The sequence below is a fragment of the Polaromonas sp. YR568 genome (assembly GCF_943369675.1).
In the GTDB taxonomy this organism is placed as follows: Bacteria; Pseudomonadota; Gammaproteobacteria; order Burkholderiales; family Burkholderiaceae_C; genus Polaromonas.
The window spans coordinates 1-109,844 of sequence record NZ_CALROB020000011.1 but is presented as its reverse complement, the minus strand read 5'-3'; the positions used below and the strand labels follow the sequence as shown (position 1 = coordinate 109,844).

Annotated in this window: 110 protein-coding genes and 1 tRNA gene (1 of these 111 running past the window's edge); 53 read left to right on the top strand and 58 right to left on the bottom strand. The window is 65.7% G+C overall.

The window, feature by feature from the left end:
* The 8 genes from ACLV8F_RS08290 to ACLV8F_RS08255 all read left to right on the top strand — a co-directional run.
* Nucleotides 1-563, top strand: partial view of an IclR family transcriptional regulator gene (locus ACLV8F_RS08290; RefSeq protein ID WP_411883758.1) — the 3' portion only. It extends 181 nt beyond the left edge of the window; only the last 563 of its 744 coding nucleotides appear in the window; its start codon lies beyond the left edge, outside the window; it ends in the stop codon at nt 561-563.
* A 53-nt stretch (nt 564-616) separates the two neighbouring features.
* A complete protein-coding gene (locus tag ACLV8F_RS08285) occupies nt 617-1,375 on the top strand; it encodes a transporter substrate-binding domain-containing protein (RefSeq protein ID WP_411883757.1) in 759 nt (252 codons plus the stop codon).
* Between the two features lie 20 nt (nt 1,376-1,395).
* Entirely contained in the window at nt 1,396-2,064 is a 669-nt protein-coding gene (locus tag ACLV8F_RS08280) for an amino acid ABC transporter permease (protein ID WP_411883756.1), read from the top strand.
* Nucleotides 2,061-2,840: an amino acid ABC transporter ATP-binding protein gene (locus ACLV8F_RS08275; RefSeq protein WP_411883755.1), complete on the top strand. Its 780-nt coding sequence runs from the start codon at nt 2,061-2,063 to the stop codon at nt 2,838-2,840. The genes ACLV8F_RS08280 and ACLV8F_RS08275 overlap by 4 nt, the downstream gene beginning before the upstream one ends.
* A gap of 55 nt (nt 2,841-2,895) precedes the next feature.
* Nucleotides 2,896-3,726: an N-formylglutamate deformylase gene (gene hutG / locus ACLV8F_RS08270; RefSeq protein ID WP_411883754.1), complete on the top strand. Its 831-nt coding sequence runs from the start codon at nt 2,896-2,898 to the stop codon at nt 3,724-3,726.
* A gap of 21 nt (nt 3,727-3,747) precedes the next feature.
* Nucleotides 3,748-5,178 (top strand): formimidoylglutamate deiminase, encoded by a 1,431-nt coding sequence (locus tag ACLV8F_RS08265; protein ID WP_411883753.1) that lies wholly within the window; start codon nt 3,748-3,750, stop codon nt 5,176-5,178.
* A gap of 196 nt (nt 5,179-5,374) precedes the next feature.
* Complete coding sequence (locus ACLV8F_RS08260) at nt 5,375-6,082, top strand: class I SAM-dependent methyltransferase (RefSeq protein WP_411883752.1); 708 nt, start codon at nt 5,375-5,377, stop codon at nt 6,080-6,082.
* A complete protein-coding gene (locus tag ACLV8F_RS08255) occupies nt 6,079-6,390 on the top strand; it encodes a hypothetical protein (protein ID WP_411883751.1) in 312 nt (103 codons plus the stop codon). The genes ACLV8F_RS08260 and ACLV8F_RS08255 overlap by 4 nt, the downstream gene beginning before the upstream one ends.
* Before the next feature lie 338 nt (nt 6,391-6,728).
* Here the strand turns inward: ACLV8F_RS08255 and ACLV8F_RS08250 are convergent, their stop codons facing one another.
* From ACLV8F_RS08250 to ACLV8F_RS08155, 20 genes are all read right to left on the bottom strand, one after another.
* On the bottom strand, nt 6,729-7,451 hold the full coding sequence (locus ACLV8F_RS08250) for a 4'-phosphopantetheinyl transferase family protein (RefSeq protein ID WP_411883750.1): 723 nt from the start codon (nt 7,449-7,451) through the stop codon (nt 6,729-6,731).
* Between the two features lie 20 nt (nt 7,452-7,471).
* A complete protein-coding gene (locus ACLV8F_RS08245) occupies nt 7,472-7,888 on the bottom strand; it encodes a hypothetical protein (RefSeq protein ID WP_411883749.1) in 417 nt (138 codons plus the stop codon).
* Nucleotides 7,889-8,050: 162 nt separating this feature from the next.
* Nucleotides 8,051-9,280 (bottom strand): beta-ketoacyl-ACP synthase, encoded by a 1,230-nt coding sequence (locus ACLV8F_RS08240; protein WP_411883748.1) that lies wholly within the window; start codon nt 9,278-9,280, stop codon nt 8,051-8,053.
* Nucleotides 9,277-10,005, bottom strand: a complete 729-nt coding sequence (gene fabG, locus ACLV8F_RS08235) for a 3-oxoacyl-ACP reductase FabG (RefSeq protein WP_411883747.1) — start codon at nt 10,003-10,005, stop codon at nt 9,277-9,279. Before fabG ends, ACLV8F_RS08240 begins: the two co-directional genes overlap by 4 nt.
* Entirely contained in the window at nt 10,002-10,493 is a 492-nt protein-coding gene (locus tag ACLV8F_RS08230) for a hypothetical protein (RefSeq protein ID WP_411883746.1), read from the bottom strand. Before ACLV8F_RS08230 ends, fabG begins: the two co-directional genes overlap by 4 nt.
* Nucleotides 10,493-11,677, bottom strand: coding sequence for a beta-ketoacyl-ACP synthase (locus ACLV8F_RS08225; RefSeq protein ID WP_411883745.1), 1,185 nt, complete (start codon nt 11,675-11,677; stop codon nt 10,493-10,495). Before ACLV8F_RS08225 ends, ACLV8F_RS08230 begins: the two co-directional genes overlap by 1 nt.
* Complete coding sequence (locus ACLV8F_RS08220) at nt 11,674-12,237, bottom strand: DUF3261 domain-containing protein (protein ID WP_411883744.1); 564 nt, start codon at nt 12,235-12,237, stop codon at nt 11,674-11,676. The genes ACLV8F_RS08225 and ACLV8F_RS08220 overlap by 4 nt, the downstream gene beginning before the upstream one ends.
* Complete coding sequence (locus ACLV8F_RS08215) at nt 12,225-13,466, bottom strand: NAD(P)/FAD-dependent oxidoreductase (RefSeq protein ID WP_411883743.1); 1,242 nt, start codon at nt 13,464-13,466, stop codon at nt 12,225-12,227. The genes ACLV8F_RS08220 and ACLV8F_RS08215 overlap by 13 nt, the downstream gene beginning before the upstream one ends.
* Nucleotides 13,463-15,781: an MMPL family transporter gene (locus ACLV8F_RS08210; protein WP_411883742.1), complete on the bottom strand. Its 2,319-nt coding sequence runs from the start codon at nt 15,779-15,781 to the stop codon at nt 13,463-13,465. Before ACLV8F_RS08210 ends, ACLV8F_RS08215 begins: the two co-directional genes overlap by 4 nt.
* Entirely contained in the window at nt 15,778-16,416 is a 639-nt protein-coding gene (locus ACLV8F_RS08205) for an outer membrane lipoprotein carrier protein LolA (protein ID WP_411883741.1), read from the bottom strand. Before ACLV8F_RS08205 ends, ACLV8F_RS08210 begins: the two co-directional genes overlap by 4 nt.
* A complete protein-coding gene (locus tag ACLV8F_RS08200) occupies nt 16,413-16,868 on the bottom strand; it encodes an acyl-CoA thioesterase (protein ID WP_411883740.1) in 456 nt (151 codons plus the stop codon). The genes ACLV8F_RS08205 and ACLV8F_RS08200 overlap by 4 nt, the downstream gene beginning before the upstream one ends.
* Nucleotides 16,855-18,402: an HAL/PAL/TAL family ammonia-lyase gene (gene hutH / locus ACLV8F_RS08195; protein WP_411883739.1), complete on the bottom strand. Its 1,548-nt coding sequence runs from the start codon at nt 18,400-18,402 to the stop codon at nt 16,855-16,857. The genes ACLV8F_RS08200 and hutH overlap by 14 nt, the downstream gene beginning before the upstream one ends.
* Nucleotides 18,392-19,396 (bottom strand): acyltransferase, encoded by a 1,005-nt coding sequence (locus ACLV8F_RS08190; protein ID WP_411883778.1) that lies wholly within the window; start codon nt 19,394-19,396, stop codon nt 18,392-18,394. The genes hutH and ACLV8F_RS08190 overlap by 11 nt, the downstream gene beginning before the upstream one ends.
* On the bottom strand, nt 19,396-20,136 hold the full coding sequence (locus ACLV8F_RS08185; RefSeq protein ID WP_411883738.1) for a glycosyltransferase family 2 protein: 741 nt from the start codon (nt 20,134-20,136) through the stop codon (nt 19,396-19,398). Before ACLV8F_RS08185 ends, ACLV8F_RS08190 begins: the two co-directional genes overlap by 1 nt.
* Complete coding sequence (locus ACLV8F_RS08180; RefSeq protein ID WP_411883737.1) at nt 20,129-21,916, bottom strand: AMP-binding protein; 1,788 nt, start codon at nt 21,914-21,916, stop codon at nt 20,129-20,131. The genes ACLV8F_RS08185 and ACLV8F_RS08180 overlap by 8 nt, the downstream gene beginning before the upstream one ends.
* Nucleotides 21,917-21,922: 6 nt before the next feature.
* Nucleotides 21,923-22,498, bottom strand: a complete 576-nt coding sequence (locus tag ACLV8F_RS08175) for a hypothetical protein (protein WP_411883736.1) — start codon at nt 22,496-22,498, stop codon at nt 21,923-21,925.
* Entirely contained in the window at nt 22,491-22,754 is a 264-nt protein-coding gene (locus tag ACLV8F_RS08170; protein WP_411883735.1) for an acyl carrier protein, read from the bottom strand. The genes ACLV8F_RS08175 and ACLV8F_RS08170 overlap by 8 nt, the downstream gene beginning before the upstream one ends.
* A gap of 23 nt (nt 22,755-22,777) precedes the next feature.
* On the bottom strand, nt 22,778-23,050 hold the full coding sequence (locus ACLV8F_RS08165; protein ID WP_411883734.1) for a phosphopantetheine-binding protein: 273 nt from the start codon (nt 23,048-23,050) through the stop codon (nt 22,778-22,780).
* Nucleotides 23,025-23,816 (bottom strand): lysophospholipid acyltransferase family protein, encoded by a 792-nt coding sequence (locus tag ACLV8F_RS08160; protein ID WP_411883733.1) that lies wholly within the window; start codon nt 23,814-23,816, stop codon nt 23,025-23,027. The genes ACLV8F_RS08165 and ACLV8F_RS08160 overlap by 26 nt, the downstream gene beginning before the upstream one ends.
* On the bottom strand, nt 23,809-24,606 hold the full coding sequence (locus tag ACLV8F_RS08155) for a beta-ketoacyl synthase chain length factor (protein ID WP_411883732.1): 798 nt from the start codon (nt 24,604-24,606) through the stop codon (nt 23,809-23,811). The genes ACLV8F_RS08160 and ACLV8F_RS08155 overlap by 8 nt, the downstream gene beginning before the upstream one ends.
* Nucleotides 24,607-24,852: 246 nt before the next feature.
* Here ACLV8F_RS08155 and ACLV8F_RS08150 point away from each other — a divergent pair, with 246 nt between their 5' ends.
* From ACLV8F_RS08150 to ACLV8F_RS08140, 3 genes are all read left to right on the top strand, one after another.
* The gene (locus ACLV8F_RS08150; RefSeq protein WP_411883731.1) at nt 24,853-25,746 is read left to right on the top strand and encodes a LysR substrate-binding domain-containing protein; all 894 of its coding nucleotides are present in this window, start codon (nt 24,853-24,855) and stop codon (nt 25,744-25,746) included.
* Nucleotides 25,747-25,832: 86 nt separating this feature from the next.
* Nucleotides 25,833-26,852 carry a Bug family tripartite tricarboxylate transporter substrate binding protein gene (locus ACLV8F_RS08145; RefSeq protein WP_411883730.1) on the top strand — a complete coding sequence of 340 codons (1,020 nt, stop codon included), beginning with the start codon at nt 25,833-25,835 and terminating at the stop codon, nt 26,850-26,852.
* The gene (locus tag ACLV8F_RS08140) at nt 26,852-27,796 is read left to right on the top strand and encodes a succinylglutamate desuccinylase/aspartoacylase family protein (protein WP_411883729.1); all 945 of its coding nucleotides are present in this window, start codon (nt 26,852-26,854) and stop codon (nt 27,794-27,796) included. Before ACLV8F_RS08145 ends, ACLV8F_RS08140 begins: the two co-directional genes overlap by 1 nt.
* A 134-nt stretch (nt 27,797-27,930) precedes the next feature.
* Here the strand turns inward: ACLV8F_RS08140 and ACLV8F_RS08135 are convergent, their stop codons facing one another.
* Both ACLV8F_RS08135 and ACLV8F_RS08130 read right to left on the bottom strand, forming a co-directional pair.
* Nucleotides 27,931-28,881, bottom strand: a complete 951-nt coding sequence (locus ACLV8F_RS08135) for a GSU2403 family nucleotidyltransferase fold protein (protein ID WP_411883728.1) — start codon at nt 28,879-28,881, stop codon at nt 27,931-27,933.
* Between the two features lie 150 nt (nt 28,882-29,031).
* Complete coding sequence (locus tag ACLV8F_RS08130) at nt 29,032-29,757, bottom strand: GntR family transcriptional regulator (protein WP_411883727.1); 726 nt, start codon at nt 29,755-29,757, stop codon at nt 29,032-29,034.
* A gap of 131 nt (nt 29,758-29,888) precedes the next feature.
* Here ACLV8F_RS08130 and ACLV8F_RS08125 point away from each other — a divergent pair, with 131 nt between their 5' ends.
* Genes ACLV8F_RS08125 through ACLV8F_RS08110 form a run of 4 tightly spaced genes read left to right on the top strand, consistent with a single transcriptional unit; the run spans nt 29,889 to nt 33,312 of the window.
* Complete coding sequence (locus ACLV8F_RS08125; RefSeq protein WP_411883726.1) at nt 29,889-30,851, top strand: Bug family tripartite tricarboxylate transporter substrate binding protein; 963 nt, start codon at nt 29,889-29,891, stop codon at nt 30,849-30,851.
* A gap of 29 nt (nt 30,852-30,880) precedes the next feature.
* The gene (locus ACLV8F_RS08120) at nt 30,881-31,690 is read left to right on the top strand and encodes an alpha/beta fold hydrolase (RefSeq protein ID WP_411883725.1); all 810 of its coding nucleotides are present in this window, start codon (nt 30,881-30,883) and stop codon (nt 31,688-31,690) included.
* Nucleotides 31,691-31,704: 14 nt separating this feature from the next.
* Nucleotides 31,705-32,544, top strand: a complete 840-nt coding sequence (locus ACLV8F_RS08115) for an amidohydrolase family protein (protein WP_411883724.1) — start codon at nt 31,705-31,707, stop codon at nt 32,542-32,544.
* Between the two features lie 33 nt (nt 32,545-32,577).
* Nucleotides 32,578-33,312: an ABC transporter substrate-binding protein gene (locus ACLV8F_RS08110; protein ID WP_411883723.1), complete on the top strand. Its 735-nt coding sequence runs from the start codon at nt 32,578-32,580 to the stop codon at nt 33,310-33,312.
* 126 nt (nt 33,313-33,438) lie between these two features.
* On the opposite strand, the gene ACLV8F_RS08105 is transcribed toward ACLV8F_RS08110, so the two are convergent.
* From ACLV8F_RS08105 to phnG, 7 genes are read right to left on the bottom strand one after another with little or no spacing between them, the layout of a single operon-like run.
* Nucleotides 33,439-34,578 carry an alpha-D-ribose 1-methylphosphonate 5-triphosphate diphosphatase gene (locus ACLV8F_RS08105; protein WP_411883722.1) on the bottom strand — a complete coding sequence of 380 codons (1,140 nt, stop codon included), beginning with the start codon at nt 34,576-34,578 and terminating at the stop codon, nt 33,439-33,441.
* A gap of 15 nt (nt 34,579-34,593) precedes the next feature.
* Nucleotides 34,594-35,292, bottom strand: coding sequence for a phosphonate C-P lyase system protein PhnL (gene phnL / locus ACLV8F_RS08100; RefSeq protein WP_411883721.1), 699 nt, complete (start codon nt 35,290-35,292; stop codon nt 34,594-34,596).
* A gap of 36 nt (nt 35,293-35,328) precedes the next feature.
* Nucleotides 35,329-36,099: a phosphonate C-P lyase system protein PhnK gene (gene phnK / locus ACLV8F_RS08095; RefSeq protein WP_411883777.1), complete on the bottom strand. Its 771-nt coding sequence runs from the start codon at nt 36,097-36,099 to the stop codon at nt 35,329-35,331.
* Between the two features lie 47 nt (nt 36,100-36,146).
* A complete protein-coding gene (locus ACLV8F_RS08090) occupies nt 36,147-37,043 on the bottom strand; it encodes an alpha-D-ribose 1-methylphosphonate 5-phosphate C-P-lyase PhnJ (RefSeq protein WP_411883720.1) in 897 nt (298 codons plus the stop codon).
* The gene (locus tag ACLV8F_RS08085) at nt 37,040-38,161 is read right to left on the bottom strand and encodes a carbon-phosphorus lyase complex subunit PhnI (RefSeq protein ID WP_411883719.1); all 1,122 of its coding nucleotides are present in this window, start codon (nt 38,159-38,161) and stop codon (nt 37,040-37,042) included. Before ACLV8F_RS08085 ends, ACLV8F_RS08090 begins: the two co-directional genes overlap by 4 nt.
* Nucleotide 38,162: 1 nt before the next feature.
* Nucleotides 38,163-38,771: a phosphonate C-P lyase system protein PhnH gene (gene phnH, locus ACLV8F_RS08080; protein WP_411883718.1), complete on the bottom strand. Its 609-nt coding sequence runs from the start codon at nt 38,769-38,771 to the stop codon at nt 38,163-38,165.
* Nucleotides 38,768-39,217: a phosphonate C-P lyase system protein PhnG gene (gene phnG / locus ACLV8F_RS08075; RefSeq protein ID WP_411883717.1), complete on the bottom strand. Its 450-nt coding sequence runs from the start codon at nt 39,215-39,217 to the stop codon at nt 38,768-38,770. The genes phnH and phnG overlap by 4 nt, the downstream gene beginning before the upstream one ends.
* Before the next feature lie 114 nt (nt 39,218-39,331).
* On the opposite strand from phnG, the gene phnF reads away from it, so the two are divergent.
* The 3 genes from phnF to phnN are packed head-to-tail and all read left to right on the top strand — an operon-like array spanning nt 39,332 to nt 41,375.
* Complete coding sequence (gene phnF, locus ACLV8F_RS08070) at nt 39,332-40,105, top strand: phosphonate metabolism transcriptional regulator PhnF (RefSeq protein ID WP_411883716.1); 774 nt, start codon at nt 39,332-39,334, stop codon at nt 40,103-40,105.
* Nucleotides 40,105-40,800, top strand: a complete 696-nt coding sequence (locus tag ACLV8F_RS08065; RefSeq protein ID WP_411883715.1) for a DUF1045 domain-containing protein — start codon at nt 40,105-40,107, stop codon at nt 40,798-40,800. Before phnF ends, ACLV8F_RS08065 begins: the two co-directional genes overlap by 1 nt.
* Complete coding sequence (gene phnN, locus ACLV8F_RS08060) at nt 40,797-41,375, top strand: phosphonate metabolism protein/1,5-bisphosphokinase (PRPP-forming) PhnN (protein ID WP_411883714.1); 579 nt, start codon at nt 40,797-40,799, stop codon at nt 41,373-41,375. Before ACLV8F_RS08065 ends, phnN begins: the two co-directional genes overlap by 4 nt.
* Here phnN and ACLV8F_RS08055 read toward each other — a convergent pair.
* The 4 genes from ACLV8F_RS08055 to phnC are packed head-to-tail and all read right to left on the bottom strand — an operon-like array spanning nt 41,327 to nt 44,631.
* Nucleotides 41,327-41,881, bottom strand: coding sequence for a phosphonate degradation HD-domain oxygenase (locus tag ACLV8F_RS08055; RefSeq protein ID WP_411883713.1), 555 nt, complete (start codon nt 41,879-41,881; stop codon nt 41,327-41,329). The two genes, phnN and ACLV8F_RS08055, sit on opposite strands and share 49 nt — an antisense overlap.
* Nucleotides 41,882-41,892: 11 nt before the next feature.
* Complete coding sequence (gene phnE, locus ACLV8F_RS08050) at nt 41,893-42,699, bottom strand: phosphonate ABC transporter, permease protein PhnE (RefSeq protein ID WP_411883712.1); 807 nt, start codon at nt 42,697-42,699, stop codon at nt 41,893-41,895.
* Nucleotides 42,700-42,741: 42 nt separating this feature from the next.
* Nucleotides 42,742-43,707 carry a phosphonate ABC transporter substrate-binding protein gene (gene phnD / locus ACLV8F_RS08045; protein WP_411883711.1) on the bottom strand — a complete coding sequence of 322 codons (966 nt, stop codon included), beginning with the start codon at nt 43,705-43,707 and terminating at the stop codon, nt 42,742-42,744.
* 45 nt (nt 43,708-43,752) lie between these two features.
* Complete coding sequence (phnC, locus tag ACLV8F_RS08040; protein WP_411883710.1) at nt 43,753-44,631, bottom strand: phosphonate ABC transporter ATP-binding protein; 879 nt, start codon at nt 44,629-44,631, stop codon at nt 43,753-43,755.
* Nucleotides 44,632-44,942: 311 nt separating this feature from the next.
* Here phnC and ACLV8F_RS08035 point away from each other — a divergent pair, with 311 nt between their 5' ends.
* The 5 genes from ACLV8F_RS08035 to ACLV8F_RS08015 all read left to right on the top strand — a co-directional run bounded on the left by ACLV8F_RS08035 (nt 44,943) and on the right by ACLV8F_RS08015 (nt 51,421).
* A complete protein-coding gene (locus ACLV8F_RS08035) occupies nt 44,943-46,160 on the top strand; it encodes an efflux RND transporter periplasmic adaptor subunit (protein ID WP_411883709.1) in 1,218 nt (405 codons plus the stop codon).
* A 9-nt stretch (nt 46,161-46,169) separates the two neighbouring features.
* Entirely contained in the window at nt 46,170-49,349 is a 3,180-nt protein-coding gene (locus ACLV8F_RS08030; RefSeq protein WP_411883708.1) for an efflux RND transporter permease subunit, read from the top strand.
* On the top strand, nt 49,346-50,803 hold the full coding sequence (locus tag ACLV8F_RS08025; RefSeq protein WP_411883707.1) for an efflux transporter outer membrane subunit: 1,458 nt from the start codon (nt 49,346-49,348) through the stop codon (nt 50,801-50,803). Before ACLV8F_RS08030 ends, ACLV8F_RS08025 begins: the two co-directional genes overlap by 4 nt.
* A 171-nt stretch (nt 50,804-50,974) precedes the next feature.
* Nucleotides 50,975-51,160, top strand: a complete 186-nt coding sequence (locus ACLV8F_RS08020) for a DUF3606 domain-containing protein (protein WP_411883706.1) — start codon at nt 50,975-50,977, stop codon at nt 51,158-51,160.
* Nucleotides 51,161-51,283: 123 nt separating this feature from the next.
* Nucleotides 51,284-51,421: a hypothetical protein gene (locus tag ACLV8F_RS08015; protein WP_411883705.1), complete on the top strand. Its 138-nt coding sequence runs from the start codon at nt 51,284-51,286 to the stop codon at nt 51,419-51,421.
* A gap of 166 nt (nt 51,422-51,587) precedes the next feature.
* Here ACLV8F_RS08015 and ACLV8F_RS08010 read toward each other — a convergent pair whose 3' ends face one another.
* Nucleotides 51,588-52,070, bottom strand: coding sequence for a winged helix-turn-helix transcriptional regulator (locus ACLV8F_RS08010; RefSeq protein ID WP_411883704.1), 483 nt, complete (start codon nt 52,068-52,070; stop codon nt 51,588-51,590).
* 64 nt (nt 52,071-52,134) lie between these two features.
* Here ACLV8F_RS08010 and ACLV8F_RS08005 point away from each other — a divergent pair, with 64 nt between their 5' ends.
* Together ACLV8F_RS08005 and ACLV8F_RS08000 are read left to right on the top strand one after the other, a co-directional pair.
* Nucleotides 52,135-52,653 carry a nuclear transport factor 2 family protein gene (locus ACLV8F_RS08005; RefSeq protein ID WP_411883703.1) on the top strand — a complete coding sequence of 173 codons (519 nt, stop codon included), beginning with the start codon at nt 52,135-52,137 and terminating at the stop codon, nt 52,651-52,653.
* A gap of 11 nt (nt 52,654-52,664) precedes the next feature.
* A complete protein-coding gene (locus tag ACLV8F_RS08000; RefSeq protein ID WP_411883702.1) occupies nt 52,665-53,180 on the top strand; it encodes a DUF3237 domain-containing protein in 516 nt (171 codons plus the stop codon).
* A 61-nt stretch (nt 53,181-53,241) separates the two neighbouring features.
* On the opposite strand, the gene ACLV8F_RS07995 is transcribed toward ACLV8F_RS08000, so the two are convergent.
* Nucleotides 53,242-53,856 (bottom strand): TetR family transcriptional regulator, encoded by a 615-nt coding sequence (locus ACLV8F_RS07995; RefSeq protein ID WP_411883701.1) that lies wholly within the window; start codon nt 53,854-53,856, stop codon nt 53,242-53,244.
* 81 nt (nt 53,857-53,937) lie between these two features.
* On the opposite strand from ACLV8F_RS07995, the gene ACLV8F_RS07990 reads away from it, so the two are divergent.
* The gene (locus ACLV8F_RS07990) at nt 53,938-54,723 is read left to right on the top strand and encodes an NIPSNAP family protein (RefSeq protein ID WP_411883700.1); all 786 of its coding nucleotides are present in this window, start codon (nt 53,938-53,940) and stop codon (nt 54,721-54,723) included.
* Between the two features lie 66 nt (nt 54,724-54,789).
* Here ACLV8F_RS07990 and ACLV8F_RS07985 read toward each other — a convergent pair whose 3' ends face one another.
* Nucleotides 54,790-55,662, bottom strand: coding sequence for a LysR substrate-binding domain-containing protein (locus ACLV8F_RS07985; protein WP_411883699.1), 873 nt, complete (start codon nt 55,660-55,662; stop codon nt 54,790-54,792).
* 130 nt (nt 55,663-55,792) lie between these two features.
* Here ACLV8F_RS07985 and ACLV8F_RS07980 point away from each other — a divergent pair, with 130 nt between their 5' ends.
* Both ACLV8F_RS07980 and ACLV8F_RS07975 read left to right on the top strand, forming a co-directional pair.
* Complete coding sequence (locus ACLV8F_RS07980; protein WP_411883698.1) at nt 55,793-56,773, top strand: Bug family tripartite tricarboxylate transporter substrate binding protein; 981 nt, start codon at nt 55,793-55,795, stop codon at nt 56,771-56,773.
* 6 nt (nt 56,774-56,779) lie between these two features.
* On the top strand, nt 56,780-58,219 hold the full coding sequence (locus ACLV8F_RS07975) for an N-acyl-D-amino-acid deacylase family protein (protein ID WP_411883697.1): 1,440 nt from the start codon (nt 56,780-56,782) through the stop codon (nt 58,217-58,219).
* A gap of 86 nt (nt 58,220-58,305) precedes the next feature.
* On the opposite strand, the gene adeC is transcribed toward ACLV8F_RS07975, so the two are convergent.
* The 3 genes from adeC to ACLV8F_RS07960 are packed head-to-tail and all read right to left on the bottom strand — an operon-like array spanning nt 58,306 to nt 64,130.
* A complete protein-coding gene (adeC, locus tag ACLV8F_RS07970) occupies nt 58,306-59,757 on the bottom strand; it encodes an AdeC/AdeK/OprM family multidrug efflux complex outer membrane factor (RefSeq protein ID WP_411883696.1) in 1,452 nt (483 codons plus the stop codon).
* A gap of 1 nt (nt 59,758) precedes the next feature.
* Nucleotides 59,759-62,923 carry an efflux RND transporter permease subunit gene (locus ACLV8F_RS07965; protein ID WP_411883695.1) on the bottom strand — a complete coding sequence of 1,055 codons (3,165 nt, stop codon included), beginning with the start codon at nt 62,921-62,923 and terminating at the stop codon, nt 59,759-59,761.
* Between the two features lie 19 nt (nt 62,924-62,942).
* Entirely contained in the window at nt 62,943-64,130 is a 1,188-nt protein-coding gene (locus ACLV8F_RS07960) for an efflux RND transporter periplasmic adaptor subunit (protein ID WP_411883694.1), read from the bottom strand.
* 145 nt (nt 64,131-64,275) lie between these two features.
* Here ACLV8F_RS07960 and ACLV8F_RS07955 point away from each other — a divergent pair, with 145 nt between their 5' ends.
* Nucleotides 64,276-64,878 carry a TetR/AcrR family transcriptional regulator gene (locus tag ACLV8F_RS07955; RefSeq protein WP_411878616.1) on the top strand — a complete coding sequence of 201 codons (603 nt, stop codon included), beginning with the start codon at nt 64,276-64,278 and terminating at the stop codon, nt 64,876-64,878.
* Nucleotides 64,879-65,056: 178 nt separating this feature from the next.
* Here the strand turns inward: ACLV8F_RS07955 and ACLV8F_RS07950 are convergent, their stop codons facing one another.
* Nucleotides 65,057-65,542, bottom strand: coding sequence for a hypothetical protein (locus ACLV8F_RS07950; RefSeq protein WP_411883693.1), 486 nt, complete (start codon nt 65,540-65,542; stop codon nt 65,057-65,059).
* 188 nt (nt 65,543-65,730) lie between these two features.
* On the opposite strand from ACLV8F_RS07950, the gene ACLV8F_RS07945 reads away from it, so the two are divergent.
* Nucleotides 65,731-66,138, top strand: a complete 408-nt coding sequence (locus ACLV8F_RS07945; RefSeq protein WP_411883692.1) for a GFA family protein — start codon at nt 65,731-65,733, stop codon at nt 66,136-66,138.
* 468 nt (nt 66,139-66,606) lie between these two features.
* The gene (locus tag ACLV8F_RS07940; protein ID WP_411883691.1) at nt 66,607-67,431 is read left to right on the top strand and encodes an alpha/beta fold hydrolase; all 825 of its coding nucleotides are present in this window, start codon (nt 66,607-66,609) and stop codon (nt 67,429-67,431) included.
* A gap of 312 nt (nt 67,432-67,743) precedes the next feature.
* Here the strand turns inward: ACLV8F_RS07940 and ACLV8F_RS07935 are convergent, their stop codons facing one another.
* The 10 genes from ACLV8F_RS07935 to ACLV8F_RS07890 all read right to left on the bottom strand — a co-directional run bounded on the left by ACLV8F_RS07935 (nt 67,744) and on the right by ACLV8F_RS07890 (nt 81,728).
* Nucleotides 67,744-69,087, bottom strand: a complete 1,344-nt coding sequence (locus ACLV8F_RS07935) for a type II toxin-antitoxin system HipA family toxin (protein ID WP_411883690.1) — start codon at nt 69,085-69,087, stop codon at nt 67,744-67,746.
* 52 nt (nt 69,088-69,139) lie between these two features.
* A complete protein-coding gene (locus tag ACLV8F_RS07930) occupies nt 69,140-69,481 on the bottom strand; it encodes a helix-turn-helix domain-containing protein (protein ID WP_411883689.1) in 342 nt (113 codons plus the stop codon).
* A gap of 179 nt (nt 69,482-69,660) precedes the next feature.
* Entirely contained in the window at nt 69,661-72,120 is a 2,460-nt protein-coding gene (locus tag ACLV8F_RS07925; protein ID WP_411883688.1) for an AAA family ATPase, read from the bottom strand.
* Nucleotides 72,121-72,575: 455 nt separating this feature from the next.
* Nucleotides 72,576-72,650: transfer RNA gene (locus ACLV8F_RS07920), tRNA-Arg, on the bottom strand.
* A 70-nt stretch (nt 72,651-72,720) separates the two neighbouring features.
* The gene (locus ACLV8F_RS07915; RefSeq protein ID WP_411883687.1) at nt 72,721-76,686 is read right to left on the bottom strand and encodes a translocation/assembly module TamB domain-containing protein; all 3,966 of its coding nucleotides are present in this window, start codon (nt 76,684-76,686) and stop codon (nt 72,721-72,723) included.
* A gap of 20 nt (nt 76,687-76,706) precedes the next feature.
* Nucleotides 76,707-78,716: an autotransporter assembly complex protein TamA gene (locus tag ACLV8F_RS07910; protein ID WP_411883686.1), complete on the bottom strand. Its 2,010-nt coding sequence runs from the start codon at nt 78,714-78,716 to the stop codon at nt 76,707-76,709.
* Between the two features lie 82 nt (nt 78,717-78,798).
* Nucleotides 78,799-80,013 carry a vWA domain-containing protein gene (locus ACLV8F_RS07905; protein ID WP_411883685.1) on the bottom strand — a complete coding sequence of 405 codons (1,215 nt, stop codon included), beginning with the start codon at nt 80,011-80,013 and terminating at the stop codon, nt 78,799-78,801.
* Between the two features lie 24 nt (nt 80,014-80,037).
* Complete coding sequence (locus ACLV8F_RS07900; protein ID WP_411883776.1) at nt 80,038-80,625, bottom strand: GNAT family N-acetyltransferase; 588 nt, start codon at nt 80,623-80,625, stop codon at nt 80,038-80,040.
* A 5-nt stretch (nt 80,626-80,630) separates the two neighbouring features.
* On the bottom strand, nt 80,631-80,858 hold the full coding sequence (locus tag ACLV8F_RS07895) for a hypothetical protein (RefSeq protein WP_411883684.1): 228 nt from the start codon (nt 80,856-80,858) through the stop codon (nt 80,631-80,633).
* Nucleotides 80,859-80,873: 15 nt separating this feature from the next.
* The gene (locus ACLV8F_RS07890) at nt 80,874-81,728 is read right to left on the bottom strand and encodes an AAA family ATPase (protein WP_411883683.1); all 855 of its coding nucleotides are present in this window, start codon (nt 81,726-81,728) and stop codon (nt 80,874-80,876) included.
* Between the two features lie 136 nt (nt 81,729-81,864).
* On the opposite strand from ACLV8F_RS07890, the gene ACLV8F_RS07885 reads away from it, so the two are divergent.
* Nucleotides 81,865-82,524, top strand: a complete 660-nt coding sequence (locus tag ACLV8F_RS07885) for a c-type cytochrome (RefSeq protein WP_411883682.1) — start codon at nt 81,865-81,867, stop codon at nt 82,522-82,524.
* 55 nt (nt 82,525-82,579) lie between these two features.
* On the opposite strand, the gene ACLV8F_RS07880 is transcribed toward ACLV8F_RS07885, so the two are convergent.
* Nucleotides 82,580-83,014 (bottom strand): DUF1841 family protein, encoded by a 435-nt coding sequence (locus ACLV8F_RS07880; protein ID WP_411883681.1) that lies wholly within the window; start codon nt 83,012-83,014, stop codon nt 82,580-82,582.
* Between the two features lie 191 nt (nt 83,015-83,205).
* Between ACLV8F_RS07880 and ACLV8F_RS07875 the strand changes: the two genes are divergently transcribed.
* Nucleotides 83,206-83,427 carry a hypothetical protein gene (locus ACLV8F_RS07875; RefSeq protein WP_411883680.1) on the top strand — a complete coding sequence of 74 codons (222 nt, stop codon included), beginning with the start codon at nt 83,206-83,208 and terminating at the stop codon, nt 83,425-83,427.
* Between the two features lie 15 nt (nt 83,428-83,442).
* On the opposite strand, the gene ACLV8F_RS07870 is transcribed toward ACLV8F_RS07875, so the two are convergent.
* Nucleotides 83,443-84,246, bottom strand: coding sequence for an IclR family transcriptional regulator (locus tag ACLV8F_RS07870; protein WP_411883679.1), 804 nt, complete (start codon nt 84,244-84,246; stop codon nt 83,443-83,445).
* 113 nt (nt 84,247-84,359) lie between these two features.
* Between ACLV8F_RS07870 and ACLV8F_RS07865 the strand changes: the two genes are divergently transcribed.
* The 8 genes from ACLV8F_RS07865 (at nt 84,360) to ACLV8F_RS07830 (ending at nt 95,324) form a co-directional block, all read left to right on the top strand.
* Nucleotides 84,360-85,076, top strand: coding sequence for a 3-oxoacid CoA-transferase subunit A (locus tag ACLV8F_RS07865; RefSeq protein ID WP_411883678.1), 717 nt, complete (start codon nt 84,360-84,362; stop codon nt 85,074-85,076).
* Nucleotides 85,073-85,723 (top strand): 3-oxoacid CoA-transferase subunit B, encoded by a 651-nt coding sequence (locus ACLV8F_RS07860; protein WP_411883677.1) that lies wholly within the window; start codon nt 85,073-85,075, stop codon nt 85,721-85,723. Before ACLV8F_RS07865 ends, ACLV8F_RS07860 begins: the two co-directional genes overlap by 4 nt.
* Nucleotides 85,724-85,753: 30 nt before the next feature.
* Complete coding sequence (pcaF, locus tag ACLV8F_RS07855) at nt 85,754-86,956, top strand: 3-oxoadipyl-CoA thiolase (protein WP_411883676.1); 1,203 nt, start codon at nt 85,754-85,756, stop codon at nt 86,954-86,956.
* Nucleotides 86,957-87,008: 52 nt separating this feature from the next.
* Nucleotides 87,009-87,794 (top strand): response regulator transcription factor, encoded by a 786-nt coding sequence (locus tag ACLV8F_RS07850; protein WP_411883675.1) that lies wholly within the window; start codon nt 87,009-87,011, stop codon nt 87,792-87,794.
* A gap of 179 nt (nt 87,795-87,973) precedes the next feature.
* Nucleotides 87,974-91,057 carry an autotransporter domain-containing protein gene (locus tag ACLV8F_RS07845; RefSeq protein WP_411883674.1) on the top strand — a complete coding sequence of 1,028 codons (3,084 nt, stop codon included), beginning with the start codon at nt 87,974-87,976 and terminating at the stop codon, nt 91,055-91,057.
* A gap of 118 nt (nt 91,058-91,175) precedes the next feature.
* The gene (locus ACLV8F_RS07840; RefSeq protein WP_411883673.1) at nt 91,176-91,931 is read left to right on the top strand and encodes a sulfite exporter TauE/SafE family protein; all 756 of its coding nucleotides are present in this window, start codon (nt 91,176-91,178) and stop codon (nt 91,929-91,931) included.
* 175 nt (nt 91,932-92,106) lie between these two features.
* Nucleotides 92,107-92,997 carry an adenylate/guanylate cyclase domain-containing protein gene (locus tag ACLV8F_RS07835; RefSeq protein WP_411883672.1) on the top strand — a complete coding sequence of 297 codons (891 nt, stop codon included), beginning with the start codon at nt 92,107-92,109 and terminating at the stop codon, nt 92,995-92,997.
* A gap of 191 nt (nt 92,998-93,188) precedes the next feature.
* On the top strand, nt 93,189-95,324 hold the full coding sequence (locus ACLV8F_RS07830; protein ID WP_411883671.1) for a serine/threonine-protein kinase: 2,136 nt from the start codon (nt 93,189-93,191) through the stop codon (nt 95,322-95,324).
* Between the two features lie 23 nt (nt 95,325-95,347).
* Here ACLV8F_RS07830 and kefC read toward each other — a convergent pair whose 3' ends face one another.
* Together kefC and ACLV8F_RS07820 are read right to left on the bottom strand one after the other, a co-directional pair.
* Nucleotides 95,348-97,192, bottom strand: a complete 1,845-nt coding sequence (gene kefC, locus ACLV8F_RS07825; protein WP_411883670.1) for a glutathione-regulated potassium-efflux system protein KefC — start codon at nt 97,190-97,192, stop codon at nt 95,348-95,350.
* Entirely contained in the window at nt 97,192-97,893 is a 702-nt protein-coding gene (locus ACLV8F_RS07820) for an NAD(P)H-dependent oxidoreductase (RefSeq protein ID WP_411883669.1), read from the bottom strand. Before ACLV8F_RS07820 ends, kefC begins: the two co-directional genes overlap by 1 nt.
* Before the next feature lie 73 nt (nt 97,894-97,966).
* Here ACLV8F_RS07820 and ACLV8F_RS07815 point away from each other — a divergent pair, with 73 nt between their 5' ends.
* Entirely contained in the window at nt 97,967-98,584 is a 618-nt protein-coding gene (locus tag ACLV8F_RS07815; RefSeq protein WP_411883668.1) for an AAA family ATPase, read from the top strand.
* A 72-nt stretch (nt 98,585-98,656) separates the two neighbouring features.
* Nucleotides 98,657-99,112, top strand: a complete 456-nt coding sequence (locus ACLV8F_RS07810; protein WP_411883667.1) for a MaoC family dehydratase — start codon at nt 98,657-98,659, stop codon at nt 99,110-99,112.
* Between the two features lie 18 nt (nt 99,113-99,130).
* Here the strand turns inward: ACLV8F_RS07810 and ACLV8F_RS07805 are convergent, their stop codons facing one another.
* The 3 genes from ACLV8F_RS07805 to ACLV8F_RS07795 form a co-directional block, all read right to left on the bottom strand.
* Nucleotides 99,131-99,451 (bottom strand): hypothetical protein, encoded by a 321-nt coding sequence (locus ACLV8F_RS07805; protein WP_411883666.1) that lies wholly within the window; start codon nt 99,449-99,451, stop codon nt 99,131-99,133.
* Between the two features lie 181 nt (nt 99,452-99,632).
* Nucleotides 99,633-100,109 carry a tRNA (cytidine(34)-2'-O)-methyltransferase gene (locus ACLV8F_RS07800; RefSeq protein ID WP_411883665.1) on the bottom strand — a complete coding sequence of 159 codons (477 nt, stop codon included), beginning with the start codon at nt 100,107-100,109 and terminating at the stop codon, nt 99,633-99,635.
* Between the two features lie 30 nt (nt 100,110-100,139).
* A complete protein-coding gene (locus tag ACLV8F_RS07795; protein WP_411883664.1) occupies nt 100,140-100,940 on the bottom strand; it encodes a ComF family protein in 801 nt (266 codons plus the stop codon).
* Between the two features lie 60 nt (nt 100,941-101,000).
* Here ACLV8F_RS07795 and ACLV8F_RS07790 point away from each other — a divergent pair, with 60 nt between their 5' ends.
* From ACLV8F_RS07790 to ACLV8F_RS07755, 8 genes are all read left to right on the top strand, one after another.
* The gene (locus tag ACLV8F_RS07790) at nt 101,001-101,903 is read left to right on the top strand and encodes a biotin synthase (protein WP_411883663.1); all 903 of its coding nucleotides are present in this window, start codon (nt 101,001-101,003) and stop codon (nt 101,901-101,903) included.
* 176 nt (nt 101,904-102,079) lie between these two features.
* Entirely contained in the window at nt 102,080-102,580 is a 501-nt protein-coding gene (locus tag ACLV8F_RS07785) for a DUF2244 domain-containing protein (protein WP_411883662.1), read from the top strand.
* A gap of 137 nt (nt 102,581-102,717) precedes the next feature.
* Nucleotides 102,718-103,893, top strand: a complete 1,176-nt coding sequence (gene coxB / locus ACLV8F_RS07780) for a cytochrome c oxidase subunit II (protein WP_411883775.1) — start codon at nt 102,718-102,720, stop codon at nt 103,891-103,893.
* Nucleotides 103,894-103,983: 90 nt separating this feature from the next.
* The gene (gene ctaD / locus ACLV8F_RS07775) at nt 103,984-105,618 is read left to right on the top strand and encodes a cytochrome c oxidase subunit I (RefSeq protein ID WP_411883661.1); all 1,635 of its coding nucleotides are present in this window, start codon (nt 103,984-103,986) and stop codon (nt 105,616-105,618) included.
* Nucleotides 105,619-105,644: 26 nt separating this feature from the next.
* Nucleotides 105,645-105,758, top strand: coding sequence for a cytochrome oxidase small assembly protein (locus ACLV8F_RS07770; protein ID WP_411883660.1), 114 nt, complete (start codon nt 105,645-105,647; stop codon nt 105,756-105,758).
* A 41-nt stretch (nt 105,759-105,799) separates the two neighbouring features.
* Nucleotides 105,800-106,402, top strand: coding sequence for a cytochrome c oxidase assembly protein (locus ACLV8F_RS07765; RefSeq protein WP_411883659.1), 603 nt, complete (start codon nt 105,800-105,802; stop codon nt 106,400-106,402).
* The gene (locus ACLV8F_RS07760; RefSeq protein WP_411883658.1) at nt 106,399-106,611 is read left to right on the top strand and encodes a DUF2970 domain-containing protein; all 213 of its coding nucleotides are present in this window, start codon (nt 106,399-106,401) and stop codon (nt 106,609-106,611) included. The genes ACLV8F_RS07765 and ACLV8F_RS07760 overlap by 4 nt, the downstream gene beginning before the upstream one ends.
* A 77-nt stretch (nt 106,612-106,688) precedes the next feature.
* Nucleotides 106,689-107,606, top strand: a complete 918-nt coding sequence (locus ACLV8F_RS07755; RefSeq protein ID WP_411883657.1) for a cytochrome c oxidase subunit 3 — start codon at nt 106,689-106,691, stop codon at nt 107,604-107,606.
* Nucleotides 107,607-107,796: 190 nt separating this feature from the next.
* Here the strand turns inward: ACLV8F_RS07755 and ACLV8F_RS07750 are convergent, their stop codons facing one another.
* Nucleotides 107,797-108,030 (bottom strand): twin transmembrane helix small protein, encoded by a 234-nt coding sequence (locus ACLV8F_RS07750; protein ID WP_411883656.1) that lies wholly within the window; start codon nt 108,028-108,030, stop codon nt 107,797-107,799.
* A gap of 18 nt (nt 108,031-108,048) precedes the next feature.
* Here ACLV8F_RS07750 and ACLV8F_RS07745 point away from each other — a divergent pair, with 18 nt between their 5' ends.
* Both ACLV8F_RS07745 and ACLV8F_RS07740 read left to right on the top strand, forming a co-directional pair.
* Complete coding sequence (locus ACLV8F_RS07745; RefSeq protein ID WP_411883655.1) at nt 108,049-108,822, top strand: SURF1 family protein; 774 nt, start codon at nt 108,049-108,051, stop codon at nt 108,820-108,822.
* Nucleotides 108,819-109,529, top strand: a complete 711-nt coding sequence (locus ACLV8F_RS07740) for a hypothetical protein (protein WP_411883654.1) — start codon at nt 108,819-108,821, stop codon at nt 109,527-109,529. The genes ACLV8F_RS07745 and ACLV8F_RS07740 overlap by 4 nt, the downstream gene beginning before the upstream one ends.
* Nucleotides 109,530-109,844: the final 315 nt, after the last annotated feature.

Sequence of the window (109,844 nt, the reverse complement as noted above, 5' to 3'; positions counted from 1 at the left end):
GCTTTGTCCTGGAAACCGAGGGCCGTTATGCACCCGGCCCCTTGAGCCTGCAGCTGGCACTGGGCTACGACCTGGCCTCCCACCTGGCGCAGCGGGCCCGCCAGGACATGCAGTTGCTGGCGCAGCAATCCCAGGAAAGCGTCGGCCTGATCGTCGCGGTCAACGGCCAGGCCATTTGCATCGACATGGTCGAGAGCCGCCAGTCCCTGCGCTGTTCTTTTGAAAAAGGCCGCAGCGTGCCGCTGGAAAAAGGCGCCTCGGCGAAATGCCTGATGGCGCACATGCCGGCCGCGGCATTGAAAGCGGCGCTGGGGGCCGAACGGCAGCAGCCCGAATTGCTGGCCGAATTGGCGGAGATCCGCAAGGCGGGATTTGCCGTCAGCGACAGCGAGGTCGATGCCGGCGTCTGGGGCGTCAGCGCGCCGCTGTTCGCCATGGGCCAGCAGGCCGTCGGCGCCCTGACCTTGATGGCGCCCAGCGTGCGCATCCAGGGCAAACACCCGCCGCTGATCCAGATGGCGGTGGTCGCCGCCGCCCGCATTTCCCGAAGTTTGAGTCGCTGAGCGCTTTTGACCGTTTGATGTCCGAATTTATTTAACCCCCTGGAGAAAACACCATGACCTTCCGCTGCCAATTCATTGCTTCCTGCATCGCCGTCCTCGGCCTTGTTTCCCTCGGCGCGCATGCGCAGGACGTGCTTCGTGTCGGCACCGACGCCACCTTCCCGCCCATGGAATACGTTGAAAACGGTAAACGCACCGGCTTTGACATCGAACTTGTGGAAGCCGTCGCCAAGACCCTGAACAAGCGCGTCGAATGGATAGACATCGACTTCAAGGGCCTGGTCCCCGGGCTGGTGTCCAAGCGCTTTGACATGGCGGTGTCGGCCATCTACATCACCGACGACCGCAAGAAGGTCGTGGATTTCACCGAGCCTTACTACGCGGGCGGCCTGGTGGCCATGGTGAAAGAAGGCAACACCACCATCAAGACGCTGGCCGACCTGAACGGCAAGAAGGTGACCGTGCAGGTGGGCACCAAGTCGGTGAGCTACCTGGCCACCAACTACCCGCAGGTGCAGCTGGTGGAAGTCGAGAAGAACCAGGAAATGTTCAACCTGGTCGAGATCGGCCGCGCCGACGCCGCCGTGACCGGCAAGCCGGCCGCCTTCCAGTACGTGCGCACCCGCGGCGGCCAGCGCGTGCTCGAGCAGCAGCTCACCACCGAGGAATACGGCATGGCGCTGCGCAAGGACACGCCCGAGCTGACCAAGGCGGTCAACGGCGCCCTGGCCAAACTCAAGGCCGACGGCACCTACGCCCAGATCGTGAAAAAGTGGTTCAGCAACACCACCGCGCCGGCCGCCGCCAAATAAGCAGACCGAAGGCCTGACCGATGGAACTCGATTTCTCGCCCGCTTTCGCCGGGTGGCGCAACCTGCTGTCGGGTGCGCTGGTGACCGTGGAAATCACGGCGGTGGCCCTGGTGCTTGGCTGCATCATGGGCTTGCTGGTGGGGATCGGGCGCCTCAATCCGGCCCGGCGCGTGGTCTATGCGCTGTGCACCAGCTACGTGGCGGCCATACGCGGAACGCCGCTGCTGGTGCAGCTGTTCATCCTGTTTTTCGGCCTGCCGCAGTTCGGCATCATGCTGCCGGCGTTTTTGTGCGGCGTGATAGGCCTGGGCATCTATTCCGGCGCCTATGTGTCGGAAATCGTGCGCGGCGCCATCCAGTCCATCGACAAGGGCCAGATGGAGGCCGCGCGCTCCATCGGCATGTCTTACGGCACCGCCATGCGCAACATCATCCTGCCGCAGGCGCTGGTGCGCATGATCCCGCCGCTGGGCAACGAGTTCATCGCGCTGATCAAGAACTCTGCGCTGGTGTCGCTGCTGACCATCCATGAACTGATGCACGAGGGGCAAAAAATCATCAGCGTTTCCTACCGCTCACTGGAGGTCTATCTTGTGATTGCCGTCATGTATTTTGTGCTGACCGGGCTGACGACGCTGGCGCTGCGCCGCATCGAGCAGCGGTTGCGCGCCGGAGGCATGGTGCAATGAACACGCCAGAACCCAAAGGCAAGCAGCCCATCGTTACCCTCCGCGGCTTGCGCAAGTCCTTCGGCGAGCACGTCGTGCTGCACGGCATTGATTTTGACGTCCAGCCCTCGCAGGTGGTGGTCGTCATAGGCCCCAGCGGCTCCGGCAAGAGCACCTTCCTGCGCTGCTGCAACGGGCTGGAGACGCCCGACAGCGGCCGCGTCGAGATCTGCGGGCGCGTGCTGGCCGATGCCGGCCGCATGCTGGACGACCAGGCGCTGAACCACTTGCGTGAAGACGTCGGCATGGTGTTCCAGTCCTTCAACCTGTTCCCGCACCTGTCGGTCATCGACAACATCACCGTCGGCCCGCGCAAGGTGCGCGGCCTGTCCAGGCAGCAGACCGAGGCCGACGCCATGGCGCTGCTCGACAAGGTGGGCCTGCGGCAAAAAGCCCATGCCATGCCGGCCAGCCTCTCGGGCGGCCAGAAACAGCGCGTGGCGATTGCCCGCGCGCTGGCCATGCAGCCCCAGCTGATGCTGTTTGACGAGCCCACTTCCGCGCTGGACCCGGAGCTGGTCGGCGAGGTGCTGCAGGTCATGAAGCTGCTGGCAAGCGAGGGCATGACCATGATGGTGGTGACCCACGAGATGGACTTCGCGCGCGAGGTCGCCGACATCGTGGTGGTGATGGACGGCGGCGTGCTGATCGAAGCCGGGCCGCCCGATATCATCTTCACCAATCCCACGCAGGCGCGCACGCGCGATTTCCTGCATGCGGTGTTGTCACGGACCTGACCGTGCTGTTATCTTCCGGTCTTTCGCACCCCACTTTTTCCAGAGGCCAGACCCCATGAGCGACTTCAGCGATGCAAACGGCGTGAGTGACGTTTTCAGCCTGCAGCAAGGCACGATGCCGCTGCTGGTCAGCATGCCGCACATAGGCACCGAGATACCGGCTGAACTGCAGGGCGGTTACACAGAGGATGCGTTGCGGGTCGAAGACACCGACTGGCACCTGCACCGGCTCTACAACTGTCTGCCCGGGGTCGGTGCCAGTGTTTTGCGGCCGCGTTATTCGCGTTATGTCATCGACCTCAACCGCCCGCCCGACGACGCCCCCATGTACCCCGGCGCGTCGAATACCGAGTTGTGCCCCACGCGCTTTTTCAGCGGCGAACCGCTGTACAAAGCCGGCCACGAGCCTGGCCCCGAAGAGCGCATTCGGCGGCGCGAAGCCTACTGGCAGCCCTACCACGCGGCGCTGGCCGCCGAGCTGGCGCGGCTGAAGGCGCTGCACGGCTTTGCCCTGCTGTGGGACGCGCACAGCATTCGCTCGCACATCCCCTGGCTGTTCGAAGGCAAGCTGCCCGACCTCAACATCGGCACGGCCAGCGGCGCCAGCGCGCACGCTTCCATCACCGATGCGGTGGTGCGGGCCTGCGAGGCCGCGCCCCACATCAGCACCGCCGTCAACGGCCGTTTCAAGGGCGGCTACATCACACGCCACTACGGCCAGCCGGCCGGCAATGTGCATGCCGTGCAGCTCGAAATGTGCCAAAGCCTTTACATGCAGGAAGTGCCGCCCTATGCCTACGAAGAAGCGCTGGCGTGGCAGGTACAGCCTTTGCTGAAGATGATGGTCTCCGGCGCGCTGGATGCCGCCGTCCACCTCTACGCATGAATGCTGAATGCCTGAAACACCATGAGCCCTGATCCCAAAACTTTTTTCGCTCCCCAGGCCTGGGTGCAGGGCGCGTGGGCCAAAGACGTCCTGCTGACGGTGGCCGCCAACGGCGCCTGGCAAAGCGTGCAACCCGGCGCCACCGCGCAAGAAGCGGCGGGTGCCACGCGTTTGCCCGGCCCGGTGCTGCCCGGCCTGGTCAACGCGCACAGCCATGCCTTCCAGCGCGCGATGGCCGGCCTGACCGAACGCCGCAGCGCCGGCGCCCATGCATCCGACGATTTCTGGAGCTGGCGCGACCGCATGTACAGCGCGGCCAACCGCATCACGCCGGACCAGCTGGAGGCAATAGCGACCCAGCTATATGCCGAGCTGCTGGCCGGCGGCTATACCCAGGTCTGCGATTTCCACTATTTGCACAACGACGTGAGCGGTGCGGCCTATGCCGACCCAGCGGAGATGTCGCTGGCCCTGGTGCGCGCCGCGCAGCGCACCGGCATAGGCCTGACGTTGCTGCCCACGCTGTACATGCGCTCCGGCTTCAAGGCCACCGGCCTGCGTGAAGACCAGCGCCGGTTTTCCTCCACGCCCGAAAGCGTGATGCGCACGGTCGACCAGATCCAGCGGCAGACGCAGGGCGATGCGCGCATCAACGTCGGCGTGGCGGTGCACTCGCTGCGCGCCGCCAGCCCGGCCGCCCTGCATGAACTCACCGCGGCGGCGAAAGAGGCCGGCCTGCCGGTGCACATCCACATCGCCGAGCAGACGCAGGAAGTCGACGACTGCCTGGAGCACACCGGCCAGCGCCCGATTGAATGGCTGCTGAACAACGCCGGCGTCGACGCCCGCTGGAACCTGGTGCACGCCACCCATGCCACGCCGGCCGAGCTGCAGGGCGTGCAGGGCAGCGGCGCGGCCATCGTGATCTGCCCGGCCACCGAGGCCAACCTGGGTGACGGCGTGTTTGATTTGCCGGCCTACGCGGCGGCGGGCGGGCGCTGGTCCATCGGCTCCGACAGCCACGTCACGCGCAGCTGGCCCGAAGAGCTGCGCCTGCTTGAATATTCACAGCGCTTCACGCTGCGCCAGCGCAACATCGCCGCGCGCGTGCTCGGCCACGAAAGCAGCGCCGCCGGCCTGTTCGAGGCCGCACTGGCAGGCGGCTTCCCGGCCACGGGCCAGATGCAGGCAGGCCTCGCGCCCGGCCATCGCGCCGATTTTGTGACGCTGGACATGGCATCCCCCGCGCTGCTGGGCGTGCCGGCCGGCCATGCGCTCGATGCGCTGGTGTTTTCCAGCCCCGGCGCGGCCTTGGGCGAGGTGTATGTGGCCGGTGAGCGCGTCGCCGCCCACGGCCAGGCCACGGGAAGCGCGCGTGGCGGGGTGCTCCAGCCGCGCCTCATGCAGGGCTTTGTGCGTGCCATGCAGGAGCTTTGGTCCGCGGGACGCTAGCTTAACGCCCGGACGCTCCATCGGCCTGCGAGGTGGCCTCTTTCCCCTTCGGCCAGGGTGCCCGTCCGGGGCGGCCCCGCTTGACCGACAATCAAGCTCCGGCAGGGCCACAATGAACGATTCAGCCTGGCCCCTGGACTATGCCTGCCAGGCAGCCGTTGGCCTGGCCACAAAAAATCGAAAGAGGGGGAGTTGAATGACCATGCATGCCACGTCGGCCGTCGACGCATTTGTTGAGGAAACCGGCTTCGGTAACTGGTTCCTGCGCACCATGACCTGGAAGGTCCACGTGCTGAACCGTGCCCTGAACGACCTGCAAACCCTGCTGCCGCCGGGCGCGCGCTACGACCGCGTGCTGGACGTGGGCTGCGGCTTCGGCCATTCGTTCGCCGAGCTGTCCAAGCGCTTTTCCCCGCAGCTGATCGTCGGCATGGACATGGACCCCGGCCTGCAGCAGCGCGCCGGCGCCGAGGCCAGGGCCTGCCCCAGCCCGGTGGAGCTGCACGCCGGCAACGCCTCGCGCATGCAGTGGCCGGACAAGCATTTCGACATGATTTTTTGCCACCAGACCTTCCACCACATCGTGGCCCAGGAAGAGGCCATGGCCGAGTTCTTCCGGGTGCTCAAGCCCGGGGGCGTGCTGCTGTTCGCCGAGTCGACGCGCAAGTACATCCATTCGCTGCCGATACGCGTGCTGTTCCGCCACCCGATGGACGTGCAGCGCACCGCGCCCGAGTACGTGGCCATGGTCAGGCAGGCAGGTTTTGATTTGCCGGACTCGCGTGTCTCCCTGCCTTATTTGTGGTGGAGCCGGCCCGACCTGGGCTTTCTGGAGTGGATAGGCAAGCCGCTGCCGGTGGAGCGTGAGGAAACCCTGGTCAATGCCGTGGCGGTGAAGCCTTGAGCGGCGCTGCCGCCGCAGGCGTGGATCGGCTTGGCCTGCGCGCCGTGGTCAACGGTTTTATCCTGGACCACATCCGCGTCATCGAAATGGTCGGTGTGCTGATGCGCATCTTCAGCTTCGGCCTGGTCAGCTGGCTGGGGCCCGCCAGCCCTTTCCTGTTTGTCTGGGCCTTCAACACCGTCGACGCCGTGATGCTGTCGTGGTGCTCACTGCTCAAGCGGGATGCGGCTTATTCGCTGCTGAACCTGTTCTGGATTCTGGTCGGGGTGGTGGGCATGCTCAGGGCGATGAATCTGATTGGGCACTAGGGAGTTGTAGAAGCCTCTTTGTGTTTCAGGCGCTAGGGTTGTTTTGAGTTCCGGGGCCGGGGTCGCCCGGCATGCGACTCACTTTTTTTGCTTCGCCAAAAAAAGTAAGCAAAAAAAGGCGACCCGCAGTCTGCGTCCCTCCGCTTCGCTGCGGGCAACCTGCGGTGCTCGGTCCAGACGGGGTCAAAAACAACTCGCCTGCGGCTCAAACAAGTTTTTGCCCTGATCCGTCTGGCCCTCCGCTCCTCGGCGCATCCACAAGGGGTAGGAGCGGGGAGTGGAATCCAAACTGCCGAATACCAACAACCGTTCGGGTGACTCAGGGGATTGGGTGTGGTTTATGCCGCTATACCGGCATGTTCCCAACTGCCCCACTGGGCTTGCCCCAAGGCGCCGGCTTCTTCCCATCGCAGCGTGGCGGGTGTCGCCGGATAGACCGCTATGGTGAACGCTTCACCCCTTCCAACCATCGCCGCGTCGTCACCATCTTTGCGGGGTATGAACCGGGCTGATCGCATCGAAGGCCGTAATGCAGGTGCCGGAACTGCAGAACTCACCTGCTTGAGCCAAGCCTCCTTGAGTGTCCACTGCGCGTAAAACCAGGCTTGCTGTTCTTGTGGATCGACGGGCCCACCCTGCAGGGCGTCGGGTTCGTGCATCCATTCGTTGAGTGCCTGGAAATCGCGGGGGCGGTCGCTGCATTCAACGTCGACGCCAACCGCTTGCGGTGACACCGCGCAGGCCAGCCAGTCGCCGCTGTGGCTCAGGGAAAAATACCAATGACCAGGCACCGGTGCCGCCAGCACCTGCGGCGCGCCATCGTCGGGTGCCGACAGGGTGTAGTCTTGCCAGCGGCCGCCGGCGCGGGCTGCCAGGCACCGGCGGGCCAGCCAGCGCCCGGCGATGAACTGGGTGCGGCGGCGCGGGGCGGTCATGGCTGCCAGGCGTTCCTGTTCCGCTTCACTGAGCCAGTCCAGGCCCAGGCCAGACAAGCCCGCATGGACGGCCGCCACGCTGTCCAGCTTGAGGCTGACGATGGGGCCGGGTGTGCTGGCGCTCATCGTTTGCCCCCGGTCGCCGCTCAGATCTTGAGCAGTTCGCCGCGAATGGATTCCTTGAGCTCGGCCACCCAGTTGTTGTAGAAAGGGTGGATGACGGGCTCGCCGTTGCGCTGGCCGTAGTTCATGTCGATGCTGTCCTGGTACGCCAGGGAGTACTTCACCGGCGTGTAGGTGATCAGCACGATGACGGTGTGCTTGCCGCGAACTTTCAGCGTTGCCTGCAGGTTGCCGTCGGCCTGCTGGGCGACCGTCCAGTTCTTGGCGGCGGCGCCGGCCAGGATGGCTTCCTTGACGCGTGCGGCGCTGGGGGCGTTGCCGCTGGTGGTGACCACGGGAACGTCGGGGTGGTTCACGATGGGCATGGGCCAGCGCGCGCTGGCGGGGCCGGCGGCAAAAACCAGCGCAAAAATCAGGCCGGCGAAAAATTTCGATTTCATGGTGTGTTCCCTCTCTCTTCAGTTGACGACTGTGCCGGCTTATCCGGCCGGCTGCTTTTCATTCGGGCGTGGGGGCGATTCCCCCGGGCCTTCGTGATGGTGGACGGGCGGACCGCATGGCGTGTCCGGCCGGTGAATTCTCAATGTTTGCGGGCGGCACGCTCAGTCCGCCCAGCGCCGGAAGATCAGCGAAGTGTTGATCCCGCCGAAGGCGAAGTTGTTGCTCATGACGATGTCGGTCTGCAGGCTGCGCCCGCCTTCGCGCACGTAGTCGAGGTCGCCGCAGCGCGGGTCGACATTGCGCAGGTTGATGGTGGGCGCGAACCAGCCGTCGCGCATCATCTCCACGCTCATCCAGGCTTCCAGCGCGCCGCAGGCGCCCAGGGTATGGCCCATGTAACTTTTCAGCGAGCTGATGGGGGTGCGGCCGCCGAAGACCTCGTAGGTGCCCTGCGTTTCGGCGAGGTCGCCGTGCTCGGTGGCGGTGCCGTGGGCGTTGATGTAGCCGATGGCCTCGGGCGGCAGCCCGGCGCCTGCCAGGGCCAGGCGCATGGCTTTGGCCATGGTGCGCGGGTTGGGCTGGGTCACGTGCGTGCCGTCGCTGTTGGTGCCGAAACCGATGATTTCGGCCAGGATTTTTGCGCCGCGCGCGCGGGCGTGTTCCAGCTCTTCCAGCACCAGGGTGCAGGCGCCTTCGCCCAGCACCAGGCCGTCGCGGTCGGCGTCGAAGGGGCGGGGGCTCAAGTGCGGCGTGTCGTTGCTGGTGCTGGTGGCGAACAGGGTGTCGAACACGGCGGCGTCGGTGGCATCGAGCTCTTCGGCGCCGCCCGCCAGCATGGCGACCTGCCGGCCGCTCTGGATGGCCTCGAAGGCGTAGCCCACGCCCTGGCTGCCGGCGGTGCAGGCGCTGGAGGTCGGGATGATGCGCCCGGTGACGCCCAGGAACACGCCCATGTTGACCGCGGCCGAGTGCGACATCATGCGGATGTAGGTGTTGGCGTTGATGCCTTCGGTGGTCTTGCGCGCGATCATGTTGCCGAAGTCGCCCATGGCGGCGGGCGAGCCTATCGACGAGCCGTAGGAGATGCCCATGTCGCCGCCGGTGACGAGCGGGTCGCCGGCCAGCCCGGCGTCGGCCAGGGCTTTTTCACTGGCCATGGTGGCCATGATGGCGACCCGGCCCATGCTGCGCGTGACCTTGCGGTTGTAGTGCGCGGGCATCTCAAAGGGCGCGGCGCGGGTGCCCAGCCGCGTGTTCAGGCCCTCGTACTCGTCCCATTCGCGGATGTACTGGACCACGTTGCGCTCTTCCCGCAGGCGGGCGCTCACGGTGGGCCAGTCGTGGCCCAGCGGGCTGATCGCCCCCACGCCGGTGATGACGACGCGCTTCATCCGACCATCCCCCCGTTGACGGAGATGACCTGGCGGGTGATGTAGGCGGCGTCGGGCGACAGCAGGAAGGACACGGCGGCCGCCACCTCTTCGGGGCGGCCCATGCGGCGGGCGGGGATCATGTGGAGGGCTTCTTCCAGCACTTGGGGTTCAATCATGTCGGTGTCGATCAGGCCGGGGGCCACGCAGTTCACGGTAATTTCGCGCTTGGCCAGTTCCACCGCCAGCGCCTTGGTGGCGCCTATGATGCCGGCCTTGGCCGCACTGTAGTTGGTTTGGCCGCGGTTGCCCATCAGGCCTGACACGGAGGAGAGCGTCACGATGCGCCCGGGGGCGCGCCTGCGCACCATGGGCATGACGACCGGGTTGAGCACGTTGTAGAAGGCGTCGAGATTGGTGTGGATGACGGCGTCCCAGTCTTCGCCGCTCATGGCGGGAAAGGCGTTGTCGCGCGCGATGCCGGCGTTGCAGACGACGCCGTAATAGGCCCCGTGCGCCTCGATGTCGGCCAGCAGCATGCTGCCGGCCAGCGCGCGGTCCGTCACGTCGAAGCACAGCACACGCGCTTCGCGGCCCATCTCCAGGATGGCGCCGGCCACCTCTTCGGCCTGCTCGCGCTCCCGGCGGCAATGCACGACCACGTCATAGCCGTCTTTGGCCAGGCGCAGGGCGATGGCCCGGCCTATGCCCCTGCTTGATCCCGTGACCAGCACGCAGCGATTCATGACGTCTCCCCTTTTTTCTCAGTTTTATGAAGATTCAGAAATGCCTCTCCCTCGGGAGGCTCGAACACCGACAGGTTGGCCGAGGCCGCAAGCTCGCCATCCACCAGGATGCGGCAGGCGAACATGCCCAGGCCGTTGTCCGCCATCAGCTCGCAACTCGCCTCGATGCGCAGGCACTCCCCCGGCTTGAAGGACTGGCGTTGCACATCATAGCGACGCGTGCCCACCAGGAAGCCCAGCGTGACGCGGCGCCCCTCGCGCTGCGCCCGGTGGCCGGCCCAGGCGGCGATGGCCTGCGCCATGTATTCGATGCCTGTCCAGGCGTCGAGCTGCCCATTGCGCAGGAACAGGCTGCCCTCGCCGATATCGGCCTCGGCCACCACGCGTTCGGCGTCGACGCTGACGATGCGGTCCAGCCAGCTCATGGCGCCGCGGTGCGGAACCAGGTCCGCCACCTGAAGACGAAGCGATGCGTCCGGCTGGCCCATCAGGCACTCCCCAGCAGGACGGCCGCATTGCTGCCGCCGAAAGCGAATGAATTGCTCAGCACATAGCGCGGCGCGCGGCCCAGGCTTTCACCGGGCGCGACCAGGCGCAGCGGCGCCAGGGCCGGGTCCCGCTCGCCGTCCCACCAGTGCGGCGGCAGCAGGCCTTGCGGGTTGCCTGCCAGCGTCAGCCAGCCGAAGGCCGCCTCGACGGCGCCCGCGGCGGCCAGGGTGTGGCCGGTCAGCGGTTTGGTGGAACTGACCGGCACCTCGGCGCCCAGCACTTCGGCGACGGCCAGGCTTTCCATGGCGTCGTTGTGGGGCGTCGCCGTGCCGTGAAGGTTGAGGTAATCCACCGCGCCGGCCGCCACGCCGGCGCGCTGCAGCGCCGCCCGCATGGCGCGCATGGCGCCGCGGCCGGTGGGGTCGGGCGCCGACATGTGGTGCGCGTCCGAGCTTTCGCCCCAGCCCGCCAGGCGCACCGGCGCCTCTTCTCGCGTCATCAAAAACAGTGCCGCGCCTTCGCCCAGGTTGATGCCGCGCCGGTTCACCGACATCGGGTTGCAGCGCGCGGCCGAGACCGACTCCAGCGCCGAGAAGCCCGCCACCGTGAAGGCGCCCAGCGCGTCGCAGCCGCCGGCCACCACGGCGTCGGCCATGCCCGCGTTCAGCAGGCGCGCCCCGCTGGCCAGCGCCTTGGCGCCCGAGGAGCAGGCGGTGGAGATGACGTGCGCGATGCCCGTGAGGCCCAGTTCGGCGGCCAGGAAGCCGGCCAGGTTGCCGAGCTCCTGCTGGGCGTAGCTGAAGCCCGCGGGCCAGGCGCCGGTGCGCTCATGCAGTTCGCGCGCGGCCTCGCCCTCGGACAGGCCCGAGGTGCTGGTGCCGACCACGACGGCGACACGGGATGGGCCGAAGCGGTTGATCGCGGCTTCCACGGCCGGGCGTATCTCCTCAAGGGCCAGCAATGCGATGGCATTGTTGCGCACGCGGTACTGCGGCGCGGCATGGGCCAGGCAGGGCAGGGCCGCGTGGACTTCGCCCAGCGGCAGGCTGCGCCCAGGCGAATACCGCCCGGTCTGCGTCAGGCCGCCCGGGCCGGCCGCGTTCCATAGCGCTTCGCGCACCTGGGGCAGGCCGTGGCCCAGCGCGCAGACCAGGCCGGGGGGATGCAGATAGATCGTGCTCATGGTGCGGCGAAATCAGGCGATGCGCCCCGGGTGCGGACTTGCACGGTATAGCCTTCGGCATGCTGGGTCAGCTCGACGTGATCGGGCGCCAGCTTGCGCACCGAGGTCACCACGCGGCCTTCATGAAGGAGTTCACGCGTTTGCGGCGACTCAACCAGCTGCCAGCCCGGCGCCAGGCCCGCGCGCACGGCCCCGGCCGGCCACCAGACCAACTGCAGGTCGCTCAGCACGCGTTCGGCGCTGACCACCTTGGGCCAGCCCGGCGCCAGGCTTTGCGCGAGCTGCCGGCCGTCCCATTCCAGGCGCGCAATGGTCTGGCCCAGCTGCATGAAAGCCATGCGGACGGATTGCGCGTCGGCTTCAAACGCGACGTCCAGCGAGCGCGTCTGGCCCGCGGCGTTGACTTCCAGCTGCTGCACCACCGCCAGTTCGCGGCCCAGCGATGACGGCGCCAGGCGCAGCAGCGGCGTGGCGCTTGCGGGCGACGTGGATGGCATGGCTGCGCAGGCCGACAGCATCGCCGCGGCCAGCATCGCTGCAAGGTGTTTCAGGCCGAACACAATTCCTCCAGCACGGCCAGCCGCCGTTTGGACTCCGCGACGTAGGGGTTGCCGGTGTCCCAGGCATAACCGGCCAGGATGGACGAAATCATGCGGCGGATTTCCGGATTGGCGTTCTCGTGGAAGATGACTTTCTGGAAGCCGCCGGCATACCAGGATTCGACGAACACGCGGAAGGTGTCGACACCGGCTTTCAAGGGCTGCGCGTAGTCGCTTTCCCAGTCCACGGCCTCGCCGGCCGCCTGGCGCTGCAGGCAGGTGGCCGCCAGGCTGGCCGACTTGAAGGCGATGGTCACGCCGCTGGAAAACACCGGGTCCAGGAATTCCCCCGCGTTGCCGAGCAGCGCATAGCCCTTGCCCCACAGCGACTTGACGTTGGCCGAATAGCCGGTGATGCTGCGCGCCGGCGTGTCCCACACGGCATTGCCCAGCAGGGCGCGCAGGCCGGGCGCCTCGCTCACGATGGCCTGCAGGCGCTCCGTATCGCTGCCGGTGTACTGCGCAAGGAATTCGGTGCGCGCCACCACGCCCTGGGAGCAGCGGCCGTCGGAAAACGGGATGGTCCAGTACCAGACGTCGCAATGCTCCGGGTGCACGGTGACCAGGATTTTTTGCCGGTCAAAGCCCGCGCCGGCCGGCACGTTGTCCTGCACGTGGGTGAAGATGGCGCCGCGCGTGGGAAAGCCCGAAGGGTATTCCAGGCCCAGCAGCCGGGGCAACACGCGGCCGAAACCGCTGGCGTCCAGCAGGAAGTTGGCGGTCACGCCATACGTGCGGCCGTCGGCGCCCCTCACCTGCACGCTGGGCCGCTCACCCGCCACGTCCACCGCCAGCACTTCGTGGCGAAAGCGGACTTCGGCGCCCATGCGCACCGCCTCTTTGACCAGCACGTCGTCAAAGCGCGCGCGCTGCACCTGGTAGGTCGTGCCCCAGCCCTGGGAGTATTTGTCGCGGAAGTCGAATTCGGTGTGCCGGTCGCCGCAGGTGAAGGCTGCGCCGTTTTTGTACTGGAAACCCGCCTCGACGACGGCCCGCAGCATGCCGGCCGCCTCGATGTATTCCATGCTTTGCGGCAGCAGGCTTTCGCCGATGGAAAAGCGCGGGAACTGCTCGCGCTCCAGGATCAACACCTGCCGGCCCTGCTTTCGCAGCAAACCCGCGGCCACGGCGCCTGCGGGGCCGGCCCCGATGATCAGGATGTCCGTGTGTTCCTGTTGGTCTTGTGTCATGCCTGCCTTGGGTTGGGTTGATGTAAACGAAAAAGGGGAGCAAGCAGGCACACCAGCGCCAGCCCGATCAGCAGGGTCAGCCCGAAGGCATGCAGGGCCGGCGTGGCCGACAGGGCCAGCAGGCCGAAGGACAGGCCGGTGCTGAGCGCGCCCAGCAGCACCGCCAGCCAGGCGTGGCCCTGGTCCTCGCCCTGGTGCTCGAGCAGGAAAATCCCGTAGTCGACGCCCATGCCCAGCAGAAGCATCAGCGCCAGCAAATTGAAAAGCTGGAAGGGCTCGCCCAGCCAGCCCAGCGCGGCCAGGCAACCCAGCGAAGCCAGCGCGGTCGGCAGCCAGGCGCGCCAGGCCGAGCGCCCGAAACGCAGCGCCATGGCGGACCATACCACCAGGTGCCCCAGCACCAGCAGCCAGCCCATGGTGACGCGAAAGCGCCCCAGCAGGCCCGACATGTCGCCTGCGCGGTCCACCCAGTGCACGCCTTCGACCTGCGCGCCGAGCGCACGCAGCGCCTCCGCCTGCGGGTGATTGGCCAGGCCGCGTATCAGCACGGCGCTGGCATAACCGCCGTCGACCTGGCCCAGCCACTGCGCGCGCGCCGCGGCAGAAGCGGGGCTGGCCAGCCAGGCCTGCAGGTCCAGCGGCGCCGGGTCGAAGGCCGGGCGTTGCAGGTCCTCGCCCAGCGCCTGGCTGACTTTGGCCAGCACCTGCTGTTCGGCCCGCGCGGTGAGCAGGCGGTTTTCCGCCTGGCGCGCGGCCGACGGCACCCAGTCGGAGACGGCGCTGAGCGCGGGCGCATCGGCTTTGGCATCCTGCAGCCGCAGCCTGTCCTTGAGCGCCTCTTCGCGTTGCAGCACGACTTCGGGCGTAGGGCCCTGCACCACAAAAAACTGCGCCGGGCTGGGGATTCGCAGCAGGCGGCTGACCTCGATCTGGTCCTTGATCAATTCGGGGGGCGAGGACTGCAACTGGCGCAGGTCGTCGTTGGCATGCAAGCGCGAAACACCCCAGGCGCACAGCAGCGTGAAGAGCGCCAGCAGCACCCACAGCCTGCGCCCCCGCAGCACGGGCCAGCGCGCCAGGCTGGCCGCCACTGCGCCGGCCATGCGGCTGCCGCGCAGCGCGCCGCTATCCAGCGCGGGAAACCAGCACACGGCGGTGAGGAAGGCGGCGACCAGGCCCACGGCCGAAAAAACCGCCATCTGCCGCAAGCCCGGAAAGGGCACCACAGCCAGCACCAGGTAGCCGAGCACGCTGGTCAGCAAGGCCAGCGCCAGCCCGGGCAGCAGGTGTTTCATCAGCGGCCAGCGCGGTGTATTGGGTGAGGCCAGCCGCGAGGTGAAGTAGTGGATGCCGAAGTCCTCGGCCACGCCGACCAGGCTGGCGCCGAACACCAGCGTCAGCAAATGGACCTGGCCGAACACCCACACCGTGACCGACAGCGCCGCGGCGCAGCCGACCCCCAGCGACACCGCGATCAGGGCCACCGGGCGCAGCGCGCGGAAGGCCCACCACACCAGCGCGATGACGGCGGCCAGCGACCCCCAGCCTATGGTGTTCATTTCGCGGTTGCCCTGGGCCGCGCCGGCTTCGGCATGCAGGGGCACGCCCGCGCGCAGCACCGTGACGGGGCCCGCCGCTGCGGCCGCGGCGTCGAGCGCATCGCCCCAGCGGCGGTCACCGTCGAAGCGAAAGGCCGAGCCTTCGGTTTCGTAGAGCAGCACCGCCCAGTCGCGTTGGCCGTCCGGGTCGGCCACCCACAGCAGGCCGTCGCGGGGCCTGGCCGCCGTCAGCCCGCCGCGCTGCGACCACCAGGCGCTCCACAGGCCCAGCGGGTCGGCCAGCCAGGCCGTGGGCTGGCCGGTGTTCAGGCCGTGCAGCCGCTCCAGCGCCTGCGCGGCCAGTGTTGCCGTGTCCGCGTTGCGCAGGTCCGCGCGCTGGGTGTCGGTGAGCAGTGCGTCGCGCCAGGGCCGGTAAAAATCCAGCGCCTGCGCGGCCACGCCGCCGTCGCCGGCGCGGCGCAGGCCCGCATGCGCGGCGGCCAGCGACGCGTCAAACCGGCCGGCCGCATCCTGGGCGCCGCGCCAGTCGGCCGCGCCCAGCATGATGACCACACGGCGCTCGCCCTGCTCGCCGAGCTGGCGCATGGCGCGTTGCGCGACCGGGGCTTTTTCGTCTTGCGGCAGCAGCGCGAAGACGTCGGTGTCCAGCCGCGGCGCTTGCCAGAATTGCCACTGGTGCCAGCCTATGGCGGCCACGACCAGCAGCCAGGCCAGTGCCAACCATTGCGGTGTGCCCAGGCGCGCGGAAAATCTCATGGCCCGAAACGCGCGGCTTCGGCCGCGCTCAGGCTGGAGGCCGCATGGTTGAAAAAGCGGATGCGGCTGGCGTCGCCCGAGGCCTCGTGCAGGTTCACGCTGTCGACGTGGCGGCTGCCTTCAAGCTCGATGCGCGTGATGAAGCCGGCCAGTGCCGCGTCGCGCGGCTTGAGCGCCAGGCGCCAGCCCTGCGCGCCTTGCAGCGCGCCTTCGGCCGCGAAGCGTTCGGCCAGCGCCTTGACGTCGCCGGCCAGCAGCGCCATCAGCATGTCATTGACGGCGCGCAGGCCCGGTTCCTGGCGCGTGTCGATCTGCCGGCTGGCGCCGCTTTCGCCGAGTGTCAGCAGGCGCTCGCGCGTGACGACCACGGTGGACGCAAAGGGCTGGGCGGTGACCCACAAGACGCCTTTATCGCGCGCCATCACAAATGTGCCCTTGGACACCAGCGGGCGTTTGAAGCCCTTGATGGTTTTGGTTTGTTCAAACTCGCCGCGCAGCACGGCGGGGTTTTCCAGGCGGCGGCCTATTTCGGGCAGCAGGTCGGGCGCGGACTGTGCGTGCGTGGCGCTGCCCATGACGGCCAAACCGGTGGCCAGGCCGGCCGGCAGCAGCGTGAGCAGTTCGCGGCGCTTCATGCGCCCGGTCCCTTCACACCCAGGCGCTCCCACAGCACAGGCGGGCAGACCCAGCACATTTCACCGGTGCGGATGTCGAGCGCGACCTGCACGGTGCTGGCTTTGTTCAGCCTGGCATTGGTTTTGGCACACAGGATCAGGTACTCGATCTTGAGCCGGTTCTCCCACTCGACGATGCGCGCGCGTATGCGCACGCGCTGGCCGTAATGCACCGAGCCGACGTACTTCACGCGCAGGTCGACAATCGGCCAGGCATAGCCGGACTCGTGCATCTGCGGGTAGTCGTAATTGAACTTGGCCATCAGCGCGTTGCGCGCCAGTTCCAGGTACTTGACGTAGTTGCCGTGCCACACGATGTTCATCGGGTCCAGGTCGTGGAAGGCCGGGCTCAGTTCGATCTCATGGCTGAGGTCGGGGCCAGGGCCGGCGGTGGTGTGTTCAGCCACGGTCATAAAGCCTCCATTGCCCCGCGCGCATGCCGGCCAGCAGGCGCTGCAGGTCGGCGTCCAGCGCGCGGTCTTCTTCGACCAGCGCGATCTCGCCGGACAGGCGCTCCAGGAAGCCGGCCAGCGGCGCGGGCAGCGGAAGTTTGCTCAGGGGCAGGCGCAGGGCCAGCGCCTGCCGCGCGGCGATCAGCAGGGCGGCGACGACCTGTTCCGTCAGTTCCAGCACGCGCAGCGCGTCGCGCGCGGCGATGGTTCCCATGCTGACCTTGTCCTGGTTGTGGCATTCGGTCGAGCGCGAGAACACAGAGGCCGGCATGGTCTGCTTGAGCGCCTCGGCGGTCCAGGCCGAGACGCTGATCTGCAGCGCCTTCAGGCCATGGTTGATGGCCGCGCGCGGCCCGGTGGCCGCCGACAGGTTGGCCGGCAGGCCGTGGTTGAAACGGGTGTCCACCAGCAGCGCGAGTTGCCGGTCCAGCAGGTCGGCCACGTTGGCGACCACGTTCTTGAGCGTGCCCATGGCCAGCGCGATGTGGCCGCCGTAGAAATGCCCGCCGTGCAGCACGCGCTCCTCGTCGGGCTCTATCAGCGGGTTGTCGTTGGCGCTGTTGAGTTCGTTTTCAACCAGCTGGCGCAGCCAGGGCATCGCGTCTTCGAGCACGCCGATGACGTGCGGCGCGCAGCGCAGCGAATAGCGGTCCTGCAGCCGGCTCTCATTGCGCGCGGGCCGGTCGGACAGCAGGTCTTCGCGCAGGCGGCGCGCCACCAGTTGCGGCCCCGCGTGCGGCTTGAGCGAAAAAAGCGTTTCGTCGAAATGGTGGGCGTTGCCGTCGCTGGCCCAGACGTTGCACGCGGTCAGTCGCGTGGCCAGGCGCGCCACGCCGTCGGCGCGCTCCCAGGCCAGGCAGGCGAGACCGGTCATGACCGAAGTGCCGTTCATCAGCGCCAGCGCTTCCTTGGGCCGCAGGCGCAAGGGGGCCAGGCCGATGCGGGCCAGCGCCTCGGCGGCAGGCTGGCGCCGGCCTTCGAACAGCACCTCGCGCTCGCCGCACAGCACCGCGGCCACATAAGACAGCGGTGTCAGGTCGCCGCTGGCGCCCACCGAGCCTTCGGCCGGTATCAGCGGCAGCAAGTCGCGCACCAGCAGTTGCTCCAGCTGCACCAGCAGTTCCCAGCTCACGCCCGACACGCCCTGGCACAGCGAGGCCAGGCGCGCGGCCAGCACGGCGCGCGTTTCTTCGGGCGTCAGCCAGCGGCCCGCGCCTATGCCGTGGAAGGTGTAGAGGTGGTGCGGCAGCTCGGCGACCAGTTCGGGCGGAATGCTGACGGTGCAGGAATCGCCGTAGCCGGTGGTCACGCCGTAGACCACGCCGTCCTCGCGCAGCAGCCGGTCCAGGAAGGCCGCGCCGCGTTCGATGCGGGCGCGAAAGGCCGGGGCGTGGCCGAGCGCCGCCCGGCGCGCGCGCGTCGACAGCGCGACGACGTCTTCCACGTCCAGGCGCCGGCCGTCAAAAGTCACGGGTTCTGCAAGTTCAGCGGTCATGGTCGCGATCAGGTTGTGCGGTGCGCGGGGGAACGGCCTGCGCCCAGAAGGGGAAAAAATTGAACCAGGCCAGCGGCGCGCGCGCCAGCAGCACTTCCAGCCAGCCGGCGAATTGCTGCGCGTGCGCGGCCAGCGCTTCACGGCGGGCATGGCGCGGCAACCGCACCTCTTCGGCCAGGCACTGCACGCGCAGCGTGTAGCCGCCGCCGTCGCCACCTTGCATGCCGCCTTCGCGCACGCAGGCCATGGCATACAGCGGGCACTTGAGCAGCGCGGCCAGCACATAGGGACCCACCGGCCATTGCGCTTCGTGGCCCAGGAAGCGGGCCGGCACGGCCATACTCTGGCGCACCGGCACGCGGTCGCCGGCGATGGCGACGAACTCGCCTTGCGCCACCTTGTCGGCCAGCAGCATGGCGGTGGCCGGGTTGACTTCGGTGACCTGGATGAAACGCACTTCGTTGTCGGGGTGCAACTGCTGCAGGATGCGGTTGAAGCGCTCCGCGTGCCGTGTGTGCACCAGCACGTTGAGCCGTATTCCGCGATGCCTTTCCGCGCTGATGCGGCACAGCTCCATGCAGCCGATGTGGCCGGTGACGATCACCGCGCCCCGGCCCTGGGCGCAGAGGGCCACCAGGCCTTCTTCGCCTTCGCTGCGAAGGCTGCCTTGCGGCATGCCGCCGCTCACGGCCAGCAGCTTGTCGAGGATGGCGTCGGCGAATGAAAGGAAATGCCGCAGCGTGTCGCGCCACGCCGGTGCATGGCCCAGGCTGCCGGTGGACGCTTCGAGTTTTTGCAGGTAGTCCAGCGAGGCGCGCCGCGCATCGCCGCGCGTCGCCCAGTAATAAGCCACCACCGGGTACAGGCACAGGCGAAAAGGCAGGCGGCCCAGCACGCGGTACACCCAGAAGAGCAGCCGCACGCCGGCGACAAAGGTGTGTTCGCCCAGGCTGGCCCAGTGCGGCGCGGCCGGCGGCGTGATGGACGGCTGCATCACGATGCGACCTTGCGCCACAGCAGCAAGGGCAGGCGAAGCAGCATGCCCGCCAGCATGCGCGCATGCATGCCGGAGATCAGGACGTTGTCGCGCACCAGCTGGAAATGTGAAATGCCGTCGGCCGGGTAACGCACCCGCGTCGGCAGGTTGACGATGCGCAGGCCGCGCCAGTGCAGGCGCACCAGCAGCTCGGAATCGAAATCCATGCGCCGGCCCAGGCGTGCCTGGTTGAACAGCTTGACGACGGGCTCCAGCGGATAGACGCGAAAGCCGCACATGGAGTCGGTGATGTCCAGCGACAGTGTGTTGATCCACACCCAGACGTGGGTGGCGTAGCGCCCGTAGAGCCTGGCCTTGGGGACCGAATCGTCGTAAACGGGCACACCGCAGACCACGGCATCGGGCTGCACGGCCGAGGCCGCGAGAAATTTCGGGATGTCCGCCGCCTCATGTTGGCCGTCGGCGTCGATCTGCAGCGCATGCGTGTAGCCCAGCGAGAGCGCGTGCCGCAGGCCGGCCATCATCGCGCCGCCCTTGCCCTGGTTGTGGGTGAGCCTCAGCAGCACCATGCCGGCGCCTTGCGCGGCGGCCAGTTCGTCCAGTACTTTGGCACAGGCCGCGTCGCTGCCGTCGTCAACCACCACCACCTCGAGGCCGTGGGCGTGCACCGCGTCCACCATCGAGCCTATGGTTTTTGGGTGGTTGTAACAGGGGATCACCGCAACCGGCTTATGCATGGGCGGCTCCCGGCTCATACGACCAGATGGCGCGGCCGCTGGCGTGTTCGTTCGGGGCCGATGCGCTGGAAGCATCCCTTCCCTCATGCGAATACAGGCGAAAGCTCAGGCTGCACAGCGTGGCGTCGGCCAGGCTTGGCTTGAATTGCAGCGCCAGGTGCAAGGCCGTGCCGGGCTGCACGGGCCGCACGAATTTCAGGGCTTCCAGCCGCACGAAGCGCTGCGGCAGGGCAAAACATTCGCGCCCCAGCGACAGCGCCCAATCGAGTTGCGCGACGCCCGGCAGGATAGGCGCGGCCTCAAAATGGCCGTCAAACACCGTCAGGCCCGCATGGATGTCAAGCGTGGCCAATGCATCTGTCTCACCGCGTACCAGCCATTGCACGGCGGGCATTTCGGGGCGTGCCGCGGGCGCTTGAGGTGCGAAAAGCGCCGCCAGCAAGGCCTCCGGCGTTTTGCCTTGCGCATTCACCGGCAGGGCCTCCACAAAGCGCCAGCGCCGGGGAAGCGCGACGGCCTCCACACGGCTGGACAAGGCCTCACGCAGCAAATCAACCAGGCCGCGCCGGCCCAGGTTTTCCTGCTCGCGGCCTGCGGGCGTCAGCACGGCCACCACGCCCACGCGGGCGCCCACGGCCGTGTCAACCACCAGCGCTTTGGCTTCCCGCACCCAGGGCGTTGCCAGCAGCTGCTGCTCGACCGCACTGAGCGATACGCGTTTTTCTTCGATCTTGGCGATACGGTCGACGCGGCCCAGCAGGCGGAAGCTGCCGTCGCCGGCCGGCGCGGCGCGGTCGCTGGTGGTCCACCATGCAGCGTCGGGCAGCCGTGGGGATTGCACGCTCAGGCATTCACCGTCCAGCCGCCAGTGCACGTCGGAAAACGGTTGCCAGGGCTGATCCGCGGCCGCGCTCTGGCGCCAGGCGATGCCGCCGGTTTCCGAGCTGCCGAAGACCTCGATGGGCGTCCGGCCCAAAATCGTGGCGGCTGATTGGGACACCTCAAAAGGCAGCGGCCCGCCCGATGAAAAAATGGCGCGCAGCTGGTGCCTGGCCTGCTCCCAGTTCGGCGGCTCACCCAGGCGCTTCAGGTGCGCGGGGGTGGACACCATGATGGAAGGCTGGGCGCCCAGGCAGGCCGCGAGGTCTTCCGGGTAGAGCAGCCGGCGCGCGCCGAAAGGCCGGCCCGCCGCCAGCGGCCACAGCACCAGGAACAGCAGCCCGTAAATGTGCTGGTGCGAGACCGTGGCCCACACCGTGGGTGCGCCGACCTGCGCATCCCGGCCCGCCAGCAGCGGCCCGAATGCGGTTTGCAGCGCCTCCACTTCGGACACCAGCTGGTCCAGGCGTTTGTCGATCGCCTCGGGCTGGCCTTGCGATCCCGAGGTGTAGAGCCGCAGGCGTGCTTCGGAAAGATTCAGGGGCTGCCGCCCGGCCGCTTCCGGCACGGCGCCGGCCTGCAGCGCGCCGGGCAAATCACCGGCCAGCAGGTAGCCGGCCTCCAGCATGGCACGCACCGTGTCGGGCCGGTCATCGCCGGGCAGCACGGGGGTTTTGCCGGCATGCCAGGCCGCCAGCAAAGCCGCCGCGAACTCGAAGGGGTCGTTGAAGTAGAGGGCGAAGTGGGATTGCGGCCGCGCGGAAAAAACGCCTTGCCAGCAGGCCGTTCTTTCAAGCAGGTCGGCATGCGACACATGTTTGCCGTCGCCGGTCAAGGCCACCAGGCGCCGCGCGTCGGGCGGGCGGCAGGCGAGATCGCTCAGGGACCACCAGTCAGCCATGGTCACTCAACCCCGCGCGGTATTCGCCGCGGCGGCGATGCGGGCGCGCACCCGGCGGCGCACCAGCCACTCCCCGGCCATCAGCGCGCCCATGAGGCAGTACGAAACAAAGCCGTTGTACAGCGTCCAGAGCGCATCGCTGGCCCAGATCGCCGTGGCGAATGCCGTGAGGCCGTTGGCGGTAAAAAAGAGGCACCACACCTGCGTCACGCGCCGGGTATAGGCCACGGCTTCGGCCGGCAGGTCGGGTTCGCGCAAGCGCGCCAGCCGTTCGATGGCGCTGGGCGGATGCAGCAGGCTGGCACCGAACAGCGCCAGCAGCACGGCGCTGACGACCACCGGGTAGAACTTGAGCGGCATCCACGCATTGCCGGCCCAGCTGAAAGTGGCCAGCAGCAGCGCCCCGGCCGCGAAGCCCCAGGTGACGGCCGTGCGGCTCACCACCAGGCGCATCAGCGCCAGGACCAGCAGCAGCAGTGCCAGCCAGCGCGGCTCAAGCCGGCCCAGGCTGAGATAAACAATCAGCGGATAGGCCAGCGTGACAAGCGCCAGCAGCACGCTGACGACGCGCCATTTAGGCATCGGCCGCCTCGTGCCCCGCCGTCAGTTTGTACAGCGCGTCGACGACGTCGCTGACGGTACGCACCGACTTGAAAGCCTCGGGTTGCAGCCGTTGCCCCACCAGCGGCTTGAGCTGCACCATGAGGTCCACGGCGTCAATGCTGTCGATGTCCAGGTCGTCGCGCAGCCGGGCTTCGGGCACGATGCGTTCGGCCTCTATGCCGAAGGTTTCCACAAGAATGGTCACGATGCGCTGGAGTATTTCTTCTTTGGTCATGATGGCGTCCTTGCAAAATGGATTTAGCGCGTGCGCTGCGAGCCGACGAATGCGGCCAGCGCCTGCACGCTTGCGAAATAGCCCCGCGTTTCCTCGGAGTCGGCCGAAACGCTGACGCCGTAGCGCCGCTGCAGGGCCAGCCCCAGCTCGAGGGCGTCTATCGAGTCCAGGCCCAGGCCCTTGACGAACAGGGGCTGCGCGGCATCGATGTCGGCGGGCGCCAGGTCCTCCAGCGCGAGGGCGCTGATGATGAGGTCCTTGATCTCGCTCTCAAGCGCTTGCGTGTCGTGGGTCACTGCGCGTCTCCTTGGTGAAATAGTCGGCCAGGTGTTCCGTCAGCCGGCGCGCGGCCAGGGCCTCGCTGCCGCAGTTGCCGACCACGGAAGCGATGGGCATGTCGTCGCGCACTTCAATGCGGAAATGCGGGCGGCGCGCGGGAATGCGCCACCACGGCACGCCCTTGGCCAGCATCGACGGGTTGCACTGGATCAGCACCGGTGTCACGTCGACCTTGCCCCGCACCGCCACGTTGGAGGCGCCGCGCCGCAGCGTGGCTGGAAAGCCCTTGGCGGGTGTGCGCGTGCCTTCCGGAAAGATGATCAGGTTGTTGCCCGCGCGCAGCGAGGCCACACCGCCCTCGACCATCGCCGGCCCGGTGTCGTTGCAGATGAAGCCGGCGGCCAGGACCGCGCCGCGCGTGAACGGGTTGGCCGCCAGTCCGGCCTTGACGACGCAATCGGCTCGCGCAGTGAACGAAATCAGGAAGACCACGTCGATCAACGAAGGGTGGTTGGCCAGCACCAGCAGCCCCTGGCGGTTGAGCTTTTCGAGGCCGTGCGTCTCATAGGTGAAGATGCCCAGCCTGTGCATGAGGCCCACGAAGGCGCGAAAGGACTGGCGAATGACCCAGCGCGCCGTGATCGACAGCCGTCCGGGGTCGCGGATGAACAGCGACAGCACGGGAAACACCACGATCCACAGCAGCAGGCCGCCCAGCCCGAAGCAGCTAAAGCTCAGCGCGGTTGCGAAGAGGCGCCAGGCGTAATTCAGGCGCCTAAGCATGGGCGCTCCAGGCCCACTGGCTGCCCGCCCTGTCGTGGCGGATCAACGCTTCGGGCACGGTGGCTTGCGGTACGGCGATGGCCTGCAGCACGTGGTGCAGCACGGCCAGGCCGGCGGGCCAGGCCGCGGTACCGGGGTTGGCGGCGCCGCCGCTTTCATCCACGGACAGTTCCAGCTTCAGCAGCGGCGAAGCATCCCGGCCCGGATATCCCGAATGCCCCGGAACTGCCACGCGCCAGGCCCAGGCGTATTCGCAGGCGGCCTCGTCTTCAAACTCGGCGTAGTGGCCCGGCAAGGGGGCTTCGTAATACACCACCAGCACTTCGGGCGCGCCGTCCGCCAGCAGGGCGGCGGCTTCGGTCAGCGCCGCCGCGACGCTGGCGCGGCCGGCAGCCACCACCACGGTGTTGCCGGTATGGCCCTGCGCAATCGAATACAGGGCCGAAATGGCGTTGTGCACGGAGAGTCCGAATCCGGCCGGCGACAGGGGCTGGCCCTGCACCAGGTCGCCGAGCAGCGCCAGCGAGCGGGTGGCATCGCCGTAGCGCGATGCGAACACCATGGGCGCGTCGTCGGCGGCTTCGCACCAATAGGCCACCTGGCAGGCCAGGCGCCCCAGGCGGTCGACGCGGCGCCGCATCATGGCGGGCATTTCCGTCAGGGCGGGGACGGTTTCTACCGTCGCCCCGGGAAGCTGGGGGAACCCTTCGGCCCACCTGAGCCAGTCACGGTGATGGGTGAGGCCGTCGGCATACGCGGACCATTCAAGGAGGATGAATTCGAATCGCAAGACTGACTCGTTGGTTGATGACCTTAAATACCTGATCGGGCCGATCACAAACCATTTCACCGTGTAGCGGGCCCCCCCAAGGCCCCGCATCAGCGGAGCCATCTTGTGTTTTGGGCAATTTTACACGCACCGATGCTGTGCCTTGCCCCCTTTACAAGGGCGCAAGCTCCCCTGGTTGAGGGGGAAACGGGGTAAAACGGCGTGCTTGGGCGATACCATCACTTCATTTGGCTGACAAGGCGCGCCGTGGACCATAAATGGCTGGAAGACTTCATTGCCCTGGCGCGCGAGCGCAGCTTTTCGCGGGCGGCCGAGTCGCGCCATGTGACGCAGCCGCAGTTCTCGCGCCGCGTGCGCGCGCTGGAACTCTGGGCGGGCGCCGACCTGGTCAACCGCGCCGTGGTGCCGCTGGGGCTCACGGCCGCCGGTGAGGAGTTGCTGCCGGTGGCGCGCCGCGCGGTGGCGGGCCTCGCCGACGTGCGGGCCCGCATTCGCCATGCGCAGGGCGGCCTGGACTGGATCACGCTGGCCACCGGCCGCACCTTGTCGCGCACCACCGTGCCCGCGTGGCTGGCGCGCGTCAAGCGCGGCGCCGGGGAGTTCCGCCTGCGCATACTCACCGGTTCCATCCACGAAGGCGCCACCGCGCTGGAGCAGGGCGCGGCCGATTTCCTGCTGTCCTTCACCCATCCGCGCCTGCCCATGCGGCTGGACGACCAGGCCTTCGAGGGCCTCACGCTGGGCACCGAGGAACTGGTGGCCGTGAGTGCGCCGCGCGCCGACGGCCAGGCGCAGCACACCTTGCCCGGCACGGCGCGCGAACCGACCCGGGTGCTGGGTTACGCGCCCACGCTGGCGCTCAGCCAGATCCTGCAGGACGGGCTGAGCCGCGATGCGCGCGAGCTCTTCCTGCACACGGTGACCGAGTCGGACTTCGCCGAATCGCTGCACGAGCAGGCCCTGCAGGGCGTGGGCCTGGCCTGGTTGCCGCGCGGGCTGGTCGGTGACGACCTGCGCAGCGGCCGGCTGGTGGCGGCCGACCCGCAGGCGATTGCCGTGCGCTTCGAGATACGGCTGTACCGCAACCGCAGCCCGCGCAACGACCTGGTGCAGCGCATCTGGGCCGCCACTAGCGCCTGAGCGAGCATGCGCATACGCCCATGCGTGATGCGCATGCGGCCCCGGGGGATGAATTCCTAGACTGGCTCCACCACTAAGGAGCCTTTATGCCCACACCTTCTTTTTTCCCGCGTCGCCACCTCGGCGGCGCCCTGCTGGCCTTGCTGGCCTTTTCGGCCTTTTCGATCTTGCCCGCGGCGCAGGCCCAGACCCAGGCCTGGCCCACGTCCAGGCCCATCTCGCTGGTGGTGGGCTACCCGGCCGGCGGCAGCGTCGACCTGGTCGCGCGCATCATCGCCGAGCCGCTGTCCAAACGCCTGGGCACGCCGGTCGTCATTGAGAACGTGGGCGGCGCCGGCGGCACCATAGGCGCGCAGAAAGTCGTCAGCGCCAATCCCGACGGCTACACGCTGCTGCTGGGCTCGGGCAGCGAGGTGTCCATCGCCAAGCTCTTCAATGCCGCCGTCAAGTACAACGGCGAAACCGACCTGGCCCCGGTGGGCTTGATAGGCATCACGCCCATGGTCTTCGTGACCAACACCAAGACCGGCGTCAAGACCATGGAGGAGGCCATCGCCAAATCCAGGCGCGAACCCAATCAGCTGAGTTTTGCCTCTTCGGGCATAGGCACGCCGCTGCACATGTCGGGCGAACTCATCAACCTGCTGGCCGGCACCACCTTCCGCCACGTGCCCTACCGCGGCGCGGGCCAGCAGCTGCAGGACCTGCTGGGCGGCAACATCGAGTTCAGCGTGTCGGTGCTGTCCTCCGCGCTGCCGCACATCGAGTCGGGCAAGATGATCCCGCTGGGCGTCACCACGCCCGCACGCTCGCGCGCCGCGCCGCAAATCCCCGCGCTGGCCGAGAACCCCAAATTGAAGGGCTATGACATGAATGTCTGGTTCGGCCTCTTCGGCCCCGCGAAACTGCCCACGCCCATGGTCACGCGGCTGAACCGCGAACTCAACGACATCCTGCGCGAGGAAGCCGTCTGGCAAAAACTGCAGAAGGCCGGCATCTCCAACGAAGGCGGAACGCCCCAGGCGCTGGCCGCCTTTGTGCGCGCCGAAACCCAGCGTGTGCGCCTGGTCGTCAACAAGGCGGTCAGCACCGGGACGGCGAACTGATGCACCACCCGGTCACTACCTTGCCGCCCAAGCTCGCGCGCTGGTCGGCGTCCGGCACCGGCGTGCACCACGTGCATGAGCGGGTGGGTGCCGCGCCCGGCCCTGAGATCCTGGTCACGGCGCTGGTGCACGGCAATGAATACTCGGGCGCCATCGCGCTGGCCGAACTGCTCGCCGCCGGCTGGGCGCCGGCGCGCGGCCGTGTCACGCTGGCCTTTTGCAACGTTGCAGCATTCGAGCGTTTCGATCCGGCCCGGCCCGACGCCTCGCGTTTTGTCGATGAGGACTTCAACCGCGTCTGGGCAGCCGATGTGCTGGACGGTCCGCGCCGCAGCGCCGAGCTGGAGCGCGCGCGGCAACTGCGGCCCTTTGTGGACCGCGCCACGCACCTGCTGGACCTGCATTCCATGCACGAACCCTGCACGCCTTTGCTGGTGACGGGCACCCTGGCGCGCAACATCGCGTTTGCCCAGGCCCTGCGCACTTCGTCGCAGGTGATCGTGGACGGCGGCCATGCCGACGGCGTGCGCATGCGCGACTACGGCGAATTTGCGGATGAAAACGGCGAACGCATCGCGCTGTTGCTGGAGGCCGGCCAGCACTGGCACCCGCATGCCGTCGTCGCCGCGCGAGATACGCTCATGCGTTTCCTGGTGCAGGCGGGCGCGCTGGCCCGCCTTGACGTACCGGGCGGCTGGTTGCTGCCCGACCGCGAGCCGCCCGCGCCGGTGGTGGTGACAGATCGCGTGGTGGCGACGTCCATGGATTTCAGCTTCACCGAAAATTTCACCGGCGGCGAAACCATGGACAAGGCGGGCACCGTGATCGCCACCGATGCGGGCCGCGACATCGTGACGCCATATGACGACTGCGTACTGGTTATGCCCTCGCTGCGGCAACTGCGGCCCGGTGTGACCACGGTGCGGCTGGGACGGCGGGCCTAGCAAGGCTTTGGCATGCGCCCGCATGCCGGAAGCTGCCGGGTTGCTCTTGATGCGGGGCACCTCGGGTGGGTGCATCTAAACAGCTCCACTGTTTTCCGATATGACGCCCCGATGCTACGGTGCTGCAGTGCGCATCATGCCGCAGCCCGCGACAACAGCAAACCCTCCTGGAGCAGCTTTTGCACAATGTCCGCCTGCAGCAGGTCGCGCCGGCGCTTGGCTTCCGGCCTTTGCGGCGCATTCTTCGCCATCCAGCGCTTGAACTCCACAAACGACTCAGGCTCAATGGTGCGCATCAGCGTCATGCGTCCTGTCGCTGAGATCACTACATGTTCAAACCGCGGCGCATTCGTCAGCACTGAAGCACGCACCGCCTGCACCGGCCACAGGTCGCCTTCGTCATCCGAAAAGCGGAAGGGGTGCGGATCGTCGCCTTCGGGCTGCCGGCGCAGAAAGTCGACTTCGAATCCTTTGGCGTTGATGGCCGTTTCGTTCTGGCCTTCCTTGCGCACAAAGGTGGGATCGGCGCGCTGCAGAACGCTGAGCATCGAAGCGTCCTGCTTGCCGATGTCCGTGATGAAGCGCACGCGCCGGCGGGCATCCCACAACAAATCCACATCCTGGGTTGCCAAGGCGCCCTGCACAATGCGTACCCCGGCGGCAGCCTCATACGCATACAGCGGATGCGTGCCCACCACGGTGAAATGCTGGCCCAGGCCAGCGTCTTCGATGGCTTGCAATACAGCGATCACGGGTGAGGGGACACGCCCCACCTTCAGGGCCTTGTTCAGGCGCTCGGCATCCTTCAACGCATCGCGCAGGGATTTCAGCCGCGCTTCTACCTGGCGTTTACGGGCTGTGAACTCTTTGTGGATTTTTTCAGTTTCGGCAGAGCGCGGCCCCACTCGGGCCTGCCGATTGTCCGGCTGGGTTTTAACCAGGTATTCGTAATCACCCTGGCGCTTCCAGTACATGCCTCCGGCATAGTTACGCGCTTGGGATTGGACGCGCACGAACTCATCGAACACTGTGGTGGAGTCGATGAGTTGCCTGGCGGCGTTGTCGGAAAGGGGGAGATAGTCCATTGGCCGTAGTTTTTTAGAAATTGAAGTTTATACGGCCAATGGATAAACAGCAAACTTGCGGCGCTTCAGTGCATCTAGGGAATGCTGGAAACGATGGCCGGTTGGCTTGTGTCTGCCGGCTTTGTATCGCTAACAAGGCGCGGCCCAGGCTTAACGAATCTCCACCGTGTAGTGAAACCGGTCGGCCGGCACATAAGACACCCGCCATTCGATGACGGCGCCGCCGTGTTCCGTCATGGAGCGTTCAATGCGCATGCACGGCGACTTGCTGGCGACCTTGAAAATCTTCGCGTCTTCCTTGGGCAGGCTGTCCATGGCCAGGTCGTCGACCGCGCGGAACACCACCACGCCGCAGACCGCGTCGTACACCGGGTAGAGCAGGGGCGGCGATTCTTTCTGCAAATAGGGCAGCAGCTTGGCGAAGCGGCCTTGCGGCAGCCAGATGTGCTCCACCAGCACCACCTCGTCGCCGTAAGAGCGCGAGCGGTGCAGGTAGATGGTTTTGTCGTTGGGCGCCAGGCCCAGTTTGGCATTCGCCTGCGCCTCGCCCTTGCGCACTTCCATGGTGAGGATCTTCGCGGTCGGCAGCTCGACGGTGCCGGGCTCCCGGAAGCGCACGAAGCGCAGCATGGAGCTGCGCTCGAAACTCCGGCTTACAAAAGTACCCTTGCCGTGTATGCGTTCCAGCACGCCGTCCTGCACCAGGCCCTGCATCACCTTGCGCATGGTGCCGACCGAAATCGCGAACTCCAGCGCCAGCTTTTCTTCGCCCGGCAGGGCTTCGCCGGTTTTCCAGGCGCGGTCCGCGATGCGCCGCATCAGTTCGTCCTTGACCTGGAGATGCCGGGGCAGGCGGGGATCGTGGGGCGTGGGCAAGTTTTTTCCTGGGGTGAAGTAAGGGTTGCCCCCATGTTAAGGCACTGCGTTACATCTATACTCCTGTATAGGTGTTGTTGATTCAGGTCAACGTGCACGGCCGCATCCGACATTGAACAGGAGACAAACCCATGAACACATCCAGAAGGCTTTTGCTGGCCGCTGCGGCCGGCCTGGCCGTTTGCGCATCCGGCGGCGCCATGGCGCAAGCCGCTTTCCCCGACAAGCCGGTTCGGATCATCGTGCCCTTCCCGCCGGGCGGCAGTTTTGACGTGATTGCGCGCGGCCTGGGCATACGCCTGGGTGAACTCTGGAAGCAGCCCGTCGTCATCGAGAACCGCGCCGGCGCGGGCGGCAACATTGGCGCGCAGTTCGTGATCGGCGCGCCGGCCGACGGCTACACGCTGCTGCTATGGGGCGACGGCGTGCTGGCCAATCCTTTGCTGTATCCCAAGCCGCCTTTCGACGCGATACGCGACCTGGCCGGCGTGGCCCTGCTGGCCCGGGCGCCGCAGGTGCTGGTCAGCGGCCCCAAGGCCAACATCGCCAGCATGAAGGACGTGCTGGCCGCCAGGGAGCCGCTCAATTACGGCACGGCCGGCGCCGGCTCGCCGGGCCACCTCGCGGCCGAACTCATGAAACGCGAAGGCGCAAAACAGCTGACCCACGTGCCCTACCGCGGCGGCGGCCCGGCCCTCGCCGACCTGATGGGCGACCAGATCCAGCTGGTCTCCACCGGGCTGCCGGCCTGCATTGCGCTGATACGCAGCGGCCGCATCAAGGCGGTGGCCGTGTCGTCCGCGAAGCGGCTCAAGATATTGCCCCAGGTCCCTACCGTGGGCGAGACCCTGCCGGGCTATGAGGTCGACACCTGGTTCGGCATCATGGCGCCCAAGGCCACGCCTGTGGCCGTGCGCAACAAGATCGCCGCCGACGTGCGCACCGTGCTGGCCAATGCCGAGCTGCAAAAGAAACTCGGCGACGACGGTTTTGAAGTCGCCACCAGTTCACCCGCCGAACTCGACGCCAAGATGGTCAACGACCTGGCCTTCTGGCGCGCGCAGGTCGCCAAGTCGGGCGCGCGCGCGGAATGAGTTCCCTGCCAACGATGACGGCGCCGCACATGATCACCGCCAGCGACGGTTGTGTGCTGGCCTTGCACACGCTGCGCCCTGGGCGCGCGGACCTCGAGCCCCTTGTCTTCCTGCACGCGCTCGCCATGGATGCCCGCATGTGGCAAGGCGTGGCCGACAGGCTGGGCACGGAGGCCACCCTCTACGCCCTGGATTGCCGGGGACATGGCGCGTCCGGCAAGCCGGCGGGCCCTTACACTACGGCCCGGTTCGCGAACGACCTTGCGCAGGTGCTCGACAGCCTGGGCGCCGCCCGCGCCCATGTGGTGGGCTGCTCCATGGGCGGCACGGTGGCGCTGGCTTTCGCGGGCCTCTACCCGCAGCGCGTGGCCAGCCTCAGCGTCATCGACACCACCGCCTGGTATGGCGACGACGCACCCGGCGCCTGGGAAGGCCGGGCGCAACGCGCGCTGCGCGAAGGCCTGGCTTCGCTGATCCCCTTCCAGGCCGAGCGCTGGTTCAGCCCGGGCTTCGCGGAGTCCAGCCCCGAGGTGCTGGCCGGCGCGGTCGAGGTCTTCCTGCGCAACGACGTGAACGCTTACGCGGAAAGCTGCCGCATGCTGGGCCGCGCCGACGAGCGCGAACGCATCAGCCGTTACACCGGCCCGGCCATCGTCGTCGTGGGCGAGTCCGACTATGCGACGCCGCTGGCCATGTCGCAGGACATCATGGGCCGTCTGCCAGGCGCCGAGCTGGCCGTGCTCGACGGCCTGCGCCACTACACACCGATGGAGGCGCCCGGCAGGGTCGCCCGCCGCATTGCTTCCGTTCTCGCCCGTGCCAGTTCGGCACTTCAATAACAAAGGAGACATCCATGCAACTCAATCGCCGCCACCTGCTGGCCGGTTTCGCCGCCGCCGCGGCCTCCCATGCGCTCACCGGCTGCGCCAGCGTCGCCGCGCAAGACCAGGTCTTTGATTCGCACTGCCACATCATCGACCCGCGCTATCCCATCATTGAAAACCAGGGCTACACGCCGCCGCCTTTTCCGCTCACGCAATACCTGGCCGATACCGCGCCGCTCAAGGTCACTTCGGGCGCCATCGTCTCGGGCTCCTTCCACGGCTTCGACCAGACCTATCTGCGCGCCACGCTCAAGGAGCTCGGCCCGCGCTGGGTCGGCGTCACGCAGGTGCCGCCCAACATCCCCGACGCCGAAGTCGCCAGCCTGGCGGCACTGCGCGTTAGGGCCCTGCGCTTCAACATCTTCCGCGGCCGCATCGACAGCGTCGACGACATCGTGGCCCTGGCCACCCGCGTGCATGCCGTGGGCGGCTGGCATTCGGAAATCTATGCCGATGCCGCCGCGTTGCGCCCGCACGTCGCCAAGCTCTCCAAGCTGCCGCAAATCGTCATCGACCACCTCGGCATGACCGAAGCCGGCCTGCCCGTGGTGCTGGACCTGGTCGACGCCGGCGCGCGCATCAAGGCCACCGGTTTCGGCCGTGTCGACATGAACGTGCCCAAGGCGCTGGAAGCGATTGCCAGGCGCAACCCGAATGCGCTTGTCTTCGGCACCGACATGCCCTCCACCCGCGCCAAACGCCCCTTTGCCGCGTCCGATTTGCAACTGGTCAAGGACGTGCTCGGCCCCGAGCTGGCGCGCAAGGCGCTGTGGAGCAACGGCGTGAGCCTGTACCGGCCACAGGTATAAAGGCGGAATCGCTTAATTCCTGAAGGAGTTCCCATGGCCCTGGATGCCGCCCTCGTCAAGGCTTTCACCCCCACTGGCGTCCTGCGCGCATCCATCAACCTGGGCAACCCCATCCTGGCCAAGGCCGGCCCGCCCGGCGGCGACCCCACGGGCGTGTCGGTGGACCTGGCCAGGGCTTTTGCCGGGCGGCTGGGCGTGCCGGTCGAGTTCGTGGTGTTCGACACTGCCGGCAAGTCCGTGCAGGCGGTCAGTGACGACAAGGCGGACATCGGCTTCTTTGCCATCGACCCCCTGCGCGGCGCCAGCATTGCCTTCACGGCGGCTTATGTGCTGATTGAAGGCTGTTACCTGGTGCGCGATTCGTCGCCCATCACGCGCAACGAAGAAGTCGACAAAGCCGGCGTGACGGTCACCGTCGGGCTGGGCAGCGCCTACGACCTGTACCTGAGCCGTGAACTCCAACACGCGAGCATCGTCAGGGCGCCCAGTTCACCGACGGTGGTGGAGACCTTTGTGGCGCAGAACATCGACGTCGCCGCCGGCGTGAAGCAGCAGCTGGAGCTTGATGCGAAAAAGCACACAGGCCTTCGCCTGCTGCCGGGCCGCTTCATGGTGATCCAGCAGGCCATGGGCACACCCAAGACACGGGGCGAGGTCGCGGCGAAAGCGCTGCACCTTTTTGTCGAAGAGATGAAGGCCACGGGTTTTGTCGCCGGGGCTTTGGTGGAGCACAAGATAGAAGGGGCTTCCGTCGCGCCTGCAACCTAAAAAAAACAGGGCTTGGCGCCGCTCACAAAGCCCAGCGAAGCGGTCCTGGCTAGGCGCGTCGCCGCAGACAGTGCTCCAGCACGGCAAGGCGGCGCAACAACGCCAGGAGGGCTTTTTGAGTGGCGCCTAGAACGCCCGCACACCCATGTGCCAGGCCCCGCGCACGATGGGCATATTGCCGCTCATCTTCACGCGTATCAGGTCGGCCCTGAGGCCGGTCGCGAGTTCGCCCCGGTCATGGAGGCCGATGGCGCGCGCCGGGTTGCGTGTCACCGTCCTGACTGCCTTGGGCAGGCTCCAGCCCACCGTGTCGCGCAGCAAAAAGGCCGACTGCAGCAGGCTGGCGGGCACGTAGTCCGATGAAAAAATATCCAGCAGATCCAGCCGCGCCAATTCGGCCGCCGACACGTTGCCGGAGTGAGAGCCGCCCTTGACCAGGTTGGGCCCGCCCATGACGATGGCAATGCCCGCGGCGCGCGCGGCCTGGGCCGCCGCCACCGTGGTCGGGAATTCCGAGATGCGAATGCGCTCCTCGCTGGCCTGCTCGACGTGGTCGACTTCGGTGTCGTCGTGGCTGGCCAGCGGCAGGCTGCGGGCATGGCTGCCGGCGATCACGGCGGCGCGGTTGGGAATGGCGTAACGGATCTGGTGCTCCTGGCGCTCCGCGATCATGGCGTCGTACTCGGCATCGCCGAAGCTGCCGAAACGCTCGGCGTAGCGCCGGTATTTCGTGAGGTCGCGCCATTGGCGCTGGCCCGGCGTGTGGTCCATCACGCTGACCAGCTCCAGCAGCGTGTCGTCGGCGTAGCGCTCGAACACCTCCACGATGTCGGGCGCCGACACTTCGCAGCGCAGGTGCAGCAGGTGCTCCACGCGCAGCAGCTCCTCGCCGCGGCAGGCGTGCAGGGCCTGGATGGCCACGTGCTGGGTCTGGCTGCGCGCGCCGCCCTGGTCCATGTCGCCGATGACCACGGAATCCAGCACGGTGGTGATGCCGGCCGCCGCGCACAGGGCGTCGTGCATCACGGTGGCGGAATGCGCGTTCCAGATCACGCCGGGGCGCGGCACCAGGTGTTTTTCGAGGTTGTCGGTGTGCAGCTCGACCAGGCCGGGCAGCAGCCAGTCGCCGGCCCAGTCCTCGGCGGCGGGCACCGAGGTGTCGCCGCGTTCGATGGCGCGTATGGTGCCGCCTTCAATCACCATGCAGCCGGTGAACTCCTCATCGGCAGTGACGATTTTTGCGTTTTTGATGATGCGTTGTGTCATGGGATGTGTTCCGGTTTAAAGCGCTTGCCTATGCTGTTCGACGTCAAAGCAGCGGCTGGCCACGGCCTCGCGCACTTCGTCGTCATGAAAAATGCCCACCACCGCGGCGCCGCGTTCGCGCGCCGCGTGGATCAGTTCCACCACCACGCGGCGGTTGTCCGCATCCAGCGAGGCCGTGGGCTCGTCCAGCAGCAGCACCGGGTGGCCGGCGATCAGGCCGTGCGCGATGTTCACGCGCTGCTGCTCGCCGCCCGAAAAAGTCGCCGGCGGCAAATGCCACAGGCGCTCGTGCAGGTTCAGCCGCGCCAGCCACAGGGCGGCCTGGTCGCGCGCCTCCTGCGCCGCCACGCCCAGCCGGCGCAGCGGCTCGGCCACGATGTCCAGCGTCGAGACGCGCGGGATCACGCGCAGGAACTGCGACACATACCCCAGGCTGCGGCGCCGCACTTCCAGCACCTCGCGGGGCGCGGCGGTCGAGAGGCTGAGCCATGTGTCGTCGTGGCGTATGCGCACCTCGCCGGCGGTGGCGGCGTAGTTGCCGTAGAGGCAGCGCAGCAGCGAGCTTTTTCCGCTGCCCGAGTGGCCAGTCAGCGCCAGGCATTCGCCGGCGCGCACGCTCAGGTTGATGCCGGCGAACACGGGCAGCTGCAGGCCGCCGCGGCCGTGCAGCGTGAAGGTTTTGGACAGGTCTTGGGTTTCAAGCAGGGCGGTCATGGTGGTCGTCACAAATGAGGAGGGCAGGGATGGATCTCAGGGCGTGAGCACTGAAGACACCAGCAGTTGCGTGTACGGGTGCTGCGGATCGTCCAGCACGCGGTCGGTCAGGCCTTGTTCGACCACCAGCCCGTCCTTCATCACCAGCATGCGGTGCGCCAGCAGGCGGGCCACGGCCAGGTCGTGGGTGACGATGACGGCCGCCAGCTGCAGCTGGTCGACCAGCTCGCGCAGCAGGTCCAGCAGCCGCGCCTGCACCGACACGTCCAGCCCGGTGGTGGGCTCGTCCATAAAGACCAGGCGCGGATGGGTGACGAGGTTGCGGGCAATCTGCAGGCGCTGCTGCATGCCGCCCGAATAGGTGCCGGGCAGGTCGTCGATGCGCGCCACGTCAAGCTCGACGCGCTCCATCCAGTCCAGCGCCTCGCCGCGCAGCTTGCCGTAATGGCGGCTGCCCAGGGCCATCATGCGTTCGCCGATGTTGGCGCCGCCCGAGACGTTCATGCGCAGGCCGTCGCGCGCATGCTGCTCGACATAACCCCAGTCGGTGCGGGCCAGCCAGCGCAGGCGCGCTTCGGAGAGGCCGGCCAGGTTCACCAGGCCTTCAATGTCCTGCGCCGCTACGGCACCGGCTTCATCACGCAGGTTGTAATGCACCGAGCCTTCGTCGCAGGCCAGGCGGGACGCCAGCAAACGCAGCAGCGTGGACTTGCCGGAGCCGGACTCGCCGACGACCGCCAGCACTTCGCCGGGATAGAGGTCAAAACTCACGTCGCGGCAGGCCCAGCGCGGGCGGTTGCCCTGCATGAAGTTTTTGCCGGCGCCGCGCACGGATAAGAGCAGCTGCTTGTTCATCATGCAGCCTTTTCCGACGCCAGCACGTCGCGCAGGCGCACCGATTGCTGCGTGCCGACATGGCCGGCGTCGCGGCGCTCGCCGCAAAAATCGCTGTCCGAGCAGACGAACAGGCGGCTGCCTTCGTCGTCCACGATCATTTCGTCGAGAAAACTTTCGCCGGAGCCGCACAGCGCGCAGGCATGCTCCCAGCGCTGCACTTCAAACGGGTGGTCTTCAAAATCGAGGCTGCGCACGGCGGTGTAGGGCGGGATCGCATAGATGCGTTTTTCGCGCCCCGCGCCGAACAGCTGCAGGGCAGGGTTCATGTGCATCTTGGGGTTGTCGAACTTGGGGATGGGCGAGGGCGAGGTCAGGTAGCGCTCGTTCACCAGCACCGGGTAGTCATAGGTTTTGGAGATCGCGCCCAGCTGCGCGATGTCTTCATACAGCTTGACGTTCATCAGGCCGTACTCGGCCAGCGCATGCATGGTGATGGTCTCGCGGCGGCGCGCCTCCAGGCGGAACATGGGCTCCGGCATGGGCACCTGGTAGACGATGACCTGGGCTTCGGTGAGCGCCGCTTCCGGGATACGGTGGCGGGTCTGGATGATGGTGGCCTGCGCGGTTTTGTCGGTGGTGGCCACGCCGGTGGTGCGCGCGAAGAAGCGGCGTATGTTGACCGCGTTGGTCGTGTCGTCCGCGCCCTGGTCTATCACCTTGAGCACGTCGCGCTTGCCGATGATGCTGGCGGTGACCTGCACGCCGCCGGTGCCCCAGCCATACGCAAAAGGCATTTCACGCGAGCCGAAAGGCACCTGGTAGCCCGGTATGGCGACGGCCTTGAGCATGGCGCGCCGTATCATTTTTTTGGTGCGCTCGTCGAGGAAACCGAAGTTGTAGTTCTCGTCCATCATGCTGCTTTCTGCAGGGCCTGAGCCTGCTGTTCGGCGTCTCTTTCCTGCGCATGGGCGGCGCGCAGTTTGCGCACCAGCTCCAGTTCCGACTGGAAGTCCACGTAATGCGGCAGCTTCAGGTGCTGCACAAAACCCGAGGCTTCCAGGCTGTCGGCATGCGAAAGCACAAACTCCTCGTTCTGCGCCGGCGCGGTGGCCGTCTCGCCGAGTTCGCGCGCGCGCAGGGCGCGGTCCACCAGCGCCATGGCCATGCTTTTGCGTTCCCCGCCGCCAAAGGCCAGGCCGTAGCCCTGCGTGAACTGCGGCGGCACCTCGCGGTTGCCGGCGAACTGGTTGATCATCTGGCACTCGGTCACCTCAACGTCGCCGATGTCGATGGCAAAGCCCAGTTCGTCGGGAAGAATCTCCACCGACACGCTGCCGCGCCGTATCTCGCCGGCGAAGGGATGGGAGTTGGCGTAACCGCGCTGGGTCGAATACCCGAGCGCCAGCAGCCAGCCTTCGTCGCCGCGCGCCAGCGCCTGCAGGCGCAGCGGCCGTTCCGCGGGAAACATCAGCGGCTCGCGCGTCAGGTCGCCGGGCTCGCCGTCCGACAAAGGCCGTGGCGTTTCCATCAGGCCTTCGCGTGCCATCAATTCGTTGACGCGGGGCATGCTGGCCGGCATGGCTTGCGTGGCCGTGGGGATTTCTTTGGCCACGTCGGCGCCACCTTCGGCCAGCAGCGCGAAGTCGAGCAGGCGCTGCGTGTAGTCGTAGGTGGGGCCCAGCACCTGGCCGCCCGGCACGTCCTTGAAGGTGGCCGAGACGCGGCGCACCAGCTGCATGCGCGCCGTGTCCATGGGCAGGCTGTAGCCGAAGCGCGGCAAGGTGGTGCGGTAGGCGCGCAGCAAAAAAATGGCTTCAACCAGGTCGCCGCCGGCCTGCTTGATGGCCAGCGCGGCGAGTTCTCGGTCATACAGCGAACCCTCGGACATCACGCGGTCCACCGCCAGCGGAAGCTGTTCGCGTATCTGCGCCACCGACAGTTCCGGCAGCGAGGTGTCGCCGCGGCGTTGTTCGGCCAGCAGGCGCCAGGAGTTTTCGATGGCGGCCGCGCCGCCCTTGACGGAAACGTACATGCTAGATCCCTTCCAGACGCCGCACACGCGTGGTGCGCGGCAAACCCAGCGCGGCATCCGCGCAGGTGAAAACAATGTCGATGCCTTGCGGAAACGCGGCATGGTTGGCCTGCCAGTGCGCCCAGAACTTGTCGGGCAGGCCGGCGATGCGTACCGTCTGCATGTCCTGTATGCCGGGGCCGCGCCATTCGACGGCGGGGCCGCCGTCCAGCGAAGCCACCTCCACCAGCAAGGTCGCGGAATGTTCGGGCGACTCGAGCGAGCCGGCCGCGAAGGCCTCCAGCGCCGGCAGGGCACCCGCGTCGGTGACCACCGCGAAGGCGGCAAGCTCCGGCGTGGCGGCCAGGCTTGCGCCGGTGTGAAAGCGCAGCCAGCCGATGCTGGCCTCGTCATGTTGCTGCCACCACACCGGCGTGTCGTCATCGGTCAGCGTCAGCAGCAGGTGCGACATGGCGGCGCCCAGGGCCAAGCCCTTGACGGGGCTGCCGATGGCGACGCGCCGGCCCGGCCGCGACAGCGCGTCGAGCAGGCCGCGAAACGCGTTTTGCGCATCGTGCACGGCGTCGGCAAAACCCGCGCTGAGTTGTTGTTGTGTTTGTTGCGTGCTCATGCCTCGCCCCTGACCATGGTGAAGAATTCAACTTTGGAGGCGGCGGCCGAACGGCCGGCCGCATCGCGCCGTGCGGCCTGTTGATCAGCCAGCATGTCCACCACATCGCGCTGAATCGCTGCCTGCCGCGCCGGGTCCTGCAGCAGCGCATCAAAGAGCGCAATCAGCTCGGCCTTTCGCTTGTCGCGCCCCAGCGCATAACCCACGCCCAGCGCGCCCGCGCCCACACGCAAGGCGCAACGTGTCACCGTCGCTTCGCCCAGGTTGAAGGCGTCGCCGGTGCCGCCCACGCGGCCGCGCAGCATCACCATGCCGGGCTCCGGCTGGCGCACGTGCTCCAGCGGCGGCAGTTCACCGAGCGCGGCGGCGGCTTGTTCCAGCGCCGGCTTTTCGGCGCGCGCCAGCACCGACAGCCAGCGTTGGCGCGGCGCGTTGTGTGTGTCCATGGACGGGTTTGTCATACGGATGTCTAAATCAGTTACTAGAGTTGAAGGGTGGCCAATAAACACCCGCTGTGGGTGTCAACAGGTCCTAGTTCAACCGGGCAACATGACCAAATGATGACAAGCGAACGCACCCTTTCAAGTGCTCCAGGCAGGCGCAGCGGTGTCGCCGTCTGGAAGCAGATTGCCGATACGCTGAGCACCGAAATCCGCGACCGAGCCTTCACGGACACGGGGCGTTTGCCCAGCGAAAACGAACTCGCCACGCGCTTCGGCGTGAACCGCCATACGTTGCGCCAGGCCGTGGCCGCACTGCAGTCGGACGGCCTGGTGCGCATAGAGCCGGGGCGCGGCATGTTCATCCAGCACGAGCTGCTCGACTACGTGCTCTCGCGCCGCACGCGCTTCACTGAAAACCTGCTGCGCCAGGGCCTGCTGCCCAGCAAGCTGCTGCTGACGGCCCGCGAAATGCCGGCGCCCGAGCGCGCGGCGCATGAACTCAAGCTCACCAAGGGCGCCAAGGTGCTGATGGTGGAGATGCTCGACGAAGCCAACGGCCAGCCTATAGGCCTGGGCACGGCTTATTACCCCGCGCTGCGTTTCGCCGGCCTGCTCGACATGCTCAACACCGGCATGCGCACCACCGAAATCCTGCGCCACTTCGGTGTGCAGGACTACGTGCGCGCGGAAAGCCGCATCACCACCCAGATGCCGTCGGAAGAAACCGCCCGCCTGCTCAAGCAGCCCGTCACGCGGCCGCTGCTGTGCGTGGAATGCCTGGACGCCGACATGGAGGGCAGTCCCATCAAGTACGGTGAGACGGTGTTCTGCGGCGACCGTGTGCAGCTGGTGGTGAATTCCGGCGCCGATGAAATAGCAGGAGCGGAATGATGGGCCCGCGTTACGCCGTTTATTTCGCGCCCGACAAATACTCGCCCTGGCGCGAGTTCGGCGCCCGTTGGCTGGGCCGCGACGAATACGACAACAGCGTGCTGCCCCAGCCCGCGCTGGACGGTTTGGCGCCGCAGGCCTTTGCACAGATCACGCAGGAACCCAGGCGCTATGGCTTCCACGCCACGCTCAAGGCCCCTTTGCGGCTGGCGGCCGGCTGTGATGAAACCGGCCTGATGCGGCGCTTGAACGCTTTGGCTTCCACGCTAAAGCCCGTGGCGCTTGGCCCCCTGCGCGTGACCGCGCTTGGTGATTTTGTGGCGCTGGTACCCGATGGCCAACCCGCGGGCTTGCAGGAACTGGCCGCGGCCTGCGTGCGTGAACTTGATGATTTGCGCGCGCCGCTGGGCGAAGCCGACCGCGCGCGCCGCCGTGTGGACCTTCTCGATGCGCGCGGCGTCGAGTTGCTGGACCTCTACGGTTATCCCCATGTGATGGAGCGTTTCCGTTTCCACATGACGCTGACAGGCCCCGTCGATCCGGCGACGGCGCAAAGTGTCATCGACGCCGTGGCGCCGCAAGTCGCCCGCCTCAATGCAAGCGCCCCCTTGTTGCTGGACCGGCTCTGCCTGTTTGTCGAAAGGTCGCCCGGCGACCCCTTCCTGCGGCTCATCGACCTGAAGCTGCACGCATGAGCGGCTCCTGGATTTTTGTCTGCGGCCCCTCGGGCGCCGGCAAGGACAGCGTGATCGCGTCGGCCAGGGAAATGCTTTCATCGCGTCAAGACATCGTGTTCGCGCGCCGCATGGTGACGCGCCCCGCGCAGCAGGGATCGGAGCACGACCCGGTGGCGGAGGCCGACTTCCTCGCGGTGCTGCAAGCGGGCGGCCTGAGCTGGCACTGGCAGGCGCACGGCTTTTATTACGGCATTTCGCGGCACTATGCCGACGAGGTGGAAGCCGGGCGCATCGTGGTGGTCAACGGCTCACGCGAGCACGTCAACAGCCTGGCGCCGTCGCCCGGGCTGCGTGTGGTGCAGATTACCGCTGGCCAGAACCAGCTGGCGGAGCGCCTGGCGCAGCGCGGCCGGGATGCGGCGAGCGCGGTCACCGAAAGGCTGGCGCGCAACACACGCTTTACCGGCATGCAGGCCGATTGTGTGATCGTCAATGATGCGGAACTCGCGGTGGCCGGGCAGCGCCTGGCCAACTACCTGGCAGTTCAGGCTGCGACAGAAACCCTGCAGGCGCGTTCCAGCACCGCCACATAGTGCGCCCAGCCGGGCGGCGTGGCGGCGGGGTCTTTCGCCAGGTCATCCCAACGGCGCAGCGCTACCGCGTCGGCGGCAAAGGGCTGGGCGATAAAGGCGGCTGCCTCTTCCGCCGAAAACGCGCCGCCCTGCAGCTCCAGGCTACGCTGCGACGCCGGCGACAGGCCGGCCCAATAGGATTCATCGATGTGGCAGAGGTAACGCTTGGCATCCACGTGCATGCGCACCGGTTCCAGCACCCCCTCGCCGAACACGCCGCGCAAAAACGGAATGGCCATGTACTGGTGCAGGTCGTCAATGCCCGCGGCCTTGGGCGCGGACCGGGGCAGCAAATGACCGAGGTCATGCAGCAGGGCCGCGGCGACCAGTTCGTCCGGGCTGCCGGCCCGCTCGGCCAGGTGTGCGCACTGCAGGGCGTGCTGCTGCTGGCTGATGGCTTCGGCGCCATAACGCACGGCGCCCTGCACCAGAAACAATTCGGTGATCTGCGCTATCTGCAAGGCCATGAAGCTGCTCCCTAGACGAGTGCTTTGCGTATGCGTGCCGAGACCAGGTCTATCAGGGTCACGGTCACCACGATGATGATCATCACGGCGCAGGTTTCGGCGTATTGAAACCCGCGGATGATTTCCCAGAGGATCACGCCCACGCCGCCGGCGCCCACCATGCCCACCACGGAAGCCGAGCGGACGTTGGATTCAAAGCGGTACAGCGAGTAGGAAATCCACAGCGGCAGCACCTGCGGGATGATGCCGTAGACGATTTCCTCCAGCGCATTGGCGCCGGTGGCGCGTATGCCTTCCACCGGCTGCGCGTCGATGGATTCCACCGCTTCCGAGAACAGCTTGGCCAGCACACCCGTGGTGTGCACGAACAGGGCCAACACGCCGGCAAACGGCCCCAGGCCCACGGCCACGATGAACAGCATCGCGAACACCATTTCATTGATGGCACGCGCCGCGTCCATCATGCGCCTGACCGGCTGCCGCACCCAGGCCGGCGCGATGTTGGCCGACGACAGCAAACCCAGCGGGATGGCGAACACCACGGCCAGCGCCGTGCCCCACACCGCGATCTGCAGCGTCACCAGCATTTCCTTCAGGTAAAACTGCCACTGGCTGAAGTTGGGCGGGAAAAAATCCGCCGCGTATTTCGCCATGTTGCTGGAGTCGCGCACCAGGTCCAGCGGGCGCATGTCCGCGCCCTGCCAGGACGCGGCCAGCACGGCGATCAAGCCGCCCCAGGCCAGCATGCCCAGCAGGCTGGACTTCGGGACGTCCACCTGCAGCGGCGCCACCGCCAGCGGAGTCGAGGGGGCGCTCATGCCGGTGCTTTCACGTATCGGTGGCCGTAAGGGGAACGCATCTTATTGCTGGCTGAGTTCGGCAAGCTTCTTGTCGATCTCGGCGATCTTGAGCTGCTTGTCGGCGGCGGCCATGCCGGCGTCGGCTTCAAACTTGTTGCGGTCCTTGAAAAGTTCCAGCTGGCGGATGGGGATCAACTGCGCGTTGGTCGAAGGCTTGAAGGCCGACAGCTTGGAGAGCTTCATCAGGTTGTCTTTTTCCACCTGGCTGTCCTTGCCGTAGGTATAGAAGAAATCCTGGATCTTTTTCTTGGTGCCTGCGGGCACGTCCTTGCGCATCACCAGCGGGTCCAGCGGGATCAGCGGCGAGGTCCAGATGATGCGAATCTCGGCGAACTTCTCGGGCTGGCGCTCCTTGACCTTCTCCATCACCTCGCTGTTGCAGGTGGCCACGTCGACCTGCTTGTTGGCCACGGCCAGGGCGTTGCTCTCGTGGTTGGCGCCGCGCGAGACCTTGAAGAAGGTCTTGGAGTCGATCTTGTTCTTGGCAAACACGTAGTAGCCGGGCACCAGGAAGCCCGAGGTCGAATTGGGGTCGCCGTTGCCGAAGGACAGGTTCTTGCCGTTCTTGAACACGTCGTCCAGCGTCTTGAGCGGGCTGTCCTTGTTGACGATCAGGTGCGAGTAGTAGCCCTGGGTGCCGTCGGCATTCACCATCTGCGCAAACACCTCGCCGCCGGCGCGGTCCACCGCTTCCATGGCCGACTTGTTGCCGTACCAGGCGACGTGCACCTTGTTGAAGCGCATGCCTTCGATGATGCCCGCGTAGTCGGAGGCGAAGAAGGCGTTGACCTTGAGGCCGGTCTTTTTGGCCATGTCGTCGAGGATGGGCTGCCAGTCGGACTTCAGGTTCTGCGACGACTCGGTGGAGATGATGCCGAAGTTGATTTCCTTGAGTTCTTGCGCCATGGCAGGCGTGACCGCCAGGACGGTGGCCGCGGCCAGGCCGCTGATGAATTTTTTAAGCATGGTGAATCCTTGAGGGGGTAGGGAACAAAAAAGGTGGATGTGGGTTCAGGCGGCCTGCGCCAGCGGCGTGGGCCAGGCCAGGTGAGGGACGGGAATGGCGGGGAGGACGGGGATGACCTTGTCTTCCAGGCTCGAGATATGGTCGCCCAGGGACAGGATGTCGTCGGCTTCCGCGCCGTACAGGTCGCGCAGCACGGCGGGCGTGAGGCCGACGGAAGGGCCGTCGTACACCACCTTGCCCTGGTGCAGGGCGATGGTGCGCGGGCAGTATTTGATGGCCACGTTGACCTGGTGCAGCGACACCACCACGGTGCATTGGTCTTCACGGTTTACGCGCGCCAGGATGTCCATGACCTTGCGCGAGGATTCCGGGTCCAGCGAGGCGATGGGCTCGTCGGCCAGCACCACCCTGGCGCCCTGCACCATGGCCCGTGCGATCGCCGCGCGCTGCTGCTGGCCGCCCGACAGCGTGGAGGCGCGCTGCGCCCAGCATTCGGCGATGCCGACACGGCGCAGCGCTTCGATGCCGCGCGCTTTTTCCTCGGCCGTAAACCAGCGCGCCAGGCTGCGCCACAAAGGCACTTTGTGCAGCGTGCCGGCCAGTACATTGATGATGACGGGCAGGCGGCCCACCAGGTTGAACTGCTGGAAGACAAAACCGACACCCGAGCGCACAGAACGGATGTCGGAGGCGATCCTGCCGTTGCGCTGCACGGTGCGGCCATGGATTTCGATGGAGCCTTGCGAATGCGTGTCGCCGGCCATCAGCCCGGCCATGTGCCGCAGCAAGGTGGATTTGCCGGAACCCGAGGCGCCTATCAGCGCCACCATTTCGCCGGGCGCAATGGCCAGGTCAATGGCCTGCAGGGCTTTGCGGCCGTTGCCGAAGGTTTTGCTGAGCGTGTTGATTCGAATGGCGTCCATGATCGGTCCCGGAGTTGACTGGGCTGAATCTAGGGGCGCAATGTGTCGTTTTCGTGTCAGGTGCTTTGTAGGGTTTTGTGCTTTTCCCCCTCTTCCTATGGGGTGAGAGCCGGCTGCGCGCGCGGCGGCCCCCATCCCAACCTTCCCCCAGAGGGGGGAGGAGCAATACAACAAGGCGCGGAGAGACGGCAGCTTTACAGAACTGTTGCACGCAATGCTGCACTGCAGCGGAACTATTGCGCTAGGCTTTCCGTCTACCGAACGCGCCTGTCTGCCCTTGCCTGCGCGTGCCGGATGTCCAACGCTGATTCATGAAAAAAAACTCCCCCACCTATGCTGTCCGGCTTCTTGTTCTAACCCTGGCCGCCGCATCGCTGACGGCCTGTTCTCCGGGCGATGCGGGCGGCAAGGCCGCCGCCCAGCCCCGTGAAGTCGGCGTGCTGACGCTCAAGACGGAAAAAATCTCCTTCAGCACCGAGCTGCCGGGCCGCACGGCGGCCACCGTGATCGCCGAGATCCGTCCCCAGGTCGGCGGCATCGTGCAAAAGCGCCTGTTCACCGAAGGCTCGCAGGTCAAGGCCGGCCAGGTGCTCTACCAGATCGACCCCGCGACCTACCAGGCCGCCTACCAGAGCGCGCAGGCCGGCACGCGGCGCGCCGAATCGGCCCTGGCCACCGCGCGCACCGTCGCCAAACGCAATGCCGAGCTGGTCAAGATCGACGCGATCAGCCAGCAGGCCAACGAAGAAACGCAGGCCGCGGCCCAGCAGGCCGAGGCTGACCTCGCCGTGGCGCAGGCGGCCGAGCAGTCGGCGCGCATCAACCTCGGCTACACCCGCATCACCTCGCCGGTGTCGGGATGGGTGTCGCTGTCCAGCGTCACGCCTGGCGCGCTGGTCACGGCCAACCAGGCCACCGCGCTGGCGACCGTGCAGCAACTCGACACCATGTATGTCGACGTCACGCAGTCGAGCAGCGAGTTGCTGCGCCTCAAGCGCGAGCTGGCGGGCGGGCGCATGCAGAAAGTCGATACCGTTTCGGCGTCCATCAAGCTGCTGCTGGAAGACGGCACGCGTTACCCGCACGACGGCAAGCTGACCTTCAGCGGCGTCACGGTAGACGCCGGCAACGGCAGCGTGACCTTGCGCGCCGTGATTCCCAATCCCGAGCGAACCCTGATGCCCGGCATGTATGTGCGCGCGGTGCTGCAGGAGGCCGTCGACGAGGGGGCCATCCTGGTGCCGCAGCAGGCGGTGACCCGCGCGCCCGACGGCAGCGCCTCGACCCTGGTGGTCGGCGCCGACAACAAGGTGGCCAAGCGCCCCATCACCGTGGGCCGGGCGGTTGCCGCGCGCTGGCAGGTGCTGGGCGGCCTGGCGGCCGGCGAGCGGGTGCTGGTCGAAGGCTCGCAGCGCGCGCGGGTGGGCGACACGGTCAAGCCGGTTGAAGTGTCCGCCGCGGCCGCAGCCGCCGCATCGGCATCGGCATCGGCGCCTGCCGCCGCCAAGCTGGCCAGCGCCGCGCGTTAAGGACGGTCCATGGCACAGTTTTTCATCGACCGCCCCATCTTCGCGTGGGTGCTGTCCATCGTCATCATGCTGGCCGGCGCCATGTCCATCAAGACGCTGCCGCTGGAGCAATACCCCGACATCGCGCCGCCGCGCGTCTCCATCAACGCGACCTACACCGGCGCCTCGGCCAAGACCGTCGAGGATTCGGTGACCCAGGTCATCGAGCAGCAGATGAAGGGCCTGGACCGCCTTCTGTACATGCAGAGCACCAGCGCGTCGTCGGGCAGCGCGCGCACGCAGCTGACCTTCGAGGCCGGCACCAACATCGACGTGGCGCAGATGCAGGTGCAGAACAAGCTGCAGCAGGCGATCTCGCGCCTGCCGCAGGAAGTGCAAAGCCGCGGCGTCACCGTCACCAAGGGCGGCAATGACTTTTTGCTGATCGTCTCGATGTATTCCGCCGACGGCAGCGCCTCGGCGGTCGACGTCGGCGACTACATCACCAGCAGCCTGGTCGACGTGATCAGCCGCATCGACGGTGTCGGCGACGTGCAGACCCTGGGCACCGGCTACGCCATGCGCATCTGGCTGGACCCGGACAAGCTGCGCAAATATGCCTTGATGCCGTCCGACGTGATCTCTGCGCTCACGGCGCAGAACACGCAGGTCTCGGCCGGCCAGCTGGGCGCGCTGCCGGCCACCGGCGGGCAGCAGCTCAACGCCACCATCACCTCGCGCAGCAAGCTGCAGAGCACGGACCAGTTCAACAACGTGGTGCTGCGCGTGACGCCCGACAGCGCGGTGGTCCGCCTCAAGGACGTGGCCCGGGTCGAACTCGGCGCCGAGAACCTGACCGTTCGCTCGCTGCTGGGCGGCAAGCCCGGCGCCGGCATGGGCGTGGTGCTGGCCGACGGCGCCAATGCGGTCCAGGTCGCCGACGCGGTCAAGGCCAAGATCGCCGAACTCGAGCCGCTATTTCCCAACCAGCTCAAGACCTATGTGAGCTACGACACCACACCCTTCGTCAGCGCCTCCATCGACGAAGTCGTCAAGGCGCTGGTCGAGGCCATGATCCTGGTCGTGCTGGTGATCTACATCTTTTTGCAGAACTTCCGCGCCACCCTGATCCCGGCGATCGCCGTGCCCGTGGTGCTGCTCGGCACCTTCGGCGTGCTGTCGGTGTTCGGTTATTCCATCAACACCCTGACCATGTTCGGCATGGTGCTGGCCATCGGCCTGCTGGTCGACGACGCCATCGTCGTCGTCGAGAACGTCGAGCGCGTGATGAGCGAAGAGGGCTTGTCGCCCAAAGAAGCCACGCGCAAGTCCATGGCCGAAATCACGCCCGCGCTGGTCGGCATCGCGCTGGTGCTGTCGGCCGTGTTTATCCCCATGGCCTTCTTCGGCGGCTCCACCGGCGTGATCTACCGCCAGTTCTCCATCACCATCGTCTCGGCCATGGTGCTGTCGGTCTTCGTCGCGCTGACCCTGACGCCCGCGCTTTGCGCCACCCTGCTGAAGCCGCTGCCCAAGGGCGAGCACCACGCCCACGCCGCGCCGCGCCCCGGGCTCGTGGGCTGGTTCGACCGCTTCTTCGGCGGCTTCAACCGCCGTTTCGACCAGACGGCCGACAAATACCAGGGCTTCGTCGGCGGCATGATTCGCCGCGGCAAGCGCAGCCTGGTGGTGTATGCGCTGATCTGCATTGCCATGGCGGTGATGTTCCTGCGCCTGCCCACGTCCTTCCTGCCCAACGAAGACCAGGCCTCGCTGTCGGTGCAGATCACGCTGCCGCCCGGCTCGTCGAATGCGCGCCTGCAGCCCATCATGGACCAGGTGCAGGACTACTTCCTCAAGCAGCCCGACGTCGTCAGCATCAACATGATCACCGGCCAGAACGGTGACCAGAGTTCGGCGCGCGCCTTCGTGATGCTCAAGGAATGGGCTGAACGCAAGACCAAAGCGCAGTCCTCCGACGCCATCGCCCGCAAGGCGACGGCCGACCTCTCGAAAATCCGCGATGCGCGGATTTTCGTGTCGCTGCCGCCCGCGGTGCGCGGGCTGGGCGCCAACGCCGGCTTCAACTTCAACCTCAAAGACACCAACGGCCTGGGCCACGACGCGCTGGTCGCGGCGCGCGACCAGGTGGTGCAGCTGCTGGGCCAGCGCAAGGAAGTCGCCAACGTGCGCAGCAACAACCTCGACGACACGCCGCAGTTCGCCGTCGACATCGACGACGCCAAGGCCGGCGCGCTCAGCCTGTCCACCGGCGCCATCGACAGCACCTTGTCGACCGCCATGGGCGGCACCTACGTCAACGACTTCCTGAACAACGGGCGCGTCAAGCGCGTCTACCTGCAGGGCGACGCGGCCTTCCGCATGCTGCCCGAGGACATCAATCGCTGGAGCGTGCGCAACACGCTGGGGCAGATGGTGCAGTTCCCGGCTTTCTCGAGCACGCGCTGGACTTACGGCTCGCCGCAGCTGCAGCGCTACAACGGCAGCTCCAGCTACGAGTTTGTCGGCGACGCCGCGGTCGGCGTGAGTTCCGGCATCGCGATGAATGCCGTCGAAGACGTCATGAAGCAGATGCCGGCCGGCATAGGCTACGAGTGGACGGGCGCCTCGCTGCAGGAGCGCATCTCGGGCGCGCAGGCGCCGCTGCTGTATGCGATCTCCATCCTCTTCGTGTTCCTGTGCCTGGCCGCGCTGTATGAAAGCTGGTCCGTGCCCTTCTCGGTGATCCTGGTCGTGCCGCTGGGCATCGTCGGTGCGCTCTTGTTCACCTGGACGCGCGGCCTCAGCAACGACGTGTACTTCCAGGTCGGCCTGCTCACCACCGTGGGCCTGTCGTCCAAGAACGCCATCCTGATCGTCGAATTCGCCAAGCAGCTGCAGGAGCAGGGCAAAAGCATTCTCGAAGCCACGCTGCAGGCCGTGCGTTTGCGGCTGCGCCCCATCCTGATGACCTCGCTGGCCTTCGGCTTCGGCGTGCTGCCGCTGGCCATAGGCACAGGCGCCGGCGCGGGCGGCCGCCAGTCGATCGGCACGGCCGTGCTGGGCGGCATGGTCGTCGGCACCGCGCTCGGCATCTTTTTTGTTCCCCTGTTCTTTGTCATGATCCGCAGCTTTTTGCAGCGCCACAAGAAACCCGCGCCTGAGGGCGCCGCACCGGACCATCCGGCGGCCCAGGGAGAACAGTCATGACCCGGCTTTCACGCACCGCCGTGCCGGCCCTTTCGCTGTTCGCCGCGGCCATGCTGCTGGCCGGTTGCGTCAACCTCGCGCCCGCTTACCAGCAGCCCGCCGCGCCCGTTCCCGCCGCGTTTCCGGCCACCGGCCTTTCGGCTCCCGAGGCCCAGGCGCCGGCATCCATAGGCTGGCGCGAGTTCTTTGTCGATGCGCGTTTGCGCCGCGTGGTCGAGCTCACGCTTGCCAACAACCGCGACCTGCGCGTCGCGGCGCTCAACATCGAGCGCGCGCGCGCCCAGTACGGCATCGCACGGGCCGACGCCTGGCCTTCGGTCAACCTCGGCGCCGCCGCCTCGCGCGCCAGGACCTCAGGCACCACCGGCAGCACCAGCACCCTTGCAACCCAATACAGCGTGAACCTGGGCCTGGTCAGTTATGAGCTGGACCTGTTCGGCCGCGTTCGCAACCTCGGCGATGCCGCGCTGGAAAGCTACTTCTCCGTCGACGAAACCCGGCGCAGCGTGCAGATCAGCCTGGTCGCCGAAGTGGCCTCGGCCTGGCTGGCCCTGGAGGCCGACACGCAGCGCCTGAAGCTCGCGCAGGACACGCTGGCCAGCCAGAAAAAATCGTTTGAACTGATAGAGCGCAGCCACGCGCTGGGCGCGCAGTCGGGCCTGGCCCTGGCACAGGCGCAAACCACCGTCGACAGCGCGCGCCTGCAGGCCGCCACCTATGACAGCCAGGTCGAGCAGGACCGCAACGCGCTGGCCCTGCTGGCCGGCGGCCCGCTGCCCGACGAGCTGCTGCCCACGCCCGGCACGCCGCTGTCCGCGCCCGTGGCGCAACTGCTGGTGCCGCCCGCGGGCCTGCCGTCCAGCGTGCTGCTTCAGCGCCCCGACGTGCTGGCGGCAGAGCACGTGCTGCGCGCCAGCAATGCCGACATAGGCGCCGCGCGCGCGGCCTTTTACCCGCGCATCTCGCTGACCGGCGCGGCCGGCACCGCCAGCAACACCTTGTCGGGACTCTTCAAAAGCGGCAGCAGCACCTGGAGCTTTGTGCCGTCCATCAGCTTGCCGATCTTCGACGGCGGCGCCAACCGCGCCAACCTCAAGGTGGCCGAGGTGCAGCAGCAAATCCAGCTGGCAAGTTACGAGAAGACCTTGCAGACCGCCTTCCGCGAAGTCGCCGACGCCCTGGCCGCGCGCCGCACGCTGGCCGAACGCATGGCGGCCCAGCAGTCGCTGGTGGCCGCCTCCCAGCGCAGCTTCGACCTGTCGCAGGCGCTGTTCAGGAGCGGCGGCGGCGCCTACCTCGATACGCTGATCGCGCAACGCGCGCTTTACCTCGCGCAACAGGATCTGATAGACCTGCAGCGCGTCGAGCAGGTGAACCGGCTCACGCTGTACAAGGTGCTGGGCGGCGGGTGGAGCGAGGCGTCAAACGCCGTCCCGGCTGCGACGGCACCCTGAGCGTTGCCGTTTGTAAAGAGGCCGTTCAGCAGCCGGAGCGGGTTTTCCGGTCACACCTGGATACGATTCGGCCGATTCGGCGTGATTCCCTACGCCTGCCGCACCCAAACGATGGCGCTTGCCTGTGGCTACCCCTGCCAACATGAAGTGTCTCTGAAAGGGGTAAACAACATGTCCCAGCCAAACACCGATACCGTTGACCGCATTTGCCTGATCGATCCACCCGGCGTTCGTTCCTGGTGCTCCGAACTGGAATGCACCGAGCACGAATTGCGGCAAGCCGTCTACGCAGTCGGCAGTGAGCCAGAGCGCATCCGGCGTTACTTTCTCCATCTGGATATCATGACTCGCCTGTGAGCCGGGCCAGGCCGTGACTCCAGCGCCTTGGTGTGCTGAACACTTTAGTTCGTACGCTGAAACTGCAATACACAACGGAGTTTTCCGACAAGCGCTGGCGTGCCGGGTTTTTAAAATTCGGCCATGAAGGATTCAAAATTCCCCGTTGAGGATGAGGCGCCCAGGCAGTCCGGCGAGGCCAGCGTTGCCGACCTGGCTTTGGCCCTGGTACTGACGGCGGCCGTGGCGACGGTTGTGTATGTCGCCATCCAGCTTTGGTGACGCGGCGTTTTCCTACAATGCGCAGCGCGAAGCCTGGTTAAATTGACTGGGCGATTGCTCAATCGCAACTCTCCATCTGGAATTTCCAAAAAGTTGGGCTCGGTTCATCCGGGCTTTTTTTGGGCTTGGGCTCATTCCCCACGCGCCACTTCAACCGGCTTTCAGCCTACCCACTTTTGAAGGCATGCAGCCGCGCGTGCCGTTCAGCCACGAAGGACCCGCTCAGCCTCGCGGACAGGTCCTCCCTGCGCATCTCCGCGCCGCATACCTGGCAGCTGGGACCCAGGCCGGGATCCTCGCCGCACGGGATGTGCGTGTAGTGAATGGCGACTTCTTCCTCCTCGGATTTGCACCAGGCTTCTCCCCAGGCGCGCAGCGCCAGGAACACCGGATAAAAGGCCTGCCCCATGTCCGTCAGGTGGTATTCGTGGCGAAGAGGCTTGTCGTTGTACGGGCGGCGCTCGACCATGCCGTCCGCCTCCAGCTTCTTCAATCGTGTCGCCAGCATCTGCGGGGTGGCCTGCGTGTGCGCCTGGATCTCCTCGAAGCGGCGCGTGCCCAGGAACAGCTCCCTAAGGACCAGCACGGTCCAGCGGTCACCGACGATGTCCTGCGCCCGGGCAACAGGGCACAGCGTTCCCTGTTCCATGGATGTCGGAGGCGGGGTTTGATCTGGCTTTTTGGTCATTTTAGACATCATATCTCTTGTCACTATGAAAATCATAGGTATAGTGGAAATCGTTCGCAAAAATGGTTTGCCGACCTTCTCTTGTGAACCGCGGAATCAATCGATCTTCCGCGAACAACACTGGATGACATCGAAAGGTTTTCTCATGTCTGAATTGACCCAACAGGATATTGCCGCCATCGCCGACCGCTACGCCGCCGCATGGCTCTCCCACGATCCCGGGGCGATTGTCGCGATGCACGCGCCCCACTCGAGCTTCCAGGCGCATGGCCGTGGCGCAGAGGTGAAAGGCAAGGACGCGTTGCTCAAGGAGTTCGCCGAAGTGTTTGAACGCTATCCCGGTTTCGGCGTGGAGACGCACCGCCTCCTGCTGGGTGACAAACACTGGACGCTCGAATGGGACCTGACCTTCCAGCCCCCGGGCAAGGCGCGCAGGGGCTTCCGTGCGCTCGACGTCGTGGAGGTGGACGACGCCGGGCTTGTCACCCGGAAAGACACCTTCTTCGACTTTGCGCAAGTCAAGGCCGCGTTCGAAGCGGCATGAGGGACAGGAACATGACCAACGCCAAAGCGCCTGCCGCCGATAGCGTGACACCCTTGTTCGACAGGGCCTTGATCAACGCTTTGCCGGTCGAACATCTGTTCGATCTCAGCATAGCCCTGGAGCTAGGCCAGGTGATCCCGACCCCTCTCGGCACCCGTTTGACCTTTGTGGTGAAGGGCGGCCGCTTCGAAGGCCCCCGCTTGCGCGGCGAAATGCTGCCGGGCGGCGGCGACTGGGTCTCCCTGGGCGCCGACGGCACCAGCCGCATGGATGTGCGCGCGACCTTGCGCACCGATGACGGTGTCCTCATTCACTATGAGTCTCACGGCATCCTCCGGTTTCCGGCGGACGGCCGCCAGCGCCTGGCCAGGGGTGAGCGTTTGTCCTTCGATGAAAGCTATGTGCGCCCGACGCCCAGGTTCGAGACCTCCGACGAGCGCTACGCGTGGCTGTGCGGCATTGTCACCGTCGGCTACGGCGAATACGGCCCGGGCCGCATTGATCACCGGATGTTTTGCATCCTGTGACATGGCCTGCGCAGCGCGTGAAAGCAGCGCTGCGCAGGACTCGTCGCAAGTGAGGTCCCGCTCAGGCCGCCATCACCTGTTTGAGCTGCTGCGCACACACGCGCAAGGGCTGTGCCGACTGCGCGGCCCTGGCCATGGCCATGGCGCCGGAATAGGTCGCGACCACCAGTGTCGCCAGCGCCTGCGGGCTGGCCGTGCCGCCGCGCCCGGCCTTCCTGTCATCGCGGATCTTGTCGGCGATCGCCTTGCGCCAGGCGTCAAACAGCGCTGCCATCGGCACGCGGAATTCCTCCTCGCCTGACAGTTCCACCGCGAGGTTGTTCAGCGGGCATCCGTTGACGCGGCCCCGGTCTTCCAGGCCGGCAATGATGCCGCCAAAGACCCGCTGCACGCCGCGCGATGCGTCGGGTGCTGTCCGCATCGGGGCCATCCAGCTTTCCTCAATCGCCACGGCGACGCGTTCATGGACCACGGCCAGGCCCAGCGCTTTCTTGCTGGCGAAGTGGTGCGCGAGCGCGCCGCCGGTGGCGCCGGCCAGCTCTCTCAGGTCCTGCATGCTGGTGCTGGCATAGCCGCGCGTGGTGAAGGCCTCGAAGGCCGTGTCCAGCAAGCGCTGGCGCAGCCCGTCGGGGTCATTGGTGCGCCCTGTTGCGACGGGCGCGGGCTTCTTCTTCATCGGCTTTCTGGCTGCGGTCTTCATGGGCACAAACATGGCGGAGTTGACAAAACAGGATGATTGTCCTGTAATTCACGGCCTATGACAAGCCACACCCCCGACGCCCCCGATACTTCCGCCCACCCCGTGATTGAACTGCGCCGCTATCGCCTGCACCGCAGTGCCCGCGAGACGCTGATCGATCTGTTTGACCGTGAATTCCTCGAAACGCAGGATGCGGCCGGCATGTCCGTGCTGGCCCAGTTCCGCGACCTGGACGATCCTGACGCCTTTGTCTGGTTGCGGCGGTTTGAAGACCTGCCCCGTCGCGCGGAAGCGCTGCGCAGCTTCTACACCGGCCCGGTCTGGGCGCGGCACCGCGACGCAGCCAACGGCACCATGGTCAATTCCGACAACGTGCTGATGCTCACGCCCCTGGGCGATGCGGTCCCGCCGTCCTTGCTGGGTCCGGGCTCCTTGCCCCCGCGTTTTGGCGCGAACCGCCCACCGCCCGCAACCGATCTGGGCGAACCCGGCGTGTTCGAGATGACCACCTGCTACCTCGCCCCGCGCACCGACACTGCATTTGCCGCATGGTTTGAGGAATCGGTCCGCCCCGCCTTGCTGGCCGCCGGCGCCGGCGTCGAAGGCCGCTGGCTGGTGGACCACCGCGAGAATAATTTCCTGGGCCTGCCGGTGCGGGAAGGGGAGACGCTCTTCATCTGGCTGCTGCGCTTTGACGGCCATGATGACCTGCAGAAGTTTCACCAGAAGCTGGCGGATTCAGCGGTGTGGCGTGATCAGCTGTGGCCGGAGATGAACAAGCGCACCTGGCGTGAAAACGAGGTGCTGCGGCTGGCGCCTACCGGCCGCTCATTGCTGCGGTGATGAAGAAATCCAAAGCGGATTTCATCAAATCAGGACGCGGCCCGGGCCTCCGCGATGGCCCATGATTCAGGCCCGCTCGGTGGCGACCTGCGCAAGCAGCCACGCGCGAAACACCGTCAGCGCTTCAAGCGTCGATGATTCTTCCGGGTACACCAGGTAGTAGCCGCGGGTGGAAACCCATTGTTTCTTCGACAGCCGGCGCAAACGGCCGGTCGCCACCGCATCGCCGGCCATGAAGTCGGGCAGCAGCACCGCGCCCAGGCCCGCGACCGCGGCGTTCAAGGCCATGGACATCAACTCGTAGCGCGGCCCCTCCTGCCCGGTGCCGATCTGGATGCCGGCATGGTCGAACCATTTTTTCCACGCGTCCAGCACGGTGGTGTGGTGCACCAGTTCGGACATCGGCGTGCTGGAACTCAGCGACTTTCCGTTTTTGGCGATCCATGCCGGTGCGGCATACGGCGCCATCGCCAGCGGCAACACAAAATCGTTGTGCAGGCCGGCGCGTTTTCCGTCGCCGAATTCGAGCGAGGCATCCACCGGCATGCTCTTGAAATCCACCGACCCCACGCGGGTGGCGAAATTCAGGGTGATCTCGCTGTGCGCACGCGTGAAGCCGGGCAGGCGCGGAATCAGCCAATAGCTGCCCAGCGACGCGCCGACCGACAGCGCCAGTGTGCCCCCGCGCCCCTTGAGGGCCATCACGTTGGCCGTCGCGCGTTCGAGGCGCTGGAGAATGGGGCCGACTTCGTCCAGGTAATAGCGGCCGGCTTCCGTGAGGACGACCGCGTCGCGGCGCCGCACAAACAGCTTGAGGTCAAGGCGGCTTTCCAGCGCCATGATCTGGCGGCTCACCGCGCCCTGTGTCAGGTGCAACTCCTGCGCGGCCGCGGTGAAAGAGCGCAGGCGCGCGCTGGCCTCAAGGCATACCAGGGACATGGTGGAGGGCGCGCGCAGCATCATGGTGCATGAGGAAAAAGCATGGAAGACGCAGAAATTGTCGTTTGTAGCGGAAGGTTTGTCCACGCATCATTCGGTTTCCTCATTGCTCAACCCCAAGGTGGCTTCCATGAACGAATACCGGACCCAGCGGCGAACGCTCCTCAAACTGGGGGCTGCCGTGATCGCCTCCTCACCCCTTTTGGCGCGCGCCGCCTGGCCGGACCGGCCCATCCGCCTGATCGTTCCCTCCGCCGCCGGCGGCTCGCCCGACAACATCTGCCGCATCCTGACCAGTGAACTGATGAAGAGCCTGGGACAGCCTTTTGTGATCGACAACAAGCCCGGCGCAAGCGGCAACATCGGCATGCAGGAGATCGTGCGCGCGGCGCCCGACGGCTACACGCTGGGCTACGGCAATGTGGGAACGCTGGCGATCAACAAATCGCTTTTCGCGAAACTTCCCTACGACCCCGACAAACAATTGCTTCCCGTGGCGCTGCTCGGTTATGTCCAGAACGCGCTCGTCGTCAGGAACGACCTGGGCGTGAACAGCGTGGCTGAACTGATCGCGCTGGCAAAGTCCAGGCCCGGCAAGCTCACCATGGCGTCCCCCGGCAACGGCACCACCGGCCACCTGGGCGGTGAGCTCTTCAAGAGCATGACCGGCACCTTCATGACCCATGTGCCTTACCGCGGCAGCCCGCAGGCCATCCAGGACCTGATGGGCGGCCAGGTCGACCTGATGTTCGACAACCTGTCGTCCATCGCGCCGCACATCAAGAACGGGCGCATCAAGGCGCTCGGCGTTTCAGGCCGGGCGCGCAGCCCGCTGTTTCCCGAAGTGCCCGCCATCGGCGAGTTCGTCAAGGGTTATGAAACGACGGCCTGGGGCGGCATCGTCGCGCCGGCAGGCACGCCGCGCGACGTCGTCATGCGGCTCAACGCGGACATCAACAAGGTGCTGGGCAATGCCGCGGTCAATGAGCGCTATGCCGCCATTTCCTTCGAGACCACCATAGGCTCGCCCGACCGCCTGTTTGACCGCGCCCTGCGCGAGACGCGCATGTGGGCGGAGGTCGTCAAGCGCGCCGGCGTCCAGGTGGATTGAGCGCGCATGTTCGATCTCATCATTGAAGGCGGCGAGCTGATCGACGGGACGGGCACCGCCAGGGTGCGCGCCGACCTCGGTGTGTCCCGCGGAAAAATCCTCTCCATCGGCGACCTGTCGGCCGCGCGGGCACACGAACGGGTCAGCGCGCAAGGGCGCATCGTCGCGCCGGGTTTTATCGACGTGCATACCCACGACGACCGCCTGCTGCTCACGCCCGCGGCGGGCGCCCACCCCAAGCTGTCGCAGGGCGTGACGACGGTGGTGGCGGGCAACTGCGGCGTCAGCCTTGCGCCGCTGGAGACGACGAATCCGCCGCCGCCGCTGGACATCCTGGGGACGGACGGCTGGATCTACCCGGATTTCGCGGCCTACCTGGATGCGCTCGACGCATCTCCCCTGGCCGTCAACGTCGCCTGCCTCGTGGGCCATTCCACGCTGCGGGTCAAGTACATGGCGGATCTTGAAAGGCCGGCCACCCGTGCCGAATCGGCGGGCATGGCGGCGGAACTGGCCCGCGCACTGGCCGCGGGCGCCATAGGCCTGTCAACGGGCTTGTACTATCCACCCGCGAAAGCCGCCACCGCTGAAGAAGTGATTGCCGTGGGCGCGCAGCTCAAGGCCGCCGGCGGCATCGTGGCCATGCACATCCGCGACGAAGGCGACGCCATCGACGAGGCCTTGCGCGAGGCCCTGCACATAGGCCGCGAACTCGGCGTGGCCACCGTCATTTCCCATCACAAGCTGGTCGGCACGGCCAACCACGGCCGCTCCGTGCAGACCCTGGCGATGCTGGAGCAGGCGGCGCGAGGGCAGGCCGTCTGCTTCGACTGCTATCCCTACAACGCCTCGTCCACCATGCTGCTACCCTCTCGCGTGAAGCAGTCCAGCGACGTGCTGGTGACCTGGTCCGGGGCCGAGCCCGGTGTTGCCGGCCGCTCGCTAAAAGAGCTGGCACGCGAGAGAAACCAGACCGAAGAAGAAGTGGCGCGCGCATTGCAGCCGGCCGGCGCCATCTACTTCGCCATGAGCGAGGACGACGTCAGCCGCATCCTGGGCCATCCCATGGCCATGATCGGCTCGGACGGCCTGGCGCATGACGTGCGCCCGCATCCGCGTCTGTGGGGCACTTTCCCGCGCGTGCTGGGGCACTACGTGCGTGAGAAAAAGCTGTTCCCGCTCGAAGCCGCCATCTACAAAATGACGGGACTCAGCGCAAGGCGCTTCGGCCTCGCCGGCCGCGGAACCCTGGCGCCCGGCCATCACGCCGACATCGTCATCTTCGACGAACACCGCGTTGCGGCCAACGCCAGTTACGAGCACCCCACCGAAGTCAGCTCGGGCATAGCCGCCGTCTTCGTCAACGGCCGCTTGGCATGCCGCGACGGTGTCAGCGTCAACGTGGATGCCGGCCGGGTGCTGCGCAGGCAAGGTGCGCTTGCATGAGGGCGCCGCATGCTGCCGGCAGCGTGCCGACTTCGCCAAAGAACGTCAATCCGTGCCTGTGAGGCCCGCATCACGAGATCACCAGGTCAACCACCCGGCCCTGTCGCCGCGATGCCGCCGGCGCGGCCCTCGGACCAGCCGCCGCCCAGCACCTTGTACAGCGTGACCAGGTTCGACATTCGCGAAAGCCGCATGCCTATCAGGTTCTGCTGCGCGCTGTAGAGCGAGCGCTGGGAATCAAGCACAGCAAGGTAGCTGTCTATGCCATGTGAGAAGCGGGCGCGCGACAGTGCCTCGCTCTCGGCCGTGGCGTTCACCAGGGACTGCTGCGCCTCCAGCTGGTCGCCGAGCGTGCTGCGCTGCGCCAGCGCATCCGACACCTCACGGAACGCGGTCTGTATCGCCTTTTCGTACTGGGCAACGTTGATCTCGCGGGTGATTTTTGCCACGTCAAGGTTGGCGCGGTTGGCGCCTCCATCAAAAATCGGCAGCGATATCTGCGGCAGGAAGCTCCAGGTGCCTGAGCCGCCCTGAAACAGGCCCGACAAGTCGGCGCTGGACGAGCCGGCCGATGCGGTCAGGCTGATACGCGGAAAAAAAGCCGCCCGCGCCGCGCCGATGCTGGCGTTGGCCGACTTCAGCTGGTGCTCGGCCTGCAGGATGTCGGGCCGGCGCTGCATCAGCGTTGAGGGCAAGCCGGCCGGCAGCTCAGGCAGCGCATTCAGCGAGTCGGCCAGGCGGGCGGGCAGCAATTCGTCCGGTACCGCCGATCCAACCAGAAGCATCAGCGCGTTGCGGTCCTGCGCCACCTGCGCGGTGTAGCGCGCCACGTCGACACGCGCGGTATCGACACTGGTCTGTGCCTGCCGCAGTGCCAGCGCCGACGTCACCCCGACCTCAAAGCTGCGCTGGCTGAGCCGGTAAGACTCGCCCTGGCTCGCCAGCGTGTTGCGCGCCAGGGCCAGCCGCTCCTGGTCGGCGCCCAGCGCCAGGTAGGCGTTCGCCACCTCGGACACCAGGCTGATGTGGGTGCTGCGGCGCGCCTCTGCGGTCGAGAAAAACTGCTCCAGCGCCTGCGCGCCCAGGCTGCGCACGCGGCCGAACAGGTCGACCTCGTAGGCGCTGACGCCGACGCCCGCGCTGTACTGGCGGCTGATCCCGGGGTTGCCCGGCAGGCGCAGACTGTCGGCCGTGCGGGTGGCGCTTTGGCTGCCCGTGGCATTGACGGCGGGATACAGGCCGGCGTCCTGTACGCGGTACTGCGCGCGCGCTTTCTCGATATTGAGGGCGGCCACGCGCAGGTCGCGGTTGTTGGCCAGAGCCAGCGCCACAACCCGGCGCAGGCGCTCATCGGCAAAAAATTCACGCCAGCCGATGTCGGCCGCGTCAACGGGCGAGGATGAGGACGGGCCACCGGGCGATGCGGCCACCGGGTAGGCCGCGGGCACGGGCAGCGCCGGCTGTTCATAAGTGGGCATCAGGCTGCAGCCGCCCAGGGCGGCCGCGCAGGCCAGGGTGATCAAGGTCAAGCGGGTCATGTCAACGGCCTTCCAGCAAAGGGGTTTCGGTATGCGTCACCGGTGGTGCGGCAGCGGCGTTGGGCCTCCTGTCGAACAGTCGGCGCACGACCACGAAGAACAGCGGCACGAAGAAGACGGCCAGCACCGTGCCCGAGACCATGCCGCCGACCACGGCCGTGCCCAGCGCGTTCTGCGCGCCGGCCCCCGCGCCCTTGCCCAGCATCAGCGGGAGGACACCCAGGATGAACGCCAGCGAGGTCATCAGGATGGGCCGCAAACGCATACGCGCCGCAGTGAGCGCCGACTCGACCAGGCCCATTCCCCGGGCGTGCAAGTCCTTCGCGAACTCCACGATCAGGATGGCATTCTTCGACGCCAGGCCCACGGTCGTCAGCAAGCCGACCTGGAAATAGACGTCATTCATCTTCCAGGCCAGCAGCGCACCGATCACCGTACCCAGCACACCCAGCGGCACCACCAGGATCACCGAGAACGGGATGGACCAGCTCTCGTACAAGGCCGCCAGGCACAGGAATACGACAAGGATGGATACCGCGTACAGCAGCATGGCCTGACCACCGGCTTCGCGCTCCTGGCGCGAGATGCCGGTCCACTCAAAGCCGATGCCGGCGGGCAGCTTGGCCGCGTGGCGCTCCACCAGGTCGAGTGCCTGTCCGCTGGACATCGCGCCGGGCATGGCCATGCCGAGGATCTCGACCGAAGGCACGCCGTTGTAGCGTTCCAGCCTCGGAGAGCCTGAGGTCCAGCCGGCCTTGGCGAACGCGCTGAAGGGCACCATCGCGCCACCGGCGTTGCGCACAAACCAGTTGTCGATGTCGCCCGGCAGCATCCGGAACGGCGCATCGGCCTGCAGGAACACTTTCTTCACGCGCCCCTTGTCGATGAAATCGTTGACGTAGCTGCTGCCCCAGGCCGCCGAAAAGGTGTTGTTGACGTCGGACATCGTCAGGCCCAGCGCGCCGGCCTTGTGCTCGTCGATGTCGAGCCGGAACTCGGGCGTGTCTTCCATGCCGTTGGGCCGAACGGCGACCAGGCCTTTTTCCTTCATCAATGCACCCAGCAGCTGGTTGCGGGCCTGCATCAGCGCATCATGGCCGAGGTTGGCGCGGTCTTGCAGCATCAAATCAAAGCCGCTGGCATTGCCGAGTTCGGACACTGCCGGCGGCGCAAAAGCGAACACCGTCGCATCGCGCAGCTGCGAAAAGCGGCTGATCGCCTTGCTGGCGACCGCCGAGGCGCTCAGCCCGGGGCGCGTGCGTTCGCTCCAGGGCTTGAGCTTGACGAAGGCGAAACCCGCGTTTTGCCCGCTGCCGGCGAAGCTGAAGCCCGCCACCGTGAAGATCGAATCGACCGCATCCTTCTGGTCCACCAGGAAGTGATGCTCAACCTGCTCGATCACCTTCATCGTGCGGTCCTGCGTCGCGCCGGGCGGCAGCTGCACCAGCGCGAACAGGGACCCCTGGTCTTCATCCGGCAGGAAGCCGGCGGGAATCTTCGCGAACACGAAGCCAACCGCGAGCACCAGCACCGCGTAGCCCGCCATATAGCGCCAGCCGCGGCCCAGCATGTGGCGCACCACGCCCTGGTAGCCGCGGTTGCCGCGGTCGAACAGGCGGTTGAACGCGCCGAAGAAGCCGGTGGTCGCCAGCGCGTGGCCTTTTCCCACCGGTTTGAGCAGCGTGGCGCACAGCGCCGGCGTGAGGATCATGGCGACCAGCACCGACAGCGTCATCGCCGAGACGATGGTGACGGTGAACTGGCGGTAGATCACGCCCGTCGAGCCGCCGAAGAATGCCATCGGCACAAATACGGCCGCCAGCACCAATGCCACGCCCACCAGGGCGCCGGTGATCTGCCCCATGGATTTGCGTGTGGCCTCGAGCGGCGAGAGCCCTTCTTCGCTCATGACCCGCTCGACGTTCTCCACCACCACGATGGCGTCGTCAACCAGCAAACCGATGGCCAGAACCATCGCCAGCATGGTCAGGGTGTTCAGCGAATAGCCGAAGGCTGCCAGCACGCCAAAAGTGCCGAGTAGCACCACCGGCACCGCGATCGTCGGGATCAGCGTCGCGCGGAAGTTCTGCAGGAAGAGGTACATCACGACAAAGACCAGCACGATGGCTTCGATCAGCGTCTTCACCACCTCTTCGATGGAGATGCGCACAAAAGGCGTGGTGTCGTAAGGCTTGACCACCTCCACACCGGGCGGGAAGAACTTGCTCAGTTCGTCGATCTTCGCGTCGATGCCGCGCACCGTGTCCAGGGCGTTCGCGCCCGTCGCCAGCTTGATGGCCAGGCCGGCGGCGGGCTTGCCGTTGAAGCGGCCGACGGTGGCATAGCTCTCGCTGCCCAGTTCGATGCGGGCGACGTCGCTCAAACGCACCGCGGAGCCATCGGCCTGCGTGCGCAGCAGGATCGCTTCGAATTCGGCGGCGGTCTTCAGCCGTGTCTGCGCGGTAATCGTGGCGTTCAGCTGCTGGTTTTTCACTGCCGGCAGGCCGCCGAGCTGGCCCGCGGAGACCTGGGCGTTCTGCGCCTGGATCGCGTTCTTCACGTCCAGCGGAGTCAGTTTGAAGCTGTTGAGCTTGCCGGGATCGAGCCAGATGCGCATCGCATACGAGGCCCCGAACAGTGTCGTGTCGCCCACGCCCTCGACACGGCTGATCGCGTCCTGCACGCTGGCCGCGACGTAGTCCGACAGATCGGCGTCGGTGAGCTTGCCGTCCCTGGACACGAAAGCCAGCACGTTCAGGAAATTGTTCGCCGACTTGGTGACCTGCACGCCTTGCTGCTGCACCTCCTGCGGCAGCAACGGCGTGGCAAGCGCCAGCTTGTTCTGCACCTGCACCTGGGCGGTGTCCGGGTCGGTGCCGTTCTCGAAAGTCAGCGTGATGGTGACCGCGCCCGACGATTCACTGGTGGACGCGATGTAAGCCAGCCGGTCCAGGCCCTTCATCTTCTGCTCGATGACCTGGGTCACCGTGTCTTCCAGCGTCTTGGCCGATGCGCCGGGGTAGCTGGCGGAGATGGCGATGGCCGGCGGCGCGATGGTCGGGTACTGCGCGATGGGGAGGACCTTGATGGCCATCACGCCTCCCAGCATCACGATGATGGCGAGCACCCAGGCAAAGATCGGGCGGTCTATGAAAAAACGAGCCATGGTGTAAATCTCCTGGAAGTCAGTTCGCGGCCACGCGCGCAACGGGAGCGCTGGCCGGTGCGGCCGGCGGCGCGGCGACCTTGACCACCTGGCCTGGGTGCGCCTTCTGCTGCCCCTCGACGACCAGGCGGTCCCCCGCCTTCAGGCCGGCCGTCACCAGCCACTGGTCGGCGACGGCGCGCTCGGTGGTGATGGCCCGCGATTCAAGCTTGCCATCGGCGCCGACCACAAAGGCAACAGCCTTCCCGGTCGCGTCGCGGCTGACCGCCCGCTGCGGCACCAGCAGGGCCTGGTCGCTCACACCTTCCTCCACCACGGCGCGCACATACATGCCGGGCAGCAGGTCGGCCTTCGGATTGGGAAACACGGCGCGCAGGGTGATCGCACCCGTCCCCTGATCGACCGTCACGTCGGAAAACTGCAGCTTGCCGTTCAGCGGATAGGTGCTGCCGTCTTCCAGCAGCAGCTTGACGACCGCGGCATCCGGGCCGCCGCGCTTCAGATGGCCTTGCGCCAGCGCATGCTTGAGCCGCAGCACGGAACTGCTCGACTGGGTCACATCCACATAAATGGGGTCCAGCTGCTGCACGGTCGACAGCAGCGCCGCCTGGTTTGCCGTGACCAGCGCGCCGGGCGTCACCGACGACTTGCCGATGCGCCCCGAGATCGGCGACACGACACGCGTGTAGGCCAGGTTGATTCGCGCGCTCTCCAGCGCCGCCTTGGCGCCGGCCACGTCGGCTTCGGCTTGCTGCAGTGCGGCCGATGCGTCGTCCTGGTCCTGCTGGCTGACCGCCTTGATGGCGGCCAGCTCGCTGTAGCGCTGTGATTTCAGCCGCGTCGAATGCACATTCGCTTCGCTCCTGTCCAGGGCGGCACGGGCGTTGTCGTAGCTGGCCTGGTAGCTCGCCGGATCGACCTGGTACAGCGCCTGGCCGGCTTTCACCAGTCCTCCCTCTTCGAAATTGCGCGTCTTGACCAGGCCCGTGACCTGTGGGCGCACTTCGGCAATCTGGTAGGGCACGGTGCGGCCCGCAAGTTCGGTGTTGAATGCAAACCGCTGCGGCTGCACCACCAGCGCGCTGACCTGCGGTGGCCCCGAGGCCTCGGGCGGGGCGCCGTTCGGCGGGTCTCCGCAGGCCGCCAGCAGCACCGACAGCAGAACCGGCAATGCGGCCCCGCGGGGCAGGGAAAGAATCGAAGGCATGGGAAAGCTCCTTGAACATGGCGAAATGCCGGAATCAATCCAGGAAAATCACCGTATAAACATACTGATGAGTATATTATAGGCATTGACCCATTCTTGATGTCAAGAGATAATGAACTCATCAGTTCAAAATAAAGGCATTGACGTGAGAGTAAAAACAGAGGCAAAGCGCGAGTCCATCCTCGAAATCGCATCGCAGGTGTTTCAGGAAATGGGCTACGAACGCACGTCGATGGATGAGATTGCCGCGCGCATGGGCGGCTCGAAGGTCACGCTGTACGGCTACTTCCCGTCAAAGCAGCACCTTTTCCTGGAAGTCGCCAACTACGCCGGAATGCGCCAGCTGGGACCGGCCTTCGATGAACTTGTGCCCGGTAGCGACGACTTGCCGCGCATGCTGCGCCGCTTCGGCGAGAAGTTCCTGTCATTCGTCTGCACACCGGAGGCCGCGGGTACCTACCGTATGGTGGTCGCGCAATCCGGCCAGTCCGACATAGGCCGCAGTTTTTTTGAACTGGGGCCCAAACGCGGCGAAGACCTGATCGCGGCTTTCCTTCAGTCCGAGATGGACAGCGGCCGGCTCAAGAAGGCGGACGCATCGATTGCGGCCATGCAGCTGTCGGCTTTGTTGACGGCCGAGACCCAGCATCGCACCCTGATGGGTGTGACGGCGTCACACACGCGCCAGCAGATCAAACAGATGGTTGACCGCGCGGTGGCGGTTTTCATGGATGCGTATACCCCATGAATACCGGCGGCCATTATGGAGACTTGCTTGAATCACGGCCAATCCTCACGACCGTTCGCCCCGGCCTGTCGCAGGGCTTTGACAGGATTTGCCCGAACGGCGTGGTGTCTTGATCTACGAAAACATCCATCGTCATTTGGACCTGCGCAGTGCTGATGTCGTCCAGGCCAAGGAGCGCTTATCGTGACTGCAAACCGTTTGACGGCCTGACCGCCAGCGCCACAATCGCCGCACCGGCGGCCACCACCAGCGCGTCCTCGATCAAGCCGCTGCGCGTCTGGCCCATGCTTGCCATCGCCCGCTTGCGGCCCGCCAGCGTCAGATAGGCCAGCGGTACGGCGGTCGCAACCGCCGTCAAGGCACCAGCCCGCTCACGGCCACGCGGCGCCAATGCGGCCCCCGCAATGCCCGCGCTCATCACCCGCGCCAGCAGCCCCAGAAAGACCGTGCGGTCGGGCGCGCTCTTCATCTTGTCGCCGAACAGTTCGCCCACACCCATGGCCAGGGCGCCGTTCCTGAACAGCGGGCGGTCCAGCAGGACGAGCTGCCCCGGCGTGCGACGGTTCAGCAGCCGTGCCGCCGCGATGGTGGCCATGGGCGTCATCGAGCGCGCACTGGCAACCGCGCCTATGAGGGCGGAGAAGATCAAGCTGTCATCTTTCATGTTTTATCCCATGGAGGTATTACTGAGCCATCGTGCTCGGGCCTGCTTTATGGAAGTAGGGGAAAAGCACCCGAGCGGGCGTAGGAAGCGGCGAAGGCGTCACACCGAGGCCGACTCTGTACTCAGCTTCAGGCCCGAACCGGCTACCATCGGCCGGAAACGGCCAAAGCGGCCCTCAGGAGATGCCATTGAAAGTTCAAGGCCAATGCCATTGCGGCGCGATTCACTACGAAGCGGAAGTCCAGCCGGGCACCATCACGGTCTGCCATTGCACAGATTGCCAGACCCAATCCGGCTCCGCATTCCGGGCCAACATCCCGGCGCTTGCAAACGGTTTCCGGCTGGTGAAGGGCACACCCCGCACCTACATCAAGACCGCGGCCAGTGGATCAAAGCGGGTGCTCGCGTTCTGCGAGGTCTGCGGCAGTCCCCTGTATGCCTGCGCTGAAGAGAACCCGCAGGTGTACTCACTTCGCATCGGTACGCTGAAACAGCGTCATGACCTAGGCGCCCCGCAGCGGCAGATCTGGACGCAACGCTGTCTTTCATGGGTGGCGTTGCCGGCGGAAATTAAGGCTTTTGATGGCCAGCCATGAGAGGTGAATCTCTTTGCCTGCGTATCACCACCACACTCAAGGCAGCGTGCATTCAGCCCTAGCTTCCTGATTGCACGGAAAGTCCGTATGCCCAGCTCGCCCTGGGCGCCCTCGCGGCTGTGAAGCCGCCGCACGAGATGACGGCGCTGGGAAACGCCGTCCTCACCTTGGCCGGCACCCCATGTCGACATGGTGTTTCTTGAACCCGGCGCTGTCCATGTCGCCCCGTGGACACGGGCTGGGTCCATTCTCTTTCGCGAAACGAACAATTACCACTTAAGGACGATGCGATCTGAAGATTCTGATCGCAACATAGCGCTATCGCTCTACAGCATTTCTTTTTTACAAATTGATGAAACCCATCCCGGACCTGGCGCCACTTTCCCTGTCGCGGCATTCGCCGCACAATCTTCGCCTGCCACCTCATCCGGGCAGGCGGTTCATCTTGAACAACACGAAAGGATTTCCATGAGCACGTTCATCACCAAAGACGGCACGCAGATCTATTACAAGGACTGGGGAACCGGTCCCGTCGTGAGCTTCAGCCACGGCTGGCCGCTCAATGCCGACGCCTGGGAGGCGCAGATGTTCCACCTCGCTTCCAACGGCTTTCGCTGCATCGCGCATGACCGCCGCGGGCACGGCCGGTCGAGCCAGCCCTGGCACGGAAACGACATGGACACCTATGCGGACGACCTCAACGAGCTTTTCACCGCGCTGGATGTGAAAGGCGTCACCATGATCGGCCACTCCACGGGGGGCGGCGAAGTTGCGCGCTACATCGGCCGCCACGGCACGAAGCGGGTAGCCAAGGCTGTCCTCATGGGCGCGGTTGCGCCTATCATGCTCAAGACCCCGAGCAATCCGGGAGGACTCCCGATGGAAGTGTTTGACGGCTTTCGCCAGGCGTATCTAGCGGACCGTGCCCAGTTCTTCCTGGACGTGGCGAGCGGGCCGTTCTTCGGCTTCAACCGTCCCGGCGCCAAGGTGTCCCAGGGGCTGATCCAGTCCTGGTGGACGCAGGGAATGATGACCGGCCACAAGAATGCCTACGACTGCATCAAGGCATTCTCTGAAACCGACTTCACCGAGGACCTGAAAAAATTCGATATACCGACGCTTGTCATCCACGGTGACGACGACCAGATCGTTCCCATAGGCGCGTCGGCCATGCTCTCTTCGAAGCTGGTCAAGGGCGCGACCCTGAAAATTTACCCGGGCGGCACGCACAGCCTGGGAGACACCAGCAAAGACAAGCTGAACGCCGACCTGCTGGCATTCGCGAAGTCCTGACACATGAAGGCGGCCGCTGGATGGCCCGCAACGCGCCTGCGGCCTGGAGGGCCGCATAACCGGCATCTCGCAGAAGGTGTGGATCGAGTAGCTGCGCGCGCTGGGGGAATACGGCATGGTCAGCCGGCAGCCCAGCGCCGTCGACAGCCAGGGGATTGAATAAGGGCTCACGCCACTGGGGGAAAGCCTGCGGCCCATCCTGGAGTCATTGAGTGAATGGGGAAGCCATCATGCGGAGGCGCTGGATGAGACGCCCAGGCTTGTGCCGTGCGAGGCCTTGATTCGGGAGCGCGTTGGTTGATGCCTCGGGTATCAGGGCAACAGCTTGCGCGTGTCCGCGGTGCTGATATCGTCCAGGTGCCTGAACGCGGGTGCAATCCTGTCGATGTCGCCGGCCGGTACGCCCGAGCGCTCGAACGATACCTTCCATTGCCGGACCACCCGCCAGACTTCATCCATCAATTCGCCGGCACGCGCCCGGCTCAAGGAGAACACCGCGTGCCCGTCCAGCGCGTTGTCGAGTGTCGCGAGGCGGCCCTGGGGCCCGATTCCCAAATGAAGAAAGCGCTCGGTCGCCAGGCTGGGCCGCGGCAGCACGTCGTAAAGCGGGCTGAGCCGCCAGCCCGGCAGCCGGGGGTCCCACAGGAATCCGTGGTTGCGCAGGTGGTCGTCGTCGTTGCTGGTGAAGATGTTGAACACCATGCGCTTGAAGAGTTCTTCGTTGTCTGGGCGAATCACGCCTGGATGGCAGTGTCGGCGCACGGCGGCCGCCAGGTCGGCGTAGGATTTTGTCCGCGACTCCGTCTCGTCACATCCGACCAATGTCAGCCCGCTCACAAAGCCCATGCGGCGCTCGGTCAAGCCCTCGGCGGGGGCTAGCAGCAAGTCTGTTTCCGCGGTGGGCTGTGTTCCTTGCGCCAGCCAGTAGCGGTCGAAACGCCGGATCATCATGATGCGGCGGTCACCCAGCACGCGAGTACTGACCGGGGGCACGTTCAAGCCGGCCTCCCGCGCGAGCACCAGCGAAGCGCATTCCACCGCGGGAATGTCGAAGGCGTCATTCCTGCTTTGAAACTTCGCAAGCCAAAGGGCGCCGCTCTCGTCGCGCACGGACGCTTTGGGCCGGGCGCCGCCGAGTCCCGATCCAACTTCGAATATGTATTCAAGGCTGGCGGGAATATCCTCTCCGGCCTCGATGCGCTCCGCTGCCTCCATCAAGTAGCTGAGCGCATGGACGCCTCCTGCGGCGCCCGTCGGCCCGTCAGCGATGCTGGAACGGATGTCGAGCGCACCGACTCTCTCGCTGCCCGCATGCAGCAGGTATTGTGATTCGGCCAGGCTGTTTGCCGGCACCTTGAGCTTGGCCTCGATGACCCGGCGCCCCCAGGAATCCGGCGCGGCGTCGCGGATGCCGCCGAAATTCAGCAGCTTGTTGACCGGCAGCAACTGCTTGCCCTTCACGGGCTCCGGCCCACGGATCGCCAGGCTGACCGGGTCCACCTCCAGTGCATCAGCGCGAGCCAGGTATTTCGTGCCGTAGGCAAAGCGCGATGCCAGGAGTTCAGAGCCCTGCTCCGTCATCGTGAGCTGCCCGCAAGGCGCCCAGGCCTCGTTCAAGTAGGCGAAGGTCATCAGCTCCAGTTCTTTAGCCGCCATAAAAATTCCGCTTTGCTTTAGATAGATGGCACCGCGCGGTGCGCGCATGAATTCAGAAATTCAGTTTGTCGAGTTCGGCGGCACTCAGGTCGCGAACGCGCTTTGTCGATTCCCGGGCCTGCAGCGCCGTCAGCGCGGGGTCGGTTTCAGTCAACAGGTCTGCCAGTGTTGTCCCCGGCGCGATGGCATCGAGGTAGCGAAGCACCTGCCCAATCGCCAGGCCGGGGTCGCCTTTCTCAAGGCGGTAGGCGGTGTTGCGCGAAAAGCCCGCGCGCAGCGCCGCGTCGGCCTGTTTGACCTTGCGTGCCTGGCGCAGGCGCGCAAGAAGATGCCCGAGGTGGGCAGTCTCCTGCGCGAGCTGGGGGCTGAGGATGGCCGATTGGTTTACTTTCATGTTCGTCAAATCACTCGTTCTATTGATAAAGATTGATTTAACGAGCATGTTACATCGGTATTGACTTATGGTCAATATATGATCGATTAATCAAGCTTTATGAGCTTAGTGATTGGTTTAAAGATTATTAATACTGGAAATGGCCCCCACTGTAGGGAGAAAGTGGTAACTATCTGCGATTAGTCAGGTAGTGCATAGGTCCCCTTCGAGACTTTCTTCAGTAGCTTTCTTCCCATTAACGTCGACATGGCATTGGCATAGGAGTGGTGCCACTTTTCGTAGCCGAGTGATGGATGAATGACGTATCGGTCAAAGATTTTTCTTGCTTCTACAACTACGTTTATTGATTGCCCCCGCTTTAGCCAATTAGCTCTGGATATCCCGAACGCAAGTGCTGCTCGATAAATCAATCGATTCCCCCCGGGGTCCTCGCCATATCCAATGTGACCACTCCCTCCAACGAAGGAGAAGGACCAGGCGGCATACGCCGCAAGTGATAGCGGTAGGCCGGCAATTTCTTCCTTCGAAAAGGCCTTCGGTTCACAGGAAGAAATAATCTTGTCGTACCGCATTACTTGCGCGACTAGATTCGCGTCAGGAATGGCGTCGATTCTCGGAAAATACCCATTGCAAAAGTCACACCTATGAAGATGCTCTTGACCCCTAAAGTCCACATAGTGCGGAGTAAGCTTTTTACATAATTCGCACGGCAAGGGTGTGCGCGAGCCACGCCTGAAGTCTTCGTCAAAAATGTCAGAGCGGTTCCCAGTCACATCAATTTTTCGAATGGAGTCGGAACTCCATTCGAAAATTGGCCAAGGATGGTAAAGAGAGAAATAGTCAACCCAGAATCCAGAAGCATTTGGCCAACCAACGCCTTCGATCAACCAAGCGCTCCAATCGTGGCACCAACCAATATGGGCGCTCTTAGTTTCAAACCATTCGCAGTTGAGAGCCGCCGCAAGAATGGATCTCGGTTGGGCAGAGATTCTTGCTTTGGACGCAGAAGCTGCGTGTTCCGGAATCTGTAGAAGCGAGGTATGAAACTTGTCAATTTGATCCACGCATCCCATAACCTCTGCGTCATAGAGCGCAATGCAGAGCGTAGTTGCGCGGGAGTATGCACAGAACAGTTCAGCATCATCCATCTGTTGCGCTCCCCAGATGATCACTGCAGGGGCTTCTAAACCTCGAAATCTGGATACCGTTTCAGATCTCACGCCTTCGGGAGGCTCCATGTCCCATTTGCTGAGTATGACAATGTCCGTTGGGGCAATTCCTTGATCGCGGAGATACTGCAACGTCTCGGCTAAGGCCTGCGGCATATCAATGCACAACCTCTCGCTAATGGCATCAGCTTCGTGCTCCCTAGGGGAGAACATCTGGAGTGATGGCGGTAGAACAGTTGTAAGTCGGTCAAACACAGCTCTAGGCGATCGAATAGAAATACTCAAAGAGAACGGCTGATCGACGTTGATGATTGCGCAGAGTTTCTCAATGGAAACACGTTCTTTTTCAAAAGAAAAAATCTGAGTTTCGTCGCAGAAGGCAATCAACTTCTTTTTGTCATGCCATTGAGCAAGCCATTCACACCATTCGGGTTTGAACGCTTGCGCCTCGTCGATTAGCAGAACGTCATAGCTTTTCAGTCGTCCAGCTCGCTCCGCTAAACGAACATCATCGATGCAGCCTTTGTCCATCCAATCTTCCTCAAACTCATCTTTCCCGATGCTCCTCGCGGCAGACATCGCAAAGCTGTGCCAGGTAGAGATGGCTGAGTGATATTTCGGATGAAATTGTTCACGCAAGTACTGCATCAGAAGCTTGTTGAAAGTCAGGATCAAAACGCTCAGTCCTTCAGCCATCATCCTGCGTGCTAGTTCGATGGCTATAACTGTCTTACCTGTCCCTGGCCATCCAGTTAGAACGAATCGATTGGAGCGAGTCGCGCTATTGACTACGGTAGCCTGTTCCTCCGTCAGCCTCAACCACATTTTGTTGTCGAACCAGACTCTTGCGCTCCAATCCGGTGTTCCGTCAAAACCAGGGCAGAGACTATTTATAAGAAGCGCGGTTTTCTCTGCTCCAAGTGGTGGGTTGTTCAGGGCGAGGGACCAATACGTCATCATTCGTACGACCTCCGCACCAAGTAATGGCATCTGGGTGCGGCCAATATACAGTTTGGCAGGTGGGGTAACACTGCGATCTAGTAAGGCTGCTCCAATCTCTTGCCCCGTGAAATCACTATCGGGGAAAATTACTCCATACCCAATCCTGATTCGTAGGGCCGGTGATTGCCCCAGCCATCTGGCGAGTCCATGGACGTTATTTCGCGTCTGCGCGACAACGGGAACGACTCTTCCTGTTTTTACGTGCACGAACACCAGACCGGGCGATTTGTAAGCTCCAGACTTCACTTCTAGAGCTATAACGCCTAGCTGCGGGTGAACGATTAAGAAATCAATTTCGCCTGTGGGCGGCTTCCCATCGCTGAGCTGAGATGCTGCCGAACAAAGCCACGGCAGGCTATGAATGACCGTGAATTCATCGGAGAGTTGGTCCCGAAGAAGGTAATACGCTTGTCGCTCGCCAAAGCTTTCCGTTTCAGTTGGACCGCAAGATGGAATCATTACTGCCATAGGAGTTCTCTTCTGAATTAGTTACCTGGTAGTTGATTTTTGAATAGTGGAGAGTCTTCATGACTAGGAGTATTTTCTATTAGATTGCCTTGACGCCTTCTATATAGGCACGATCACGTATGAGTCCAGCAAGCGCTGTCCTAGGCCACGAAGTTGGCTACGTGGCAGAGAATCGAGGCAACAAAATTTCGAAAGCGGCAGCGTACCTCGAGGCAGATCCATACACTCCGTGGTGCGATTTGAGGATGTTCTTGACTCAAGTGCTAATGGGAAGACGCAATTTTTCTTGGGGGAATTTCTTCGTTTGCTTGATTGCAAACCGGAACACCTACGAGGTAGCACTGGGCCCCCCTCATTGAATGGTGGGTCCTTCTTAACTGTGGCAACAAAAAACCCGCCATGCTCAATGAACACGCGGGTTGTGATGTGACCTTGAAAAATCTGAAGCAAGGTCCTGGTGCGGCCAAAGGGAATCGAACCCCTATCTGCCCCTTAGGAGGGGGCCGTTCTATCCATTGAACTATGGCCGCACGTCTCTTGGAGAGAAGCGGTGATTGTATTCGGTGGATGATGGCCCATCCCGCCCCCCCGGGAGACGCCTCAGTCGAACGGCACCGTGAAGATCAAATCCACCGCGCTTTGCTGGCCGGCCTGGGCGCGGACGGTGAAGCGTTGCGAGAGGTCGTAGAACACATAGAGCGTGCCCAGCGCGCCGGAGATCGTGCGTTCATAGGACGCATAAAAATTGCGCGAGAAGCGTTTGCCCAGGGTGATGGCGCTTTCGGTGGTGCTGCCGTCGGCGTTGTTGGAGGCGCCGCGGTAGGACAGCTCGTCCAGGCCCAGCGAGGCGGCGAGGCCGCCTGACATGCCGCCGCTTTTGCTGCCGAGCAGGGCCAGGGCGGCCTGTTGCAGCAGCGCGGCTTCTGCGCCGCCCGTGGCGGAGGAGCGGCCGACGATCAGCCAGGAGAGTTTTTCGGCATCGGGCAGTTCGGGCTGGGCATACAGGCGCACGCGGGGCAGCAGGGCGGTGCCGGTGATCTGCACGCCGACGCGCTGGGTGAGGTTGGGGCGTATGGCGAGGATGTCGAGCGAGGGGTTGTCGATGGCGCCGGTGAAGCGCAGCACGCCTTGTTCGACGTCCAGGCGCTGGCCGTAGGCGCGGTACTGGCCGTCGGCGGTGCGTATGGTGCCGTTGAGGCGGGGGTCGCGCAGGGTCTCGCCGCTCAGGGCCAGCGTGCCTTGCACGCGGGTGTCCAGGCCCTTGCCCTGGATGCGGAAGTCGCGGCCCAGGTCGAGCTCGACGGCGAGCTTGAAGGGGCGGGCTTCGCGCTCGACGGTGTCGCCGCTGGCCTGGGCCGGGGCCTTCTGGCCGGCTGCGGCGCCGCGGGTGCTGCGCACCACCACGTCGTCGCCGAGTTGCGGCGTGCCTTCTTCGGGCAGCAGGATGCGGGCCTGGTCGACCAGCAGCTTGCCGGTGAGTTCGGTCTGCTGGCCCTTGAGGCTGGCCTGCACTTCGCCGGAGATGGTGATGCGCCTGTCGGTGCGTATGCTGGCGCGCAGGCGCTCAAGTTTTGCGCTGAGCTGGACCAGCGGCTTGCCGTCGACCCAGCCGGCCTCGCCCTGTGCGGTGAGGATGCCGCCCGTGCCTTTGTCGCCGGCGCCCTGCAGTGTGAACTCGTCAATGCGCATGCGTGTGCCGTCGAGCTTGGCGCGCAGCTTGCCGTTGCCAAATTCAATGCCATCGACCACCGAGCGCAGCGCCAGGTCGTTGGCCTGCAGGTCGCCGGCCAGTTGCGGCGCGGCGCGTGTGCCGCTGATGGCGACGTCGGCGCCCAGCGAGCCGCGCAAGCGCCAGCCGGGCGGCGCGAGCACCGACCAGACGCCTATGCGCGGCAGCTGCGCGCGCAGCTGGCCGGCCAGGGGCGCGTCGCCGGGCCAGGTCCAGCCGCCGGCGGGCACGCGGGCCAAGCGTGTGCGCAGCTGGCCGTCGGCGGTGCCGGCGCGTTCGCTGTCCCAGCGCAGGGCCAGGGTCACGGCTTCGCCTTCGCTGATGAGCGAGAGGCGTGCTTCCTTGACGCCGGCGGCCACGCGCGCCGACATGCCTTGCGCGGTTTCGGCCTGCACGGTGATGTCGCCGCTGCTGCGCGCGAGGTTCGCCTTGAGGCGCAGCGTGTCGCCCAGCGTGGCGTCCCAGTCGCCGTCGAGCAGCAGGGTGCCGCCCAGCCCCGCGCCTGCCATTTGCGGGCCGGCCAGCAGCTCTATCCACGCCAGCGGCAGGCCGCTGAGCTTGCCGGCGCTGACAAGTTCTATGCCCGGCCGCCAGCGCACGGGCTGCCAGGCGAGCGTGGCTTGCGAGGGCGTTGTGGCAGCCGAAGCGCCGGCCGCACCGGAAGCAGGCGCGATCAGCAGCGCCTCGCCGGCGCCGCTCTCAAATGCGCCGCCGTTGCGCGCGGGCGTCCATTTGAGCGGCACGGCATTGCGGGTCTTGAGCTGCCAGGCGCCGCTGCCCAGGGCGGGGTCTTGCACGCTGACGCTGAATTGCTGCAGCAGGCCTTGCCAGGCGGATTCGGCGAGCGGCGTGTTGCGCGTGGCGCCCATGCGCCCGCCTTCGGCTGCGAGTTGCAGCGTGTAGCGGCGTGTGCCGGTTTCGACGCGGCCTTGCGTGCTGAACTGCGCCTGGCTCAGGCGGCCCGAGAGTGTGGCCTGGAAAGCGCGGATTTTGATCAGGTTGGCGTCTGCCGTTGTGGGGGCGGCGCTGGTCGTGGCCGGTGTTGACGCCGCCATGCGCCAGTCAAGCGAAGGCAGGTCCAGCTTTGCCTGCAATTCCGGGTCATGCCAGCCGCCTTGCCAGTTCGCTTGCAGCTCGGCGCTGCCGGCGGCCGAGGCGGATTTGAGCGCGGCGGGCATGCCGGGCAGCTTTTGCAGCCAGCGCAGGGCTTGGGCCATGTCGCGGCCGCGCAGGCTCAAATTACCCTTGCCGCTGGTGGGGCGCAGCTCGCCTTGCACCTGTGCGTCGATGCCGGGCGCGGTGAGTACCAGCTTGCCTTTGCCGCCTTGCGCGGCGGGCTGGGCTTCAAGCTGGCCGCTCAGTTCGGCGTCGTCGCTGCGCACCCGCAGCGCCGAGAGCACCAGGGTGCCGCCGGCCTGCTGCGGGTTCCAGCTGCCGGTGGCGCTGGCGTCGCGCAGGCGCAGCGGGCCGAGGGGATTGGTTTTGCTGTTCGCAGCATCGTTGCGCGCGGCCTGTACGTTCGCGTCAAACGCGATGGCCGCGCCCTGGCTGTGGACCTCGGCCTTGCCGTCCAGCGGCAGCGGTGCGAGCTGGCTGTGCAGCAGGGCGGGGTTGACGTGTTGCAAGGTGGCTTGCAGTTTCCAGGCGGGTGTCGTCGGGGCAGTGGCGGGTGCGGCGCGGGCCGTGTCCCATTCACCGCTGGCGAGCAGTTCGCCGCCGCCCAGCTGGGCCTTGAGCGTGCGCACCAGGGCCGCGCCGTCGCGCCATTCGCCCTGGCCTTCGAGCCGGTCTATCGGCAGCCTGTGCTGGTCCCAGGGGCCGGGCTGGGCGTTGGCGAGTTTGAGTTGCAGCAGCCAGGCGGAAGCTGACGAAGTGGCTGAAACCGGGCTGCTGTCGGCCGGGCGCACACTGGCGCTGCCGGTCAGCTGGGTTTGCGGGCCCTCGGGCCAGAAGGCGGCGACGTCGAGGTCGCGGAAGGTCGCGTCAGCCTGCGGCAGCGGCTGCGGCGCCCAGGGCATGACGCGGGCGGTGGCGCTGGCTTGCGGCTGCAATTGCATTTTTTTTGCCGGGGCCGGGGCCGGGGCTGGGGTCTGTGCGCGCATCTGCAGGTCGGCCTTGACCAGCAGTTCGGTGAGCGGGCCTTTTGCCGTGGCGGTGAAGGCCAGCGGGATAGGCGTTTTGCCTCCGGGCAGGGGTGCATCGAGCGCGCCCGCGAGGCTGGCATCGAGTTGCAGCGTGCCCAGTGAAGACAGGGAGGCTTTGCCGCTGTAGCGGCCGTGGGCCACCTGCGCGCTGAGCAGTTCGAGCTGGTGCGCCAGGCCGTTGAAGGAATAGTTGCCGGTGATGGCCGAGGCGGAAAACGCGGCCTTGCCCGTCCACTGCAATTGGTCGACAGAGAAACCTTCGAGCAGCACCGGCAGCGGCAGCCCGAGCGCGGAGGGCGGCACCGAGGGCGTGGTGGAGGGCGGGCGCTGGTCGTCCACCTGCACGCTGGCGGCGGCCAGGCGGTTGACCTTGAGGATGCCGTGCAGCAGTGACCAGGGTTGCCAGGCCAGGGTGACGTCGCGCACGTCCACACGCAGGCCGTTTTGCTGCCAGACCAGCTGGTCGACGTGGCCGCCGGCGCGCAGCGAACCGGTGACGCGTTCGGCGCTCAGCGGCTGCGAGCGGGCGATCCAGCGCAGCGCGGTCGCCAGCGAGCCGTCGGTGCCGGCCCACCACCAGGCGGCGCAGGTGATGGCGATGATGAGCGCGGCGATGCCGCCCAGCGTCCAGGCGGCAATGCGCCAGCCGCGCCGGGGTGGGCGTGCCGGGCGGGTTGGCTCAGGCGGAGCCATGGTGTTGGCCGGCGTGTCCATCAGAAAACAAATCCCACGGTGACGTGCAGGCGCAGCGCCTTGGGTTTGACGCCGTAGGCGACGTCCATCTGCAGCGGGCCTATCGGGCTTTTCCAGCGCACGCCGGTGCCTATGCCGACGGAGGGTTTCATGTCCTTGGGGTTGTCGGCGACGGAGCCGGCGTCGATGAAGAAGGTGTTTTCCCAGTCGCTGGGCCGGCCGTCTTTCATCATGGGGCGCTGGTATTCGACGCTGCCGACGGCCATGTAGCGGCCGGGGCCGGTCGCGCCGTTGTCCAGCTTGATGCCGATGTCGCGCCAGCCGTAGCCGCGCACGGTGGTGTCGCCGCCGGTGCGGAACAGCAGGGTGCCGGGGATGCGGGCGGAGTCCTTGGCGACCACGGCGCCGCCTTCGGCGCGCATCGCGATGCGGCCGCGCCCGAGCGGGACTATGCCCAGCCAGCGGCCCACGACGCGGCCCAGGGGCAGGTGCTGCGCGCCCATGGTGCTGCCGGCGCCGAGTTCAAAGCCCAGGCCGTAGCCTTTGTTGGGGGCGATGAGGCTGTCGAAGTAGCGCCCGGTCCAGACGTAATTGGCCGTCAGGGCCGAGCCGTCGCCGGTGTCGGCGGCGCTGGTGCCGGTCTGGCCGCTGCCGCTGACGCTGGCCCTGTCGTACTGCAGGTAGACGTTGCGGTCTATGCGTTCGCCGGACTGGGTTTGGCCGAAGCGCAGGCGACTGGAGCGGGTGACGAGCGTGTCGTCATCGACGCGCTCGGCGCGCGCCAGCGCCAGCCAGCGCCAGTTGGCTTCATCGGGAATGGAGGTCCATTCGGTCTGAGCGAAGGGCGATTTTTTTTCGATCTGCAGCTTGGTGGCGGCGCGCCAGTTGGTGCCCGGCACGCGCAGGTGCGTGTGTTCGATGGAGGCGCGCGGGCCGGCGTCGGTCGTCACGCCGACGCCGAGCACGATTTTCTGCAGTTTGGCCTCGCGCACCTGCACCTGCACGGGCGCGGCCTCGGGGTCGCTGTCGGGGTCGACAAACACATAGGCCGAGTCGAAATAGCCGCTGGAGGCCAGGCGCTGCTGCGCCTCGACGAGCTGGTTCTGGTCGTAGGGTGCGCCGGTGCTCAGGCGCGCCAGGCGCGGCACCAGCACCGGGTCGTAGCGTTCGATGCCGGTGACCTGCATGGGGCCCAGGCGGTAGAGCGGGCCGGAATCAAGATTGACGCTGAGCGCCGCGCTGTGTTCGGGCGCGTCCACGTCGGCCAGGCTGCCGGCCAGCTTGCCGGCCGGGTAGCGGCGCGCCACCAGCTCGCGCAGGGCCTGGGTCTTGGCGCCGTCCCAGGCGTCCTGCGTGAAGCGCCGGCCGGCCGGCAGGCGCCAGTCGCGCTGGATGTCGGCGCGCTGGGCCTGCGCGGCCGGGTCGGGCGATTCGGCGATGTCGCCGGTGAAGTCGATGGCGACCGTGCCTATGGTCGTGGGCTGGCCGGGATCCACGGCCACCACGATGGTCGGGCGCTGGTTGACGGCGCCTTCACGCGTGATGTTGATGTTGGGGCTGAAGTAGCCCAGCGTGCCGACCAGGTTGCGCACGTTGCGCTCGGCCAGCACGATCAGGCGGGCGAGTTCGGCCTCGTCGAGGTCGGTCACGGCGCGGTAGCGTTGCAGCTCCAGGTGTTTGTCCAGCAGTTCCTTGACGGCCTCGGGCGCGCGCACGGCGATGTCGAAGGCGGTGACTTCGGGCTGGGCGCTGGTCGGGCCGGTGGCGCCTTGCGGTGTGGTGTCGGGCGTGACTTTTTCGGGGGGCGCCGGCGGGGCGGGCGCCGTCTGCACGACGCCTGAAGGAGGGGTGGCCGTGCTGTCCATCGCGGCCGTGCCAGTTTGAGCGGTTTGCTTGGGCGCAGGCGTCTGCGCGGCGGCCAAAGGCGCCAGCAAGATCGCGCAGAGGGCGAAAGCAGGGATGAAGCCGGCGTAGGGGGTCGTTCCTGCCGGGGTGGCCGTCCGTGCGCAGTGGGTACTGGGGTGGGTCACCGGGCCAGTTTACTTGAGCGATTCCGCGTACTGCGTAGGAGGCGGGCGCGTGGCGCTGCCCCTTACCCTTACCCCTTGCCCGTTACTTGGACAGCAGGCGCATGGCTTCTTCGAGGCCCTTGATGGTCAGCGGGTACATGCGCTGGTTCACCAGCTGCTGGATCACGGCGATGCTTTGCCGGTATTGCCAGACGCCTTGCGGTTCGGGGTTGATCCAGGCGAACTTGGGGAAGGCGTTGGTCAGGCGCTGCATCCATTCGGCGCCGGCTTCCTCGTTGTTGTATTCGACGCTGCCGCCGGGCTGCAGGATTTCGTAGGGGCTCATGGTCGCGTCGCCGACGAAGATGAGTTTGTAGTCCTTGTTGTACTTGCGGATGATGTCCCAGGTCGGGAATTTTTCGCTGAAGCGGCGGCGGTTGTTCTTCCACATGAAGTCGTAGACGCAGTTGTGGAAGTAATAAAACTCCAGGTGCTTGAACTCGGCCTTCACGGCCGAGAACATTTCCTCGACGCGGTGGATGTGCTCGTCCATGGTGCCGCCCACGTCCATCAGCAGCAGCACTTTCACGTTGTTGTGGCGCTCGGGCACCATCTTGATGTCCAGCCAGCCGGCGTTGGCGGCGGTGGAGCGTATGGTGTCGTCCAGGTCCAGCTCTTCGACGTTGCCCTGGCGCGCGAATTTGCGCAGGCGGCGCAGCGCGACCTTGATGTTGCGCGTGCCCAGTTCCTGCGTGTCGTCGTAGTCCTTGTAGGCGCGCTGGTCCCAGACTTTCACCGCGCTCTTGTTGCGGCTTTTTTCCTGGCCTATGCGTATGCCCTGCGGGTTGAAGCCGTTGGCGCCGAAGGGCGAGGTGCCGCCCGTGCCTATCCATTTGCTGCCGCCCTCGTGGCGTTCTTTCTGTTCTTCAAAACGCTTCTTGAGCGTTTCCATGAGCTCGTCCCAGCCCATCTTCTCAATCTTCGCTTTTTCCTCGGGGCTCAGTTCAAGCTCAAGGTTTTTGCGCAGCCATTCAAGCGGGATGTCCTTGGTGAAGTCGGCGATCATCTCCACGCCCTTGAAGTAGGCGGCGAAGGCGCGGTCGAACTTGTCGTAGTTTTTTTCGTCCTTCACCAGCACGCAGCGGCTCAGGTAATAGAAGTCGTCAATCTTCCAGGCGCCTTCGCCCCCATGCGCTTCCAGCTTGTCGCTGTTGGGCCCGACGACGCCGGCCTCCAGCGCCTCGAGCAGCATCAGGTATTCCTTGACGGAGACCGGCAGCTTGGCCGAGCGCAGGGTGTAGAAGAAATCGATCAGCATGGAAAACTCCTGTCGCCGGGCGCTTCAGGCTCTGGGCTTGTCCAGCAGGTACAGCAATTGCGCTTTGACCTCGGGCCATTCGCCGGCGGCCAGGCTGTACATCACGGTGTCGCGTATCGTGCCGTCGCGGCGCAGCGCATGGCCGCGCAACACGCCGTCCTTGCGCGCGCCCAGGCGCTCGATGGCGCGCTGCGAGGCGTGGTTGAAGTTGTCGGTGCGCCAGCCCACGATGTTGCTGCCCAGGGTGTCGAAGGCATGCGTGAGCATCAGCAGCTTGCAGGTGGTGTTGACGTGGGTGCGCTGGCAGCGCGCGGCATACCAGGTGTAGCCGATCTCGACGCGCTTGAGGTTGGGCACGATGTCGTGAAAACTCGTGGTGCCCAGCACCTCGCCGCTGGCCGCGTCGGTCACCGCGAAGGCAAAGCGGTTGGCGGTGGCCAGGGCGGTTTCGATGTAGCCGCGCGTTTCATGCGGCTCGGGCACGGAGGTGATGCGCAGCTTCCAGAGTTCGCCGTCGGCGGCCGCGGCTTTCAGGCCGGCCTCGTGTTCGAGGCTGAGCGGCACCAGGCGCACGCCGCGCGCCTCCAGTGTCACGGGTTCGACAAAAGCCACCATGCTCAGTTCTTTCCTTCGGGTTTCTGCCGGTTCCTCCAGCGCCTGGCCAGCTGCAGGCCGAGGCCGCCGCCCAGGCCCACCAGCACGATGCCGGCGATGGCGCCGTTGCCGTAGCCGGCCTCAAAAATATCAAAGCCGAACAGGTGGCCGGCCCCGTAGCCGAGCAGCGCGCCGCCCACAAAGCCGACCGCGTCGGAGAGGCCTTCGAGCAACATCGATTTCTGGTTCATCTGTGAGTCCCGCGTTCAGCGATTGTTGCGCTGCATGAAAACCAGCTTCTCAAAGAGAGTCACGTCCTGCTCGTTCTTGAGCAGCGCGCCCACCAGCGGCGGCACGGCGACCTTGTCGTCCTTGCTTTGCAGGGCATCGAGCGGGATGTCTTCGGCGACCAGCAGCTTGAGCCAGTCCAGCAGTTCGCTGGTAGATGGTTTCTTCTTGAGGCCGGGCAGGTTGCGCACCTCGTAAAAGGTTTTCATCGCGGCCGTCAGCAGCTCTTTCTTGAGGTCGGGGAAGTGCACGTCCACGATCTGCTTCATGGTGTCGGCGTCGGGGAACTTGATGTAGTGGAAAAAGCAGCGGCGCAAAAACGCGTCGGGCAGTTCTTTTTCGTTGTTGGAGGTGATGAACACCAACGGGCGGTGCCTGGCCTTGATGAGCTCGCGTGTTTCATACACATAGAACTCCATGCGGTCGATTTCGCGCAGCAGGTCGTTGGGGAATTCGATGTCGGCCTTGTCGATCTCGTCGATCAGCAGCGCCACCGGCGTTTCCGAGGTGAAGGCCTGCCACAGCACGCCCTTGACGATGTAGTTATGGATGTCCTTGACCTTTTCGCCGCCGTCCACGGTGGACAGCTGCGAGTCGCGCAGGCGCGACACCGCGTCATATTCATACAGGCCCTGCTGCGCCTTGGTGGTTGACTTGATGTGCCATTGCAACAGCGGCAGGTTCAGGGCCTGGGCCACTTCCTCGGCCAGCATGGTCTTGCCGGTGCCCGGTTCGCCCTTGACCAGCAGCGGCTTTTTCAGGGCGGCGGCGGCGTTGACGGCAAGCATCAGGTCCTGGGTGGCGACGTAGTTCTTGGATCCTTGGAATTTCATGGTCTGGCGTCGGAAGTGAACGGGTTTGAAGGGCTATTCTCGGTTGTTTGCAGGCAGACGGCGCCTTGGGGCAACAGGCCCAGATATAATCCGGGGTTGTTTATAAGATGAATTCCCACCTGATTGTGCGCGCAAAATGAATAAGCTGTTCACCACGATATTCGCCGTAACTGTCTCTTGCGTGACGGTTGCCAGCCTGGCCCAGGAGATCAAAGGCGACGCCAAGGCCGGCGAAACCAAGAATGCCATGTGCATAGGCTGCCACGGCATCAAGGGCTACCAGGCCTCTTTCCCCGAGGTCTACAAGGTCCCGATGATTTCGGGCCAGGGCGCCAAATACATCACCGCCGCGCTCAATGAATACAAAAAAGGCGAGCGCAAACATCCGACGATGCGCGCCATCGCCGACTCCCTGACCGACCAGGACATCGCCGACCTGGCAGCCCACTACAGCGCCGACGGCGTGGTGGCCGCCGAGCCGGCCAAGGCCGCCAAAGAGCCGAGCGCCGAAGTCAAGGCCCTGCTGGCCAAGGCCAATTGCGCGTCCTGCCACGGCGACAACTTCAGCAAGCCCATCGACCCCGCCTACCCCAAGCTGGGCGGCCAGCACGCCGACTACCTGTTTGTGGCGCTCAAGGCCTACAAGGTTGAAAACAACCCCAAGGTCGGCCGCAGCAACGCCATCATGGCCGGCATGGCCAAGCAGTACACCAACCCGGAACTCAAGATGCTGGCCAATTACCTGTCCTCGGTGGACGGCGACCTGAAGACCATCCCGCAGAAGAAATTCCGTTAAGCCGGAATCTCCCGCACACAAAAAAGCCGCTTCATCAAGCGGCTTTTTTTATGTCTTAGTCGCGGGTTGCCCTGCGCTGTACGCAGTCGATATAGGCCGCGCCATCCGGCGGGCGCCCCGCGCGCTGGCTTTCCCAGACCATCTGCCCCAGGCAGTCCATGGTTTCATGGTGCGCGTCGTGCAGGGAGTCGCGCTTGGCCGTCAGCAGCTCCACCGCCTGGCGTATGCCGCGCGGCTGGTCGATGGAGCATTGCTCGCTGATCGACAGGTGCATGGACAGGTGCAGGAAAGGGTTGGTCTTGCCGGCGTCCACGTCGTACATTTTGTCGAGCGCTGCGTCAGCGTCGGAAAAGTCCGCATGGTATTCGGGGTGCTCTTCGATCCACTGGCTGGCGAGGGTTTCAATCGCCTCCATGGGCTGGCCGGCGCGGGCCTTGGCATAGACGGAACAGAAGAAGTGCCGTACGTCGGCTTGCGAGGGCGTGAACATGGGGAAAGCGTATCACGCGGGTGTTTTCCAATGCCCGTATGGGGTTGTGCTTTCAGCGTTTGGGACACAGCGTGCGCTGATGGCGTCCTACAGACAGTTTGGGCGCCGGTGCCTACATTGCTACTCACAGAGTGGCGCAGTTCCGGGGCAGGGCCACTCCCATCATTCACAGCCCGGCGAGGAGATTTCACATGAACGCAGCACGCATCACAGGCATTGTCCTGATCGTTTTGGGCCTGGCCGGCTTTTTCACCGGCGGCTTCAGTTTCACCAAGGACACGACGGCCGCCAAGGTCGGCCCCATCCAGCTGACCGTGAAGGAAAAAGAGTCGGTCAATATTCCGCAGTGGCTGAGCCTGGGGGCCGTGGTTTTGGGCGCAGTCGTCCTGGTCATCGGTTTCAAGAAAACCTGATTTGCCCACCAGCGCTTAATTGCGCTGGACGCTGAGCATGCGCGAGATCGCCTGCGCCGCCGTTAAAAGCTGCGGCAGCATGGTCTCCTGCATGGCCTTGGCGCTGGTGCGGTTGGCCTGGCCGCTGATATTGAGCGCGGCCACCATCTGGCCGGCGCGGTTGGTAATAGGCGCCGCCATCGACACCAAACCCTCTTCCAGTTCCTGGTTCACCAGCGACCAGCCCTGCTTGCGCACCTGCGCGACCTTGGCTGCGAGTTCCTTCACATCGGTCACGGTGTATTTGGTGCGGGCCGTCAGTGTTGAGGCCTGCAGGCACTTCATCAGTTCGGCCTCGGGCAGGGCCGACAGCAGCATGCGGCCCATGGACGTGCAATAAGCCGGCAGGCGCGAGCCCACGCCCAGGCTGATGCTCATGATCTTGTGCGTGGGCACGCGCAGCACGTAGACGATGTCCGTGCCTTCCAGCATGGCGGCAGAGCACGACTCCTTGACTTCCCCGACCAGCGCCTCCATCACCGGCTCGGCCAGGTTCCAGATCGGCATTGACGACAGGTAGGCAAAACCCAAATCGAGGATGCGCGGCGTGAGGCTGAACAGCTTGCCGTCGTTGTGCACATAACCCAGCGTTTCCAGCGTCAGCAAAATGCGGCGCGCGCCGGCGCGGCTCAGGCCGCTGCGGCCGGCGACTTCGGTCAGCGTCTGGCGCGGCGCGTCGGCGCTGAAGGAACGTATGACCTCCAGCCCGCGCGCGAAGGACTGGACATAGCCGTCACCGGGCTTGCGGTCGTTGGACAGGGTGGATGCGGCGTTTGCCATGGTGCGGGAAATCTCCTAAAATTCATTATACGAACTCTTGTTCTAATAACGAACAATAATTGATGCCGGCGCGCCTGTGAGTTTGGGCGGCCGCCATACCTGGAGACTCCTGAATGATCAACAAGATTGCCGCCTCCGTCGCCGACGCGCTGGCGGACGTGAAAGACGGCGCCACGGTGCTGATAGGCGGCTTCGGCACCGCGGGCATTCCCAATGAGCTGATCGACGGCTTGATAGAGCAGGGCGCCAAGGACCTCACGGTGGTGAACAACAACGCGGGCAATGCCGAAGTCGGCCTGGCCGCGCTGCTGAAAGCCGGCCGCGTGCGCAAGATCATCTGCAGCTTTCCGCGCCAGGCCGACAGCCAGGTGTTTGACGGCCTGTACCGCAGCGGCAAGCTGGAACTCGAACTGGTGCCGCAGGGCAACCTGGCCGAGCGCATACGCGCCGCCGGCGCCGGCATAGGTGCTTTTTTCTGCCCCACGGGTTTCGGCACCGAGCTGGCGCTGAACGCCGACGGCAGCGCCAAGGAAACCCGCGAAATCAACGGCCGGCAGTATGTGCTGGAGATGCCGATTTACGGCGACGTGGCCCTGATCAAGGCCGAGCGCGGCGACCGCTGGGGCAACCTGACCTACCGCATGGCGGCGCGCAACTTTGGCCCGGTGATGGCGACGGCGGCGAAGAAAACCGTGGCCACCGTGCACGAGGTCGTGGAGCTCGGCGAACTCGATCCCGAAACCATCGTGACGCCCGGCATCTTTGTGCATCACATCGTCAAGATTTCCCGTATCGCCACGCAGGCCGGCGGTTTCAAGAAAGCGGCATGACCATGACTTACCAACGCCGCAGCAAGGACCAGCTCGCAGCCCGCGTCGCGCAGGATATTTTTGACGGCGCCGTCGTCAACCTCGGCATAGGCCAGCCCACGCTGGTGGCCAACCACTTGCCGGCCGGCCGCGAGGTCATCCTGCAAAGCGAGAACGGCATCCTCGGCATGGGCCCGGCGCCCGCCGAAGGCGAGGAAGACTACGACCTGATCAATGCCGGCAAGCAGCCGGTGACGCTGCTCAAGGGCGGCGCCTTCTTCCACCATGCCGACAGCTTCGGCATGATGCGCGGCGGCCACCTCGACATCTGCGTGCTGGGCGCCTTCCAGGTCTCGGCCACCGGCGACCTGGCCAACTGGAGCACCGGTGAGCCCGGCGCGATTCCCGCAGTCGGCGGCGCCATGGACCTGGCGATCGGCGCGCGGCAGACCTGGGTCATGATGGATTTGCTGACCAAACAGGGCGTGAGCAAGCTGGTGAGCCAATGCACCTACCCGCTGACCGGCATAGGCTGCGTCAAGCGCGTGTATTCCGACCTGGCGACACTGGCATGCACGCCGCAGGGCCTGAAGCTGATCGACACGGTTGACGGCCTCACGCACGCCGAACTTGAAAAACTGGTCGGCCTGCCGATTGCGGCCGCCTGAATTCCACCCTCTTCGAAAAGACACCACACCATGACCCAAGCTTTTATCTGCGACGCCATGCGCACCCCCTTCGGCCGCTACGGCGGCGCCCTCAGCAGCGTGCGCACCGACGACCTGGGCGCGATCCCCATCAAGGCGCTGATGGCGCGCAACCCCAATGTCGACTGGCAGGCCGTCACCGACGTGATCTACGGCTGTGCCAACCAGGCCGGTGAAGACAACCGCAACGTCGCGCGCATGGCCGCCTTGCTGGCCGGCCTGCCCATGGACGTGCCGGGCGCCACCCTGAATCGCCTGTGCGGCTCGGGCCTGGACGCGCTGGGCACGGCCGCGCGCGCCATCAAGTCGGGCGAAGCCACCTTGATGATTGCCGGCGGCGTTGAGAGCATGAGCCGTGCGCCCTTTGTGATGCCCAAGGCCGAGAGCGCCTTCAGCCGCGCCAACGCGGTCTACGACACGACGATTGGCTGGCGCTTCATCAACAAGCTCATGAAGGAAAAATACGGCGTCGACGCCATGCCCGAAACCGCCGAGAACGTGGCGACCGACTACAAGATCAACCGCGAAGACCAGGACAAGATGGCGCTGGCCAGCCAGCTCAAAGCCGTGGCCGCGCAAAAGGCCGGCTACTTCGACGCGGAAATCACGCCGGTGACGATTGCCCAGAAAAAGGGCGACCCGATTGTGGTCAGCAAGGACGAACACCCGCGCGAAACCTCGCTCGAAGCGCTGGCCAAACTCAAGGGCGTGGTGCGGCCCGACGGCACGGTGACCGCCGGCAATGCCAGCGGCGTGAACGACGGCGCCTGCGCGCTGCTGCTGGCCGATGAAGCCACCGCCGCAAAGAATGGCCTCACGCCGCGCGCCCGCATCGTGGGCATGGCGACCGCCGGTGTCGCGCCGCGCATCATGGGCATTGGCCCGGCGCCCGCCACGCAAAAAGTGCTGGCCCTCACCGGCCTCACGATGGCGCAGATGGACGTGATCGAACTCAACGAAGCCTTCGCCGCGCAAGGCCTGGCCGTGCTGCGCATGCTGGGCGTGCAGGACGACGACCCGCGCGTCAACCCCAACGGCGGCGCCATCGCGCTGGGCCATCCGCTGGGCGCATCGGGCGCGCGCCTGGCCACCACGGCCGTCAACCAGTTGCACAAAACCGGCGGGCGTTATGCGCTGGCCACCATGTGCATTGGCGTGGGGCAGGGCATTGCCGTGATCCTCGAACGGGTTTAAACAATGCGTTCAGAGGTGATGCTTTTTTCGGCATCACCCCTAGAATCGCGCGATGGCCTCGCCCGACGATTCCACCGAACGCATCTACGCCCTGTGGGACCACATGGCGGGCTTCGAGGCCGCCCAGCAGGACGTCGCGCTCAAGCACCTCTTGAGTGAACTCTGCGCGCTGGTGGATGCGCAGAACGCCAGCTGGGTGTGTGCCGTGCGCATGCCGCAGATGGGGCCGAATGACCCGGTCAACGGCTGGCGGCCGCGCCTGTCCGAACATCTCCATCCCTTCGCGCGCCTGCGCGCCGGCGCGCGAGAGCAGACCCGCATGCTCGAAGAGGGCGACATCGACCTCACCACGGTGCGCAACGTGGCGCTGGCCGGCCGCTTTCGCGCTAACCGGCTGATCGACCTGGTGCCCGAGGAATGGTTTTCTTCCGGCTACTACCGGAATTTCTACGAAGGCCTCGGCCACACCGACGCGATCTGGGCGGGCTGCCCGGTCAATGCGGATGCCGAGGTCTACTTCGGCCTGTACCGCGGCGAGGGCCACCCGCGCTTCACCGAGGCCGAACGCGACATGGCGGCCGCTGCGCTGCGCGGGCTGAAATGGTTTCACCGCAACCAGTTGCTGGGCCACGGCCTGCTGGTGGCCGCCACGCCGCTCACGGCCGCGGAACGCGGCGTGCTGCAAGGCCTGCTGGGCGGCGAGCCGGAAAAGCAGATCGCCGCCGACCTGGGCCAGAGCTACCACACCACCCATGAGCACGTCATGGCGATCTACCGCAAATTCGGCGTCAACAACCGGGCGGCGCTGATGGCGCTCTGGCTTGGCAAGGCGGGCTGAGTTTTTCGCACTTTCTTTTTCAGCTGGCCGTTGAAACAAAAACCTTTGTTTTAATTTCCCCCTTTTTAGGGGGTTCCGTGATTCTGCGCTTGTGGGCATAGTGCGGTCACTGTGGCGCCGGCGGCTTTGGCGGCGCCCGCCCATCCATAAAAAGTTCCTGTCACCGGAGGAGTCTCGCCATGAGGGACCACGCCCGCCGCTTTCGTGCGCCGCTGTTGATGGTGCGCTGCTGCACCGCCGTACTCATTGCGCGCGCGTTCACGCCATCGCAGAACCGCGCAGGCGGTGGTTTTTTTTCCGGTGAGCGATGGATCACCCAGCTGGTGGGCGCGGGCCTCGCCGTGGCTGGCTATGGCGGGGCTTGCGCGCAGGAAGGCCTGCTGTTGTACGCCACAACGGCGACCAACGACGTCTCGGTCCTGCGCACCAACGCGGATGGAACCCTTGGCGCCGTGACGACGATCAACGTTGGCGCCGCCAGCACCCACGCCGTGGTGCGGGGTGACCAAGCCTTTGCCTATGTGACGCTGAACGGGCAGGACCAGCTCAAGGTCATAGACACCAGGACGAACACGGTGGTGCAGACCGTGGCGACGGGCGACGGGCCGCGCGGCGTCAACGTCAGCCCCGACGGGACACGTGTTTACGTGGCGAACAACGCCGGCGGCGCCAACACCCTCTCGGTTTTCAGCGCGGATGCCCGCACCGGCCAGCTCACCGCCCTGACGAGCATTGCCACAGGCGCGAACAGCCAGCCCCGCCAGGTGGTGTTCAGCCAGGACGGCTTACGCGCGTACATCGCGAACCAGGGCACCGGCGCGAACGGCAGCGTCAGCATCCTCGACACGGCCACGAACACCATCATCGGCACGGTGAACACCGGCGGCCAGCTGATCGCGATTGCGGCCAACCCCGCCGGGACGCGCGTCTATGCCACCAGCGCCACCAACCAGGTCTTTGCCATCGACACGGCCGCCCCGGTCCCGGGTGTCATCGCGACACTTCCGACCGGTAGCCTGCCGTTTGGCGTCACCGTCAGCCCGGACGGCAGGTATTTCTACGTCTCGAACCAGAACGACTTCACCGTCCGGCAATACGACGCCGCCAGCAATACGCAGGTCGGCGGCCCCCTCGCCGCCGGCTTTAATCCCATGGGTGCGACGATCAGTCCGGATGGGCGCTACATGTACATCGCGCTTCAGGGAACTGACGACAGGATCGCGGTGTTCTCGCTCGCTGATGGAACGGGGGTGCCGGTCAACACGCTCGCGTTTGCCTCGACGGGAAACGATCCTCTCAATGCGGGCCTGTGCGGCAACGGCGGCGGGATGCTCGCGGCCGGCGCCACTTTTGTCGCCAACACGGCCGGCGCGCTGGGCTGCGCGGGCACGGCGCCGACGTTTACCGGGGGCACGCTGCTGGTCAACGGCGCGGATCTCACACTGGCCACGTCGATGGTGCTGGGCGCCGGCGGAGGAACTTTCGATACCAACGGCAACACGGCGACGGTGTCCGGCGTGATCAGCGGCACGGGCGGCCTCACCAAGGCCGGCGCCGGCACGCTGGTCCTCTCAGGCGCCAACACCTATTCCGGCGGCACGGCCGTCAATGCCGGCACGCTGGCGGTCAATGGTTCCCTGGCCGGTGGAGTGACGGTGAATGCGGGCGGCACTCTGGGCGGCACCGGCGCCATCAACGGAGCGGTGAATGCCGCGAGCGGCGGCGTGCTCGCGCCCGGCAACTCCATCGGCACCCTCACGGTCTCGGGCAATGTGACCTTCGCTCCCGGTTCCATCTACCGTGTCGAGGTGGACGCCGCCGGCAACGCCGACCGCATCAACGTCACTGGCGCGCCGGGCACGGCAGTGATCAACGGCGGCACGGTGGACGTGCAGGCCGGCGCGGGCAATTACCAGGCCAGCACGCAGTACACCATCCTCAACGCCCGCGGCGGCGTGACGGGCAGGTTCGCGGCAGCGACGTCCAACCTTGCATTCCTGACGCCGTCACTGGCCTACGACGCGAACAATGTGTTTCTGCTGCTCAGGCGCAACGACCTCGGTTTCGCGGATGCCGCCGGAACACCCAACCAGCGTTCGGCCGCCGGGGCGCTGCAGGCCGGCAGCGGCAGCGTGGGTGACATGGTGGCGGTGACGAATGCCATCACAGGGCTCTCGGTGCCGCAGGCGCAAGCGGCCTTTGATGCCATAGGCGGGGCCTCGCTGGTCGCGCTGCGGCGCGCCGGTGAGGTTTTCGCCGGCGGCTTCGGCCTGCAGCTCAATCGCCGGCTTGGCGTGGTGGCGTCGGGTGATGCGGCGCGGCAGGCGGTGGCTTTCGGTTCGCCCTTGTTGTTGGCGGCGAATGACTGGCAGGCTGACGGGCGGCGCGTCGCCCAGGCAGGCATGGGCGGGGCGCTGGACGGCGCGCAGCAGCAACCCGGCGCGCGCGGCTTCTGGCTGCGCGGCTACGGCGCCGGCAGCAACACCGACAGCGATGGCAATGCGGCGGCGAATACCTTGCGCGGCAGCGGGCTCTCCGCCGGAGTTGATGCCGAAGTGAGTGAAGGCCTGGTGCTCGGCGCGGCGCTGACCAGCGGTACGTCGCGTGTTTCCTTTGACGGCACAGCCGACACCGGCCGCTCGCGCGGCAATGCGCTTGGTATTTACGGCAGTTACGCCACCGGCCGCTGGGCTTTCAAGGGCCTGGCCAGTCTGGCCTGGAACGCCAACCACATGGACCGTGCGGTGGTCGTCGGCCCGCTGGCCCGCACGGCGAGTTCGGACTTCGACAGCCGCAGCCAGTCGGTGTATGCCGAGGCCACCTATGACTTGCCGAAGGCCGGCTACCTGCTGCAGCCGCTGGCCGCGCTGTCCTATGTGCGCACAAAGACGGACGGCTTCACCGAGACCGGCGCGGGCGCGCTCAACCTGCAGGTGGCGGGGCAGACCACGACCTCGACACGCACCCTGTTGGGCGCGAAGACGGTGCATGAAGTGGGCAGCGTCAAGGTCGAGCCGCGATTGCTGTGGGCGCATGAGTTCGGCAATGTCAACGCGCCGCTGGCCGCAAACCTCACGGGCGCGCCGGCCGTGGGCAGCTTCCAGGTTTCGGGTGTGGCGCTCAAGCGCGACAGCCTGGTGCTGGGCCTGGGTGTTTCGGGCCAGGTCGGCAAGGGGTTCACGCTGGTGGCCGATGCGCAACTGGAAGGCAATGCGCGCCAGCGCAACCTGGGCTTTTTTGTGGCGCTGCGCGGGGCCTGGTAGGGCTTTCGCGCAGCCTGGGTGACGGCCCATCAGCGGGCCTCTGTGGTGAAATGCGGGACTTCATTCCTGAGGGAGGCGATTGCCTTGATCGCCTGCCCCGCATTCGCACTGTGACTTCATGACCTTCCCGCTGATCACCGACCCCTATTTCTACGCCGTCGCCGTCCCAGCCGTGATCATGCTGGGCGTCAGCAAAAGCGGTTTCGGCGCGGGCTTCGGGTCCCTCGCGGTGCCGGTGATGGCGCTGGCGGTCACGGTGCCGCAGGCGGCGGCCATCCTGATGCCGGTGCTGCTGCTGATGGACCTGCTGGGGCTGGCGGCTTTCCGGCGCGACTTCGACTTCAAGTTCCTCAAATTCCTGATCCCCTTTGGCCTGGTGGGCACGGTGGTGGGCGCGCTGTTGTTCAAGGTGCTGGACGCCAAGGTGGTGGCGGCGCTGGTGGGAATATTCACGCTGTTGTTTTTGGCGCAGCGCCTGCTGTTCCCGCCGCGGCCCGACAGCGCGCCGCCGCCGAAATGGCTGGGCGCGATCCTGACGGTGACCTCGGGCTTTACCAGCTTCGTTTCGCATGCGGGCGGGCCGCCGCTGAGCGCCTATGTGATCCCCATGCGCCTGAGCCCGGTGAAGTTCGCCGCCACCATGGCGGCTTTCTTTTTTGTCATCAACCTCTCGAAGTGGATTCCCTACGCCTGGCTGGGCCTGCTGGACGTGCGCAACATGGCGACCTCGCTGGTGCTGCTGCCGCTGGCGCCGCTGGGCGTGTGGATGGGCGTGCGCATGGCGCGCAGCATCAGCCCGGTGCTGTTCTACCGTTTGCTCTACGTCGGCATGCTGCTGACGGGTTGCAAGCTGCTGTGGGACGGGTTTCACTGAAGAAGCCGGGCGTCCGCCGGCCATAGCGGGAATTGCCGCTTCCGTCCAGCACGGCCCGATGCCCGGCCGGGTCTTGCGCCGGCCCCCGGACTTTTCCCGGCCTGCTTTTCACGAATTTCTGTGAGAATCGCGGAGATGAGAACAATATGCTTACATTGCGTCTGACTTCCCCTTCATGACCACGGTTGTTTTTGCCGATCTTGTGGGCAGCACCAGCATGTTTGAACGGCTGGGCGATGAAACCGCGTCGCGCTTCGTGACGCAGCTCATCGGCGTGCTCAGCCAGGTGTTCCAGGAGCACCAGGGCCGGGTCGTGAAACTGCTGGGCGACGGCCTGTTCGTGGTCTTTCCGAACGAGGGCGACGCGCTCTCGGCCTGCATCAGCATCCAGAAGCGCCTGCAGGAAAAACCCATCAAGCCCGGCGGCAGCGGCGCGCCGGTGCAGATGCAGATGGGCATCGAATCGGGTGAAGTCGTCGAGATCGACGGCGACTGCTTCGGCGACACCGTGAATTCCGCCGCCCGCCTGGCCGACTTGGCCGGCGCCGCGCAAATCCTCACCACCGAAAACGTCTGGACGGCGCTGCTGCCGGCCCAGCGGGATGCCTTGCGCAGCATGGGCCCCATGTACCTGCGCGGCCGGGCCGAAGCCAGCCACGTCTACCGCGTCGAATGGCAGACCGGGCGCGACGAGGACGCGACCATGGCCGGGCGATCGATGTTCGCCTCGCCCAGCCAGGCCTTCCTGGAACTGAGCTACGCCGGCCAGACCGTGCGGCTGGACGCCAAAAGCAGCAAGCTGGCGCTGGGCCGGGGCGCCGATGCGGCGCTGGCGCTGAACGACCCGCGCGTCTCGCGCATGCACGCGACGCTGGAGTGGCGCGGCGGGCATTTTGTGCTGACGGACGCTTCGAGCTACGGCACCTGGGTCTACCTGGGCAACCAGAGCGAAGCCGTGGTGCTGCGCCGCACCGAGTGCTACCTGGTCGGCAGCGGCCACATCGTGCCGGGCTGCGACCGCAGCGAGGACAACGCGCCGCTGGTGGCGTTTTCCATCCGGACCTGAGGCAGTGGAACCGGCCGCGGCAGGGGCCGCGCACCGGAAAAAGTAACGGTTTTCAACGGTTTTGCCTCCGGGCGATGCAAGCTAGAATCGATTTTTGTTTCAAGACGTAGCCGGGCTGTGGGGCCGCCCGCAGGCCATCCCGCCTTTTTGCCTCCCCGCCCACTCGCCCACTCGCCCAATTCAACCTCCTCATGAGTCTCAAGAAGCTTGGCCGATACGATCTGATCCGCGTCCTGGGCAAAGGCGCGATGGGGCTGGTGTACGAGGGGCGCGACCCGAACCTGGACAGGCGCGTGGCGATCAAGACCATCAAGGTCGAGAACCTCTCGGAAGAGGCCGCCGCCGAATACGAGGTGCGTTTTCGCACCGAGGCCCGCTCGGCGGCGCGGCTGCAGCACCCCAACATCGTGAGCGTCTACGACTCCGACCGCGACGGCGACATCGCCTTCCTGGTGATGGAATTCATCGCCGGCGACGACCTCAAGCACCACCTGGACAAGGGCGACCTCTACACACTGGCGCAGACCCTGGGCATCATGGGCGACCTGTTGTCGGCGCTGGATTACGCGCACCGGCAAAACATCGTCCACCGCGACATCAAGCCGGCCAACCTGCTGATCGAAACAAAGGGGCGCGTCAAGCTCACCGATTTCGGTGTGGCGCGCATCCAGGATTCGGGCGAAGCCACGCGCACGCAGGGCTCCATGGTGGGCACGCTCAAATACATGTCGCCCGAGCAGGTGCAGGGCCGGCCCATAGACGCCCGCGCCGACCTGTTCGCCGCCGGCATCGTGCTGTACCAGCTGCTGACCGGCAAACGGCCCTTTGACGGCGACACCGATTTCGCGACCATCCAGCAGATCGTGAACCACACGCCGGCGCCGCCCAGCAGCTTCAACGCCAGGCTGCCTGCCGCGATAGACGCGGTGGTGATCAAGGCCCTGGCCAAGTCGCGCGACCAGCGTTATGCCAGCGCGCAGGACTTCCTCACGGCGCTGCAGGCCGCGGCCCGCGAAGCGGCCGACACCGCGGTGCTGCCGCCGCCCCTGCCGCCGGGGCAGGGCAGCCATTCGACCTGGACGTCGACGCTGCTGGCCGGTGAGGCGCTGGTGGACCAGCAGTCGGGCACCAGCGCCAACATCTCGGTGGTGACGCAGGAGCTGGAGCTGGTCTACTGGAAAGAGATCAAGGAGTCCATGGACGTCGAGGACATCCAGGGTTTTCTCAGCAAATTTCCCTCGGGCATCTATGCCGACCTGGCCCGCCGCCGCCTGAAAAAGATGGGCGTGCCGGGCGGGGAAGATTCGGACATCGGCACGCGCTCGCGCACCGGCACGCTGGGCATTCCGCGCCCGGATGACGCGGCTGCCCTTGCCGCCGCGGGCGGCACCTCCGCCGGCACCGGCACGGCGACCGACATGGCCTGGAAGGCACTTGAAGAAGCCGCGGCCCAGGCGCCTGTGCCGGCATCTTTTGCGCCAGCCGCGCCAGACGTGCCGGCCATGCCCGCCGCCGATGACCCGGACGCCACGCGGCTGGGCGCCCCCGCGGCGGCTGTGCCGCCGGCATTCGCCGAGACGCAGCAGCACGTCGAATCCGAGTGGCCCGAGACCGTGTTCAGTGATGCCCACCTGGGGCATGCGGAGCCCGCGGCGGCCCCTGCGCAAGCCAGGGAAGTCAAACCGGCCAGGGTGGCGCCGGTCGCCATGCCCGCCGTCAAGCCGGAAAAAGCAGAGTCCGCGCGAAAGCGCCGCAGTGCCGAGCCGGCCGCATCCGGGGCGGCGGCGCCCGCGCCTGCTTCGCGTTACCTGGTTTGGGGCGTGGCGGGCGTGGTGCTGCTGGCGGTCCTGGGTTTGGGGATCAAGTCTTTCACCAAGCCGCGGGCAGCCGCGGTGGAATCCGCCCTTCCGCTGGCGGCTGATGCCGCGGCCAACACCAGCGGGGCAGCGCCAGCCGCACCGGTGGCGCCCGAGCCCGCGGCCTCCGCGGCGGTAGCGCCCCTGTCCCCGGCGTCCAAGGCCGCGGCCGCACTGGCCGTCGCGGCCCGCAAGGCCGCCCAGGAGAAAGAACGGCTGGCCAAACAGCAGGCCGCCCAGGCCAAAACCGCCGGCGCAACACCCGCGGCGGCCGCTGACCACGCCACCGCACCGGCGCCGGCCGCGACCTCGGGCAATCCAAAGCAGGCCTGTGAAGACCGCATGCTGATCGGTTTTCAGATCTGCATGTCGGAACAGTGCGCCAAGCCGGCCTTCACCAACCACCCGGTGTGCGTGGAACGCCGCGCGATGGAGCAGCGGCGGCGCGACGCTGAGCAGTTCAGGCGCTAGGAGCCTGGGCGCCCGGGTTCCCGCTAGCGGTCCAGCGGTTCCTGGTCCTGCCAGCCGGCGGGCCGGCGCTGGGCCTGCAGCTGGCGCTCCTGGGCCAGTTGCTCCTCCAGCTGCAAGCGTCCTTGCGTGGCCACGGCGATGACCTTGGTGCGGTCCTTGCGGTGCGGGTACATGCGCTCAAACAGCTCGAGGTTGTGCTGGCGAAACCGCATGGCCGCCTGGCGCGCCTCGTGCGGCGGCTGGCCCAGCAGCTCCAGCACGCTGCGCGCGCTGCGCAGGCTGGACTCGAAGACCTCGCGTTCCACCAGTATCACGCCGCGGTCGCGCAATGCGTTCCAGTGCGTCACGTCGCGCGCGCGGGCGACGATCTGCATCTGCGGGAAGTTCTCTCGCGCGATGTCGACGATCTTGAGCGACTGCTCCATGTCGTCCACCGACAGCACCAGCACCTTGGCCGTGGCCGCGCCGGCGGTGCGCAGCAGGTCCAGGCGCGTCGCGTCGCCGTAGAACACGCGGTAGCCGAAGGCGCGCACGGTTTCTATCATCTCGGCGTCGTGGTCCAGCACCGTGGCGGGAATGCCCTGTGCCAGGAGCATGCGGCCGACGATCTGGCCGTAGCGGCCGAAACCGGCAATGATGATGGGCGCCTCCTGCTGCTCGGAGATTTCCTCCATCTGGGGGAGGTTGCAGTTGGCGTAGCGCGGCACCCAGAATTTGTCGACGCCCACCAGCAGCAGCGGGCTCAGCAGCATGGACAGCGCCACCGCGCCTATCAGCAGCGACGCGGTCTCGGCGGAAAACACCTGGGCCCCGGCGGCCGCCTGGAACACCACAAAGGCGAACTCGCCGCCCTGCGCCAGTAGCACCGCGAACACCGGCCGCTCCTGGAAGGGCAGCTTCATGAGCTTGGCCAGCCCGTAGATCACGGCCAGCTTCAGGCCCAGGAAGCCGAACAGGATGGCGGCCATCAGGCCGGGCGAGCGCCACAGCACGCCGAAGTCGATGCTCATGCCGACGGCGATGAAGAAGAGCCCGAGCAGCAAGCCCTTGAAGGGCTCGATGTCGGTTTCGAGTTCGCGCCGGTATTCGCTTTCCGCCAGCAGCACGCCGGCCAGAAAAGCGCCCAACGCCATCGACAGGCCGACGAACTGCATCAGCGCGGCGATGCTGACCACCAGCAGCAGCGAGGCCGCGGTGAAGATCTCGGGCGTGCCGCTGTTGGCGATCCAGCGCAGCAGCGGGCGCAGCAGCAGGCGGCCGCCCAGGATGATGGCGGCGATCGCGCCGACGATTTTCAGCGCTTCGAAGGCCCGGCTGCTGTGGCTCACAGCTTCGTTGTCGCCGGCCATGGCGCCCAGCAGGGGCAGCAGCGCCAGGATGGGGATGGCCGCCACGTCCTGGAACAGCAGGATGGAAAAGCCCGCCTGCCCGCTGGAGGTCGGCATCAAATGGCGCTCGCCGATGGCCTGCAGCGCGATCGCGGTGGACGACAACGCCAGGCCCAGGCCGGCGACCAGCGCGATCTGCCAGCTCACGCCGAAGGCCATGGCCACGCCGGTGAGCAAGGCGGCGCAGCCCAGCACCTGCGCGCTGCCCCAGCCGAAGATGGGCCGGCGCAGGTTCCACAGGCGTTTGGGTTCGAGCTCAAGCCCGATCAGGAACAGCATGAGCACCACGCCGAACTCGGCGAAATGCAGGATGTCCTGCACGTTGGTGACCAGGCCCAGGCCCCAGGGGCCGATGGCGATGCCGGCGGCCAGGTAGCCGATGATGGAACCCAGGCCGAGCTTTTTGGCCAGGGGCACGGCGATGACGGCGGCGGCCAGGTAGATAAAGCTGTTGACCAGCCAGACGGGCGTGTGCTCCATCACGCAACCCTCACGGCGTTGGCGGCGGCATCCAGGTGCTCGACCGGCCTGTCCTTCATGGGCACCACGCAGGCGGCGCATTGCTCCAGGTCTTCCAGCTCGGGCCAGTCGGGGTAGCTTTGCAGGCGCTGTCCGAAGGTGGCGACGTGGCTGGCAACAGTCTGGCGGTCGACGGTGTGGGCGCCGTGCAGCACCAGCGGCGGCAGAAAGCGCATGCCGCACAGGGCCGCAGTCTGCTCGTAAGGTGGCAGGAAGGCGTCAAAAAAGTAACGGTTGTAGCCCTGCGGGTGGTAAGACCCCTCGGGGCCGCCCGTGGTGGCGACCAGCCACAAGTCCTTGCCTTCGAGCGCGCGGCCCGGGCCGCTTTCCCCGTCGCCTTCGCCGTAAGCCCAGCCGTAGGTGAGCACGTCGTCGATCCAGAGCTTTTGCAGCGCCGGCATGGAATACCACTGGATGGGGTGCAGCAGCACCACGAGTTGCGCGCGTTCCAGGGCGGCTTGCTCCTTCGGCACGTCGATGGCGTAGTCGGGGTAACTCGAATAAAGGTCTTGCACATGGGTGCGCGGCAAGGCTTTTGCGGCCTCCATCATCGGGCGGTTGACCCGGGATTCGCGCCACGCCGGATGGGCCGCAATGACATAAATGTCAGGGTTTGGCGTGCCGTCCGTGGGTTTTTCAGTGGTTGTGAGAAGGCTGTCCATGCCGTTACCATAGCGGAAAAGCTACATCAAGAGTTCCCAAGAACGGACAAGTTCTAAACCTGAGGAGATTCGCATGCCCGTGGTTGTGATCGCCAATCCGAAGGGGGGCGTCGGCAAAACGACGCTGGCCACCAATGTTGCCGGATACTACGCCAGCCAGGGCCATTCGGTCATGCTGGGGGATGCCGACCGGCAGCAGTCCTCGCGGCTGTGGCTGGGGCTCAGGCCGCCGGCTGCCCGGCAGATCGCCACCTGGGACGTGAACGCTGACCTGATCGTCAAACCCCCCAAGGGCACGACGCATGTGGTGCTGGACACCCCCGGCGGCCTGCACGGCTGGCGCTTCAACGATGTCCTCAAGCTGGCCGACAAGGTCATCGTGCCGCTGCAGCCCAGCGTCTTCGACATCTTCGCCACGCGCACCTTCCTGGACCAGCTCGCCGAACACAAGCACGCCGGCAAGATGCAGGTCGGCATTGTCGGCATGCGCGTGGATTCGCGCACCATCGCCGCAGACAAGCTGCGCGGATTTGTCGAAGGCCTGGGCCTGCCGGTGCTGGGCTACCTGCGCGACACGCAAAACTACATCCACCTGGCGGCCCGCGGGCTGACCTTGTTCGACGTGGCGCCCAGCCGGGTCGAAAAAGACATGGAGCAGTGGAAGGCCATCTGCCAGTGGCTGGACCGCTGAGGCCGGGTTTTTGCGCGGTGGCTTGTCGCTGAGCCGACAAAAAACGCGCGATGCTGCCGTTACAGTGGCGGCATGAGAATTTTTGACACATTGGCCGACCTGGCCGCCTGCACCGGCCAGGAAGTCGCCGTCAGCGACTGGATCACCATCACCCAGGAACAGATCAACCGGTTCGCCGAAGCCACGGGCGACCACCAGTGGATCCACGTCGATGTCGAAAAAGCCGCCGCCGGGCCCTTCGGCGCGCCGATTGCGCACGGATTCCTGACGCTGTCGCTGCTGCCGCGCTTTTTTGAATCGTCTTTTGACATCACCGGCTCGCGCATGGGCGTGAACTACGGGCTCAACAAGGTGCGCTTCACGGCGCCCGTGCCGGTCGGCAGCCGGCTGCGCGGCCGCATGAAACTGCTGGCCGCCGAGCCCATCGCCGGCGACGGCATGCAGATGACCTGGGAAATGACGGTGGAACGCGAGGGTTCGGCCAAGCCGGTGTGCGTCGCCGAGTCGCTGGTGCGGCGCTACCCCTGAGCCGAAAGGCCCGGAAACCTAGATTCGAAGCAACTGGCCGGCCGGCAGCCAGCCCTCAAACACCTCGATCAGGCTGTTGATGCGCTCGGCCGCCTCGCTCTGGCTGTGGGTCTGGGCAATGCACTGGTGCAGGTCGCTGCGCAGCAGCCACAGGTCGGCCGGCGTCTGGGCCACATTGATCTTGTAGAGAACCCGCTGGGAACGCATGCACCGGCAGTCGTGCAGCAGGGCCTGCAGGCTTTCCCGGACCTGCTCGACCGGCAGGCGGTTAACCTGGCGGCCGGAATCTGAAAATGCAGGCGTTGCCATGCCAAGAATGCGCTTGATGACCGTGTTCACAAAAGACTCCTGCCAGTCTTGTGAACTGGGGACGATGAGGAAGGGGATACGCCGGAATCGCCGGGGGTATCGGCATCCACACGCTTCAAAGCTTTAGGTTTGAAGCATCGGATTATAGGGTTTCTACTTACTTCCTGACAACGGATTTGGCCAGGCGGGCGGGCAGGTCTTCAGGGCGCTGTCAGGAAGCCGGCCCGCCGCCAAACCCGTTTTGGCGCCAGGCCTCAAACACCGTCACGGCCACGGTGTTGGACAGGTTCAGGCTGCGTTGCCCCGGCCGCATGGGCACTTTGAGGCGCTGGCTTGGGGGGAAGGATTCCCGCAGTTCCGGCGCCAGGCCGCGGGTTTCCGCGCCAAACACCAGCCAGTCACCGGGCAGGAAGCGCATGTCGTAAACACTGCCCGAGCCTTGGGTTGTCATGGCAAGGAGGCGATGCAGGGGTGGTTGCTCACTTTCGAGCATCGCCTGCCAGCTGGCATGGCGAAGCACCTGCGCGTACTCGTGGTAATCGAGTCCCGCGCGGCGCATGTGCTTGTCGTCCATCGAAAAACCCAGCGGCTCCACCAGGTGCAGGCGGCAACCGGTGTTGGCCGCCAGCCGGATCACGTTGCCGGTGTTGGGAGGGATTTCAGGTTCGACCAAAACGATATTGAACATGCGGGAGAAGGGTGAAGAGAGCCCGGGATTTTAGGCCGGTGCTGTGCGAGCGAGCACCACGGCGGTGATGTGCGTTGCGCCCGCATCGCGCAAAATCTGCGCTGCGGTGTAAAGCGAGGCGCCGCTGGTCATCACGTCGTCCACCAGTACCACGCGCCGGCCGCGCAGCTCCGCCGCGCGCAACGGATCCACCTGGAAGGCGCCCTTGACGTTGGCCAGCCGCTCCTTGCGCTTGAGCTGGCTTTGCGGCCGTGTGTGCCGCGTGCGCAGCAGCAGCAGGGCGTCGAGGCGGGCCTGCGTGCGCGCCTGCCGGGCCAGCGCGGCGCACAGTTCCCAGGCCTGGTTGAAGCCGCGCGTTTGCAGGCGCTGCGCCGACAGCGGCACCGGGACCAGCCAGTCCTCGCGCGTCAGCTCGCCCAGCACCTGGGCAAGGCCCGGCGACTGCAGCAGCAGGCCGGCAAAAAAAGCCGCCCAGCCGTGCTGTTCGCCGAATTTGTAGCCGGCGACCAGCGTGGACCAGGGATAGGCATAGCTCACGCCGGCGAAAGCGCGGTCCAGCGGCGGCGGGTCGACAGCGCAGGCGCCGCACAGCGGCGGCCCTGTGCGAAGGCCCATGGAAAGATCGGCCGGCAAGGCGAGGGCGCAGCGCGTGCAGCGCTGCACCGGCGGTGCAAAGCGGGCAACGCAGGGCCCGCACACCGGGTGCGCCGGCCAGCTGCGGCAGACCGCGCACTGGCTGGCGATGCCGGCGGCAAAGCCCGAAGCCAAACCGGAAGCAAAGCCCGGGGAGCGGGGCAGGAATGCGGCGGGGGCAAGCAGGCGGGTGAACACCGTGTCAATATACTCGCGTACTTTTCGGCGATCCGCCTTCTCCTTCTTTTGTCCTCCTCCATGACCCCCACCGAGCGCCCGCCCACGCTAGACCCGATCGCCGTCAGCCGCTGGGAGCGCAGCGCGCCCCTGGCTTCGCCGTGGCTGCATGAGGAAGTGGCGCGCCGCATGATGGACCGGCTGCAATGGATCAAGCTGCAGCCAAATTCCTGGGTGCATTGGGGGGCCTTGCGTGGCGGCTTGCTGGCCCATGCGCAGCTGGCCAAAACCTACCCGGGCGCGGCAGCCTTTGTGCTGGAGTCCGGTGAGGCGCGCACAAAAGAGGCCGTCAAAAAAATAACGCTCCCGTGGTGGAATCCCCGGCGCTGGCTGGCCGCGCCGCTGCGCTTTGAAGCACCGACTCCGGGCAGCGCCGACATGCTGTGGGCCAACATGGCCCTGCATGAATCAGCCGACCCGCAGGCTTTGCTCGCGCAATGGCACCAGGCGCTCAAGGTCAACGGTTTCCTGATGTTTTCCTGCCTGGGTCCCGACACCGCGAAAGAATTGCGCGAGGTCTATGCGCAACTGGGCTGGCCGCCCGCGGGCCATGAGCTGACCGACATGCACGACTGGGGCGACATGCTGGTGCAAACGGGCTTTGCCGAGCCGGTGATGGACATGGAGCGCATCACGCTGACTTACGCCACGCCCGCGCGGCTGCTCGAAGACCTGGCCGAACTGGGACGCAACTTCCATCCCGCGCGCTTTCCTGCGCTGCGCGGCCGGGCCTGGAAGGCGCGGCTTGAAGAGGCGCTGGCCCGGCATCTCGTCAAGGGCGAGGACGGGCGACTGTCCCTGACCTTCGAGGTCATCTACGGTCACGCCTTGAAGGCGCCGCCCAAAGTCAAGGTCAGCGCGCTCAGCGCGGTGTCGGTGGCCGACATGCGCAGCATGCTGCAAGGTGCGCGGCCCGGATCCTGAGCCCGCACGTGTTGCGCGGGCGCCCGCCGGCCCTGCCGTGATCACCGGTTTGAGGGCTTTTTCAGGGGAGCGCCGAGGCAAACCGGCTACAATTCAATACAGAATTTTGGGTATGTTCCCAAGCCTCATGCGGCCCTTGCACGGCATGGTCCGCTGTTTTTTTGGGGGGTTGCCGCATGCTGCAGCCAACGCCAGCGTTTCGTTTTGCCACCATGCCCGCGCAGGGCGCCCACAGCCACGACGCTGTGTTGTGGCTTCTCAAGCGTCACTGTTCACTCACCCCGGCCCAGCTCGGGTGGCTGTACGTGTCGCTGTGCGGCGTTTCGCTGGGAATTGCGGCATTTTTCTGGGCACAGGGCGCCACCATGGTGATGCCTTTTGCCTGGGCTGAATTGCTGGCGGTGGGCGCGGCCTTTGTGGTGTACGCCCGCCACGCGGGGGACGGTGAAAAAATCGTCCTCGAAGGCGGGCAGCTGGTGGTGGAACTGGAAACGGCGGGGCGCACCGAGCGCGCGGAGTTCAACCGCGAATGGGTGCGCATTGAACCCAAGGATGGGGACGGCTCGCTGATCGAGGTGTCCGGGCAGGGGCGGTCGGTGCAGGTGGGGCGGCATGTGCGGCCTGAACTGCGTCCGGCGCTGGCCCGCGAGATTCGCATGGCGTTGCGGGGCGGTTGAAGAAGGCTTGAAAGCCTCGCGTCAGTTCAGGTGCGGCGGGAGGCTCCGCCGCTAACTTTATAATCAGCCGGTTAATTTGGTCGGTAATTGAAGCAGAAAAAGTGATCACGATGAACGTAAGCAACACCATGAGCAAAATGACACGGCTTGGCATGCAGCATGCAGGCGCAATTCTGGCATCTGCGGCCGCCTGGGTCAGCACCGCCGCTTACGCCGTCAACGACCTGCCCGGCGGCCCGGCCGTCAACCAGCTGAACCTGCACCCGGCCGCTACCAAGATCGCCGCGGAGCAGCAGTGGCTGCACTGGTTCATGATGGCCATCTGCCTCGTGATCTTCGTGGCGGTGTTCGGTGTGATGTTTTATTCCATCCTGAAGCACCGCAAGTCGGTCGGCCACAAATCGGCCAACTTCCACGAGTCCACCGCCGTTGAAATCGCCTGGACCATCGTTCCTTTCATCATCGTGATCGCCATGGCCCTGCCGGCCACCAAGGTGCTGGTCGCCCAGAAGGACACCACCGCCGCCGACCTCACCATCAAGGCCACCGGCATCCAGTGGAAATGGGGCTATGACTACATCAAGGGCGAAGGCGAAGGCATAGGCTTCGTTTCCACGCTCGACAACACCCACCGCGAAATGTCCGACAACGGCGGCCCCAAGGCCGGCGAAGCGCCCGACAACTACCTGCTCAAGGTCGACAACCCGCTGGTCGTGCCCGTCAACAAGAAAATCCGCATCATCACCACCGCCAGCGACGTGATCCACGCCTTCGCGGTGCCCGCCTTCGGCATCAAGCAGGATGCGATTCCCGGTTTTGTGCGCGACACCTGGTTCCGCGCCGAACAGGTCGGCGACTTTTACGGCCAGTGCCAGGAACTCTGCGGCAAGGAACACGCCTACATGCCCATCCACGTGAAGGTCGTGTCCGCCGCCGACTACAGCGCCTGGGTTGCCGTGAAGGCCAAGGAAGCCGCCGCCAAGGCCGATGATCCGACCAAGGTCTGGACCCTGGTCGACCTGAAGGCCCGCGGTGAAAAAGTCTACGCCGCCAATTGCGCCGCCTGCCACCAGGCCAACGGCAAGGGCGCCGGCCCGATCAAGCCGCTGGACGGCTCGCCCATCGTGCTCGACGCCGACCACGCCAAACAGATCCATACCGTGCTCAACGGCGCCGCCGGCGGTGCCATGCCTTCCTGGAAGGCCCTGAGCGACACCGACATCGCCGCCGTGATCAGCTACTCCAAGAACAACTGGTCCAACCAGACCGGCCAGATCGTCCAGCCCGCCGAAGTGCAGGCCGCCCGCAAGTAAGCCGATCGCCCCACGACCAGAATTCGCCGGCGCGTTGTGCGCCGGCAGCCACGATAAAGCTACAGGCCAAAGCCACCAAAGGAAGCCAAGATGAGTGCAGTTCTAGACCATCACGACCACGCGCACGACGACCACCACGACCATGCCCCGGTGGGCTGGCGTCGCTGGGTCTTCGCGACCAACCATAAAGACATCGGAACGCTGTACCTGCTGTTCAGTTTCTTCATGCTGATGTTCGGCGGCGTGCTGGCCCTGCTGATCCGCGCCGAGCTGTTCCAGCCCGGCCTGCAGCTGGTCAACCCCGAGCTGTTCAACCAGCTCACCACCATGCACGGCCTGATCATGGTGTTCGGCGCCATCATGCCGGCCTTCGTGGGCTTCGCGAACTGGATGATCCCGCTGCAGATCGGCGCGGCCGACATGGCCTTCGCCCGCATGAACAACTTCAGCTTCTGGCTGATGATTCCCGCCGGCGCCATGCTGGTCGGTTCCTTCTTCATGCCCGGCGGCGCGCCCGCCGCGGGCTGGACGCTCTACGCGCCGCTCACGCTGCAGATGGGCCCGTCCATGGATGCCGGTATTTTCGCGATGCACATCCTGGGCGCTTCGTCCATCATGGGCTCGATCAACATCATCGTCACCATCCTGAACATGCGCGCTCCCGGCATGACGCTGATGAAGATGCCGATGTTCTGCTGGACCTGGCTGATCACCGCCTACCTGCTGATCGCCGTGATGCCCGTGCTGGCAGGCGCCATCACCATGACGCTGACCGACCGCCACTTCGGCACCAGCTTCTTCAACCCCGCCGGCGGCGGCGACCCGGTGATGTACCAGCACATCTTCTGGTTCTTCGGCCACCCCGAGGTCTACATCATGATCTTGCCGGCCTTCGGCATCATCAGCCAGATCATTCCCGCCTTCTCGCGCAAGCGCCTGTTCGGCTACGCCTCCATGGTGTACGCCACCGGCTCCATCGCCATCCTGAGCTTCGTCGTGTGGGCGCACCACATGTTCACCACCGGCATGCCGGTCACGGGCCAGCTGTTCTTTATGTACTCCACCATGCTGATCGCCGTGCCCACGGGCGTGAAGGTGTTCAACTGGATCGCCACCATGTGGCGCGGCTCCATGACCTTTGAAACCCCCATGCTGTTCGCGGTGGGCTTCATCTTCGTGTTCACCATCGGCGGCCTGACCGGCGTGATCCTCTCGGTCGCGCCTATCGACACGCAGCTGCAGGATACCTACTACGTGGTGGCCCACTTCCACTACGTGCTGGTGGCCGGTTCGCTCTACGCGCTGTTTGCCGGCTACTACTACTGGTCGCCCAAGTGGACCGGCGTCATGTACAACGAAACCCGCGGCAAGATCCACTTCTGGTGGTCGCTGATTTCCTTCAACGTGACCTTCTTCCCGATGCACTTCCTGGGCCTGGCCGGCATGCCGCGCCGCTATGCCGATTACCCCATGCAATTCGCCGACTTCAATGCCGTGGCCAGCGTGGGCGCCTTCTTCTTCGGTTTCGCGCAGGTCTATTTCTTCCTGTTCATCGTGGTCCCCACGATGCGCGGCAAGGGTGCACCCGCCAAGCAAAATCCCTGGGTGGACGAAGGCGGCAAGGGCGCCGAAGGCCTGGAGTGGGAAGTCCCATCGCCCGCGCCTTTCCACACCTATGAAACACCGCCCAAGCTGGATGCCTCGGCAACCCGCGTGATCGGCTGATTGATTTAATCCCCATCGGTAACGCCATGACCACACCTGAACAAAAGAAAAGCAACCTGAAGCTGGCGCTGATACTGGCCTCGGTCGCGCTGGTCTTTTTTGCGGGCTTCATGGCCAAGATGATTTTCCTGAGCCACTGAGCCGGCGCGTCCGACTCCAGGCTCAACCCGGTACCACTGCAATGCGGCTCAAGCGCGAAAATTTCAACATGATGGGCAAGCTGGGCGTGATCGTGCTCGGCATGTTTGCCTTCGGTTACGCGCTGGTGCCCATTTACAAGGCGATCTGCGAGATGACCGGCATCAACGTGCTGGCCCTGTCCGACCGGCAGATTCCCGGGGCCACGTCCAGCCTGCCGGCCAACACGCAGGTCGACCTGACCCGCACCATCACGGTCGAGTTCGACGCGAACTCGCGCGGCCCCTGGCACTTCAAGCCGGCCCAGAACACGCTGCAGGTGCATCCGGGCGAGTTGACCACGGTTATGTACGAGTTCCAGAACGTGCAGAACCGCACCATGTCCGCCCAGGCCATTCCCAGCTATGCGCCCGCCCAGGCCGGCGCGCATTTCAACAAGCTCGAATGTTTCTGCTTCAGCCAGTACACGCTGGCGCCCGGCGAGAAAAAGCAGTGGCCGGTGGTGTTTGTGATTGATCCCAAGTTGTCGAAAGACGTGGCCACCATCACCTTGTCTTACACCTTCTTTGAAGTGGGCGGCAAGACGCCAGCCGCACCGAAGGCAACGACGGCCGCCGTGCCACCTGAAAAACAGGCAGGCGCATGAACATGGCTGCAACTCCCGCCAAAAAACCTTCCTTCCTGCGCACGGTCAAGGCCGTGGCCTGGTCCTTCGTGGGCCTGCGATCCCGCGGCGACTACGAGGAAGACGTGAAAAATTTGAACCCCCTCCACATCATCGTGGTCGGGCTGATTGCCGTGGTCGTGTTCGTCGTGGTCCTGGTGCTGCTGGCGAAGTGGATGGTGGCGCGCTGAAGGCGCGGCGTTCACGCAACCATCACGGTTTGAGTTAAAGATTATTGGAAATTCGAGAGAAAAACAGGAGTCGAGCGATGTCATCAGCAACCCACGGGTCAACCCCCCACTACTTTGTCCCCGCCCCGTCGAGCCACCCGGTGATGGCGTCTATCGGCCTGTTTTTTGTCATTCTCGGCGCCAGCCAATGGATCAACGGCGCCGGCTGGGGCATGTGGTCGCTGGCTTTCGGCATGGTGTGGTGGCTGGTGACGCTGTTCCGCTGGTTCAGCCAGTCCATCGCCGAAAGCGAAGGCGGCCTGTACGGCCGCAAGATCGACCTGTCTTTCCGCTGGAGCATGAGCTGGTTCATCTTCTCGGAAGTGATGTTCTTCGGCGCTTTCTTCACCGCCCTGTGGTGGGCCCGCGCGCACTCGCTGCCGGCCCTGGGCAGCCTCGAAAACGCGCTGCTCTGGCCTGATTTCAAAGCCGTCTGGCCCAGCCTGGCCGCCGGCGTGACGGCATCGCCCGCCGACATCATCGAGCCCTTCACCGCGATGAAGCCGCTGATGATTGGCGGCGGCATCTGGGCTTCCATCATGGGCTCCCTGCCCACCGTCAACACCGCGCTTCTGCTGACCTCCGGCGTCACCATCACCATCGCCCACCATGCGCTGATCGAAGGCAAGCGCGCCCGCACCATCGCCTTCATGTGGGCGACCGTCCTGCTCGGTATCGTCTTCCTGTTCGTGCAGGGCTATGAGTACTTCCATGCCTACCATGAGATGAACCTGAAGCTGTCTTCGGGCGTCTATGGCTCGACCTTCTTCCTGCTCACGGGCTTTCACGGTTTCCACGTGTTCGTCGGCATGCTGATGCTGCTGTTCATCACGCTGCGCCTGCAAAAAGGCCACTTCACGCCGGAAAAACACTTCGGTTTTGAAGGCGCCGCCTGGTACTGGCACTTTGTGGACGTGGTCTGGCTGGGCCTCTACATCCTGGTGTACTGGCTGTAAGGCGGAACCAATCGCGGCGTAGCCGCTCAACCAAAGGCCGCTTGATGCGGCCTTTGTTCTTTATTTTCCATTCTTTATCGAGTGTCACTCACAAAACCCAGCGAAGCGGTCCTGGCCAGGCGCGACGCCGCAGACAGTGCTGAAGCACGGCAAGGCGGCGCAACAACGCCAGGAGGGGTTTTGAGTGGCGCTATTTGCCTGCCGGGATGCCGGTGGGCTGGATATATCCCAGTTTCCACGCGATCAAAATGCAGATGAACAGCAAGACCGAAAACCCGACACGGAACGCCAGCGCGCGTGCCATGTTGCTGGTTTTGCGTTTGCTGCTGCCTTCGTTCTCCTTGCCGCCCTTGAGCATAAAAAAAAGCGCCGAGGCCAGGCTGGCGAGGATGGCGATGAATGCCAGTGCTACGAGGTAAGTCATGAACAGGATTATCCGCGCATGACCCCGGCTTTGCACTCCCCTCGCTTCTGGCTGCTGACCTTGGCCGCCGTGCTGGTGGCCGGCACCACCTTTTCGCTGGGCCAGTGGCAGTTGCGCCGCGCCGCGCAAAAAGAGGCGCTGCAGGCTGCTGTCGACTCCAAAGGCCGGCTTCCCACGCTGGATGCGCAATCGCTGCTCTCGGCCAAAAACATCAGCGACGACATCCACCGGCCCGCCGTGCTCAAGGGCGTCTGGCGGCCGGAACACACCGTCTACCTGGACAACCGGCCCATGAGCGGCAAGACCGGCTTTGTGGTGCTGACGCCGCTGGTGCTCGAAGGCAGCTCGCAGGCCATCGTGGTCCAGCGCGGCTGGGTGCCGCGCAACTTCGCCGACCGCACGCGCCTGCCGGAGATTACAACCCCCGCGGGAATCGTCACGGTAGAGGGCCGCATCGCGCCGCCCCCCTCCAGGCTTTATGAGTTCCAGGGCGTCGAGAGCGGCCGGATACGGCAAAATCTCGATGTGCCCGCCTACCGCGCGCAAACCGGCCTGCCGCTGCTGGAGGTCTCGCTGCTGCAAACAGGCGCGGCCGGCGAGGGTCTGCTGCGTGAATGGGCTGCGCCCAACCTGGGCGTGGACAAGCACTACGGTTATGCCTTCCAGTGGTTCGGCCTGTGCGCCCTGGTGTTCATCCTGTATGGCTGGTTTCAGCTGTTTCTTCCTTTCCGTGCCCACCGTGCCCAAAGTACCTCATCACGCCGCCCAAAAAGCGGTGATCAACCGCCGTGACAAATACGCCTGACGCTTCCTCGACCCCCGCCGCCGCATCTCCCCTGCAGGACCAGCCCCTGGGCCTGACCGTGCATGCCATGCCGGTGCCGGACCAGTCCAGCGCGCCCAGCACCGTCGCGGGCCGCTGGAAGATGCTGGCCGTGCTGCTGGTGTGCGCCGCCCCGGTGGTCGCTTCCTATTTCACTTACTACGTGGTCCGGCCCGAAGGCCGCCGCAACTTCGGCGAACTGATAGACCCGCAGCGCCCCCTGCCGCCGTTGGCCACGCGCGCGCTTGACGGCCGTGCCGGTACGCTGACGGCGCTGAAAGACCAGTGGCTGCTGATCAGTGTGGCGGGCGGCGCCTGCGATGCGCGCTGCGAACAAAACCTGTATTTCCAGCGCCAGCTGCGTGAGTCGCTGGGCAAGGAAAAAGAGCGCCTGGACCGCGTCTGGCTGGTGGCCGACGAAGCGCCCGTGCGCGATGCCTTGCTGCCGGCCCTGGCTTCGTCCCCGGTGCTGCGCGTGGCGCCCGCCGACCTGGCGAAATGGCTGGAGCCCGCCGCCGGCCAGCGCCTGGAAGACCACCTCTACCTGGTCGACCCGATCGGCAACTGGATGATGCGTTTCCCGGCCGACATGGATGCCGCCGCCGCCGCCAAGGCCAAGCGTGACCTGGAGCGCCTGCTGCGCGCCTCCAGTAGCTGGGACAAAGAAGGCCGGTGAATATGGCCCCCACGTTCGCCCACTGCGTGTGGCTCTCTGCCCCCCGAGGGGGCTGGCCTTGCTTGGGGCGGCCCTGCGCTGCGGCCTTGGCTCTTGTCGCTGATAGCGGAGTTATTCCTTTTTACGCGCGCGGAAGTGACCATCTCTGCCCTCTAGTTCTTGATCTTTAGAACCTGTTCACGGTCTAAACGGCGCCGCGTTGGGATGCAATCGGGATGAGTGGGCCGACCGGGCACGCCGCATGGGCTGATGCCCATGCAAGGGCCTGGGTGGCTCAATCGCCCGATTTCATCCCAACCCGGAGGGCAAGTGCCT

Excerpts from the sequence above, each read along its gene's own strand:
- ACLV8F_RS08285 (WP_411883757.1), top strand. The coding sequence starts at position 617 with ATGACCTTCCGCTGCCAATTCATTGCTTCCTGCATCGCCGTCCTCGGC.
- ACLV8F_RS08280 (WP_411883756.1), top strand. The coding sequence starts at position 1,396 with ATGGAACTCGATTTCTCGCCCGCTTTCGCCGGGTGGCGCAACCTGCTG.
- ACLV8F_RS08275 (WP_411883755.1), top strand. The coding sequence starts at position 2,061 with ATGAACACGCCAGAACCCAAAGGCAAGCAGCCCATCGTTACCCTCCGC.
- hutG (WP_411883754.1), top strand. The coding sequence starts at position 2,896 with ATGAGCGACTTCAGCGATGCAAACGGCGTGAGTGACGTTTTCAGCCTG.
- ACLV8F_RS08265 (WP_411883753.1), top strand. The coding sequence starts at position 3,748 with ATGAGCCCTGATCCCAAAACTTTTTTCGCTCCCCAGGCCTGGGTGCAG.
- ACLV8F_RS08260 (WP_411883752.1), top strand. The coding sequence starts at position 5,375 with ATGACCATGCATGCCACGTCGGCCGTCGACGCATTTGTTGAGGAAACC.
- ACLV8F_RS08250 (WP_411883750.1), bottom strand. The coding sequence starts at position 7,451 with ATGAGCGCCAGCACACCCGGCCCCATCGTCAGCCTCAAGCTGGACAGC.
- ACLV8F_RS08245 (WP_411883749.1), bottom strand. The coding sequence starts at position 7,888 with ATGAAATCGAAATTTTTCGCCGGCCTGATTTTTGCGCTGGTTTTTGCC.
- ACLV8F_RS08240 (WP_411883748.1), bottom strand. The coding sequence starts at position 9,280 with ATGAAGCGCGTCGTCATCACCGGCGTGGGGGCGATCAGCCCGCTGGGC.
- fabG (WP_411883747.1), bottom strand. The coding sequence starts at position 10,005 with ATGAATCGCTGCGTGCTGGTCACGGGATCAAGCAGGGGCATAGGCCGG.
- ACLV8F_RS08230 (WP_411883746.1), bottom strand. The coding sequence starts at position 10,493 with ATGGGCCAGCCGGACGCATCGCTTCGTCTTCAGGTGGCGGACCTGGTT.
- ACLV8F_RS08225 (WP_411883745.1), bottom strand. The coding sequence starts at position 11,677 with ATGAGCACGATCTATCTGCATCCCCCCGGCCTGGTCTGCGCGCTGGGC.
- ACLV8F_RS08215 (WP_411883743.1), bottom strand. The coding sequence starts at position 13,466 with ATGACACAAGACCAACAGGAACACACGGACATCCTGATCATCGGGGCC.
- ACLV8F_RS08210 (WP_411883742.1), bottom strand. The coding sequence starts at position 15,781 with ATGAGATTTTCCGCGCGCCTGGGCACACCGCAATGGTTGGCACTGGCC.
- ACLV8F_RS08205 (WP_411883741.1), bottom strand. The coding sequence starts at position 16,416 with ATGAAGCGCCGCGAACTGCTCACGCTGCTGCCGGCCGGCCTGGCCACC.
- ACLV8F_RS08200 (WP_411883740.1), bottom strand. The coding sequence starts at position 16,868 with ATGACCGTGGCTGAACACACCACCGCCGGCCCTGGCCCCGACCTCAGC.
- hutH (WP_411883739.1), bottom strand. The coding sequence starts at position 18,402 with ATGACCGCTGAACTTGCAGAACCCGTGACTTTTGACGGCCGGCGCCTG.
- ACLV8F_RS08190 (WP_411883778.1), bottom strand. The coding sequence starts at position 19,396 with ATGCAGCCGTCCATCACGCCGCCGGCCGCGCCGCACTGGGCCAGCCTG.
- ACLV8F_RS08185 (WP_411883738.1), bottom strand. The coding sequence starts at position 20,136 with ATGCATAAGCCGGTTGCGGTGATCCCCTGTTACAACCACCCAAAAACC.
- ACLV8F_RS08180 (WP_411883737.1), bottom strand. The coding sequence starts at position 21,916 with ATGGCTGACTGGTGGTCCCTGAGCGATCTCGCCTGCCGCCCGCCCGAC.
- ACLV8F_RS08175 (WP_411883736.1), bottom strand. The coding sequence starts at position 22,498 with ATGCCTAAATGGCGCGTCGTCAGCGTGCTGCTGGCGCTTGTCACGCTG.
- ACLV8F_RS08170 (WP_411883735.1), bottom strand. The coding sequence starts at position 22,754 with ATGACCAAAGAAGAAATACTCCAGCGCATCGTGACCATTCTTGTGGAA.
- ACLV8F_RS08160 (WP_411883733.1), bottom strand. The coding sequence starts at position 23,816 with ATGCTTAGGCGCCTGAATTACGCCTGGCGCCTCTTCGCAACCGCGCTG.
- ACLV8F_RS08145 (WP_411883730.1), top strand. The coding sequence starts at position 25,833 with ATGCCCACACCTTCTTTTTTCCCGCGTCGCCACCTCGGCGGCGCCCTG.
- ACLV8F_RS08140 (WP_411883729.1), top strand. The coding sequence starts at position 26,852 with ATGCACCACCCGGTCACTACCTTGCCGCCCAAGCTCGCGCGCTGGTCG.
- ACLV8F_RS08135 (WP_411883728.1), bottom strand. The coding sequence starts at position 28,881 with ATGGACTATCTCCCCCTTTCCGACAACGCCGCCAGGCAACTCATCGAC.
- ACLV8F_RS08125 (WP_411883726.1), top strand. The coding sequence starts at position 29,889 with ATGAACACATCCAGAAGGCTTTTGCTGGCCGCTGCGGCCGGCCTGGCC.
- ACLV8F_RS08120 (WP_411883725.1), top strand. The coding sequence starts at position 30,881 with ATGATCACCGCCAGCGACGGTTGTGTGCTGGCCTTGCACACGCTGCGC.
- ACLV8F_RS08115 (WP_411883724.1), top strand. The coding sequence starts at position 31,705 with ATGCAACTCAATCGCCGCCACCTGCTGGCCGGTTTCGCCGCCGCCGCG.
- ACLV8F_RS08110 (WP_411883723.1), top strand. The coding sequence starts at position 32,578 with ATGGCCCTGGATGCCGCCCTCGTCAAGGCTTTCACCCCCACTGGCGTC.
- ACLV8F_RS08105 (WP_411883722.1), bottom strand. The coding sequence starts at position 34,578 with ATGACACAACGCATCATCAAAAACGCAAAAATCGTCACTGCCGATGAG.
- phnL (WP_411883721.1), bottom strand. The coding sequence starts at position 35,292 with ATGACCGCCCTGCTTGAAACCCAAGACCTGTCCAAAACCTTCACGCTG.
- phnK (WP_411883777.1), bottom strand. The coding sequence starts at position 36,099 with ATGCAGGGCAACCGCCCGCGCTGGGCCTGCCGCGACGTGAGTTTTGAC.
- ACLV8F_RS08090 (WP_411883720.1), bottom strand. The coding sequence starts at position 37,043 with ATGATGGACGAGAACTACAACTTCGGTTTCCTCGACGAGCGCACCAAA.
- ACLV8F_RS08085 (WP_411883719.1), bottom strand. The coding sequence starts at position 38,161 with ATGTACGTTTCCGTCAAGGGCGGCGCGGCCGCCATCGAAAACTCCTGG.
- phnH (WP_411883718.1), bottom strand. The coding sequence starts at position 38,771 with ATGAGCACGCAACAAACACAACAACAACTCAGCGCGGGTTTTGCCGAC.
- phnG (WP_411883717.1), bottom strand. The coding sequence starts at position 39,217 with ATGGACACACACAACGCGCCGCGCCAACGCTGGCTGTCGGTGCTGGCG.
- phnF (WP_411883716.1), top strand. The coding sequence starts at position 39,332 with ATGACAAGCGAACGCACCCTTTCAAGTGCTCCAGGCAGGCGCAGCGGT.
- ACLV8F_RS08065 (WP_411883715.1), top strand. The coding sequence starts at position 40,105 with ATGGGCCCGCGTTACGCCGTTTATTTCGCGCCCGACAAATACTCGCCC.
- phnN (WP_411883714.1), top strand. The coding sequence starts at position 40,797 with ATGAGCGGCTCCTGGATTTTTGTCTGCGGCCCCTCGGGCGCCGGCAAG.
- ACLV8F_RS08055 (WP_411883713.1), bottom strand. The coding sequence starts at position 41,881 with ATGGCCTTGCAGATAGCGCAGATCACCGAATTGTTTCTGGTGCAGGGC.
- phnE (WP_411883712.1), bottom strand. The coding sequence starts at position 42,699 with ATGAGCGCCCCCTCGACTCCGCTGGCGGTGGCGCCGCTGCAGGTGGAC.
- phnD (WP_411883711.1), bottom strand. The coding sequence starts at position 43,707 with ATGCTTAAAAAATTCATCAGCGGCCTGGCCGCGGCCACCGTCCTGGCG.
- phnC (WP_411883710.1), bottom strand. The coding sequence starts at position 44,631 with ATGGACGCCATTCGAATCAACACGCTCAGCAAAACCTTCGGCAACGGC.
- ACLV8F_RS08035 (WP_411883709.1), top strand. The coding sequence starts at position 44,943 with ATGAAAAAAAACTCCCCCACCTATGCTGTCCGGCTTCTTGTTCTAACC.
- ACLV8F_RS08030 (WP_411883708.1), top strand. The coding sequence starts at position 46,170 with ATGGCACAGTTTTTCATCGACCGCCCCATCTTCGCGTGGGTGCTGTCC.
- ACLV8F_RS08025 (WP_411883707.1), top strand. The coding sequence starts at position 49,346 with ATGACCCGGCTTTCACGCACCGCCGTGCCGGCCCTTTCGCTGTTCGCC.
- ACLV8F_RS08020 (WP_411883706.1), top strand. The coding sequence starts at position 50,975 with ATGTCCCAGCCAAACACCGATACCGTTGACCGCATTTGCCTGATCGAT.
- ACLV8F_RS08015 (WP_411883705.1), top strand. The coding sequence starts at position 51,284 with ATGAAGGATTCAAAATTCCCCGTTGAGGATGAGGCGCCCAGGCAGTCC.
- ACLV8F_RS08010 (WP_411883704.1), bottom strand. The coding sequence starts at position 52,070 with ATGGAACAGGGAACGCTGTGCCCTGTTGCCCGGGCGCAGGACATCGTC.
- ACLV8F_RS08005 (WP_411883703.1), top strand. The coding sequence starts at position 52,135 with ATGAAAATCATAGGTATAGTGGAAATCGTTCGCAAAAATGGTTTGCCG.
- ACLV8F_RS08000 (WP_411883702.1), top strand. The coding sequence starts at position 52,665 with ATGACCAACGCCAAAGCGCCTGCCGCCGATAGCGTGACACCCTTGTTC.
- ACLV8F_RS07995 (WP_411883701.1), bottom strand. The coding sequence starts at position 53,856 with ATGAAGAAGAAGCCCGCGCCCGTCGCAACAGGGCGCACCAATGACCCC.
- ACLV8F_RS07990 (WP_411883700.1), top strand. The coding sequence starts at position 53,938 with ATGACAAGCCACACCCCCGACGCCCCCGATACTTCCGCCCACCCCGTG.
- ACLV8F_RS07985 (WP_411883699.1), bottom strand. The coding sequence starts at position 55,662 with ATGTCCCTGGTATGCCTTGAGGCCAGCGCGCGCCTGCGCTCTTTCACC.
- ACLV8F_RS07980 (WP_411883698.1), top strand. The coding sequence starts at position 55,793 with ATGAACGAATACCGGACCCAGCGGCGAACGCTCCTCAAACTGGGGGCT.
- ACLV8F_RS07975 (WP_411883697.1), top strand. The coding sequence starts at position 56,780 with ATGTTCGATCTCATCATTGAAGGCGGCGAGCTGATCGACGGGACGGGC.
- adeC (WP_411883696.1), bottom strand. The coding sequence starts at position 59,757 with ATGACCCGCTTGACCTTGATCACCCTGGCCTGCGCGGCCGCCCTGGGC.
- ACLV8F_RS07965 (WP_411883695.1), bottom strand. The coding sequence starts at position 62,923 with ATGGCTCGTTTTTTCATAGACCGCCCGATCTTTGCCTGGGTGCTCGCC.
- ACLV8F_RS07960 (WP_411883694.1), bottom strand. The coding sequence starts at position 64,130 with ATGCCTTCGATTCTTTCCCTGCCCCGCGGGGCCGCATTGCCGGTTCTG.
- ACLV8F_RS07950 (WP_411883693.1), bottom strand. The coding sequence starts at position 65,542 with ATGAAAGATGACAGCTTGATCTTCTCCGCCCTCATAGGCGCGGTTGCC.
- ACLV8F_RS07940 (WP_411883691.1), top strand. The coding sequence starts at position 66,607 with ATGAGCACGTTCATCACCAAAGACGGCACGCAGATCTATTACAAGGAC.
- ACLV8F_RS07935 (WP_411883690.1), bottom strand. The coding sequence starts at position 69,087 with ATGGCGGCTAAAGAACTGGAGCTGATGACCTTCGCCTACTTGAACGAG.
- ACLV8F_RS07930 (WP_411883689.1), bottom strand. The coding sequence starts at position 69,481 with ATGAAAGTAAACCAATCGGCCATCCTCAGCCCCCAGCTCGCGCAGGAG.
- ACLV8F_RS07925 (WP_411883688.1), bottom strand. The coding sequence starts at position 72,120 with ATGGCAGTAATGATTCCATCTTGCGGTCCAACTGAAACGGAAAGCTTT.
- ACLV8F_RS07915 (WP_411883687.1), bottom strand. The coding sequence starts at position 76,686 with ATGGCTCCGCCTGAGCCAACCCGCCCGGCACGCCCACCCCGGCGCGGC.
- ACLV8F_RS07905 (WP_411883685.1), bottom strand. The coding sequence starts at position 80,013 with ATGCTGATCGATTTCTTCTACACCCTGCGCTCGGCCAAGCTGCCGGTC.
- ACLV8F_RS07895 (WP_411883684.1), bottom strand. The coding sequence starts at position 80,858 with ATGAACCAGAAATCGATGTTGCTCGAAGGCCTCTCCGACGCGGTCGGC.
- ACLV8F_RS07890 (WP_411883683.1), bottom strand. The coding sequence starts at position 81,728 with ATGAAATTCCAAGGATCCAAGAACTACGTCGCCACCCAGGACCTGATG.
- ACLV8F_RS07885 (WP_411883682.1), top strand. The coding sequence starts at position 81,865 with ATGAATAAGCTGTTCACCACGATATTCGCCGTAACTGTCTCTTGCGTG.
- ACLV8F_RS07880 (WP_411883681.1), bottom strand. The coding sequence starts at position 83,014 with ATGTTCACGCCCTCGCAAGCCGACGTACGGCACTTCTTCTGTTCCGTC.
- ACLV8F_RS07875 (WP_411883680.1), top strand. The coding sequence starts at position 83,206 with ATGAACGCAGCACGCATCACAGGCATTGTCCTGATCGTTTTGGGCCTG.
- ACLV8F_RS07870 (WP_411883679.1), bottom strand. The coding sequence starts at position 84,246 with ATGGCAAACGCCGCATCCACCCTGTCCAACGACCGCAAGCCCGGTGAC.
- ACLV8F_RS07865 (WP_411883678.1), top strand. The coding sequence starts at position 84,360 with ATGATCAACAAGATTGCCGCCTCCGTCGCCGACGCGCTGGCGGACGTG.
- ACLV8F_RS07860 (WP_411883677.1), top strand. The coding sequence starts at position 85,073 with ATGACCATGACTTACCAACGCCGCAGCAAGGACCAGCTCGCAGCCCGC.
- pcaF (WP_411883676.1), top strand. The coding sequence starts at position 85,754 with ATGACCCAAGCTTTTATCTGCGACGCCATGCGCACCCCCTTCGGCCGC.
- ACLV8F_RS07850 (WP_411883675.1), top strand. The coding sequence starts at position 87,009 with ATGGCCTCGCCCGACGATTCCACCGAACGCATCTACGCCCTGTGGGAC.
- ACLV8F_RS07845 (WP_411883674.1), top strand. The coding sequence starts at position 87,974 with ATGAGGGACCACGCCCGCCGCTTTCGTGCGCCGCTGTTGATGGTGCGC.
- ACLV8F_RS07840 (WP_411883673.1), top strand. The coding sequence starts at position 91,176 with ATGACCTTCCCGCTGATCACCGACCCCTATTTCTACGCCGTCGCCGTC.
- ACLV8F_RS07835 (WP_411883672.1), top strand. The coding sequence starts at position 92,107 with ATGACCACGGTTGTTTTTGCCGATCTTGTGGGCAGCACCAGCATGTTT.
- ACLV8F_RS07830 (WP_411883671.1), top strand. The coding sequence starts at position 93,189 with ATGAGTCTCAAGAAGCTTGGCCGATACGATCTGATCCGCGTCCTGGGC.
- kefC (WP_411883670.1), bottom strand. The coding sequence starts at position 97,192 with ATGGAGCACACGCCCGTCTGGCTGGTCAACAGCTTTATCTACCTGGCC.
- ACLV8F_RS07820 (WP_411883669.1), bottom strand. The coding sequence starts at position 97,893 with ATGGACAGCCTTCTCACAACCACTGAAAAACCCACGGACGGCACGCCA.
- ACLV8F_RS07815 (WP_411883668.1), top strand. The coding sequence starts at position 97,967 with ATGCCCGTGGTTGTGATCGCCAATCCGAAGGGGGGCGTCGGCAAAACG.
- ACLV8F_RS07810 (WP_411883667.1), top strand. The coding sequence starts at position 98,657 with ATGAGAATTTTTGACACATTGGCCGACCTGGCCGCCTGCACCGGCCAG.
- ACLV8F_RS07800 (WP_411883665.1), bottom strand. The coding sequence starts at position 100,109 with ATGTTCAATATCGTTTTGGTCGAACCTGAAATCCCTCCCAACACCGGC.
- ACLV8F_RS07790 (WP_411883663.1), top strand. The coding sequence starts at position 101,001 with ATGACCCCCACCGAGCGCCCGCCCACGCTAGACCCGATCGCCGTCAGC.
- ACLV8F_RS07785 (WP_411883662.1), top strand. The coding sequence starts at position 102,080 with ATGCTGCAGCCAACGCCAGCGTTTCGTTTTGCCACCATGCCCGCGCAG.
- coxB (WP_411883775.1), top strand. The coding sequence starts at position 102,718 with ATGACACGGCTTGGCATGCAGCATGCAGGCGCAATTCTGGCATCTGCG.
- ctaD (WP_411883661.1), top strand. The coding sequence starts at position 103,984 with ATGAGTGCAGTTCTAGACCATCACGACCACGCGCACGACGACCACCAC.
- ACLV8F_RS07770 (WP_411883660.1), top strand. The coding sequence starts at position 105,645 with ATGACCACACCTGAACAAAAGAAAAGCAACCTGAAGCTGGCGCTGATA.
- ACLV8F_RS07765 (WP_411883659.1), top strand. The coding sequence starts at position 105,800 with ATGCGGCTCAAGCGCGAAAATTTCAACATGATGGGCAAGCTGGGCGTG.
- ACLV8F_RS07760 (WP_411883658.1), top strand. The coding sequence starts at position 106,399 with ATGAACATGGCTGCAACTCCCGCCAAAAAACCTTCCTTCCTGCGCACG.
- ACLV8F_RS07755 (WP_411883657.1), top strand. The coding sequence starts at position 106,689 with ATGTCATCAGCAACCCACGGGTCAACCCCCCACTACTTTGTCCCCGCC.
- ACLV8F_RS07750 (WP_411883656.1), bottom strand. The coding sequence starts at position 108,030 with ATGACTTACCTCGTAGCACTGGCATTCATCGCCATCCTCGCCAGCCTG.
- ACLV8F_RS07745 (WP_411883655.1), top strand. The coding sequence starts at position 108,049 with ATGACCCCGGCTTTGCACTCCCCTCGCTTCTGGCTGCTGACCTTGGCC.